Raw genomic sequence first — 115,343 nt, 5'->3', positions numbered from 1 at the left:
GATGGTGGGCGCCTCGGCAACGGTCGATATTCCTCATAAATGGTACAACATAAGCTACACCATTCAATTGGCAGAAAATAAGGTGGGTATTGCCTCAAGACAAGCAACCTTGCCCATGCAATCGCAGTTTTTAGATTATAAAGTCTTTTCCGCACAAATAGCTTTGCTCATGCACATAAAATTGGTTAAAAGCTTTGTTACAATCGATGTTGGCCCCATGCTGCAGTACAATGGCGAACTGGAGCTAGAAGACGACCAATACGAAAATTTTGTTGTGGCCAATTACGATAATCTGCTGGCCAAGGACATTTCGGGGATTAGCAAATTTAACGTTGATGGTGCTGTAGGCCTATCGGCAGGCTTTAGTCATTTTAGGTTAAAGGCCCAGTATATTTACGGGTTTACCAACATGTTGGCAAAATTAGATAAAGCCGATGATCTGGATGTAACGGGCAACGACAAAAAGATAAAAGGAAACCAATCCATGTTGGCTTTTACGGCCATGATAACCTTTTAAAAAGGAAATAAAAACATAAAAAAGGCGGATGGTAACATCCGCCTTTTTTTGGTTATTGTAAAGTGTGTATTAGGTTTTCTATGCGTTGAATGCTTTCGTTTTTACCAATTAAAAACATAATTTCAAAAACATCTGGACCTTGTAACGCACCAACCAAAGCTAAGCGCAAAGGCATCATAACCTTACCAAAGCCAATGTTGTTGTTGGTAATCCAGCCTTTTATAATTTGCTGCATGTTTTCTACCGTAAATACATCAACCGATTCGATAACAAGAACCAGTTCTTTCATCAGGTCTTCGGTGTCTTCTTTCCAGGCTTTTTTAACAGCTTTTTCATCCAATTCGGTAGGTGTTTCGAAGAAGAAATGCCCTAAATCCCAAAAGTCATAAACAAAGGTAGCACGCTCTTTTATAAGGGCGATAACCAATTCAATATAAGCCGTGTCGATAGCATTTAACTTATCGGCATAGGCTATTTTAAATTGTTCGGCCAAAAGGTGGTTGGGTTGTTCTTGCATGTAGTGGTGGTTAAACCACTTGGTTTTATCGGGATCAAAACGTGCTCCGGCCTTGTTTACCTTAGCCAAATCGAAAGCTGCTACAAGGGCGTCTAACGAAAACAGTTCCTGTTCGGTTCCTGGATTCCATCCTAAAAAAGCCAAAAAGTTTACAACGGCCTCTGGAAAATAACCATCTTCGCGGTATCCTCTAGAAACATCGCCTGTTTTTTCATCTTTCCAAGCCAACGGAAACACCGGAAACCCTAATTTATCGCCATCGCGTTTGCTTAGTTTGCCTTTTCCTGTGGGCTTTAAAATTAAGGGCAAATGGGCAAATTTTGGGGCTTCCCAACCAAAGGCTTCGTATAATTGCACATGAAGCGCCAAAGAGGGCAGCCATTCTTCGCCGCGAATAACATGGGTGATTTCCATTAAATGGTCGTCTACAATATTGGCCAAATGGTAGGTTGGCATGCCATCGGCTTTAAACAATACCTTATCGTCTAGGGTATTGGTATCTATTTTAATGTTTCCGCGAATGATATCTTCTAAATGCAAGGTTTCATCTTGTGGCGACTTAAAACGAATCACATAGTCTTGGCCGGCGGCTAATTTAGCTTCTACCTCTTCGGCCGATAAGGCTAATGCATTTTTAAGCTTAAGCCTGTTGTGCCAGTTGTAAATGAAAGTTTTGCCTTTTTGCTCGTGGTCTTTTCGATGAAAATCAAGCTCTTCGGCTGTATCGAATGCATAGTAGGCTTTGCCTTCGGCAACCAATCTATCGGCATAGGCTTTGTATAAATGCTTGCGTTCACTTTGCCTGTACGGGCCGTAGGTTTCGTTTTTTCCCGGGCCTTCATCAAAAGGAATTCCACACCATTTTAACGCTTCTACAATATAGTTTTCGGCGCCTTCAACATAGCGGTTTTGGTCGGTGTCTTCTATTCGAAGCACAAACGTACCCCCGTGTTTTTTGGCAAATAAATAGTTGAATAGGGCAGTCCTTACACCACCAATATGTAGAGGTCCGGTAGGACTTGGTGCAAATCGCACGCGAACATTTTCCATTTTTTTCAGGTTTTGTGCAAAGATACAATTAACACATTATTATAAAGACTTTGAAAAATAAATTTGTAGTTTAGTATGTTTACAGAAAAATAGGGGATTAGGGTGAATAGTTTTAATAACATACAAGCTAAATTACAGCAGTTTATTAGGAGGTATTATTTAAACGAGTTGCTTAAAGGCACCATTTTGTTTTTTACCATCGGGCTGTTGTATTTTTTGTTCACGCTCTTCATCGAATACGTGCTATGGCTTAATCCCACAGCTAGAACCATCTTATTTTGGTTGTTTGTTGGGGTTGAACTTGGGCTTTTAATCAAGTTTGTTTTGCTGCCTTTGGCTAAGCTGTTTAAGCTTAAAGAGGGTATTGATGAGGTTACGGCTTCCAAATTAATTGGAAGGCATTTTCCTGAGGTTAACGATAAGTTGGTTAATGTCCTGCAATTAAAGCAAACTAAGGACCAATCGGAACTGTTGCTGGCGAGCATCGAGCAAAAATCTACCGAGCTTTCGCCCATACCGTTTAAATTGGCTATCAACTTTAAGAAAAATACCAAGTACTTAAAATATGCCGCCATCCCTATACTCATTATTTTACTCTCGTTTGTTACAGGAAAAATCGATTGGTTTAACGACAGCTACACTCGGGTAGTAAATTACAAAACCGCCTACGAGCCCCCGGCGCCATTTCAGTTTTTTGTGATGAACGATTTGTTACAGGTAGTTGAAGGGAACGATTACAAAGTGGTGGTAAAAACAGCAGGGAAGGTACAGCCAGATCAGGCTCAAATTACCTTTAACGATGCCGATTATTTTTTTAATAAAACTGCAGAAGGCACCTTCGAGTACACCATAAGCAAACCTACAAACGATGTGTCGTTTACCCTATATTCAGGTAATGTGCGTTCTAAAACCTATACGTTACAGGTGATTAAGGCACCTGTTGTAACCGACTTTGAAATGCAACTCGACTACCCGTCTTATACCGGTAAGCGTGACGAAACCATTAAAAGCTCAGGTAACGCCGTGGTTCCTAGCGGCACAAAAATCACCTGGAAATTGCAAACCCAAGCGACCGATAAGGTGTTACTGGTTGCTCAGGATACCACCCTTTTTCATCAGGAGAGCAACACTTTTACCACCACCAAGCACCTTTTTAAGGACTTGCCCTATAGTCTTACCACCAGCAACGAACAATTAAAAGATTATGAAAGTTTAAGTTTTTCTATCGATGTAATTTCAGACGAATACCCTGAAATTTCAGTCCGATCTGCCATAGATAGCCTAGACCAGCAAACCATGTACTTTTATGGCCAAGTAAGCGACGATTATGGCTTAAGAAAATTGCAATTGGTGTATTACCCAGTAGATGACATGGCAGACAAACAGGTGGTGCCCATTACCATTTCTAAAAGTAACATTGCAGAGTTTGCCCATATTTTTCCCAACCAGCTTCCACTAAAAGACGGTGTTAGTTACGAGTTGTTTTTTCAAGTGTTTGATAATGATGCTTTTATAGCTAATAAAAACACAAAAAGCAATGTGTTTACTTATAGAAAGTTAGCAGCCGATGAGTTACAAAACCAACAGCTGGATCAGCAAGGTGAAACAATTAAGCAACTAGACAAATCCTTAGAAAAATTAGATGCCAACGATAAGAATTTAGAGCGTATAGCCAAGTCACAAAAGGAAAAAGCCACTTTAAACTTTAACGATAAACGGCAATTGCAAAACTTTTTAAAGCGTCAAAAACAGCAAGAGGAGCTGATGAAAAGCTTTAATAAAAAGCTACAAAATAATCTGGAACAGTTTGAAGAAGAAGCCCCCAAAAACGACTTTAAAGAAGATTTAAAGGACCGTTTAAAAGCTAATGAAGAAGAACTGGAACAAAATGAAAAACTGCTAGAGGAGTTGCAAAAAATGCAGGAGAAGATAAACAAGGAAAACCTGACCGAAAAGCTCGAGCAATTAGCCAAACAAAACAAGAATCAAAAGCGCAGTTTGGAACAACTTTTAGAGCTAACCAAAAAGTATTACGTGACCAAGAAAATGGAAAAATTGCAGCAGGAGTTGGAGCAAATGGCAGAAGAACAGTTACAGCTTTCCGAGGAACAAAAGGATGAACAATCGCAAACCAAACAAGATAGTCTTAACCGAAAGTTCCAAGATTTCCAGAAGGAAATGGACGCCCTTAAAAAGGAAAACGAATCCTTAATCGACCCGATGAAATTGCCCAACAACGAACGCAGTCAGGAGCAAATCAATCAAGACCAAAAGGAAGCTTCAGAAGCACTAAAAGAGCAGCAAAAGGAGCAAGATGCGGGCGCACAAGAACAAGCCAAGGAGCAAGCTAAAAAAGCGTCACAAAAGCAAAAGCAAGCTGGACAAAAAATGAAACAAATGAGCCAGCAAATGCAACAGTCTATGGGCAGTATGGCTGGTGGCAGTGAGCAAATGCAGGAAGACCTAGAGATGTTGCGCCAAATTTTGGATAATCTCGTGCTCTTTTCTTTCGATCAAGAGCGCTTGATGAAACAGTTTAAAACCATAGATGTTAACCATAATAAATACGCCAATTACCTGAAACGGCAACATACTTTAAAAGAACATTTTTCGCATATAGACGACAGTTTATTCGCACTGTCGTTACGCCAACCAAAAATTGCGACACAAGTGAACAAAGAGATTTCCGATGCCTTTTTTAATATGGATAAGGCCTTGGATGTGATGTCTGAAAACCGAATTTACCAAGGCGTATCTTACCAACAGTATACCATTACTGCAGCCAACAACCTTGCCGACTTTTTAAGTAATATTATGAATGCCATGCAAATGCAAATGAGTGGACAGGGGCAAAGCGGCCAAGGTATGGACATGCAGCTTCCAGACATTATCATGAGTCAGGAAGAGCTGAACAAACAAATGCAGGAGGGTTTAAAAAAGCAGGGCGAACAAGGAAAACAACAGCAGGGAGAAGGCCAAGAAGGCCAACAGGGCCAAGAGGGGAACGAGAGTCAAGGCAATGAAAAGGGTAATAAACCAGGCGAACAAGGGCAATCTAATAGCGAAGGGAACGAAGGCCAGCAGCAAGAAGATGCTTATGGCGATATATTCAAGATTTACCAGCAGCAGCAAGAATTGCGTCGGGCATTGGAAGATAAGCTGAAACAACAAGGGCTAGATGGTCAAGCCGATCAGCTGTTAAAACAAATGGAAGACGTCGAACAAGATTTGTTAAACAAAGGTTTCTCCAACCAAACCCTTCAAAAAATGCTGCAGTTAAAACACCGTTTATTACAGATGGAAAATGCCACGTTTCAGCAAGAACAAGATACCAAGCGGGAATCTGAAACCAACCAAAAACAGTTTAATAACAGCACCCACAATACCTTGCCTTCGGTTAAGGAATTTTTCAATACCAACGAAATTTTAAACCGCCAAGCCTTACCTTTGCAACCTATTTACAACAAGAAAGTCAAAGCTTATTTTAATACTACAGAATGATAACGTTTAATTACGAAACCGATTTTGTGTTGTCGGACGAGGCGGTTTATGCCAAGTGGATATCACAGGTTATAGCCAGCGAGAATTTTAGGGAAGGTGAGATCAATTACATTTTTTGTAACGATGACGACCTGCATAAAATCAACGTTGAATTCTTAAATCACGATACCCTTACCGATATCATTAGCTTTGACTATACAGTAGGAAAAGAACTACACGGAGATGTGTATATCTCTGTAGAGCGAGTAGCTGAAAACGCTTCAGAGTTTATTGTTGATTTCAATGAAGAGCTGTCGCGGGTTATGGTTCATGGCATATTACACTATTGTGGTTATAAGGACAAAACCGATGACGAAAAGAAAACCATGCGTGCTAAGGAGGAAGCCTATATTAAGCTACTTGTTGATTCTCAATAAATCAACGTATATTTGCACGCTAAAAATTTAAGTATAATCCAAATTGTTTCACGTGGAACACTATGAGTTTGTTTAGAGATACATATGATGTTATTGTAGTTGGTGCCGGTCATGCCGGTAGCGAAGCCGCCGCCGCCGCCGCTAATATGGGAGCGAAAACCTTGTTGGTGACCATGAATTTGCAAAACATTGCCCAGATGTCTTGCAACCCCGCTATGGGTGGCATTGCAAAAGGGCAAATTGTTAGAGAAATTGATGCTTTGGGCGGTTATAGCGGGATTGTAAGTGACCAAACGGCCATACAGTTTAAAATGCTAAATAAATCTAAAGGGCCCGCCATGTGGAGTCCACGTGTGCAAAGTGATCGGATGCGATTTGCCGAGACTTGGCGAAACATGCTGGAGCAAACCCCAAATCTGGATTTTTACCAAGAGATGGTTTCTGGAATTTTAATAGAAGGCGATCAGGTAGTTGGTGTAAAAACATCTTTAGGACTCGAGATTAAATCCAAAACAGTTGTGCTTACCAATGGGACATTTTTAAATGGCCTAATTCATATTGGTGATAAGAATTTTGGTGGTGGTAGAGCTGGTGAAAAAGCCGCCACAGGAATTACCGAACAGTTGGTTGATTTGGGCTTCGATTCAGGCCGAATGAAAACGGGAACCCCGCCAAGGGTTGATGGCCGTTCGTTGGATTATTCGAAAATGGTAGAGCAGCCAGGAGACGAGAATCCAGAGAAGTTTTCGTATTTAGATGTTACCAAACCACTAAGCAAACAACGCTCTTGCTACATGACTTATACCAGTCCGGAGGTGCACGATTTACTGCGCGATGGGTTCGATAGGTCGCCGATGTTTAATGGGCGTATTAAAAGTACAGGGCCAAGATATTGCCCTTCTATAGAAGATAAAATTAATCGGTTTGCAGATAAGGATAGGCACCAGTTATTTGTCGAGCCAGAAGGTTGGAATACGGTAGAAGTGTATGTAAATGGGTTTTCAACATCGCTTCCCGAAGATGTGCAATTTAAAGCTTTGAGTTCTGTAGCTGGCTTTGAGCATGTGAAATTTTTCCGTCCGGGATACGCCATAGAATACGATTATTTCCCGCCAACACAACTTAAACACACCCTAGAAACCAAATTAGTAAATGGGCTTTATTTTGCCGGGCAAATTAATGGTACCACTGGGTACGAAGAGGCCGGGTCGCAAGGTTTAATGGCTGGTATAAATGCAGCCTTAAAAGTTCAGGAAAAGGACCCTTTTACCTTAAATAGGAGCGAGGCTTATATAGGGGTTTTAATAGATGATTTAATCACAAAAGGTACAGAGGAGCCTTATAGAATGTTTACCTCTAGGGCCGAATATAGAACCTTATTACGACAAGATAATGCCGATTTTAGGCTAACGCCAAAAGCGTTCGACATTGGTTTGGCTAAAGAAAATCGTATGAAACGCATGGAGCAGAAGAAGCAAGATTCTGATGCGCTGATTGCATTTTTTAAAGAAACCAGTGTAAAGCCCGAAGAGGCTAATCCTGTTTTAGAGGCTAAGTCATCGTCTGTAATGAAGCAGTCCGATAAGATGTTTAAAATCTTTTCCAGACCGAATATTACCATAGACGATATGCGCCAATTTGAGGCTGTAGAAAGCTACATACAGGATCACAATTTAGATCATGAAGTTATTGAACAAGCCGAAATTCAAGTAAAATATTCGGGTTATATCGAGAAGGAAAAAAACAATGCCGATAAGCTAAACCGGTTAGAGGGTATTAAAATTCCACCTAATTTCGATTATTCAAAATTGAAATCCATGAGTCTAGAAGCTCGCGAAAAACTGAACAAAATACAACCGGTTACCATATCTCAGGCCTCGCGTATTAGTGGGGTGTCGCCAAGCGATATTTCGGTGCTTTTAGTTTATATGGGACGATAAGGTTACGAGCGTTCCACGTGGAACAGTTATTTTTTTTTAAAACAGGAACCACCTTTAGTCGCATTGAAAGATCAAGAGTTATAAAAGAGTTTGTAGGCCTTTTTGCAGCTGCACATTTATTGTTTTTTATGAACGAATCAAACCTAGTTTTAGAAGTAAAAGACCATTCGGTTTCTGGAGAGATGTTCCAATTAAGGTATCATTCAGATTTAGAATTGTTGGAAACACACCCCAAGCCCGAAGGCGAAAAACTGTCTGAATATTATAAGAGCGAAGATTATATTTCGCACACCGATTCTAAGCGCAATCTATTCGAAAAAGTTTACCACTTTATTAAAGGCATTGCTTTAAAGCAAAAACTAAAGCTAATTAATTCGTTTCCGGTTTCCGAGAAAACACTTTTGGATGTTGGTTGCGGAACAGGCGATTTTTTACAAACAGCCAAAAACGGCGGTTGGAGCATATACGGGATAGAGCCAAATGCTAAGGCAAGAACAATGGCTAACGAAAAAAACAACCATCGGGTATTTGATGTCGATGCCTTGCAAAAATTTGAAAAAGGATCTTTCGATGTTATTACACTTTGGCATGTGTTGGAACATTTACCAGATTTGCACACGCAAATAAAAACGCTAAGCCAATTGTTAAAACCAAGCGGTAGGATTGTGGTAGCGGTTCCTAATTTTAAAAGTTACGATGCAACCCATTATAAAAACTTTTGGGCTGCTTTTGATGTGCCAAGACACCTTTGGCATTTTTCGCAAACAGCAATTTCTAAACTTTTTTCAAAAGAACACCTAAAGGTTGAAAAAACCTTACCAATGAAATTCGATGCGTTTTATGTGAGCTTATTATCCGAACAATATAAAACAGGAACAAAGAATCCAATAAAAGCTTTTTGGGTAGGTTTGCTGTCAAACATCAAGGCAAAACGTTCTGGAGAGTATTCTTCGTTAATTTATGTCCTAAAAAAGGACTAAAACCTGTTTTAAGGCGATTTAAGCGTTTTTAAGCCTTTAGGGTAAGCCAAGCCTTTGCTGTTTTCTTTTTATGCTTTAAACCTTGTTATTTAAGTCCAATTTTAATAAATATCAGTTATAACTTTTAAGCGCTTTATAATTTTTATTAATACTATATTTTTTAGGTTTTTCGCACAACAACTTTAGTACATTTGCAGAAATTAAATTCACATAAAATGAAATACACTTTAGCGTTAGCGTTATTTGCTTTGTTGTTTACATCTTGTCAGCAACAAAAAATAGGTTTTGTAGACAACGGTTCTTTAATTAATGAATATCAAGAAAAGATTGATATCGAAAAAAAGTTTCAAACGAAAATTAATGCTTTTCAAAAACGAACAGATAGCATTAGTAAGGCTTTTCAGTTAGAAGCTCAGGAATTTCAAGTAAATGCTTCAAAACTGTCACAAAAGCAAGCACAGGAGCAGTATGAAGCACTTGGTAAAAAACAACAAATGCTTCAGCAAAAAATTCAATTTGAAGAACAACAAATTCAACAACAAAGCCAAACAGAAATAGATTCTTTAATTTCTAAAGTAAAAACCTATGTAAAGTCTTACGGTCAAAAACACGGCTATACGTACATATTGGGAAGTAACGAAGGCGGAAGCGTGATGTTTGGGCAAGATGAAAACGATTTAACAAAAACCATTTTAGAAGAACTTAACAATGCATACAGTGCAAAAAAATAAGTTGGTTCTTTAAACGTTTTAAAAGCTAGATGGCATGCCATCTAGCTTTTTTTTTCTAACAACTTAACTAAAGTATGCAAATACGCCAACATTTAAAACAGTCCTTTAACTACCTAGACGCTCCAAAAAGCAGATGGCTCTATATTGTAAGTACCATTGTATTTGCCCAGTTGTTTCTTCTTATTTTTCAGCCTTACGGATTGGCAGCCGAAATAGAAAGTCCAGACAACCCCTTGCTTCATAAGTTTTTATTCTTCTTTTCGATTGCCTTAAGCACGTTTATTGCGTTATCGCTATCGCAATTTTATTTTAGGAAAGTATTTGATATTCAGGGTATTAGTGTTAAAAAATACGTTGTTTGGCTGTTGTTTGAGGCATTGATTTTGTTGCTTGTAAATTTTGGAATGTCTTTTATTGTGCCAGACCTAGGAAATGATTTTGAAAAGGAATTGAATCTCTGGTTTCAATTAAAAATGTACCCAAAACTATTAATGATCTTGATTTTTCCGTTTTTAGGAAGTGTTATTTATGTGGCTATTAAAAGGTTACAAACAGAAGTTAAAGATTTAGATGAGCAACGGCTTACATTTAAGCATAAGTACCATAACACCCAACAGCAGGACACGCTTAATTTATTAGATGAAAACAAGCAGTTAGAGTTAGCTTTGCCTGTAAACCAGTTGTTGTATATCGAATCTAGCAACCAATATGTTGTTGTGCATTTTATAAAAAGCAATACCCTAAAAAAACATATTGTTCGTAATCGGCTAAAACATGTGTTGGCACAAACCAATGGCATGCCCATTAAACAAAGCCATAGATCGTTTGCGGTAAACCTAATTCATGTGAAGCGTTTGGTACGAAAAAACGGGAAAACATTTTTAGCACTCAATACAAGTCCTGACGATGTAAACATTCCGGTTTCCAAGTCTTTTTTAGAAAAGATCAAGCAGGCGCTTAACCATTAGTGGCATTTCACTCCAAAAAGCGGGTGTTTTACTCCAAAACCTGTAAAACGGGGGAGTTTCATTAATATTTGAAATTATTTTGCGTTAACAAACCATGGGCTTTAAAGACGGTTTTAACCAATTTAAAGGCTTAATTTTATCAACCAAAAAAAGAAGAATAAGTAATGAAACATGTACAGATAATCTTTTTCTTGTTTGTAGGCTTGTTTTGCCAGGCTCAAGAAAAGTTTAGTATTAGTGGCACCATAAAAGACCTAAACAATGGCGAAACACTTTTGGGGGCTACAGTATATTTAAAGGATACCAGCTTTGGTACCATTACCAACGAATATGGGTTTTTCTCGTTAACAGCCCCAAAAGGTACCTATACCTTAGTAATTTCTTACGTTGGGTATGGCGCTTATTCGCAAAACTTAACATTAGATAAAGACCAAAATATCGATATAGAACTAAACCCTTCCTCAACAGCATTGGATGAAGTGGTTATCACGGCAGAAGAACCCGAAATGGCTAACATTAGAAAGCCACAAATGAGCGTGTCTAAGCTAAATGCTAAAACCATTAAGGAAATGCCAGCGGTTTTAGGGGAGGTCGATGTGGTTAAATCCATTCAATTGCTTCCCGGTGTGACCAACAATGGCGAGGGCTCGGCAGGGTTTCATGTGCGCGGCGGCGCAGCCGACCAAAACCTAGTGCTCTTAGACGAGGCCATAATTTACAACACCTCGCATTTCTTTGGTTTTTTCTCGGTATTTAATGCCGATGCCATAAAAAACATCAACTTGTATAAAGGCGATATTCCGGCAAAATATGGCGGTCGTGTATCTTCGGTTTTAGATGTGCGCCAAAAGGATGGAAACAGCAAGGCCTTTCAACTTAATGGGGGCGTCGGATTAATTTCAAGTAGGTTGGCGGCAGAAGCGCCATTATTTAACGATAAAGGCTCGTTTTTGGTTGCTGGTAGGGCCTCGTATGCGCACTTGTTTATGCCGTTAATTGAAGACGTAAAAGACGATAAAATCTCGTTTTACGACCTTAATCTAAAAACCAATTATACCCTTAACCAAAACAACCGACTCTACCTGTCGGGTTATTTTGGGCGCGATGTGTTCAACCTCTCTAAAATTATAGAAAACAATTACGGAAATGCTACAGGAAATCTGCGTTGGAACCATGTGTTTAACGATAAACTATTCTCTAACCTGTCGCTTATTTACAGCAAATACGACTATCAAATTTTGCTGGATTTTATTGAACTGGATTGGACGGCAGACATCACCAATTTTAACCTTAAATACGATTTGGGTTATTACGTAAACAACAACCTTACCCTCGATTTTGGCATAAGCGGTTTAACCTATAATGTGAATCCTGGTGAAGTAAAACCAGCGTCGGAAACGTCGGCAATTAACGCCTTAAAATTAGATGAAAAACGCGCGTTTGAAGGTGCGGCATACGCAAGTGCAGAGCATGAAATTTCAAATAAATTAACCCTTAATTACGGGCTAAGGTACAGTGTGTTTTCTAGGCTTGGTGGGCAAAACATGACCCATTATGCAAACAATCAGCCGGTTGTTTACAATAGTGATTTAGCGATTTACGAACGTGGAGAAGCAGTAGGCGAAACCTATTTCAGCAAAAGCAAAAGCATAAAAACCTTTGCTCATCTCGAGCCGCGTTTGGGGCTGTCGTACCAATTAAACCAAACGTCTTCGGTTAAAGCGAGCTATACAAAATCAACGCAGTATTTGCATTTATTGTCCAACACATCGTCGGCAACCCCTTTAGATGTTTGGACCCCAAGTGGCGAGTACATAAAACCGCAAATATCCAATCAAGTGGCTTTAGGCTATTACAAAAAAATTAAAGACAACACCTTTGCTTTAGAGCTGGAAACCTACTACAAGCATGTTGACAATAGAATAGATTATATTGATGGATCCAGCTTAATAGGCAATAACAACATAGAAACCGAAATTTTAAATGGCGAGGCCAGAGCCTATGGCTTAGAAGTGTTGGTTAGAAAGAACAAGGGCAAATTTACCGGTTGGCTGGCCTATACGTTGTCAAAATCTGAACAACGGGCTTTAGGTGGCAATGCTGGTGGGCCAGGTATTAATAATGGCGATTGGTATAACACGGCTTACGATCGCACTCATGACGTCTCGTTAACGGGCGCTTATACCTTAAATGACAAATGGCGCTTTAGCACTAATTTTGTATTTCAAACCGGGCGTCCGGTAACCTATCCTAATGGACAATACACTTACGAGGGGCTTTCGGTAGCTACTTATTCTAACAGAAACGAAGACCGTTTACCCGCTTACCACAGACTAGATATTTCAGCAACATTTACGCCTAAGAAACATGAAAGTAAACGCTGGAAATCGGAATGGGTGTTTGGCATTTACAATGCTTATAACCGCAAAAATGCCGCCTCCATTAGCTTTAATCAAAATAGAGAAACCGGCCTAAACGAAGCCACGAGAATTTCCATTTTTGGCATCATTCCTTCGGTAACGTATAACTTTAAATTTTAAACACATGACACGATATAGCCTAGTAATTTTAATCCTTAGCATACTGTTTACCTCTTGTGAAGACCCTATAGATGTCGATGTGCCAACAGCACAGTCGCGTTTGGTTATAGAAGCTTCTTTAGATTGGGAAAAAGGCACTGTAGGAAACGAACAAACCATTATGTTAAGCCGTTCTACACCTTATTTCGAAACCCAGCAAAACACCGCGGTAACAGGGGCGATGGTAACCGTAACGAACAGCAATACTGGCGAGGTATTTCCATTTACCGACCAAAACGATGGAACGTACACTACCACCAATTTTGTGCCCCTTTTAAACCATACGTATCATCTGGAAGTGGTTTATAATAACGAAACCTACCAAGCCACAGAAACCCTCATGTCGGTTTCAAATATTAATACCATAACGCAAAGTACCGAAGGCGGTTTTGATGATGAATTGCTGGAGCTTAACCTCTATTTTGATGATCCAGCAAATGTTGAAAATTTCTATTTAATAAAATATGATGTTGTGGGCGATTTGTTTCCTTACCTAGAAGACGTTTCAGATGAGTTTACCGATGGCAATGAAATACACGATTTTTTTGAAAAAGACGATGATGAAGATGGCGAAGAAACTCCTTTTCAAGCAGGCGATGTGGTGCATGTTAGTCTTTATGGCATTTCGGAACCTTACTACAACTTTATGCGCCTTTTAATAGAGCAGTATGGCAGTCAGGGCGATCCCTTTAGTTCCAATGCGGCCCAGCTGCGAGGCAATTGCACCAACCTAACCAACCCAGAACATTATGCCTTTGGGTATTTTAGGGTAACTCAAGTGGCCAAAGCAACGTATACGTTTCAATAAAAAAAGCTGGCAATTAGCCGGCCTTTTTGTGTAATAAACGGGTGAGTTTTATCGATAAATCGGTAAGCACAATTTTAGCATTGGCATTACGCTCAATATGGTAAATGGCTTCTTGCAATTCGTTGCTAATGTCCATAATGTTGTTGCCGTGTACAAAAGGGGCAAAGTTTTCCAGTTTAAAGCCTTCGGTTTTAGGTTCAATAAACACCAAATCGGGTGCATTGTAATTTAACAACATGGCTTGCCTAAAATAATCTAGGCAAAAGTGTAAAAACTGTTTTTGGGTTTCACGCCCGGTTTTGGCAATGGTTTCGCTCCAGGAAATCAAATCGTGAATGGCTGCTTTATTGCCTTTGGCTTTAAAAGCCGAACGCACCCAAAACACAAACCATTCTTCAAACTGAAGGTCTTCAGAATCGTGGTATACCAAATCGCAGGCTTTGTTGTAATTGCCGTTAGCCTGATGCGCTATTTTAGTGGCGTCGGTTTCGGCAAGATCAAACTGTTTAATCAGGGTGTTTTTAATGTCCTCCTCGGCAAGTGGCGGAAAATGCAGCACTTGGCAACGCGATAAAATGGTGTTTATAATTTGTTCTTCATCTTCGGCTATAAGAATAAAAATGGTTTTTTCTGGCGGTTCTTCAATTAGCTTTAACAGTTTGTTGGCGGCAGAGGTGTTCATTTTTTCGGCCATCCAAATTACCATAATCTTATACCCGCCCTCGAAGGATTTAAGAGCCAGCGATTTTACAATATCCTGGGCTTCATCAACCCCAATTTGCCCTTGCTTGTTCTCGATACCAAGCTTTTTATACCAATCAAACAAATTACCATAAGGCTGTTCTTTTAGCAACTCGCGCCATTCTTCTAAAAAATTAGAAGCGACCGGATGCTTTTTCACCTTATCGGTGGTAGCAACGGGAAAGGCAAAATGTAAATCGGGGTGGGAGAGGTTTTTAAATTTTAGGTTGCAGGCGGCATTACCCTCGGTATTTTCACCGTTTTGGTTTTTGCATAAAATATACTGCGCATAGGCAATGGCCATGGGCAATGTGCCACAACCCTCTGGTCCAACAAACAATTGCGCATGCGAAATGCGGCCATTGTCGGCACTTGTGGTTAAGTGGTTTTTTATATGCTCTTGCCCGATAACTTCATGAAACATCATGGTAGCAAATATATGTTTTTTAATGCTTCTTTGCCTGAGGAAATCGTTTTCGGTAAAAACAGATTTCTTCACGTAATTTAATTGGTTATTTTTGTGTTTTTTACGACCAAAAAATCAACCAACCCATGAAAACAATAAACGACTTTAATTTTGAAAACAAGAAAGCCCTAATACGTGTCGATTTTAACGTGCCGTTAAACGAGGCGTTTCAGGTCACAGATGCCACCAGAATACAATCGGCAAAACCTACAATTATCAAGGTTTTAGAAGATGGCGGTAGCTGTGTGCTTATGTCGCATTTAGGGCGACCAAAAGGGGTGCAGGATGCATTTTCGTTAAAGCATATTGTGTCTAAGGTTTCTGAAATTATTGGGGTTGAAGTTACATTTGTTTCAGATTGTATAGGTGAAAAGGCAGAAGCAGCGGCGGCCAATTTACAGCCGGGAAAAATACTGCTTTTAGAAAACCTGCGTTTTTACGATGAAGAAACCGCTGGCGATAGGGCGTTTGCTGAGCAACTATCAAAACTGGGCGATGTTTATGTTAACGATGCTTTTGGTACAGCACACCGGGCCCATGCCTCTACAACGGTTGTGGCCGATTTTTTCCCAAACAACAAATGTTTTGGAAGCCTGCTGGCCAAAGAAATCGAGAGCATCGATAAAGTTATGAAAACAGGCGAAAAGCCCGTTTGTGCCATTCTTGGCGGTGCCAAGGTATCTAGTAAGATTACCATTATAGATAACATTTTAGATAAAATAGACCACCTTATTATTGGTGGCGGGATGACCTTTACCTTTATTAAGGCACAAGGGGGGCAAATAGGCGATTCGTTGGTAGAAGATGATAAGCTAGACTTAGCCAACGAAATTTTAGCTAAGGCAAAAGCCAAAAATGTAGCCGTTCATTTGCCTGTCGATGCGGTAATAGCCAATGCGTTTAGCAATGAAGCACAAACCAATACCTGTGCAGTAAATGAAATTCCAAACGGTTGGATGGGGCTTGATGTGGGCCCAGAAACAGAAGCTTTGTTTGCCGATGTGGTAAAAGCTTCTAAAACCATTTTATGGAATGGCCCATTAGGCGTTTTCGAGCTGCCAAACTTTGCTAAAGGAACCATTGCATTGGGCTATGCCATAGCCGAAGCGACCAACAATGGTGCGTTTTCGCTTGTAGGTGGTGGCGACTCGGTGGCCGCTGTAAAACAATTTGGTTTTGAAGACAAAGTAAGCTACGTAAGTACGGGTGGTGGAGCCATGTTAGAAAGCCTAGAAGGAAAAACCCTGCCTGGTATTGCTGCAATTTTACAGGCATAAAATAGTATACGAATTTTACGTATCTTTCGTTAAAGTAGATAAATATATATTTAGAATGCGCTTATACAGCTTAGTTACTTTATGCCTTTTTTTAGGAGGCCATGCGTTTGCCCAAAAACCAACAGACCTTACGGTTAAAAACGATACCACCCAGGTTTCTACCAACCAGATGGTTGCAGATTCTGTCGCTGATGGCAATCGCCTTATGGTAACCAAAATTGCTCCAAAACAAGACTCCTTAACCTTTAAAACGTTAAATAGTGACCATGTGTTGGCTATGGAGCTTGACCAAAAATGGTTGGACGAGCTTTACAGCAACACCCTTTTCGATACCATTTATAAAACGGTTTCAGAGTTGGATTATAAGCCAGTGGCCTATCCAGAATTGTCAACAGACACCTTAAAGGCGAGGCTGGAAAAACTAAATGCAAGAACTCCTTTTAACATCGCGTACAATCCGTCTTTAGAAAGTGTTATCAAGAGCTTTTTAAAGAACCGTAGAAAATCTATGGAAAAACTTATGGGGCTAAGCCATTTTTATTTTCCCATGTTTGAAAAAGAATTCGATAATTACGACATTCCGTTAGAGATGAAATATCTGGCCATTGTAGAATCGGCTCTAAAGCCTAGGGCGCGATCTCGGGTAGGAGCAACGGGACTGTGGCAGTTTATGTTCGCTACGGGAAAACAATATGGCCTAGATGTAAGCAGTTATGTAGACGAGCGTAGCGATCCTATAAAATCGACCAAAACAGCTGCAGTTTACCTATCGAAGTTGTATGAGATTTTTGGCGATTGGGATTTGGCCTTGGCCGCCTATAACTCTGGGCCAGGAAATGTGTCGAAAGCCATAAGGCGTTCTGGAGGCTACCAAAACTATTGGAACATACGCCATAATTTACCACGTGAAACCGCAGGTTATGTGCCGGCGTTTTTGGCAACCATGTATATTTTTGAATATGCCAAAGAGCACGGGTTTAAACCCGAAAAGCCTTTGTTTCATCATTTAGAAACCGATACGGTTCGCGTTAAACAAATGATTACGTTAGACCAAGTTTCTGAAGCCACTAAAGTTCCGGTGGAAGAGCTTCAGTTTTTAAACCCGTCGTACAAACTAGATATCATTCCTCACATTGAAGGTAAAAATTATTATCTGCGTTTGCCCAGGCATGCCATAGGCACATTTGTTACCAACGAAGCCAACATTTATACGTTGGCCAAAGCCGAATTTGATAAGCGCGAAAAGCCTTTGCCGCAATTTTTCAATACCGAAAGCCGAATTCGTTATCGTGTAAAAAGTGGCGATTATCTAGGAAAAATTGCTAGGAAATATGGTGTTAGGGTTAGCCAAATTAAACAATGGAACGGTTTGCGGAACAACAATTTAAGAATTGGGCAACGCTTAACCATTTACCCGCGAAATCCTGTAGCATCAAATGTTTCCAAGTCTACCACAGTAGCCCAAAACTCAGGCAGCCCTAAGGCAGGACAAACCTATAAAGTTATGAAGGGCGACTCGCTTTGGAGCATATCCAGAAAATTTCCTGGAATTTCTGTGCAAAATATTCGAGATTGGAACGATATTAGTGGCAATACATTAAAACCAGGTATGGTTTTAAGAATGTCGAAAGGTTAACACACAAAAACACCAACGTTTTATGAAAAATATAGCTTGGCTATTTATCTGCTTCGCATGTGTCCTGTCATGTAAAGACCAGAACAAATCCAATACCCGAATTTTACCCGAATCTTCAGGGAAAATCAACAATCTAACGGTTGTGGTAGATAACGAAAAATGGGAAGGGCAGGTAGGCGAGGCCATACGCGATGTTTTGGCCAGCCCGTTAGATGGTTTGCCACAAGACGAACCGTTATTTACAATAAGCCAATTGCCACCTGCTGTATTCTCTGGGTTTGCGGCTCAAAACAGAACCGTGTTAAAAATTGAGACTAACGCTCAAGCCGACCTAAAAATAGGAACCAATGTGTTTGCTAGACCACAAAAAGTTGTTGTGGTTTCGGGCAAGACAGACCAAGAGGTCATTGACCAAATTGGCCAAAATGCCAAACGCATTATAGCAGCTTTTAAACAAACCGAAATTAAAGAGCAACAACGCAGAATAGGGCTGTCGCTGCATAAAACAAACGCCTTAAAAGACCAGTTAGGCATCTCTTTAAAGTTTCCTTCGGCGTATAGAATCGGAGTTGAAAAAGAAGGGTTCTTCTGGATTCGTAAAGACATTACCACGGGAACGTCTAACATTATGGTTTACGAGTTGCCTTACGGTACAATAAAACGAAACGATAGCCTAGCAGGAACCATTATCGCGCTAAGAGACTCTATTGGTAAAGCCCACATTCCCGGGCCAATTGACGGCTCGTATATGATTACAGAAGAAGCTTATGCCCCTTTTGTTTTTGAAACAACCATTGATGGTAAACCTGCCCTAGAAACAAAAGGCTTGTGGGATGTAAAAACCGAAGGCAAGAAAGTATTTATGTCTGGACCGTTTATAAACTATATCATTGACGATAAAGCAAACAACAGGCAGTTGGTGCTCGAAGGATTTGCTTTTGCGCCTTCGGTAGAAAAGCGCGAGTACATGTTCGAGTTGGAAGCCATTTTAAGATCGGTCACATTTATTAAATAAAGAAAAAGCCAGCAATTATTGCTGGCTTTTTTTATAACATTAAAAACGTTTTGTTAATTCTACTTTTTTTCGTTTGTGGCGTCTTCTTCTTTACTAGCGTCTTTAAACTCTTTAATGCCACTACCTAAACCACGCATTAATTCTGGAATTTTCTTACCTCCAAACAGTAACAAAACTACAACCACAATTAAGGCTATTTGCCATGGTCCAATCGCTAAAAAAATATTTGCTGCTATCATAATAATCGATAATTTAGAACAAAGTTAATAATTAAACTTCAAAAAAAGCATTTAAAAATAAACTTTAAGCTTGGGCGTTATAACTTGCATTAATTTTAACTAATTTTGCTAGAGATATGGCAAAGCAAAAAACGTCCAGAAAGTTTAAAAAAAAACTATTTCACAAGTACCGTTTGGTTATTTTAAACGAAGATACTTTTGAAGAACGGCTATCTTTTAAATTAAACAGAATAAATGTCTTTGTACTTGTCTCGCTATCGGCCATTATACTAATAGCAGCAACAACGGTATTAATTGCGTTTACCCCACTTAGAGAGTACATTCCCGGGTATTCCTCTACAGCATTGAAGAAAAAAGCAGTAGAGCTTACATATAAGGTCGATTCGCTAGAGCAAACCATCTTGGTTAACGAGCGTTATTTCGCATCGATTAAAAAGGTGTTGCATGGCGAAGTTAGTACCGAAGAGTTTGATAAGGACTCGATTATGGAAGCGGTAAAACTAGAGATAACCCAAGAGGATTTAAAGCCCATAAAAGCCGATTCTCTATTGCGCGAACAGGTAGAAAAAGAAGACAAATACAATTTGTTTGAAACCGCGACCTCCAAAATTAGTTTTGTGCTTTTCCCTCCGGTAAGCGGAACCATATCGGAAGGCTATGATGCCGAAAAAAAACACTATGCTGTAGACATTGCAGTGCCCAAAGACACCCCTGTTAAAACAACGGCAGATGGCACGGTAATATTTGCCGAGTGGACCACCGAAACGGGTTATGTGGTTCTTATAGAGCACAGCAACGGCCTAATTTCGGTGTATAAACACAATGCCTCCATTACAAAACAACAGGGCGATTTGGTTAAGAGCGGCGAGGTTATTGCTATGGCAGGCAACTCTGGCGAGTACTCGACAGGAACGCACCTGCATTTTGAATTGTGGAAAGACGGTTACCCCATTGATCCAACAAACTTTATCGATTTTAATTAAATGCTATCAATAAAAGCTCTTCTTGCAAAACCGTTTGCTAAACGTGTGGAAAAGGCCATTAATAAATGGGCCAGTGCCCCTGTGCAAACTCAGGAGAAAGTATTTTCTGATTTAATAAACAAGGCGAAAAACACAGCCTTTGGCCGCGACCATGATTTTGGAGCAATCCATTCGCATGCCGATTTTGTAAAACGTGTACCCATAAGGGATTATGAGGCGTTAAAGCCTTATGTAGAACGAGTAGTACAAGGCGAAGAGCATGTTTTGTGGCCGGGAAAACCCATTTATTTTGCCAAAACGTCGGGGACAACCTCGGGAGCAAAATACATTCCTATAACCAAAGCCAGCATGCCCAGCCATATTAAGGCGGCGCGTAATGCCATTTTAATGTATGTAGCCGAAACAGGAAATACGGCCTTTGTAACGGGTAAGATGATTTTCCTGCAAGGTAGCCCTGTGCTCGAAAAGAAAAACGGCATTGAATTAGGACGGCTTTCAGGAATAGTTGCGCATTATGTGCCTAACTACCTTCAAAAAAATCGCATGCCATCCTGGGAGACCAATTGCATAGAAGATTGGGAAACCAAGGTGAATGCCATAGTAAAAGAAACCTTGCCGGAAAACATGACGGTAATCTCTGGCATACCTTCTTGGGTGCAAATGTATTTCGAGCGTTTGGTGGAGACCACCGGAAAGAAGGTTGGCGATGTCTTTGAAAACTTTAATCTCTTTATTTTTGGTGGCGTTAATTACGCCCCTTACCGCGCAAAATTTGAGAATTTAATAGGAAGGAAAGTCGATAGCATTGAATTGTACCCTGCAAGCGAAGGGTTTTTTGCGTTTCAGGACAAACAAAACGAGCAAGGCATGCTCTTGCAATTAAACGCCGGGATTTTTTACGAGTTCGTAAAAGCCGATGCTTTTTTTAGCGACAACCCACAACGCTACACCATTAAAGATGTTGTCGTTGGGGTAAACTACGTTATGATTGTTTCTACCAATGCGGGCCTTTGGGGGTATAACTTGGGCGATACGGTTCAATTTACATCTACAAGCCCTTACCGGGTAATTGTTTCGGGTAGGATTAAGCATTTTATTTCGGCCTTTGGCGAACACGTTATTGGCAAAGAGGTCGAGCAAGCTTTGCAGGCAGGCATTTCGGGAACCAATGTTAAAGTAAACGAGTTTACGGTGGCGCCTCAAATAAGCCCAGACAAAGGGTTACCTTACCATGAATGGTTTATTGAGTTTGATACGGAACCCGAAGATATGGCTCAGTTTGTCAACAGCATCGATCAAGCCCTTCAGCAGCAAAACAGTTACTATTTCGATTTGATAGAAGGCAAAATATTACAGCCGTTAAAAATCACAAAAGTGGTGACCAACGGTTTTCAAGAACACATGCGAAGCATAGGGAAACTGGGAGGGCAAAACAAGCTGCCAAGGTTGTCGAACGACAGAACAATTGCAAACAACTTAATTAATTTGGGTTTAACCAAATAGTCTTATATTTGCTGTAATTGCTTACTATGAATAAAGGAAAACATCAAGGCCGTACAAGGGCTCAGGAAAGCACAAATGCCATAGAACGCATGTACATTACCATGCGTCATTTGTTTAATCGTGGGTTTTATAAGCCTATGGGCGTTTCGGGCGAAACACTAAGGGAGTCGTTGTTGTTGTTGCGCCCGGAGATTTACGGTTCTGTTTCCGAAGAAAAGGCAGAGCTCGATGGGCTTTTGTATGTTATAGACCGCTTGCCCCAAGGCATAGAAGAGTGCACCTACATTAACCTTACCAGCGACGAGGGCTATGGCGATTCCCATTTTAAGGCCATTATCCCACCAAAAAGAAGGCGAAACTGTTACCGTATAGATGAAGAACAGATGAACATAGAGGTAACAAGGGGACGCTCGGAGATTTACGATATTTTAACGCACCTTACGTTTTTGTTTATCGAGTCGCATAAAATTAGCGATCGGGTTTTAATAGACGAGCAGGGAACAACCACCCGCGATTGGATGAAACTGGAAAAGGCTGTGCTTTCAACCAAAAAATTAAGCCAGAACGAACGCGAAATAGCCATAACCCATACTGCAAATATTTTGGGGCGTACGTTTAACGAGCTCACGCAAATTTACGAAGCTTTTGCTCTGCCCAGCCAACCAGAACGCCTGTTGCACATTGTGTACTGGTTAGGAAAATTGGCCATAGAAGAGCAATTAAACAATAAAAAACGAATCGTGACCTTTAGTCCTGTTTTACGGGAGCGTTTGGGGCACCACATTCACGGCGAAATCTGGGCCAATAACATAAAAAACACCCTACACAAGCACGGACTTTTAGACAAGCCCCTACACATTATTAGTGCCAATATGCATAGTGTTATGAATTCGTTGTTTGCACCCATAGCCTTAAAAAAGGAACTGGGAAAAGCAACTGTTTTCGACATGTACGAAGCCCTAAGTCAAAAGGAGAACACGGCACTGCGCAACAAAGTGGAAAAGGCGGCGTTGCAGCATGGCATGATTTACATTCCCGACACCTCTGGAACCAATATAGATGTACAGGTTTTCGATACGTCTAAATTGGATTTGGTAAAAACCGACCTAGAGATTGCCCAAACGTCTAGACCAGAAGCTGCCCCTGTTATTATTGTTATGGACTACGCCTTTGGTGAGCAAGCTTACGAAACCATGGACGAACTATTGAAACCCATTACAGTAGGCAAAAAGAACGTGCATTTAAATGTAGCGTCTGTCTCAATTATGGGGAAAGCGGGCATTTTAGAAGGAGGCAAAGGCGATATTATGATTCCTTCAGCCCATATTTTTGAAGGTACCGCAGATAACTACCCGTTTAACAATGAGCTTTCAAAAAAAGATTTAGAAGGCCAAGGGATCGATGTATACGAAGGCGCCATGGTAACCGTTTTAGGAACGTCGTTACAAAACAAGGAAATCTTAAAATTCTTCCATACCTCTACATGGAATGTTATTGGTCTGGAAATGGAAGGCGCCCATTACCAAAAAGCCATTCAGGCCGCCTCTAAAGTAAGAGGAAGTATAAAGGGGCAAGTAAAGGTGAGATACGCTTATTACGCCAGCGATAATCCGTTAGAAACAGGAAGCACCTTGGCCTCTGGAGGTTTGGGAACCTCTGGAGTAAAGCCCACCTATTTAATAACCAGAAAAATTTTAGAACAGATATTTAATTAACCCTATGAGCGATAAATTACCACAACAGCAAAACACTTCTGAAGAAGTAGATTTAGGCCAATTATTTAACATGATTGGCAATTTGTTTACCAAGCTTTTTAACTTTATTGGTTCGGTTTTGTACAAGCTGTTCCTATTTTTTGTGGGGATAATTCTTTTTGTGAAAAAGAACAGCATTATACTGTTTATAGCAGCTGTAATAGGGTTTGCTTATGGTTATGTTAAAGAGAAGTATTCAGAACCTGTTTACTCGTCTTTTTCTGTAATCAAACAAAATTACAACACAGGGGAGAGCCTTTACAACCTCTTAAACTATTACAACGACCTTATATCTGATAACGATACCTTGGCTTTGGCCCAAGAGCTGAATATCAGCCCCAAGGATGCAGGTTCCATAGTATCTTTCGAAATGGAATCTGTTTTAAACATGAACAACAAGTTAAAGGTTTTTGACCGGTTTAAAAAGGAGATAGACTCTACCATAGCGGGCGATATAGAATTTGAAACCTTTTTAGAGAACTCGTACGATTACGAATACGAATTTCAAAGGCTAACCACCAAAACCACCAAAAAGACTTTGTTAAGGCAGATACTGCCCAACATTATAAAAAACATAGAGGAGATAGATTACTTTATCGATGTGCAACAACGGGATTTAACCCAATTGCAAAATAGAGAGCAGGTTATTTTAGAGTCTTTAAAAGAGTCTGATTCCCTGCAAAAGGTTTACGAAAGGGTTTTACAAAAAGATCAGGAAGGTTCTAGCTCACAAACCAGTGTGTTGATCAATAATGCTAAAGAAGAAAGCTCGACCAAAGAATACGAGTTGTTTACCAACGACCTAAAATTAAGACGAGAATTGGTTGAGATTAAACGCGAAAAGGAAGATTTAAGTCATATTCTGGAAGTTATTTCCAGTCAGCAAGAACAAGGGATAGAGGATAATAACATTACACTTTTAGGGTACGACATCAACAAGAAAATATACTATGCCATCTTGTTTTTTAGCCTGGTATTTTTTGTTTTGATTAGCATTAAGGTTATTAAGTTCTTAGAGCGTTTTAGAGAGGAAATCAATTTTTAACATGAAGATTTTAATTACGGGAGGGGCAGGTTTTATTGGGTCGCATGTTGTGAGACTTTTTGTAGAGACCTATCCTGACTATACCATTGTTAACCTCGATAGCCTAAGCTATGCCGGTAATTTGGAAAACCTTAAGGATGTTGAAGCCCAGCCCAATTATACCTTTGTAAAAGGCGACATTAACAACGCTCATTTTATCGACACCCTTTTTAGCACCCATAAATTTGATGGCGTAATCCATTTAGCTGCAGAATCGCATGTAGATCGCTCCATAACCGATCCGTTGGCCTTTGTTAAAACCAATGTTATCGGCACGGTAAATTTGCTCAATGCATTTAAGCAAACTTGGCACGGCAATTACCATGGGAAGTTATTCTACCACATCAGCACAGACGAGGTGTATGGTACCCTAGGGGAAACAGGCCTGTTTACCGAGCAAACAGCTTACGACCCCAATTCGCCCTATTCGGCATCAAAAGCCAGTTCAGATCATTTTGTAAGGGCTTATGGCGAGACCTATAAATTGCCTTATATCATTACAAATTGCTCTAACAATTATGGGCCAAATCAATTTCCAGAGAAATTAATTCCTTTGTTTATTAATAACATCCTTGCCAAAAAACCATTACCGGTTTATGGCGATGGCAACTATACCCGTGATTGGCTGTATGTCATAGACCATGCCAAGGCCATCGATTTGGCCTTTCATAAAGGGATGCAAGGCGAAACCTATAACATAGGCGGTTTTAACGAATGGAAAAACATTGATTTGGTTAAGGCACTCTGCAAACAAATGGACGAAAAGCTAGGGCAGCCACAAGGTACCTCGGATCAATTAATCACGTTTGTAAAGGATCGGCCCGGCCACGATTTACGATATGCGATAGACGCTTCAAAAATTAATAAAGAATTGGGTTGGAGCCCATCGGTTACTTTCGAGGAAGGCTTGTCTAAAACCATCGATTGGTATTTAAAGAATACCGAATGGCTAGCACATGTTACAAGTGGCACCTATCAGCAATACTACCAAAAGCAATACGGCTAATATGAAAGGAATAATTTTAGCAGGAGGGTCTGGAACACGCTTACACCCCTTAACACTATCGGTAAGTAAGCAGTTGATGCCTATTTACGATAAGCCCATGATTTATTACCCGCTTTCTACCTTAATGTATGCGGGGATTAAGGACATTCTTATCATATCTACTCCGCAGGACTTACCGCTTTTCAAGGCCTTGTTAGGTGATGGTAAAAACTACGGCTGTCGGTTTGAATATGCCGTTCAAGAGGCGCCTAATGGGCTGGCAGAAGCCTTTATTATCGGGGCCGATTTTGTGGGGAACGATAAGGTTGCCCTTATTTTGGGCGATAACATTTTTTACGGAACAGGTTTGGCCAATTTGCTGCAAAGCAATAACGACCCCGATGGCGGTATTATTTATGCCTACCGCGTAAATGACCCCGAACGCTATGGGGTGGTAGAGTTTGATGATACAGGTCAGGCCATTTCAATAGAGGAAAAACCAAAAGTTCCCAAGTCCAATTACGCTGTGCCGGGAATTTATTTTTACGACAATACGGTAATTAACATTGCCAAAAACATTAAGCCGAGTTCTCGAGGTGAATTGGAAATTACCGACATCAACAAGGCTTACTTAGCGCAAGGCAAGCTTAAGGTGAGCATTTTAGACCGCGGAACCGCTTGGTTAGACACGGGAACTTTCCAGTCGCTCATGCAAGCCTCCCAATTTGTTGAGGTTATAGAGGAGCGTCAAGGCTTAAAGATTGGCTCTATAGAGGCCGCTGCTTTCGAAATGGGCTACATTACAGAAGCAGCCTTTAGAAAATTGGCTCAGCCGTTGCTTAAAAGTGGTTATGGAAAAAATTTACTCGGACTGTTAAATAAAAAATCATGATTGTAAAGGAGACTGCCCTTAAAGGTTGTTTTGAGATAGAACCAAGCGTATTTAACGACCATAGGGGGTATTTTTTAGAAACTTTTAATCAGCAGGCTTTTAATCAAGCCATCGGCCAAGAGGTCACCTTTGTGCAAGACAACGAATCCCAATCGACTAAAGGGGTTCTTAGGGGGCTTCATTTTCAAACAGGCGATCATGCCCAAGCCAAATTAATACGGGTTGTTGTGGGTCGTGTGTTGGATGTTGTGGTCGATTTACGCCCCAATTCACCTACATTCTGCAAACATTTTAAAGCAGTGCTTTCAGGAGAAAATAAAAAGCAGCTGTTTGTTCCCAGAGGGTTTGCACACGGCTTTTTGGTATTGAGCGAAACGGCTATTTTTTCATACAAATGCGATAACTTTTACAGCAAAGCTGCCGAGGCCGGAATCGCATACAACGACCCCACACTAAATATCGACTGGGAATTTCCTACTAATTTAGTAGAATTATCGAAAAAAGACTTACATTTGCCCACGATTGAAGCGTATTTTAAATGAAAACAACAGTTTTAGTTACTGGTGCGAATGGACAATTAGGGCGATGCATACATGGGTTACAGTCCCATTTTTCTGAGCTGGATCTTGTGTTGGTTGACGCTTCTGTTCTCGATATTACAAACACCTCCCAAGTGGCGGCTTTTTTTAAAAGCCACAAGCTAGATTGGTGCATTAACTGTGCAGCTTATACGGCTGTAGATAAAGCCGAATCGGATAGCGACCAAGCATTTTTGGTCAATGCAACTGGGGCAAAAAACCTAGCCGAAGCCTGCAAAACGTATGGTGTAAAACTTATTCATGTGTCAACCGATTTTGTGTTCGACGGACAGTCTAAAACACCTTATACCGAAACTGATGCAACCCATCCGTTAGGGGTTTATGGCGCCTCCAAGCTTAAAGGGGAGCAGGCCATTGCCAGCATTTTAAAAACCTATTACATTGTAAGAACATCTTGGTTGTATTCGGCCTACAACCACAATTTTTTAAAGACCATGCTTCGGCTTGCTAAGGAAAAAAGCAGGCTTCATGTGGTAAACGATCAAATAGGCACACCAACCCATGCTGAAGATTTGGCCCATACCTTGTTAGAAATGGTTCAACAGGACAAGCAACACTACGGCACGTACCACTACAGCAATACCGGGTCGATTAGTTGGTACGATTTTGCCAAAGCCATTTTCGAGCTAAAAGGGATTGCCACAAAAGTTGCCCCAATTGCAACTTCAGGCTACCCCACACCCGCAGCACGCCCCAAATACAGCGTGCTGAACACTAAAAAAATAGAAACAACGTTTGGGTTAAAAGCCCACCATTGGAAAACAAGCCTTAAAACCGCTATTTTAAGATTAGATATGCAAGAACAATTACAAACAGCCATACAAGCTACATTAGAGGCCGGAAAGGTTATTATGGAAGTGTACGACACCCCTTTTGATGTAGAACTGAAAGACGATAAATCGCCATTAACCGAAGCTGATAAACGTGCTAACGATGTTATTAATTCGTTTTTAAGGCCGACAGAAATTCCTATTATTTCAGAGGAAAATAAACAAACCGATTACGCTGTTAGAAAAACCTGGGATAGCTGTTGGGTGGTCGATCCGGTAGATGGCACCAAAGAATTTATAAAACGCAACGGCGAGTTTACGGTAAACATCGCTTTGGTTAAGCAGGGACAGCCCATATTAGGGGTTATTTATGTGCCAGCTACCAAAACGCTTTATTATGCCGATGTTGCAACAAAAACAGCGTATAAATCCATTTTGGAATCGCACGACACGGCCTTAAAAACAGTATTTGAAAAGGCTGAAAAACTTCAACCCAAAAAAGACGGTGCCAATCCGGTGCAAGTTGTGGGAAGCCGCTCGCACATGAACCAAGACACCTTAGATTTTGTGGAAGGTTTAAAAGCCGAAGGTAAAGCGGTGGAAATCGTATCGAAAGGAAGCTCGTTAAAATTCTGTTTGGTCGCCGAAGGCAACGCCGACGTGTATCCGCGTTACGCCCCAACCATGGAATGGGATACCGCAGCAGGCCATGCCATTTGCAATGCCGTGGGGCTACAGGTTATTTCGAAAGCCACCAATAAGCCGCTAGAATACAACAAGGAAGATTTGTTAAACCCTTATTTTTTGGTGAGCAGATAAATGGCCGATGTTTCTTATAAAAGGCATATTGCCAAAACCATTACCTGGCGTGTAGTAGGAACCTTAGACACCATTTTATTGTCGTGGTTTATTACTGGAAATCCGCTTTCTGGGCTTAAAATAGGCATTGCCGAGGTTACGACCAAAACCATACTGTATTACTTGCATGAGCGTGTTTGGTATAAAATAAACCTCACTAAAGACGGGGTTTTGCTGGAAAGCAGAAAACGCCATATTGCCAAAACGGTTACCTGGCGACTGGTAGGAACTTTAGATACCATGACATTGGCTTGGATAATCTCTGGCGACCCCTTGGCGGCACTAAAAATAGGCTTTGCAGAGGTGGTTACGAAAATGCTGCTGTATTATTTGCACGAACGCGTTTGGTATAAGATAGACTTTGGATTACCCAACAGAAAAAACAATTAAAAAAATGAAAGCGAACATTACCCCACATAGTTATCAGGTTTCCAGGGATGACAGACAAAAAAGCAACCATCACAAGTCTTTTTTATTGTGGTTTACCGGCTTGTCGGGTTCTGGGAAATCGACCATAGCCAATTTGGTAGAGCAGAAACTGCACCAACAGGGCATAAAAACCTACACCTTAGATGGCGATAACATCCGTCAAGGAATTAATAAAGATCTGACTTTTGCTCCGGAAGACAGAACTGAAAACATAAGAAGAATTGCCGAGGTTGCTCATTTAATGGTCGATGCCGGTTTGGTTACGCTTGCCGCTTTTGTATCGCCCTATAAAAAAGACCGCGAGAACATTAGAAGTATCGTTAAAGATGCTAACTTTGTTGAAATTTACGTGAATACCAGCGTAGAAGAATGCGAGCGCCGCGATGTAAAAGGACTTTACAAAAAAGCACGCGCGGGCGAAATTAAGAACATGACGGGCATTTCGGTACCCTATGAAGCGCCAGAGCAACCCGATGTAGAAATTAAAACAGAAGAAGAATCTGTTGCGGCAGCTGCCCAACGGATTATAGAATATATAACACCAAAATTACAACTCAGCCATGAGTAAGTATTATTTAAATTATTTAGACGAGTTAGAGAGCGAAGCCATTTACGTCTTGCGTGAGGTTTGGGCTCAGTTTGAAAACCCAGTAATTTTATTCTCGGGAGGGAAAGATTCTATTGTGGTGACCCATTTGGCCAGAAAGGCTTTTTACCCCAGTAAGATTCCGTTTTCGTTAATGCATGTCGATACCGGGCATAATTTCCCCGAAACCATTAAGTTTCGCGACGATTTAATTAACGAATTGGGGGTAAACCTTATAGTGGGCTCTGTACAGGAATCTATAGACCAAGGCCGTGTGGCCGAGGAAAAAGGAAAGAACGCCACCCGTAATGCCTTGCAAATCACCACTTTGTTAGACGCTATAGAAGACAACAAGGTAGACTGCGCCATTGGCGGTGGTCGCCGTGATGAAGAAAAGGCTAGGGCCAAAGAGCGGTTCTTTTCCCATAGGGACGATTTCGGTCAGTGGGATCCCAAAAACCAACGCCCAGAGCTGTGGAACCTCTTTAACGGCAAGCATTTTGAAGGCGAGCATTTTAGAGCCTTCCCCATAAGCAACTGGACCGAAATGGATGTGTGGAACTATATAAAACGCGAGAACATTCAAATTCCATCGCTGTACTTTGCTCACGAACGTGAAGTGGTGTGGCGTAACAACTCTTGGATTCCAAATTCGGATTATCTAATTTTAGAAGAGCACGAAGCCGTAGTCACCAAGAAAATTCGTTTTAGAACCCTAGGCGATATTACCATAACAGGCGGTATAGAAAGCGATGCCGATACCGTGGAGAAAATCGCCCAAGAAGTAGCAGCCATGCGCCAAACAGAACGCGGGAACCGCAGCGACGACAAGCGCTCTGAAACCGCCATGGAAGACCGAAAAAAGCAAGGGTATTTTTAATGAATTTCGTGCTTCATGCTTTTTAACTCAATTGACTTTGCTATATTTTTTCCAATAGTTTTTGTGCTCTATTGGATAGTAGCAAAGAACTTAGCATTAAGAAATGCTTTGATTTTGGTTGCCAGTTATATATTTTATGGTTGGTGGGATTGGCGGTTTTTGTTTCTAATAGTAATTAGCACGTTGGTTGATTTTTATGTAGGGAAACGCCTTTATGGTACAGACAAATTAACAAAACGAAAACAGTTACTTTTTATTAGCTTATTTGTCAACCTAGGATTCCTAATTTATTTTAAGTACACCAATTTCTTCATAGAAACCTTTGTTGACTCATTCAGTTTGTTTGGTAAAAAACTTGAAGCATCCACTTTGAATATAATTTTACCAGTCGGTATTAGTTTCTATACATTTCAAACATTAAGTTACACCATAGATATTTATAGAAAACAACTAAAGCCCACAAACAATCTTTTAGCCTTTAGTGCTTTTGTTGCATTTTTCCCCCAACTTGTTGCTGGACCAATCGAAAGAGCATCACACTTATTGCCTCAATTTTATAGAACATATAAGTTTAATTACAAGCTTGTTAAGTCAGGGTTGTTGCTCATGGCTTTTGGACTATTTAAAAAAATGGTAATTGCAGACAGGGCAGCTCTTTATGTCAATGAAGTTTATAATAATGTTGATGATTATGGTGGAGTAGGTTACGCCTATGCAACTATTTTATTTGCATTTCAAATTTATTGTGATTTTTCGGGTTATTCAGATATAGCTATAGGTTTAGGTCGAACCATGGGATTTGACCTAATGAAGAATTTTGACAGCCCTTATATTTCAAAATCACTAACGGAATTTTGGAGAAGGTGGCACATTTCATTATCAACATGGTTTAGGGATTATTTGTATATTCCTTTAGGTGGAAATAAAAAAGGAAAGTTTAGGACTTATTCCAATATATTCATAGTTTTTGTTGTGAGCGGTTTGTGGCATGGAGCAGCATTGACTTTTGTAATTTGGGGAGCAATTCATGGAGCAATATTAATGATAGAAAAAGGAAGCTTGAGTTACAGAAAAAGAGTTTTTGCTAAATTAGGTTTGTTAAAAAATACTTTTTCAAACCACTTGTTTTTTGGCCTAATCATTTTTGTAATTGTTTGTTTTGCATGGGTGTTTTTTAGAGCAAATTCACTTGAGGATGCTTGGCAAATAACAAATGGCATTATTACAGACTTTAATATTGATAGATTGTTCGATAAAAACACCTATTTAATTGGCTTAAAGACTAATGAGTTTAGAGTGATAATGCTTTCTATATTGAGCCTCTATGTTATTGAATATGTTCACAGAAAGAAGAATTTAGTAGGGATTCTAAATAAACAATCAATGGCGTTTAGATGGTTCTGCTATTTAGGTATTGTTTTTATTATAATTATTTTTGGCGTTTACGGAGATAGAAATGTTCAAGAATTTATTTATTTTCAGTTTTAAAGAATGAAAGAATTTGTTTTTAAAAGTATAGTTTTTACAAGTCTTTTTGTTTTTTTAGCAGCATATGTTTCTAAATCTTTCCAAGGGAACAGTATTGAATTGTTTAGTCATAATCAATACAAAAGTTTACAGAACAAAATTGATGTGGCTATCTTTGGGACATCTCACGCTTATGCCACATATGACCCAAGGGTTTTGGAGGCTGAAACAGGATTGAAGACTTTTAATTTTGGATCTCCATTACAAAATATTTCTACTTCAGAATTTCTAATGAGAAAAGTAATAGAAAGTAATGATTTAAAGTTAATTATCATCGATGTGTTTTCAGAATCTATTAAAGAAATAACTCCGAATAATGAATTTAAAAAAAGGTTTCAATATAAGGTTTTAGATAATTTCGGGTTTTCTAAAGAAAAGCTCATGACGATTAGGAAAATTGGAGAAATGAATCCTTTGAATTCAATTCCGCTTTATAAAAATCATTCAAATTGGGAGAGAATATTTGAAAGCAAAGAATACAAAATAAATCAAGACATTGATTATTATAGTGGTTTTCATACAGCTTTTGTTTTAGACAAGAAAACTTGGGACAAGCATGAAAACAATCTCAAAAAAGTCAAGTTTAGAAATAACACTAAAGAACAACTAACATTAGGAGAAAAAAAATCTATAAGTAGAATATTAAATTTTAGTCAAGAGTCAAACATTCCAGTCTTGTTTGTATGCGCTCCTTTTTTTAAGGAAATTAGAGGAAAACAAAGTATAAGCTATCAGGAAAATATTAAAAATTATTTAGATAGCATTGGAGCTGATTATGTTGACTTTAATCCGCTTTGGAAAAAAATTAAATTGAATAAATATGATTTTGTGGATCCAGATCATTTAAATTCCAGAGGAGCTTTAAAAGTTTCTCTTTATTTATCTGATTACATTTTAAAAAGGTATAATACTTTTAATAAAAGAGAGCTTCCTTCTAAAAATAATAGATACCTTATTGCTAAAAATAATAGTAAAGAGATTATTTGGAACAGCGAAATAAAAGATTCTTACGTCAACGACTCGCTACATGTTAACAAGGTTTATCTTTTTAAGGTATTTGATGATAAATATGAAATATTGATAGAAGGAGAAAAAGACAAACTTAAAAGATTAAATACTTGTTTGCAATATCAGATGAATTATAGCGATAAGATAGAAAAGAACTGTAAATGGTTAAATGGGTATCTTGAATATAATGACAAAAATTTTTTAAGTTATCAAATTAATCTAGATTTGAAAAAGATAAAAGACATGAAGTTTTTTATTGGCCCCAATAAAAAAAAGTTAATAATCAAAATGGATAAATTTAAACATGTTAGATAACAATCAATTATTACGATTCACAACAGCAGGAAGTGTTGATGATGGGAAAAGTACGCTGATTGGGCGTTTATTATACGATTCAAAATCTATTTTTGAAGACCAATTACAAGCGATTGAAAACACCAGTAAAAAGAAAGGACATGAAGGTGTTGATTTAGCTTTGTTTACAGATGGTTTAAGGGATGAACGCGAACAAGGTATTACTATTGATGTTGCCTATCGTTATTTTACCACACCAAAACGAAAATTCATTATAGCAGATACACCAGGTCATATTCAATATACACGTAATATGGTAACAGGAGCTTCAACGGCCAATGCGGCCATTATTCTGGTCGATGCCCGCCATGGGGTGATAGAGCAAACCAGGCGCCACGCCTTTATTGCATCGCTACTACAAATACCGCACATTATTGTTTGTATAAATAAAATGGATTTGGTAGACCACTCGGAAGAGGCCTATAACCAGGTTATCGAGCAGTTTGAGGAGTTTTCGTCAAAACTTCTGGTAAGAGACATTCGGTTTATTCCTATAAGCGCCCTTAACGGCGATAATGTGGTGAATCGTTCCACCAATATGGATTGGTACCAAGGGGCGCCATTGCTACATACTTTAGAGACCATGCACATTAGTAGCGACATTAATAAGGTAGATGCCCGTTTTCCGGTGCAAACCGTATTAAGACCACAACGCGAAGGGTTTATAGATTATAGGGGCTATGCTGGGCGTATTGCCAGTGGCGTGTTTAGGGTTGGCGATGAGATTACGGTTATGCCCTCGGGCTTTACCTCTAAAATAAAAACGATAGATGCCTTTAACGAAAGTTTAGACGAAGCTTTTGCAACCATGTCGGTGTCTATAACTCTAGAAGACGATATCGATATAAGCCGTGGCGATATGATTGTGCGTTCTAACAACACGCCAGATGCCAGTCAAGACCTGGAGGTCATGCTGTGTTGGTTAAACGATGCTCCGGCCAAACCACGAGCCAAGTATACCATTAGGCACACCAGCAACGAGCAAAAAGCCATGATAAAAGAGGTGATCTATAAAATTGACATCAATACCCTTGGGCGCATTAGCGACGATAAAACCCTAGGCATGAACGATATTTCCAAGGTGAAAATTAGAACCACAAAACCCCTTATGGTCGATTCGTACCGAGAAAACCGCACCACAGGAAGTATCATACTAGTTGATGATGCTACCAATGAGACGGTGGCTGCTGGGATGGTTGTGTAGAAATACAAAAAAAGTAAATATTGAAAATACTAGTTACAGGAGCAGCAGGGTTTATAGGATTTCACTTGTGTAAAAAATTAATAGAGCAACATCATGAAGTTGTTGGCTTGGACAATGTAAATGATTATTATGACATTGAATTAAAGTATGCTAGACTTAAAGAACTGGGTGTTCTCAAAAACAAGGCAGAACAATTTAATAGTTTGAGTGAATCGGAAAGTCTAAAAGGGTTTTCCTTTGTAAGGATGCACCTTGAAGATCGTAAAAATCTTTTTAAACTTTTTGAAGAACAACAATTTGATGTTGTTTGTAATTTAGCAGCACAAGCAGGTGTACGCTATAGTTTAGAAAACCCTAATGCTTATATTGATAGTAACGTAGTAGGCTTTCTAAATATTTTAGAATGTTGTAGACATAACAAAATTAAACACTTATTATATGCTAGTAGCTCTAGTGTCTACGGCGAAAACGATAAAACACCATTTTCAGTAACAGATAATGTTGATCATCCAATAAGCTTATACGCTGCTACCAAAAAAAGCAATGAGCTTATGGCGTATACTTACAGTCACTTGTTTAATATCCCAACTACTGGGCTACGCTTCTTTACTGTTTACGGACCTTGGGGAAGACCAGATATGGCACTTTTTTTATTTACAAAAGCCATAAGTCAAGGAGAATCCATTAAAGTTTTTAACCGTGGCAAAATGAGTAGGGATTTTACCTATATTGATGATATCATACACGGTATAGAGATTGTTTTGAAAAACCCGCCTAACATTGCTGAAAACAGTAAAAAAACAGCACCTTACAGACTGTCTAACATTGGTAATGGAAGTCCAGAATCTCTAGGAGATTTCATAAAGGCTATAGAAACCAGTTTAGGAAAAGAAGCAGAAAAGGAGTATTTACCTATGCAACCTGGCGATGTGTCCCGTACTTGGGCTGACGTGTCCAAACTTGAGCAAATGGGGTATAAAAGCTCTGTCAACATAGAAAAAGGAGTTCAAAAGTTTGTAGAGTGGTATAGAGATTTTTACAAAACAAACGGTTAAAGAAACGCGAATGAAAATTTTTGAGGTATTAAAGAAAAATAAGAAGATTATAGAAAATTTTTCTTATTTATCAATAATACAATTATTGAATATGTTAATACCCCTAATCGTATTTCCTTATTTAATAAGGGTTTTGGGTGGTGGAGTCTATGGGTTGGTTATTTATGCTCAAGCAGTGTTGGGTTATTTTGTTGTCTTTATAAACTTTGGGTTTAATATTACAGCAACCAAAGAAATAAGTATAAACAAACATAACAAAGCAAAATTAGACAAGATATTGAGTAGCATTTTAATCATTAAAGGTTTTTTGTTGTTACTGTCATTGATATTCTTGTCAATATTGATATTTATCATTCCTAGTTTACAAGAACACAAAGCATTATTTTATTTGACTTTTTGGATGTGTTTTTATGAATTTATTTTCCCAATGTACTATTTTCAAGGTGTTGAGGAAATGAAGTACATTACCATAATAACATTAATTAGCAGGGTAATCTTTTTGTTGTTGGTCTTTATTTTAATAAATCACCCCGACGATTATTTGCTTGTGCCGATAATTAATGGTTTAGGAGCTGTAATAGCGGGCATTATTTCTCAGGTTATTTTATTGAAAAAAGGTATAAAATATAGTTGGCAAAAACTTTATGTTTTAAAATTTTATATAAAGAAATCTTTTGTTATGGCTCTAGCCTATGCATCAAATACCTTAAAGTCCAATTTAAACATTGTAATTGTCAAATTTTTGTTTTCATACAAAGAAGTTGCGTATTTTGATTTAGCTTTAAAGATTTCAAGAATAGGAACCTCTTTTTTGGAGTTAATAAGTGTATCTGTTTTTCCTAAAATGAGTAGAGATAAGGACAAGGGATTTTTAAGAAAAATCATTTATTTAAGTTCAATACTTTCAATCACATTTGTAGTTATGGTATTATTCCTAGCTCCATTTTTAGTCAAAATTTTGGGAGGGGAAGAAATGTTGGGTTCTGTTTCTCTATTAAGAGTTGTTGTCTTTTTCGTCCCTTTGCAAATTTTGGGAGGGCTTTTAGGAAGAAATTGTTTGATTGTGAATGGTTATGAAAAGGACGTGCTTTATAGTATGGCTTTTTCAAGTATCGTCTATTTAATCTCAATAATTGTTCTTTATCCAATTTTATATGAAAAAATGACTCTCAACTTTTTAGGGGCTATATTTGTGTTTTCTTTTATGGTTGATACTTATTATAGATATCTTCGAAGTAAAAAATACAAAATAATATAATAAATAATGAAAAGGATTAGTATTGGAAAAGCTCTTTATTGTTTTGTTAAGGATTCTATTCTCAGTATCTATTGTTATAGAAATATAAAGGTTTATTTATGTAATCATTTAAACATAGGCATTTGGGAACTATATAAAAAGAATACAATACTCCCTCATCCAATGGGAATTGTAATCGGGTATAAGGTTAAAATAGGAAAAGAGTGTAAGATTTACCACAATGTGACAATTGGAACCAAGGAAACTCAAGACTTTAAAAATGGGCATTATCCTAACATAGGGGATAGAGTGACCATTTATCCAAATAGTATTATAATAGGAGATATAAGCATTGGAGATAATGTCGTTATTGGAGCAGGTTCGGTTGTTCTAAACGACATCCCTTCAAATTCAATTGCAATTGGAAGCCCCGCCAAGATAGTTAAAACAGCAGAAAAACATGAGTAAACAAAAAAGGCCAAATTTTATAATAGCTGGTTTTCCAAAATGTGGTTCTACGGCACTTCATTATTACTTAGAAAACCATCCTCAAATTTATATGCCTAAACAAAAAGAATTGCATTATTTTACTAATCGCATACTTGCTAAACTTGATAAAGGACCAGGAGATAAAGAAGCAAAAATCACACAAATATCAGATATAAACAACTACGAAAATTGTTTTAAAAATGTAAAATCTGGACAATTAATAGGAGAAGCTTCACCTTCTTATATAAATTACCCTAGTAAATTTGATACAATAAACAAAGAGCTTTGTAACCCGAAGGTTATAGTAATGTTAAGAGATCCAATCAAAAGAGCTTATTCCAATTATTTGCATTTGGTAAGAGAGCACCGTGAAAAACTATCCTTTTATGAAGCATTGCTCAATGAAGAGATAAGGAAACAAAAACAATATTCTGACTTTTGGTATTATAAATTTAATTCTACCTATTTTGATAAATTACAACAAGCACTTGAAAAATTTGAAAATGTGCTCATAATAACCCAAGAAGAGCTGAATAAAGATACGAGGTCAACAATGAAAAAAGTGTTTGGCTTTTTAGATGTAGATGTTAATTATGAACCAGACAACATAGAAAAACGATATAATCATGGAGGAGTTTTCAAAGATAACTTAATCACAAGGTTCTTTTTTAAACAAACAAAATTCAAGAGTTTGGTCAAACAAATAATTCCTATCCCTGTTCAAGCAAAAAATATAATTAATAAAATAGTTGACAACTATAGAGTTTCAACCCCGAAAATAGATGTCGAAACTGAAGATTATTTGATAGATTTGTTTAAAGAGGATGTTCAAAAGTTGAAAAATCTTGAAATCGATGTTTCTTCATGGAACAAAAAGTTTTTTGTTGAGTAATGAAAACACTTCTTAAGATTAAGGATTTACCTTTTTTTTTATTTTTGTTAGGAGTCTTTTTTATGCCTTTTAATTCTTATGAGGGTATTGCGGTTTTGGGAGAGTTCAAAAGAGACTCTTGTGTGTTATTCTTTCTACTTGCTGGCTTTTTTGTTTTCATTAGGAGAAAAATAGCGTTTCCGATAAGTAGCCAGTATTTTAATGTTTTCTTGTTAATTCTAGTTTATTTTTTATTGACAGGGTTATTGAACATATACGATATTAATGATTATTACTTTAAAGCAACTTCTGGAGTTTCTAGGTTTTTAAGACAATATGTATCACTGATCATCTCTTCTCTGTTTAGCATTTGTGTGTTTTACAATATTTTAAAAAAATATGATATAAAATATGTTTTCTTGAAAATAAGAAAGGTGATCTTATACTCTTTAATTATTGTTTCAATTTACTCCACTTTAGAGTTTTTTATAGTAAAATTAGGTTTTGATAACCTATTAAGCGTAATAGAAGTATTCAATTATTTTCCTTTTACAAGAGTAAATATTGATTGGACAACAAAGCGAATGTCTTCAGTTACTTTTGAATCTCCTGCACTTGCAACGTATCTTTTAAGTATCTCAGGGTGGATGTTTAGTTATCTTTTAACAGAAAAAAAAGGTTTAAAAAAATATTTACCTATTTTATTCACAATAATACTTTGTTTTTTATCGGGTTCTCGAGCTGGGTTTTTCATTATTTTGGTGCAAATTCTTGTTTTTGTGCTCTATACCATCAAAGACAAAAAATACAATAGGATTTTTGTTAATACCTTCCTATCATTAATTACTTTAGGAACAATTTCATTTCTAGTTTTTCACAAGCCGATCATCCAATACACATATTCAAAGATAATTTCATTTAAAACAGATGATGAGGTTCATGCCCTTTCAAATAAATCAAGATTTGGTATTCAATATGCTATGTTTCAGGTTTTTTTGAAAAATCCGATTAAAGGCACTGGGTATGGTCTGCAGGCATTTGAATCAAAAGAGCTTTACCCAGATTGGGCTGTTGAAAACAATTGGGAATTCAGGCTTAAATATTTAAATGAAGAGGTTAAAAGTTTTCCTCCTGGTTATAACATATACTTACGTCTTTTATCCGAAACGGGCATAATAGGGTTTATGTTGTTTGTGTTTTTTTTATTTATGATACTTTTGTGGTGTTATAATAAGGCTTTTATAAAGCAAGGTGAACAAACAATCATACCACTTGTTATAACGATCTCAATGGTTGGTTTTGTGATTAATTGGCTGAAAGTAGATACTTTTAGAATATACTTTTTTTGGGTCTGTTTTGTGTTAATCATTATGTTCCAAAGTCAAATCAAATCAAAGTATGAATCAAAAAAAAATAATAACGTTAATTCCTCATTATAATGATCCAGAAGGTCTAAAGAGGTCAATTATGTCTATAGATGATGACATTGAGGTTGATGTTCTTGTGATTGATGATGGAAGCACAATTAAACCAAATATTAACTCAATTAAACAGGTGTATGAAAATGGTGAAATTTACCTAAAGGAACTTGAAAGCAACAAAGGATTGAGCTTGGCTTTAAACGAAGGAATAAAATTTGCACAAGAAAAGGGATATCCGTTTATAGGCAGGTTAGATTGTGGTGACTATTGTAAAAAGAACAGGTTTTCCAAACAACTTGAGTATTTGATTAATAATCCAGATGTGAAACTACTTGGAACTTGGGCTAGCTATATAGATGAAAATAATAAAAAGCTTTATGATTTAAAACATCCAATAGAATATGAAAAAATAAAAAAAAGAATGTTTCTCAATAGTATGTTTGTTCATCCTTCAGTTGTAATAAATACAGAAATTTTCTCTAGCATAGCGATGTATAATCCTAAATATACCAGAGCTGCACAAGATTATGATTTGTTTTTTAGAATAGTGAAAAAATATAAAACAACCAACTATCCTGAAGTATTAATAGATTACGTTATAGATTCAAATTCAATTTCAACAAAAAGAAGGAAATTACAAGTTAAGCACCGAATTTTAATAATATTAGATAATTTTTATTTTGGCTTTTATCCAATTTATGGATTGTTAAGAAGCATTGTACTGCTTTTTCTTTCAAGAAATACTTCAAACAACTTGAAAAAATTATTAAAACTAAATGAACATTAGTTTGAGCAAAGTATATAACTATATTTTTATTCTTTTATGTGTTTCATTACCATATGAGGATTTGGTCAGTGCTGTTCCAAATATATTACTACTTTTATTGGTTGTTTTAAGTTTTTTTGTGATAAAAACAGAAGATGTTGTTGAAGTGTTCAAGAAAGAGCAGGCCTTTTTAGGATACGCCTCAATTATAGCAATAGTGCTTTTATTTTCATTCATCCATATAGACTTTTCATTCTTGAAAAAATTATTAATACCATTTGTGTTTATACTAATATCACTCCCTTTTAAAAATTATGATAAACTAAAGAAATTATTCATCATATCAGTTTTCTTAGCTGTGGTATTGTCTGTGTATAATATAATTGAATATATATTATCTTCCGAGGATTTTAAATTTTCTAAAGGAAACCACATTAATGACATTTTAGTGTCTGAGAGGTTATACATAGGCTTTTACAGTGTGATAAGTATGGTTTGTTCATTGGACTTTATTAAATCCAACCATAGATTAAAGAGGTTTTTTATAGTTAATGTGGTATTGTTGACTGTTTTTCTTTTTTTTATTGCAGCTCGAATTGCCATTGTGTCTTCTGTTTTAATATTATTTTACTTTATCATTTGTGAATTAAACAGAAAGCAAAGATTTTTTTTAGGGTTTACAGCAATTTTAGTAATAACGCTTTTTTTTATTCTTAATAAAAATCTGACAAAAAGATTTTTCCATCTAGACGATATTTATAATGATGGATTATTTGAAAAAATCAAGATACATGAGCCTCGCTACGATATATGGAAGTGTTCTGTTGAAGTTTTTTTTAATGAGAAAGCATACTTGTTCGGAAATGGATACACTCATTCCAATGATTTATTGGTAGATTGTTACAAGAACGAAATTTTGATACAAAAAAGACAAGATTGGTTTGTTGAAAAAAAGTTTAACACCCATAATCAGTTTTTGGATTTTTTACTCGCGTATGGTGTTATCACATTAATTCTGTTAATTTTATTATTAACATCTTTGATATATAGAGGGAATTATACTTTCTTGTCCAATTCTTTGTTAGGTGCTTTGATTCTAATTATGTTTGTTGAAAATATTTTTTATAGACAATTGGGGTGTTATTTATTTGCATTGGTTTTTGTTATCATACTTAACATAAAAAAAAGGAAAGAAAGTTCAATTTAAAAAAATGAAGGCAAAAGTAACATTAGTTGTAGATTGGTTGGATAAATATGGTGGAGCAGAAAGAGTACTTACATCTTTAAACTCTATTTTTGGGTTTAAAAGTTGTTATACCCTAATTAATGTAATGCAAGAAAAAGATTTAAAAAAAATCTTCCCTAATACCAAAGAGATCACTATAAAAGAAACCGTTTTAAAAAAAACGGGAAAATATTTTAGATATTTCTTTTTAACATTCCCAACACTCATTAAGACTTTAAAAATAAAAAATGAAGTTGACATTATCATTTCTTCATCACATGCTACTGCTAAAGGCATAAAAAAAGCAAACAAAAACCAACTTCACATTTCATACTTTCAGGCAAGAAATCTTAAATATATATGGTCTGAATATAGATTGTACTTTAGGTGGGTAAGCTGTTTTTTATATCCTTTTATAAAAGTAATGAGAAAAGCAGATATAAAAAGCGCACAAGAACCTGATTATATCATTTCAAATTCTAAATTTGTACAGAAGTGGGTTTATGATACCTATAGTCGAGAGTCCGAAGTTATATATCCACCAGTGGATTTATCATTATTTGCTTTACATATTAAAAAAAAGGATTTTTATGTAGCTGTTGGCAGGATTGAACCTTATAAAAGATTTGATATAATAATAGATGCATTTAGTAAACTACCTAATAAAAAATTATTGGTGGTTGGAGATGGTTCTCAGTTAAGAGAACTAAAAAAAAAAGCAACTCCTAATATTGAATTTACAGGATTTACTGAAGCCCATAAAGTGTATGAATACATAAAAGAGGCTAAAGGGTTTGTTCATGCTGGAGTAGAAGACTTTGGAATAGCTCCTATAGAAGCTCAGGCATGTGGAACACCAGTCATCGCATATGGTTTTGGAGGAGTTTTAGAAACAGTAATAAATAACAAAACAGGGGTTTTTTTTAGTCAGCAAAGCAGTGAGGTTCTAATTAAATCTATTCAAAAGTTTGAGAAGATTAATTTCAATTATGTTGACGTTAGAAAAAACGCTCTAAGATTTTCAATAGAACGTTTTGAGGAAGAAATTAAAAACTTTATTGAAGAAAAATACAAGAATAAGATTAAAAACGAATATGGTGGTTGAATTACAATACAAATCAATCCTTATAAATTAAAAATTAATGAAAATCTCAGTCATAGGAACAGGCTACGTAGGTTTAGTCACCGGAACCTGTTTGGCCGAAACCGGTAACGATGTACTATGTATAGACATCAATAAAGACAAGGTGAAACAAATGCAGGAAGGCGTTGTGCCCATTTACGAGCCGCACTTAGACGTCCTTTTCGAGCGCAATATAAAAGCCGGAAGGCTCACCTTTTCTACCTCATTGGAAGAAGGCGTAAGTCATGGCGATATTATTTTCTTGGCCCTACCAACCCCAGAAGACGAAGATGGCTCGGCCGACCTGTCGTATGTTTTGGGAGCTGCCAAAGACATCGGAAAACTTATAAAAGACTACAAGGTTATTGTCGATAAGAGTACGGTGCCCGTAGGAACTGCCGATAAGGTAACCCAAGTGATCGCTAACGAAACCCAAGTGGCTTTCGATGTGGTGTCTAACCCAGAGTTTTTAAGAGAAGGCTTTGCGGTAGATGATTTTCTGAAACCTGAGCGTATTGTAATTGGATCAAGTTCAGAAAAGGCTACAGAGCTCATGGAGCGCCTGTATAAACCTTTTGTGCGCTCGGGTAATCCCATTATCGTGATGGATGAAAAGTCGGCCGAACTTACAAAGTATGCCGCCAATTCATTTTTAGCAACCAAGATTACATTTATGAACGAGATTGCCAACTTCTGCGAAAAAGTAGGCGCCGATGTCGATATGGTAAGACGCGGTATGGGAACCGATTCCCGTATAGGAAAACGCTTCCTTTTCCCAGGTATAGGCTATGGTGGGTCTTGCTTCCCTAAAGACGTGAAAGCCTTACATAAATCGGGCAAGGACAACAATTACACCTTTGATATTTTAAATGCGGTAATACAAGTTAACGACACCCAAAAAACCATTTTATTACCAAGAATCGAATCTTATTTTGATGGTGATTTAAAAGGAAAGACCTTTGCTGTTTGGGGCTTGGCATTTAAACCTGAAACCGACGACATACGTGAAGCACCAGCCATTTACATCATGGAACAGCTTTTAGAAAAAGGAGCAAACATAACGGTTTTCGATCCCGAGGCCATGCCAAACATAAAAAAGCGCTTTGGCAATACCCTAACCTATGCCAATAACATGTACGAAGCCACTAAAGGGGTTGATGCATTGGTTATCTGCACAGAATGGAGTATTTTTAGAACCCCCGATTTCGATAAGTTAAAAGCCAACATGAGCCAGCCAGTTATTTTCGACGGGCGTAATTTATACGATTTGAAAGAAGTGGAACACCAAGGGTTTTATTACAGTTCGATAGGACGAAAGACCATAGCGCAATGAAAAGAATACTAATTACAGGAGCCGCAGGCTTTTTGGGCTCGCATTTATGCGACCGCTTTATACAAGAGGGGTTTCATGTGATAGGCATGGACAACCTCATTACGGGCGATTTAAAGAACATTGAACACCTGTTTAAGCTAGAGCAATTTGAGTTTTACAACCACGATGTGTCAAAATTTGTCCACGTTTCGGGAAATTTAGACTACATCCTGCATTTTGCCTCACCAGCCAGTCCGATAGATTATTTAAAAATTCCCATTCAAACCCTAAAGGTAGGGTCTCTGGGCACGCATAACTTATTGGGGCTTGCCAAGGCAAAACAAGCTAGAATTTTAATCGCTTCAACCTCCGAGGTGTATGGCGATCCCTTAGTGCACCCACAATCTGAGGACTATTATGGCAACGTTAATACCATTGGTCCTAGAGGGGTTTACGACGAGGCCAAACGGTTTCAAGAGTCCATCACCATGGCATACCATAGGTTTCATGGCCTAGACACCCGAATCGTGCGTATTTTTAACACTTATGGTCCAAGAATGCGCCTAAACGACGGCCGTGTTATCCCCGCGTTTATGGGGCAGGCCCTTAGAGGAGAAGACTTAACAGTGTTTGGCGATGGTAGCCAAACCCGTTCGTTTTGTTATGTAGACGATCAAATAGAAGGCATATACAGGCTTTTGCTAAGCGACTACGCCCTACCGGTAAACATTGGAAATCCGCATGAAATCTCGATTAAGGATTTTGCTGAGGAAATCATTAAACTAACAGGCACAGATCAAAAAATCATTTATAAAGATTTGCCAAAAGATGACCCCATGCAACGCCAACCAGACATAAGCTTGGCGAAAACCCTTTTGGGCTGGGAACCCAAGGTGCAACGCGCCGAAGGCATGCAAAAAACCTTTGCGTATTTTAAAGGCCTTACCGAGGACGAGCTGTTTAGAAGCGAACACAAAGACTTTACCAAACACATTATTAAATAAATGTCGGGATTTAAACACGGAAGATATTCGGGCTATTTACGACCGCTATCATACTTAATAGACCTAAGTGTGATTAACGGTCTTGGCATCCTGTATTTTTTCGATTTTGTAAATCCCTTCTTGTTTGTTACGTTCTTTTCGGTGGCTTGGGTGGTATTGTCTTTGCCCTCTAAGTTTTACGAGGTGTATCGCTATACAAGAGAAGCCACCATATTGTCCTTAATTATAAGGCAACTGGTGTTGTTTACCCTTATTGTGTTTGCGTTTTCGGGCTTGTTTAACGACCTAAACATTAGGCCACGCCTAGTGGTTAATTATGTGCTGTTAACGTTTGCACTTATTGCGTGCTTTAAATTTGCCCTATACTATTTACTCCAAAAGTACCGTACGGCATTTGGGGGGAATTATAGGCGCACAGTCATTTTTGGGGCAAACAAAAAAACCCTCGCTTTAGAGGCGTTCTTCAATAAAAATCCAGAGTATGGCTACGTGCATAAAAAAACGTTTAGCCTAAGCGATAAAAAAAACACCGATCTTCATGCGTGTTTTAAATACATAATAGAAGAAAATATCGATGAGATTTACTGTTCCATTTCAGAACTATCGAATGTCCAGATAAGCGAAATCGTCGATTTTTCCGATAACAATTTAAAAATCCTCAAGTTTTTACCAGACAATAAAGAAATTTATTCCAAAAAACTTAAGTACGAATATTACGATTACATTCCTATTCTGTCCATGCGTAATATTCCGTTGGAAGATCCTATAAATAAGGTGGTAAAGCGCGTGTTCGACATGGTGTTTTCCAGTTTGGTAATTGTCTTTATCTTGTCTTGGTTAACCCCCATTATAGCCCTACTGATTAAGTTGGAATCGAAGGGCCCCGTGTTTTTTAAACAATCCCGTAATGGGTTTAATTACCGCGAGTTCGATTGCTACAAATTCCGCTCCATGATGCCCAATAAAGATGCCCATTTGTACCAAGCGACAAGGGGCGACCTACGGGTTACCAAAGTAGGGCGCTTTATTAGAAAAACCAGTATAGACGAGTTGCCGCAGTTTTTTAATGTGTTGTTTGGCGACATGTCGGTGGTTGGGCCAAGACCACATATGGTAAGCCATACCAATATGTACGCCAAAAAAATAGATAAGTTTATGGTGCGTCACTTTGTAAAACCAGGCATTACCGGCCTAGCACAGGTAAGCGGCTTTAGGGGAGAAGTAGAAACTGATAAGGACATTATAGGTCGGGTAAAGTACGACATCTTTTACATTGAAAACTGGTCGGTTTATTTGGATATAAAAATTATATACAACACCTTTTTAAACATGATTAAAGGTGAAGAAAAAGCCTATTAAATAAGCTTTGCAAAGGCCGTTAATTGCTTGTTAAAGTCAAAGCAGTTTAAAGCAAGCTGCTGTAATTTTAGTCTGTTTTCTAGGTGTAACGATGAAGGATCTATGCGGGATAGCACCTGGTTTAAATGGGAGTAATTCCCCGCTTCAGCAACCCACCCCAGCTGGTGATCCAAAACCAATTTTTCACCTTCGCCACCACCAAAATAGAGTGTTGGAAGTCCCAAATAGGCATATTCAAACAACTTTGATGGCACAGAGCCATATATGTGCTTAAGCAATGGGACAAGGGTTACATCGTACCCGATAAGTGCTTGGTGTAGTTGTTTCCTAGTAACTTCGCCGTGGTAGGTGATGGGTAATTTGGGGTTTTCAGAAATAAACGTTTCAATTTTTTTCTGTTCGGCACCAGCACCATAAATATGGAATTCAATAGCCGTATAATCCAAGGCTTCACACAGCTTATAAATTCCTTGGGCAACGCCCAACAGCCCGGCATAAACAAGTTTAATTTTCCCATCAGGAACAAACGTGTCAATTGCAGGCGGTTTAAAATCGGGATAGTTTCTGTATAAAAACGTCTGTTTTTGGGGCACGATGGTACCAACATGTGCAAGAATTTCATGGCTTTGCCCTAAAATAAGGTTGGCTCTAGAGTAATTAAAGCGCTCAATGCGTTCCAGAAGTCTATAGCTAAAGTTCTTTTTAAAGGCACCCAGCTCTAGGCCTGCAATGGGCCATAAGTCGCTTACATTTAAAATAAGCGTTCTGTTTTTGCGGTTTAAAAACAACATGCAGGTAAACGCAACCAATAAAGGTGGCGATTGTACAATTACTTTTTTTGGGATGTCGTGCCACATAAAAAACCAAACTAAGCTAAAACTGTAGGACAACATGGCCAGTAAACGCCGCAGTTTGTTTTTGGAATTACTGGCGTAAATCCACAGCCGGTGAATGGTCATGTTGCTTTCCTCTGAGGTGTGCTTAAATGTGCCTTTATAGTTTTCAAAAACGCTGCCTTTGGGATAGTTGGGCAAAGGGGTAACCACCGTAACCTTAAAGTTGTGCCGCTGCAAGCCTTTTGCCAATTGAAAAATCCTATTGGAAGCTGCGCCAGTTTCCGGCGGAAAGTAGTTGGTTATAATGCAGAGGTCTTCCGCCATAGGGTTAAATAAAAGGGGTTAAGTTCGATTCGATAATTTGTGGCTTTCCAGAGCGTGTAGGTGTTATATGGGTGACTTGCTCAAACCGAATGTCAAGACAGTTTTTTGTAAGCTGATGCAATTTAGCAGAAAGTAGGTCTAGCCGCGAAGCGTTAAAATCAGTATCGGGGATGTATTGAACCACAACATGATGCAAGTCGTTCTGGATGATTTTATATTGTTTTATCTCCTGAAAGTACTCTAAAACGCCTGTAAAACTATGCACGTTAAGTGTAATGCCTTGGGTGGTTTTTATAACATCGGTTTCGCGCCCAACCACTTTTTGCAGCAAAGGGTATTGTAGTTTGCGCTGGGCAGGGTATTTATCCTTTGGTAGCTTAATGGCCAAATCGCCAAGTTTATACCGTATTAAAGGCATGGCCTTGTTGGTTAAGCACGTGACTAAAACATGACCCATTTCGCCATCTTTAACAGCACGACCAGCGTCATCAACAAGTTCTATAACCACATGGGGCGACATAATATAGTAGTAGTCAAGGTCGTACTTGCAGGCCATAAGCAGCCCTTCGGCACAACCATAAGTGTCTATTAATGTTGCGTCTTTGCCAAACGCTTGGACAATATTTTCCTGATAGTGCTTAAATAACTTATCGCCAAAACAAATAAGGCCGTTTACATTTGGGGCCGCCCGTAAATCCATTTCGGCGAGCGCCAATTGGTTAATTACAGAAGGATAGCCTGCAATATAAATCCCGTTCTTCTTGCTTATGCGCCTTAAAATAGCTTTTAAATCGGTTTCCGAAAGGCCAAAAGCCTTGGTGTAAAAACAGTGGTAAAAAAAGTCCTTTGCTTTTTTTACAAACGAACGTTTTTGCGAAATGCCAAATTGCAACAGCTTGTCTCCAACCTCATAACCGCTCCATTGCCACCAATGGGTTTGTAAGGCGCGTAAATAAAAGGTATGTTCGCGTGCCATATAGGTAAACGACTGCTGGCCACTGCTGCCACTGCTGTAATGCTGATCCAAGGTTTTAATGTCGAATAAATTGGAAACCAGCTCGTTTTTATGGGCTCTTAAAAGGGCTTTTGTAAGTATGGGAAAATCGCTTAACGACTCGTAAGCAACGTCTTTATAAAAGGGTACCGTCTTTACGGCGTGCTCTAAAATATGGTCTAATCGTTTTTTTTGAATGGCCTCCAGCTCGGGTTCAGACATGTTGTCAAATGCTTTCCAAGCCTTTAAGTACCTTAAATAATGCCCGCCATAAATGGTATTGCCCAAGGGCAAAATCAGGTGTTTAAGAAGCGATTTATAAAAGGCCATGCGATCTTTTTTCAAATCTAATTATTTTTTACGCCCAAAAGCAATTATTTTTGCGCCAAACAACACAAATCATGACAATTCTTATTTTAGGTTCGGGAGGAAGAGAGCATACCTTCGCCTGGAAAATAGCCCAAAGCCCAAAGTGTAATAAATTGTATGTTGCCCCAGGAAACTCTGGAACAGCAGATATTGCCGAAAACGTAAACCTTAGCGTTACCGATTTTCCGGCCATTAAAGCGTTGGTGCTGTCTAAAGGAATTGATATGGTAGTAGTTGGGCCAGAAGATCCGTTGGTGCAAGGGGTGCACGATTTTTTCTTGAATGACGATGAAATAAAACACGTTGCCGTGATTGGTCCTCAGCAAGCCGCTGCCGCATTGGAAGGCAGTAAAGAGTTTGCCAAAGAATTTATGATGCGCCATAACATTCCAACTGCAGCCTACCAAAGTTTTAACGCAGACAATGTAGAAGCAGGCTATGCCTTTTTAGAGACTTTACAACCACCCTATGTGCTAAAAGCAGACGGATTGGCGGCTGGGAAAGGTGTGTTGATTTTAAACGATTTGGAAGAAGCCAAAACCGAGCTTAAAAACATGTTGGTCAATGCCAAATTTGGGCAAGCCAGTACTAAAGTGGTGATTGAAGAATTTTTAGAGGGCATTGAGTTAAGCTGTTTTGTGTTGACCGATGGTAAAACCTATAAGATGCTTCCTACAGCAAAAGACTACAAACGTATTGGCGAAGGCGATACAGGTTTGAATACCGGTGGTATGGGCGCAGTGTCTCCAGTGCCTTTTGCTACAGAAGCGTTTTTAAACAAAATTGAAAACCGCATTGTAAAACCTACTGTACAGGGGCTTCAGGATGATAACTTGCCTTACAAAGGGTTTATCTTTATTGGACTGATAAAAGTAGGGGACGACCCTAAGGTCATTGAGTACAACGTGCGTATGGGCGACCCAGAAACCGAGGTGGTCCTGCCCAGATTAAAAAACGACATGGTTGAGGTTTTCCAAGCCATGGCCAACCAAACTTTAGAGACTATCGATATAGAGATTGATGCGCGTGCCGCAACTACGGTTATGATGGTTTCTGGAGGCTATCCAGAAGCTTACGAGAAAGGCAAGGAAATTACAGGATTGGAATACGTAGAAGACGCCATTCCATTTCATGCTGGAGCGGTGGTGAAAGAAGGTAAAATAGTTACCTCTGGCGGGCGTGTATTGGCCATGACCAGCTATGGTAATACGTACCAAGAGGCACTAAAAAAATCTTATCAAAACATAGAAAAACTACATTTTGATAAGATGTACTATCGTAAGGATATTGGTTTCGACTTATAAGTAGTTGTGGGCCGAAATGCTTTTGTTTTCCTCGTTATTGTCATTAAACTTTTTTAACTGACCCATCCAGTAAACAAAAGCAACAAAACCAACAAGCATAAAAATCCAGTTTAGGCCATTGGCCGCAAACCAATTTTCTAGCTCAAGAGCTGCAATAGCATCAAGTGGGGCAAACAATACGTTTACAAAAAGGTCTTGAATCGCGTAGAAAAAATCTTTCATTGTATATGTAATTTAAGGGCGCTTGTATAGCGCGTAACAAGTTTATCAATATATTTACATAGCAAATATACGAACAATATCAATGATTTCAAGTTTTTTTAGCAAAGCAAAACCCATTCATTTTTTAGTGGTTAGCCTCGCCCTCTTGCTGGCCTTTGTGCTAGCTAAAGTGCATTTGGCGACCATGGTGTTAAGCCCCCTATCGGTATTGCAACAAACGGGTGTGTTTTTGGTGTGCTTGTTTTCGGTTTTTGTGTTCGATTTTGTAACGGGAAAGAACAACTTAACCAAGAAAAACAGCTACCGTATTTTGTTCTTTACCCTATTCTTAATCATGATTCCGCAAGCTTTTTTAAGGGCCGAAATTCTTATGGCCAACTTGTTCATATTGCTTGCTATGCGCCGTATTATTAGCATGCGCTCTAAAAAGGAATTGAAGAAAAAACTGTTTGATGCCGCCTTTTGGATAAGCTTGGCAACACTGCTTTACTTTTGGGCCTGTTTGTTTTTTATCCTGATTTTTGCCGCCCTTTTTGTATATAGAATTGCCGATATAAAAAACTGGATCATTCCCTTTACCAGTGCCTTATGCGTGACTATTATTGCGGTGGCTTTTCAATTGGTGGTTGGAGAGAATAGGATGCTCTTTAACTGGCTAGATTATGGTATAAGTTTCGATTTTACCAACTTAAATGCCAAGCACATTATCATTTCAACAACCATTATTTTATCGTATTTTGTGTGGTCGCTGTTTTACTATTTAAAAAGTTTAAAGGCCAAGGCCAAAAGTTACAAACCAGCCTATGTGTTGGTGCTTATTGCCGTGCTAATCGCAACGATAATTTTAGTGGTGTCGCCAGAAAAAACAGGCGCCGAGTTTGTGTTTATGTTTGCGCCTTTAGCCATTATCTTTACCAATTATATTGAGACTGTGTCAGAAAAATGGTTTAAGGAAATTCTTATCTGGATACTAATTTTAACCCCTTTTTTGAGCTTAATTTTGTAGTTTCTGCCCAAAGGCCAAATCGCCGGCATCCCCTAAGCCAGGAACAATATAGCCCTTTTCATTCAGGTCTTTATCAATGGTGGCAATCCACAAATGCGTTTCAGAATTAAAATGTTTAGAAACAAAATCGACCCCTTGTTGCGCGCCGATTACACTCACTAAATGAACAGATTTTGGCGTGCCAAAGGGTTTAAGCGCTTCGTAGGTGGCGACCATAGATTGTCCTGTGGCTAACATGGGATCGGCTAAAATTAATGTTTTGCCTTCAAGAGTTGGACAAGCCAAATATTCCACAATTATTTCAAAACTTTCAGGATTGTGTTTGTGGTGTCTATAGGCCGAAATAAAGGCGTTTTCAGCTTGATCAAAATAATTTAGCAGTCCGTTGTGCAAAGGCACGCCGGCACGTAAAATAGAGCACAGTACAATGGTGTCGTCAATCTGGTTTGTTTGCGCAGTGCCCAATGGCGAGGCTATATTTGCCTTGTTATAGGTTAGGGTTTTGCTTAATTCGTAACCTAAAATTTCGCCTGTACGCTCAATATTTTTTCGAAAGCGCATGGCATCTTTTTGAATGGTTACATCGCGCATCTCAGCAATAAAGGTGTTTAAGATCGAGTTGGTTTCAGAAAGGTTATGAATCTGCATGTGGTGTTCGGCTTTTGGTTTCGGTAAAGTTAAGAAATAGACCTATATTTGTACTTCAAAATTTATAAGATATGTTTTCAGACAAAGCCAATGGCATTTTCCAAGAAGCCATAAACACCTACAAGATTAAGAACACGGTTGAGCAACCCTTTACCAACAAATACGATAAAGATGAAGATTTAATTGCGCATCTGTTGTATCGAAAATGTTGGATAGACACGGTGCAATGGGCTTATGAAGACATTATTAGAGACCCTAATATCGATCCGGTAGACGCCTTGGCCTTAAAGCGAAAAATTGACGCTTCTAACCAAGACAGAACCGATACGGTAGAGTTTATAGACAGCTATTTTCTTGATAAATACAAAGATGTTACGGTAAAATCCGACGCTAAAATAAATTCTGAAAGCCCTGCTTGGGCCATTGATAGGTTATCTATTTTAGCCTTGAAAATTTACCACATGCATGTAGAAGCCACTCGTGATGATGCTAGCGAAGCCCACCGTGAGGCCTGCCAGAAAAAACTGGATGTATTGCTAGAGCAACGCGTAGATTTATCGACTGCCATAGACGATTTGCTTAACGACATCGCCAACGGCGATAAGTATATGAAAGTATACAAGCAAATGAAAATGTACAACGACGAGGAGCTAAACCCGGTGCTACGTGCCAGAAAGTAAAACGTCCTGCGAAAGTAGGAATCTCTTTAAGGTATAAATGCCAACACCAAAACACATACTTGTCATTCGTCTCTCAGCCATGGGCGATGTAGCCATGACAGTTCCCGTTTTAAGAGCTTTTGCAAAACAATACCCACAAGTAAAACTAACCGTGCTTACGCGCGGTTTTTTTGCGCCTATGTTTGAAGGTATTCCTAATGTGTCTGTTTATAAAGCCGATGTAAAAGGAAAGCACAAAGGTATTTTAGGACTTTGGAAACTATCTAAAGAACTTAAAGCTCTACAAATTAATGCCATGGCAGATTTGCATAATGTGTTGCGGTCAAAAATCTTGAAACGCTTTTTGGTTGGAATACCAACGGCACAGATTGATAAAGGCCGTGCCGAAAAAAAAGCATTGGTAGCTGGTAAGGCTTTCAAACAATTAAAAACCACCCACCAGCGTTATGCCGATGTGTTTGAGGCGTTGGGTTTTCCTGTTGATATATCGAACCCTGAGTTTCCCGAGCGCAGGCAACTTTCAGAAGCGTCGAGGCAATTGCTTGGGCAAGACCATTTAAAATGGATTGGTGTGGCGCCATTTGCGGCCCACGAGAGTAAAATATATCCGTTGGATATGATGCGGCAAGTGGTTGAAACACTTTCTAAAACATATAAAATCATTCTTTTTGGCGGCAAAGCCGAAGCCGAAACGTTGGCCTCTTGGTGTGGCGATAAAAATCTGGTTAATCTTGCGGGAAAATTACCCTTGGAGGAGGAACTGGATGTGATTTCCAATTTGGATGTGATGTTGTCTATGGATTCTGGCAACGCCCATTTGGCGGCTATGTTGGGTGTAAAAACCATAACCATTTGGGGGGTCACGCATCCATATGCCGGTTTTGCGCCATTTAACCAGCCAGAAGATTACTGTTTGTTGGCCGATAGGAACCAATATCCGTTAATACCAACCTCTGTTTACGGGAATGCATTCCCTGAACATTACGGCCAAGCCGCTGGGAGTGTTCCGGTTGAGACGGTTGTGGAGAAAATACAGTCTGTTATTGTAACGAAGTAATCTGTTAAATGAAATAGGCAGACTGCCACGTCCTACGTCCTCGCAGTGACGCCTCGTTATTATAAGGTTTTAGCCGAAATAATCTTATTGGTTTTCATCTTCATCTTCGGTTTCGTTTTCAAAGAGATTGCTTCAGCAATAAGTTGCTTCGCAATGACGATAAGAAAATGTGTATTTTTAAGCATGCGAAAATCATATGTTTACTTGTTGACCAACAAAAACAATACAGTTATTTATATTGGGGTGACATCCAACTTATTAAAACGGATGTATGAACATAAAGCCAAGATAAGAAAAGGGTTTACCTACAGGTATAATTGTGATAAACTAGTTTATTATGAAGAATTTAGCGATATAAATCAAGCCATAGCTAGAGAAAAGCAATTAAAATCAGGGAATAGAAAGCGTAAAGAAGCGTTGATAAATAAAGAAAATCCTGAATGGAACGATTTATCTGATGGATGGTTGTTCTATTTTGACTAACGTCATTACGAGGCTTTGGCCGAAGTAATCTGTTAAATGGAATGGGCAGACTGCCACGTCCTACGTCCTCGCAGTGACGCCTCGTTATTATAAGGTTTTAGCCGAAATAATCTCATTAGTTTTCATCTTCATCTTCGTCTTCAAAAAGATTGCTTCATTCCGTTATACTTCATTCGCAATGACGAACTGGTCTCCTCAATTTTTTCGATTTCGTCTTCATCTTCATCCTCGTCTTCATCTTCAAAGCGCATTAAATATCATCATAATCCACAATAACCGTTGGTGTGGTAGGGTGCGCTTGACAAGTTAAAATCAGTCCTTCTGCAACTTCGTTTTCGGTTAAAATATTGTTTTGGCGCATGGTGGCTTCGCCTTCTTTTATTCTGGCCAAACAGCTGCTGCAAATACCGCCTTGGCAAGAATATGGGGCGTCTAAATCTTCATCGAGTGCCGCTTCAAGAATGGATTGTTTTTGCGACATTTCGAAGGTGGTTTCCTCATCATCAACAATTATCGTGATTTTTGTTTGGCCGTTTCCAATGGCAGTATCGTCAATGTTTGCGGGTTTTGCGGCTTTAAAAAGCTCGAAGAAAATGCGTTCTTTGGCAATGCCGTGGTCTGTTAGCACGTCTTTTACCGTATGGATCATGGCTTCTGGGCCACATAAATAAAAGGCATCGACCTCGATGTGCTTGTATTTGTTTTTTACAACGTAATTAACCGTGCTTGTTTCAATGCGGCCAAACATGGCATCGTCTTCATCGGCTTGGCTAAATACAAATTGTATGGAAAACCGGTCTTTATATTGGCGTCGCAGTTCAAGCAGTTCCTCCAAAAACATGGTGTCTTGTGTGGTTTTGTTGCCGTAAACCAAAATAATCTTGCTGTATACTTCTTCTTCAAGAGCACATTTAATAATGCTTAAAATGGGAGTAATACCGCTTCCGGCAGCAAAAAGAGCGATGTTTTTTGTTTTTTTGTCGTTCGGTTCAAAAACAAAGTGCCCTTTAGGCGATGCGACTTCTAGAGTGTCTCCAGCCTTTAGGGTGTTGTTGGCATAAGCTGAGAAGGTGCCATCCTGAACTTCTTTAACGGCGACTTTAATCTCGCCACTTTTAGGTGAGGTACATAACGAGTAATCGCGCCTTACCTCATGGCCGTTAATGGTTGTTTTTAATGTAATGTATTGTCCGGCTTGAAACGAAAACGGCTCTTTTAGGGCGTCGGGAATTAAAAAGCTGATGGTTACAGCTTTATCGGTTACCCGTTGAATGTTTTTTATAGTGAGTGTGTGGAACTGAGACATAAAATTAGTTTTAAGCAAAAATAAGGAAGCATAGGCTTATACCGTTTAAATTATGGAAAAAATAATGAACTAAACAAATTATGCATAAGTAAATTATGTATATTTGAGTTGTTATGTCAAACTCAAAATTATATAAAGGAAGTTTAAACACGATAATCTTAAGGCTTTTGTCTGAAAACAGTAAGATGTATGGTTACGAAATTACACAGAAAGTAAAAGAGCTTACCAAAGGAGCCTTGAAAATTACTGAAGGCGCGCTGTATCCTGCCTTGCATAAATTGGAAGCCGAAGGCTTGCTGGATGTTGAGGTACAGCGGGTGGATAACAGATTGCGAAAATACTACAAGCTTACAGAAAAAGGACATAGAGAAACAGTAAGCAAGCTTAATGAGTTAGAACGTTACATTGAAACGATGCAGGCGTTGTTGAATCCTAAATGGGCGACTTAATATGAAGTTTAATATCGTCTATTGTAAGAACAAATTCCAAAACATATCGTGACCATTACAAAACAACATATCGAGCGGTTATACAAATTCACTAGGCAACACTATGTGGAGTACTACGATTTACAAACCGAATTGGTAGACCATATGGCAAACGATATTGAAACCATTTGGGAAGCAAGCCCACATTTAAGTTTTGAAGAAGCTAGAGATAAAGCCTTTAAAAAGTTTGGTGTATTTGGTTTTATGGAAGTGGTAGAAGCACGTGAAAAGGCTATGAATAAAAAGTATTTCAAGCTATTGTTAAGCTATGCCAAAGATTGGTTTAGATTACCACAAATTTTATTGACCATAGGTCTGTTGCTTGGGTTTTACACCTTGCTTAGAACAGCGTTTGGAAGCGTGATTTTAGGTGTCATGTTATTCGTTATTACGGTTTATAGTATTGTAATGGGAATTAAATTTTCCTTAAAACGAAAACGGCAAAAAAGGGAAGGTAGGAAGTTATGGCTGTTGGAGCAAGTTATTTTAACCAACGCCTTGACCATGCCTGCCTTATTATTCCCGCAGGTATATAATTTTTTTAATGTGTTTGAGGCTGAGCACTTTTCAAGATTAATGGCATTTGTATTTGCCCTATTTTATGTGTTGACCATTATTTATGTTTACATCAGTACGGTTGTTATACCGAAAAACGCCCACATTCATTTAAAAGAGACCTATCCCGAGTACAGCATGTAACAAAAAGCGGTTTAATAGTACTAATGCAATAAACCACCTTTAAAAAATGACATTAAAGCACTTTCTTAACCTCGAATGGAAGCAATACTTTAGATCGTCTTATTGGCAGAAAAATATGGCACTTAACATGCTTTTGGTGTTTTTTGCTTTGTATTTTATGGTAACATTTTTAGCCCTAGGGATTGCCTTATACCCTTTGTTAAAAGATCGGTTTCCAGACCAAGACCCGTTGGTTATTGTAAATAGCTATGTGTTTTACTGGATTATAGCCGATGTGTTAATGCGCTTCTTCTTTCAGAAATTGCCGGTAATGAGCGTAAAACCTTTGCTAATCTTGCCTGTAAAACGCAGTAAGGTGATTAATTATGTTTTGAGAAAATCGGCCTTGTCGTTTTTTAACGTTTTGCCCATGTTTGCTGTCATTCCGTTTGGCGTGATGTTGTTAATTAACGATTACCCAACCGTTTCGGTGGTTGTTTGGATGCTTACCTTGTTGTGTGTGACGCTTATTATCAATTTCCTGAATTTTATTTTGGAAAGCGTTTCGGCTGAAACCGAATTGTCCTTCTTGCCCGTTGTGGTATTGGCAGGTGGTGTGTTTGCATTGAATTACTTTAACATCATTTCATTTACCAATTTGGTGGCAAACGGAATAAATGCAATTTACAAGACTCCATTATTAATTGGCGTTCCAATATTACTATTAATCGTGCTGTACGGCGTGAATTTTAAAATGCTGCGCAACCAGCTATTTTTGGATAGTGCTCTAAAATCGAAAGTAAAGGAGGTTAGTGCTTCCAATTTAGAATGGACCAGAAAATTTGGTGATTCGGCACCGTTCATGCAGTTGGATTTACGATTAATTTGGCGAAACAAACGGCCGCGGTCATCGGTATTTATTTTAATTGTAGGCCTGTTGTATGGGTTGTTTTTTTACCCCAATCCAACATACAACGAAATGCCCTGGATTTATGGGTTTGTAGGGATTTTTGTAACCGGCATTTTCCTAATTAATTTTGGGCAATTCGTGCCCGCTTGGGATAGTGGGTATTACAAAATGCTCATGAGCCAAAACATTCAGTACAAGCAATATTTAACATCCAAATTCAATTTAATGGCATTTAGCGTTGTTGTGATGTTTGTGTTGAGTATTCCCTATGTGTATTTTGGGTGGAACATACTGTTGGCGCATTTAGCAGCAGCCATTTACAACATTGGTGTTAACACACACGTCATATTATGGGGTGGTTCTTTTAACAGAAAAAAAATAGATCTAAACCAGCGTGCCGCATTTAATTACCAAGGCACGGGAGCGGTGCAGTGGCTTATAGGCATTCCGTTAATGCTAGTGCCATTGGCCATTTTTGGCGCAGTTTCTTGGTGGATTAATTTTGAGATAGCTTGCTTAACACTCGCACTAATAGGTGTGGTAGGCATTGTGTTTCATCAAAAACTAATGAAAACGATAGTCGGTAAATACCTGACTTCAAAATATAAAATGATTGCGTCTTTTAGCGAAGATGTTTAAACAACGTAAACGATGATTGTAACGTCCAACCTTTCAAAAACCTACGGTAGTAAAACCGTATTAAACATAAATGAACTTGAAATCCCAAAAGGACAAAGCTTTGGTTTGGTGGGAAACAACGGTGCTGGAAAAACGACCTATTTTAGTTTGTTATTGGACTTGATAAAGCCCACGACAGGCTATGTAAAAAACAACGATATAAAAGTTGATGACAGTGAAGACTGGAAACCATTCACATCAGCTTTTATAGACGAAAGTTTTTTAATTGGGTATCTCACACCAGAAGAATATTTCTACTTTATTGGGGAGCTACGCGGGCAAAACAAGGCAGATATCGATGGTTTTTTAACTCAATTTGAAACGCTTTTTAATGGCGAGATCTTACAGCAGAAAAAATATTTGCGCGATTTAAGTAAGGGCAATCAAAAGAAAGCGGGCATAGTAGCAGCATTAATCGGGAATCCGGAAGTTGTTATTCTAGACGAGCCTTTTGCCAACCTAGATCCAACCACACAAATACGCTTAAAAGAACTTATAAAGGATCTGGCCAAAACCAAAGGGGTAACTGTTTTAATTTCCAGCCACGATTTAATGCACATTACAGAAGTGTGCGAACGCATTGTTGTGCTAGAAAAAGGCGAGGTAATTAAAGACCTCGCAACAAGCGAAGCAACATTAAGCGCATTAGAAGCGCATTTTTCTAGTGCGGAAGACGCTTAGTTTTTTACGAATACAACAACAGGTGTTGGTCATGCTTAATAAAAAGTTTTTTAGGCAACCCTGCATTTTATAGTTCATTTGGAATAAAATCCAAAAAGATGCTTATTTTTACAGCTACACATAATATATGTAGCTGTTTTTAGTTATGTATAAACCTAATACAACCAACGTTGAAGACATCTTTTAAGTCCATAATAGTTTTAATATCAGCAACTTTAATCGTGGTTTCCTGCTCTAGGAAAAAGGATCGTTTTTTAAGTCGAAACTACCACGCCGTAACCGCAGAATATAATACGCTTTTTAATGGGTACAGTGCGTTGGAGCTAGGCCGCATGTCGGTAAACGAATCTTACCAAGACGATTATTGGGAAATTCTTCCTATAGAGCGCATGCAAATTATGGAAGAGGTGATGTTGCCGGGAGAAAGCAAAAATGAAAATTTTACACGAGCCGAAGAAAAAGCCATTAAAGCGGTGCAAATGCACGGCATGAACATTAATGGCAAGGAAAAAAACCCGCAAATAGACGAAGCCTATTTACTGTTGGGAAAAGCCAGGTATTTCGACCAGCGTTTTATTCCTGCCTTAGAGGCTTTTAACTACATTCTGTACAAATACCCCGCCAGCGATAAAATAAACCAAGCTAAAGTATGGCGGGAAAAAACAAACATCCGTTTAGAAAATGATGATCTGGCCATAGAAAACCTAAAGGAATTGCTAGAAGACACCCCAGATATAGATGGGCAAGACCTAGCCGACGCCACCTCTATGTTGGCCCAGGCATACATTAATACCAAAGATTTAGATAGTGCTATTGTGCAATTGGAGATTGCAAGCCAAAACACCAATAGTCATGACGAGCGCGGCCGCTACCGTTTTATTCAAGGACAGCTTTATAACGCCTTGGGCAAAACAGATAGCGCAAATTATGCCTTTGATAGGGTGATAGATTTAAACCGAAAAACACCAAGAGCCTACCTTATAAACGCCCATATAGAAAAAGCCAAGAATTTTGACTATAACGAAGGAGACAAACTAGCCTTTTTAGAGCTCCTAACCGATTTGGAGGAAAACAGGGAAAACCGTCCTTTTTTAGATAAAATCTACCACCAAATAGCCGAATACCACATGAGTAACACGGCAGATTCCCTAGGGTTGGCCTATTACAACAAATCGCTAAGAACAAACTCTAGAGACAAAAAACTGGTTGCTAGAAATTACGAGATTTTAGGCGATTACGCCTTCGATCACGCCAAGTACAAACTTGCGGGGGCTTATTACGACAGCACCATGTTAAACATGGAAAAAAACAAAAAGCCCTACCGCATTATTAAGCGCAAGCGAGACAATTTGGAAGATGTTATTTATTACGAAGACCTTGCCAATGCCAACGACAGTATTTTAAGATTGGTAGGCATGGACGAACAAGCGCGTTTGGCTTTTTTTAGCACCTATACCACCCAGTTAAAGGAGCAAGCCGAGGCCGAAAAGGAACGCCAAGAAATTGCCGAAAGAAAACAAGGCTTGGCCACGGTAAATAACGAGATTAATAACCAAATAGCAAGAGGAGCAGGCCCTGGTGGGCAAGCTGCGAGCTTTTATTTTTATAACCTAACCACGGTTGCTTACGGTAAAAACGAATTTGTTAAGATTTGGGGCGACAGACCTTTAGAAGATGATTGGCGCTGGGCCTCGAAGCAAACCTCTAAAGTTAACCTAGAACAAGTAGCCGATACCGCGGTAGTCGCATCGGAAGAGACGCTTTTCGATCCAGAATTCTACATAAAACAATTGCCAACAGAACAAAAGGCAATCGATAGTATTGTAAAGGAGAGAAACTTTGCGTATTACCAATTAGGGGTGATTTACAAAGAAAAGTTTAAAGAATACCAGCTCTCTAAAACCAAGTTTACCGAGCTGTTGGCTAACAATCCAGAGGACAAACTGGTATTGCCTTCAAAATATAACTTGTACAAGATTTACGAGTTGTTGGGAGAAAACGACGAAGCCGCGATTGCAAAAAATGAAATTATAGCCAATTACCCGGAATCGCGCTACGCTAAAATTCTCTTAAACCCAGAGCTGGCAAATCAGCAGGATGAAAATAGCCCAGAGCATATTTACAAAACGTTGTATGCCGAGTTGGACCATCAAAACTACCAACACATTATAGCGCGCTGCAATGCCTTACTACTCACTTTTGAAGGCGACCCCATGGTGCCAAAGTTCGAGCTTTTAAAGGCACGTGCTATAGGGCGGTTGTACGGGTTTCAAGACTACTCCAAAGCCATAAACGATGTAGCTCTTAATTATGCCAATACCCCAGAAGGCATACAAGCCCAGAAAATTGTAGACGAGGTCTTGCCAAAACTTGCAGACGATACCTTTGTAACAAACGAGGATGAAGCGCGTAATTTTAAAGTGGCTTACAGCTTTAATAACCCAACAGAAGAGGCTATAGGTGCCTTTATAAAAGAACTTGAGGCAAACATAAAAGACGTTAAGATTTTTAATCTAACGTTATCTGTAGATGTGTATCAGGCAGACACCGTGCTGGTTTTAATACACGGTCTAACAAGTTTTGAAGGCGCCAAAGGATATGCCTTGTCGCTTCAGGAAAAGAAAGAGCATACGGTAAAACATCCGTTTTTTGTAGTCTCTTCGGCAAATTATAAAATCATACAAACACATAAAAACTTGGAAGCTTACCTAGGCACCCAAGAAACCAATAATTAAAAAAAAAGCAGTTTATCATGTTCTCTGAAAAACAAAAAGATAAAAGTGTGTTAGACCCCAAATCTAGTCAGAACTTAATCTCAAAAGGCACAAAACTAATAGGCGACCTTACAAGCGAAGGCGACCTAAGAATAGACGGTACAATAGAAGGCAATGTAAATACCCCGGGAAAGGTGGTTGTTGGCAAAACAGGCTATGTAAATGGCACGCTAAATGGCACAGATGCTCATTTTGAAGGCAAGTTTTCTGGAAAACTATCTGTAAATGGCACGCTAACGCTTAAGGCTACAGCCTTTATAGAAGGCGAGGTAGAAGTGGGCAAACTAGCCGTAGAGCCTGGGGCTACGTTTAATGTAACCTGCGCTATGAAAGGTGCGGTAAAGGACTTTAACCAAGGTGAACAAAAACAAACCAAACAAGGGCGGTCAGCTTAAAAATTTCGCAATCCTTTCTGGGGTGGCCATTCAAATGGGGGTTACCATTTACCTTTTTGTTAAATTAGGAAAATGGCTAGACGCGAAGTACAACCCGGGCGGAAAGGCGGGCCTAATTATTTTTACCCTTTTAGGGGTAGGGGTGTCGCTTTATGTTGTTTTAAAACAGCTTAATAAAATTAATGAAGACTAAACGGTTTTTGGGTTATATACTCGGTATAGCAATTGCTTCTGCAATTGCTTTTTTTATCCATCAGTTTGTATTGGTGCAATTAGAAATTCCGCCCTATGCCAATAGCATTGTGCTTTCCTACGTGATTAACACCCTACTAGCCATAGCGGTATTGGCGCTTTTGTTTTTGCTTAGAAAGCGGTTGAAGGATCAGTTGGGGTTTTTGTTTATGGCGGGCAGCCTTTTAAAGTTTGCCGTTTTCTTTATCGTTTTTTTCCCAATATACAATGCCGATGGCGATTTAAGTCGGCTCGAGTTTGTTACGTTTTTCATTCCGTATGCTACCTGTTTATTTACAGAAACTTACAGTGCCATTAAACTCTTAAGCACAATAGAATAAAGCAGGAAGCAGCCTTAAAAAAATAATGTGGAATTTTGTTTTTTGATTTTGATAGAAAAGCATACCTTTGCACCGATTTTTAGGCCACTATTATTTAAGTGATATGCAAAACATATTTTCGTTAAAGACCATTTGCTTACTGTTCGTTTTTGTAACGACTTTTTCGTTTGCGAAAGAGACCAAGGCAGAAGCAGGGGAAAACGACATTAAAACAGAGATCAAAGAATATATTGATCACCACTTGTTAGACTCATACGATTTCAGTTTATTTTCTTACACCAAAGATAACGGAGAGCACGTGTACGTGGGGTTTCCGTTACCTGTAATTTTGTGGGATGATGGCTTAAAGGTATTCTCGTCTTCAAAATTAAAGCATGGTGAAACCGTTGCTGAGGTAGGTGGTAATTACTACAAGTCGTACCACGGTAAGATTTACAAGACCGATGCCGAAGGGACAATTACTTACGACGAGGCCCATCACCCAACCAATGTAAAGCCGTTGGATTTTTCAATCACCAAAAACGTATTTACCATATTAATAGTAGGGTTGCTTATGTTCTTGATGTTCGGTTCTATGGCAAAATCTTACAAAAACGGTGCCTTGCCAAAAGGTATGGGGCGCTTTTTAGAGCCTATCGTACTTTATATTCGCGACGATATTGCCATTCCAAATATTGGTAAAAAACACTACAAGCGTTATATGAGCTTCTTGTTAACCATTTTCTTCTTTATCTGGATTGTTAACCTGTTAGGATTAACACCACTTGGAGTAAATGTAACAAACAACATAGCTGTTACATTGGCCTTGGCCTTATTAACGTTTTTAATTACAAATTTTACAGCCAACAAAAGCTATTGGGGACACATTTTCTGGATGCCAGGTGTGCCAAAACTAATGCGTATTGTGTTAGCACCAATCGAATTGTTGGGGATATTCATTAAGCCGTTCTCATTATTAATCCGTTTGTATGCAAACATTACAGCGGGCCATATTGTACTAATGAGTATTATAGGTATGATGTTTATCTTTAAAAACTGGATAGGAAGCTCGTTGTCTTTCGGATTAGCGTTTGCCCTATCGTTGTTAGAGTTGTTGGTTGCGGCTTTACAAGCTTACATCTTCACCATGCTATCGGCCCTGTATTTTGGTCAAGCGGTAGAAGAGCACGACGACCACTAAAAGTTGAATGTTTAATTTTTTAATATATATATTATGACAGGTTTAAATTTCATTGGAGCTGGATTAATCGTTATCGGTGCTGCTTTAGGTATCGGTAGAATCGGTGGTCAAGCAATGGACGCTATTGCTCGCCAACCAGAAGCTTCTGGAAAAATCCAAACAGCTATGCTTATTGCAGCTGCACTTATTGAAGGTATTGGATTTGCTGCTTTATTCGCAGCTTAAAAACACAAACAACAGTTATAACGGTTGGTTATAACTGTTGTTTTTAAAAAGAAAAATTAAGGGTATTACAACAATAATATAAATGGAAAAATTAATTAACGAATTTTCGATTGGCTTGTTCTTCTGGATGTTAGTGCTTTTTGTAGCATTGGTATTCTTGTTAAGAAAATTTGCCTGGAAACCGATACTCGACGCTGTAGAAACCAGAGAGAGCGGTATTGAAAATGCATTGAAAGCAGCAGAGAATGCTAAGTTGGAAATGCAAAACCTGCAAGCAGACAACGAGCGTTTATTGCAAGAAGCCCGTGCCGAGCGCGAGGCCATGCTTAAAGATGCCAGAGAGCTTAAGGCTAAAATGATTGCCGATGCAGAAGAAGATGCTCAAGCAAAAGCAAACAAAATGATCGAGCAAGCTCAAGCGGCTATCGAGGGAGAGAAAAAAGCTGCCATGGCAGAACTTAAAAACCACGTGGCAACCTTATCTTTAGAGATTGCCGAAAAAGTGGTTCGCGACGAGTTGTCGAGCAAAGACAAGCAAATGGAGTTGGTAGAGTCGATGTTGGTTGACGCTAAATTAAACTAATTATGGCAGGAGCAAGAGCAGCAGTACGTTACGCAAAAGCAGTATTGGATTTGGCCCAAAGCCAAAACGCTGCAGAGGCTATCAATAACGATATGCTAACCATATCGCAAACCATAGCAGAAAGTCAGGAGTTAAACGATTTTCTTCAAAACCCAGTCGTACGATCATCTGTTAAACAAGCAGCCTTGACAGAAGTGTTTAAAGGGACGCACGACATTACCGGGAAATTGGTAGCGCTTTTAATGGACAATAAGCGTATTGCCCTGTTGGGCGCTGTAGCCAAAAGCTACACACAACTTTTTGCCCAGTTACAAGGTACCCAAACAGCTAAAGTAACTACAGCAGTGCCTTTAAGCGGTGAGCTAGAGCAAAAAGTATTGGCTAAGGTAACCGAGCTTACAGGAAAAGCTGTAAACATAGAAAACATTGTAGATGAAAGCATTTTAGGAGGTTTCATTTTACGTGTAGGCGACATTCAGTACAATGCAAGTATCGCCAACAAATTAAACAGATTAAAAAGAGAATTTACATTAAATTAAAAACGTTAGGATTAGTTTACATCTAATATCTAACATCTAATATCTAAATAAGATGGCAGAAGTTAAACCAGCTGAAATATCAGCAATCTTAAAACAACAACTATCAGGTTTTGAAGCAGGTGCTTCATTAGACGAAGTAGGAACAGTACTAACCGTAGGTGATGGTATTGCACGTGTTTACGGCTTATCAAACGCACAATACGGCGAGTTGGTAGAGTTTGAAAATGGTCTTGAAGGAATCGTTTTAAACTTAGAAGAAGATAACGTAGGGGTTGTATTGTTAGGGCCTTCAAAAGAAATTAAAGAAGGCGCTACAGTAAAACGTACCACGCGTATTGCCTCTATTAATGTAGGTGAAGGTATTGTTGGACGTGTTGTTGATACATTAGGGAACCCAATAGACGGAAAAGGTCCTATTGAAGGGAAAACTTACGAAATGCCATTAGAGCGTAAAGCACCTGGTGTAATTTACCGTCAGCCAGTAAACGAACCACTACAAACAGGTATTAAATCTATCGATGCGATGATTCCTGTAGGTCGTGGACAACGTGAGTTGGTAATTGGTGACCGTCAAACTGGTAAAACTACGGTGTGTATCGATACCATCTTAAACCAAAAAGAATTTTACGATGCAGGCGAGCCTGTATACTGTATATATGTTGCTGTAGGCCAAAAGGCTTCTACCGTAGCAAACATTGCTAAAACCTTAGAAGACAAAGGTGCTTTAGCGTATACCACTATAGTTGCTGCAAACGCATCAGACCCTGCACCTATGCAGGTATATGCCCCTTTCGCAGGTGCTGCAATTGGTGAGTATTTTAGAGATACTGGTCGTCCAGCATTAATTATTTACGATGATTTATCTAAACAAGCGGTTGCGTATCGTGAGGTATCGTTATTATTACGTCGTCCACCAGGACGTGAGGCGTATCCTGGAGACGTTTTCTACTTACACTCGCGTTTATTAGAGCGTTCGGCTAAAGTAATTGCCGATGATGAGATTGCTAAGAACATGAACGATTTACCAGATTCGTTAAAGCCAATCGTAAAAGGAGGCGGGTCGTTAACGGCACTTCCAATTATCGAAACACAAGCAGGAGACGTATCGGCATATATCCCAACCAACGTAATTTCGATTACCGATGGTCAGATCTTCTTAGAATCAGATTTATTTAACTCTGGTGTGCGACCAGCGATTAACGTAGGTATTTCGGTATCTCGTGTAGGTGGTTCGGCTCAGATTAAATCCATGAAAAAAGTAGCAGGTACCTTAAAATTAGACCAAGCACAGTTCCGCGAATTAGAAGCGTTTGCTAAGTTTGGTTCAGACCTAGATGCTGCAACACTTAACGTAATTGAAAAAGGGAAGCGTAACGTAGAGATCTTAAAGCAAGCGCAAAACGATCCGTTTACAGTAGAAGATCAGGTAGCCATTATCTATGCAGGTTCTAAAAACCTATTAAGAGATGTTCCTGTAGAGAAAGTAAAAGAATTTGAAAGAGACTTCCTAGAATTCCTAAATGCAAAGCACAGAGGTATTTTAGATACGCTTAAAGCAGGAAAATTAACCGACGAGGTTACAGATACTCTAGCTTCTGTAGCAAAAGACTTATCGGCTAAATATAAAGCATAACAAAGATTTTAGTATTGAGTAGTGAGTGTTTTTGCTCACTACTGAATACTCAATACTAATTACTGAAATATGGCTAACTTAAAAGAAATACGTAACAGAATATCATCGGTGTCTTCAACCATGCAGATTACCAGTGCCATGAAAATGGTATCGGCTGCTAAGTTGAAAAAAGCCCAAGATGCTATTACTGCCATGCGTCCATATGCAGACAAATTAACCGAGCTTTTACAAAGTTTAAGCGCCACGTTAGAAGGTGACTCTGGAAGTGCTTTTGCGGCACAACGTGAGGTAAAGAAGGTTCTTATTGTTGCCATTACCTCTAATAGAGGACTGTGTGGGGCATTCAACTCAAACATCATTAAAGAGGTTAATCGTTTAACTAATGAAACCTATTCTGGTAAGGACGTTTCGTTTGTTGTTATAGGTAAAAAGGCAAACGATGCCTTAGCAAAAAAGCAACAAGTTATTGCAAATAACAGTAGCGTTTTTGATGACTTAACATTCGATAATGTTGCAGAAATAGCCCAAACAATTATGGATAAATTTATTGCTGGCGAATTTGATAAAGTAGAAGTTGTTTACAACCGTTTTAAAAATGCCGCCACGCAAATTGTAATGACAGAGCAGTTTTTACCAATTGTCCCTGTAGCGAACGATAAAAATGTAAATTTAGATTACATTTTTGAGCCTTCGAAGCTGGAAATCGTAGAAACACTTATCCCTAAGTCGTTAAAAACACAGTTGTACAAAGCTATTAGAGACTCGTTTGCTTCTGAGCACGGTGCCCGTATGACGGCCATGCACAAAGCAACCGATAATGCAACAGAATTAAGAGATCAGTTAAAACTGACGTATAACAAAGCACGTCAGGCTGCTATTACCAACGAAATCCTTGAAATTGTTGGTGGTGCAGAAGCTTTAAATAACTAAAAGTGTCATGCTGAACTTAACTTCAGCATCTCATAATACAAAAGAAACCTCACCAATTTGGTGAGGTTTTTTTATGGCATTATGTTTGAAGTTGTACCTTTATAAAAACAGAAACCCTTGTAGCCATGTTTAAAAAGCTGCTTCTTGCAATAACAACAATGATATTTTTAACCGGATTTTCGCAATGTTCAAGCACTAAAACACTTCAAGACACAGCGCCTTTTACCTTGGGCGAAGTGTCTTACCAAAAGTGGGTAGCCGGAATTCAAGGCGGTGGATCTGGGATAAATATATTTATTCCAGTGACAAACAAACCTGCCAATGTGGTATTGGATAGTGTTTATTATAAAGACCAAGTTGCAAAACTAGAAACCAAGCCAGAGCAGCCGGCAATGTATATTGCTAGGTTTTCTATGCCAGACAACCAAAACGATTTGGTTATTAGTAGCGACCCTAAAAGTGAGTATGGCAATACCGTAGCCGTTAAAGTTGTGCCTCCCTTTCCTATTTTGGAAGGCGAAATTCTAATAAGCTACCTGCAGGATAACAAACGCCGCTATTATAAAGCAGATGAGCTGGTAGAAAAGCAGCCATTTCAATATCCTTCGGCGCCTCCAAAGCAACCGTAATTCGCATTGCATTTCCTTGATTAAAACCCTATATTTAGCAGAGTTAAAAATAAACGTTTGAGCGCCTTTCAAAAACTTTTTAAACAAACATTCATTTATGGTTTAGCCACGGTTTTACCACGCATGTTAAGTTTTTTACTTGTCCCGCTATATACAACAGAAGGCGTTTTGTCATCGGTAGCAGAGTATGGGAAAGTATCGGTTATTTTTTCCTATTTTGTTTTGTTTAACGTGGTTTTGGCCTATGGTATGGAAACTGCTTTTTTCAGGTTTTTCAATAAGGAAAAAGACAAACAGAACGTAATTAACACTTCGGCCATTTCATTAATGGTGTCTTCCTTAGGCTTTTTTATTTTAGCATTATTACTTAATACGCAAATCGCAACATTTATAGATATAGATGTTGCTTACATTAAACTCGTTATTTGGATTTTACTCCTCGATGCCTTGGTTATTATTCCTTTTGCTTGGCTACGAGCGACACAACAACCCATGCGCTACGCCGTAATAAAAATACTTAATGTGGCCATAAGCCTAGGCTTAAACCTTTTCTTTTTAATAGCGTTAAAAAAGCTGGCAGCTCAAAATGCGCTTTTTAATAGCATATACACACCAAATTTTGAAATAAACTACATCTTTATTGCAAACCTAGTAGCAAGTGCCGTTACCTTACTGTTTATGCTTTCATTTTACACCAAGATAACGTTTAAGTTTGATAAGGTGCTTTGGAAAAAAATGATGCAATACGGAATGCCGGTATTAATCGCTGGTATAGCCTTTTCGGTAAATGAAACCTTCGACCGTATTTTGTTAGATAAGCTACTGCCAGAAAGCATTGCCGAAACCGAAATAGGCATGTATTCTGCCTGTTATAAAATAGCCGTATTCATGACGTTGTTTGCAACAGCTTACAGGTTGGGGATCGAGCCCTTCTTTTTTAGCCATGCCAAAAGTGCCAATCCGCAAAAAAATTATGCGCGGATTTTAGAATTTTTCGTGGCTTTTGGAGCCGTTATTTTGCTTTTTGTAGTTGTTTTTGCAGACTTTTTAAAACCAATTATTGTAAGAAGTGAAGCCTATTGGGAGGCCATGTGGATTGTACCCATTATTTTATTGGCCAATTTTTGCTTGGGCATTTATCACAATCTTTCGGTGTGGTATAAAATTACCGACCGCACTAAATTTGGAGCATACATTTCGGTTGTTGGGGCAATAATAACCCTATTAATAAACCTGTTGTTTATCAAAACCTATGGCTACAAAGCATCGGCTGTGGCTACATTGTTAGCCTATGCAACCATGATGCTGCTGTCGTATTACTTTGGAAAGAAATATTACCCAATACCGTACAATCTAAAAAAAATAGGCCTGTATTTATTGCTCTCCGTAGGGTTTTCCTTCATAAGTTTTTATCAATTTAGATACAATTACGCTATTGGTATTTCCCTCTTAATTGTATTTTTGAGTATCGTTTTCCTATTAGAGAAAAACGACATTAAACAACTATTAAACAGAAAACAATGACCATAAAAATCATCAATAAATCCAATCACGACTTACCACATTACGAAACCCTAGCCTCGGCAGGTATGGACTTGCGTGCCAACCTTTCAGAGCCTAGAACATTAAAGCCTCTGGAGCGTACTATTGTTGGTACAGGCTTGTTTATAGAATTGCCCGTAGGTTACGAAGCCCAAGTGCGTCCGCGTAGTGGTTTGGCCGCAAAAAAGGGCATTACCGTTTTAAATGCCCCAGGAACTATCGATGCCGATTATCGTGGCGAAATAGGCGTGATTTTAGTGAATTTATCCAACGAAGAATTTACCATTAACAACGGCGAGCGTATTGCTCAAATGGTCATCGCCAAACACGAACGCGCCGAATGGCAACAAGTAACCGAACTTACCGAAACCGATAGAGGTGAAGGCGGTTTTGGAAGTACAGGAACAAAATGATTAACGAGTTAAGATTTTTGATTTACGATATCAAGATTTTAAAAAATATTAAAGAAAAGAAAACTGTCTAACTTCTAATATCTAGTAGCGAAGCGGTCTAACATCTAAAAAAACATGAAAATAATTGTACCTATGGCGGGTCGTGGTTCTCGACTGCGCCCACATACACTAACCGTACCCAAACCATTAATTCCTGTGGCCGGGATGCCTATTGTGCATCGTTTGGTTAGGGATATTGCGAAAATATTAAAACAACCCATAGAAGAAGTGGCCTTTGTGTTGGGCGATCCCGCTTTTTTTGGCGATGATGTGGTAGAAAGCCTTCAGGCATTAGGCGCAAGCTTAGGCGCAAAAACCTCAATTTACCGCCAAGATAAACCCCTAGGAACCGGACACGCGATTATGAGCGCCAAAGCATCGTTGTCAGGTCCGGCTGTTGTGGCCTATGCCGATACACTAATTCGTGCCGATTTCGATTTAGACCCCCAAGCCGATGCCGTAATTTGGACCAAGCAAGTAGAAAACCCAGAAGCGTATGGCGTTGTTAATTTAAACAGCAAGAACGAGATTACCGAATTGGTCGAAAAACCAAAACAGTTTGTAAGCGACCAAGCCGTGATAGGCATTTACTATTTTAAGGATATAGGCCTTTTAAAACAAAAACTGCAACAAATCCTAGACGAAAACATCATGCACGGTGGCGAATACCAAATTAACGATGGCATTAAACGCATGATGGCAGACGGTAAGGTGTTTAAAACAGGAACGGTCGATGAGTGGATGGACTGTGGCAACAAAACCGTAACCATAGAAACCAACACCAAAATGCTTCATTTTTTAGATCAGGAAGGTGAAAAACTGGTGAGCGATTCGGTGACGTTAAATAACGCCAAAATCATTCCTCCTTGTTTTATAGGCGAAAATGTGGTGCTGAACAATACAACTGTAGGACCAAACGTTTCTATAGGAAACAATACAACCCTAGAAAATTCAACCGTTAAAAATAGCTTAATTCAAAACCAAACTAGTATTAAAAATGCTAATTTAGATAACGCTATGATAGGGAACCATGTTATCTACAATGGCGAGTTTACATCAATAAGCATTGGCGATTATTCTGTTTTGGAATAAAACTCCTGCTTAGGCAGGAACCTTATTTATAAGTTTGGAACAACTTTTGAAATCAATGAGCCATTCAGAGCGTTAGCGAAGCATTTAATATGAAACTAAAACAACACCTAGTAAAACTCTTAATCGTACTGTTTTTAGTGCCAAGTTTTACTATGGCGCAAGTCGATTTTAACAAAACTCCAGACGACGATCTTGGTAATGTTGAAGACGAGTTTCAGCAACATTTTTTCGAAGCCTTAAAACAAAAAGGCATAGAAAATTACGACCGCGCCATCGAGGCCCTAAAAAAATGCCTTAATATTAAAAGCGATCTTGCGGTAGTCTATTACGAGTTGGGCAAAAACTACAACAAGCTTAAAAACTTTGGCGAAGCGGAAAATGCTTTAAAAGAAGCTATTTCTATAGACGAAGACAACGAATGGTACTTAGATGAGCTTTACGATGTTTACATTCAGCAAAACGATCTTAAACACGCCATAAAGACCGTTGAGCAATTGGTTAAGTATCACCCCGACTACAAAGAAGATCTGGCAACCCTATATGTTAAAACCGAAAAATATAAGGATGCCTTAAAGCTGTTGGACGAACTGGATGCGGCTTATGGGGTGTCGACAAGTCGCGATATTTTAAGAAACCAAGTGTATAAGGCCACAGGAAAGAAAAAAGATCAAATTGAAAATTTAGAGGAACGTGTCGAGGGCAATCCCGATGAGGAGTCTAATTACCTGGCCTTAATTTACCGTTATAGCGAAAACAACCAAAAGGAAGAAGCCTTTAAAACCGCTAAAAAGCTTTTGGAAATCAAGCCGAATTCAGAATTGGTGCACTTGGCTTTGTATAAATTTTATTTGGAAGATGGCGATGCCGAAAAAGCAATTGCCTCAATGCAGGTGGTGTTAAAAAGCATGCAAATTAAGCCTCAGGCCAAAACAATGGTCCTAACCGATTTTGTTAAGTTCGCAAAGGCTCACCCCGAGTACGAGTCCCATTTGGTTGAAGCCACAACCCTAGCCAACACTAACAGCCCAGAAAGCTACGAAGAAGTGGCGCAGTATTTCCTTTTAAAAGGTCAAAAGGAAAAAGCACTAACATACTTTGAAAAGGCTTTAAGCCTAGAAGGAAACAATTTTGGACTGCTACGGAACATCCTGTTGCTTAAAATAGACTTAAAGCGTTATGACGAGGTGGCCAAACAAAGCACCGACGCTTTGGTTATGTACCCCTCGCAGCCAGTTATTTACCTAATTAACGGGGTTGCTTTAAGCAACCTAAACCAGCACCAGCAAGCCATAGAGGTCTTAAATATGGGGGTGGACTACATTGTAGAAGATGATAACATGCTATCGGATTTCTACATGCAACTTAGCATTGCCCATACCCAGTTAAACCACATAGAAAAAGGAAAACGTTTTCGCGATAAAGCCCAAAAACTTCAACCTACAGACTAATGAAAACAAGATTTTATAAAAAACAGGTCTGGATGGCTGTGGTTTTTACGGCAGTGCTTTTTGGGTGTAAAACCAAGCAGGGCGTTACCACAGCAACTGTAAACCCCAACCTGTCCATAAAAGAGGTTATTAAGGCAAATTCCAAAACGCAGCCCGAGTTTAAAACCCTACAGGCCAAAGTACGCATTACCTATACCCAAGAAACTAATGCGCAATCGCATACCGTAACCCTACGCATGTTAAAAGACGAGGTTATTTGGCTAACGGCCCCTTTAAACATTGTGCGTGCTAAAATAACTCCAGAGGGCGTGGGGTTTTACAACAAGCTAGACAACACCTATTTTAAGGGTGGGTTTGATTATATTAGTGATATTTTGGGCACCGAGGTCGATTTCGGAAAAGTACAAAACCTATTGCTTGGGCAGCCACTATTTGGTGTAGATAAAACCAATTACACCATGTCTCTGCACGAAAACAGCTATTTGATTCAGCCCAACGAGCAATCAACTTTTTTTGAGCTTTTTTACATTATAAATACGGCCCTAAAGCTGGAGTCGCAGCAATTGGCCCAAATAAGCACCCAGCGCTTTTTACAAATAGATTATTTAGAATACCAAACTGTAGAGCGCCAACAGCTGCCACAGGCCATAAAGGTGATTTCTTTAGAAGGCGACCAGGAAATTTTAATAGAACTAGAATTCAAATCGGTATCTTTGAACCAAGATTTAAGATATCCGTTTAAAATTCCGTCAGGATATGATGAAATTGAGCTCGAATAAATGATAAATATCCATAAAAGCCCATACGTTTTTTTTCTTTTTTTCTTGCTGTTAGGCAGTACGCTATCGTATTCGCAAAGTAAAAAACAGCAGGAATTAGAGGCGCGCCGCCAAGAACTACGCAAAGAAATTCAACAAATTAACAATTTGCTTTTTACAAACAAGAGCAAGAAAAAATCGCAAACTACCTTAATTGAGGACGTAAACTATAAGATTAGTGTTCAAAAAAACCTAATTAAGATCACCAACCAGCAGGCAAACTTATTAACGCGGGAAATTAATGCCAATCAGAAAAAAATAACCGAGTTGCGCGAAGAGCTTGAAACTCTAAAAGCGAACTACGCTAAAATGATTGTGCATGCTTACAAAAGCAAGAGTGAGCAAAGTAGGATTATGTTTTTGCTGTCGTCAAGCAATTTTAAACAAGCCTATAAGCGCCTTCAGTATCTTGCCCAATACGCCAAGTACCAGCGAGAGCAGGGCGAAGCCATAAAAACCAAAACCGCCGAGCTGCAGACTATAAATCAGGATTTACTGCGCCAAAAAAAGGACAAACAAAAACTGATTGAAGAAAACCGGGTAGCGCAACGCGAGCTGGAAAAGGAACTGTCGCAGCACAGGGTGCTAATGGCCTCTATTAATCAAAACCTGAGCAAGTACAGTCGCCAAATTAAACAAAAACAACAAGAGGCAAGAGCCATAGATCGTGAGATAGAAAAGATTATCCGCGAAGCGATTGCAAAGTCGAATAAAGCAGCCGGTAAAACCACAAAGGCCACAAGCACCTTCTCATTAACTCCAGAAGATAGGGCTTTGGCAAATAGTTTTGTGTCTAACAAGGGCAAATTGCCCTGGCCAGTAGAAAAAGGCGTGGTTAAATTGCGGTATGGTAGGCAGCCATCGCCTATAGTGCCAACCGTTATGATACAAAGCAATGGCGTGCGTATTGCCACCGAGGAAAGCGCCAAAGTACGCGCCGTTTACAAGGGGCGTGTGATGCGTGTTCAAGCCATAAAACACGGTAATTTAACGGTTATGGTACAGCATGGTAACTACATTACCTCGTACACCAACCTCTCTAAGGTATTTGTAAAAACAGGCGATAACGTAACCACAAAGCAACCTATTGGCGAGGTGTTTACCAACCCAGCCAATGGCGAAAGTATTTTAAGGTTTAGCGTGTTTAAGGAAACCACAACCCAAGACCCCGCCCATTGGATTTATAGAATGTAATAGTTTTCTTTTTTTACAAAAAAGCATAAAAGTAAAATTTGTTGGAGAATTCTTTATGTTTTGCAATTGCTTGTAAAGAGCTAGGAGGCCACACGAGAGGATTTGTGCAGCAGCGTTTAAAATAGAAAACCCCAAGCAGTAAAATTTTACTGCTTGGGGTTCTTTATAGCGTTAACAGGTTTTAAACCATCAAAATAAGACTACTCAAAAAGTGCTTTAAGCTCGGTAGCATCGTGGGCTTTCATTTTACCAGCAAGCACCAAGCTAAGTTGCTTACGGCGTAAAGCTGCGTCGTAACGGGAAATTTCCAGTTCGCTTTCTGGGGTAACTTCTGGCACGGCAACAGGACGTCCTGTTTCATCAACGGCAACAAAGGTGTAAATGGCTTCGTTGGCTTTGGTGCGCACGCCAGACTCGCGGTCTTCAATCCAAACATCTAAAAACACTTCCATCGAGGTTTTAAACGCACGCGATACTTTAGCCTCAACAGTAACCACGCTTCCTAAAGGCACGGCACGATTAAACGCCACATGGTTTACCGATGCGGTGACTACAATACGTCTGGAATGACGTCTAGCAGCAATACTAGCCGCACGATCCATACGCGCTAATAATTCACCACCAAATAAATTGTTTAACGGGTTGGTTTCACTTGGTAAAACCAAGTCGGTCATTGTTGTTTTAGATTGTTCCGGTGTTTTAGGTGCCATAACATGTTAAAAATTGAGAAGGCAAAGGTAAGGCGAATAAAAAAGACACCGTATTAAAATTTAATTAAAATTAAAAAGGGGTTAGTCTAAGGTTTTAACCAACAACCAAGCAGCAGTGTTGTGGTTGTTTTTTACCTCGCGCAAGGCGTTTAAAGCTTCCAGTCGATCTTGGTAACTTGCATAAACCACTTCGTGCAGTCCGTAGCGGTTTTGCCCAATTTTTCTTGCAGGATAGCCTAGAGCCTTTAATTCTGAGACCTTTTTATCGCTATTCTCTTCCACTCGAAATGCTCCGGCAATAATATGGTATTTGCCGGTTTGCTTTTTTACGGCGTTTAGGGTAACAGCGGGCAAAGGGTTGTCTATAACAAATGTAGCTTCTTGTATTTTGTGCTCCAATTGTTTGTGGGCTGTTTCTTGGGCCACTTGGTTTTGCGCCTCTATTTGTCCAACGTAGTAATCGGCTCCTAAATAACCTCCCAAGCCTAAAGCTATAAGGGCAATAGCAGCATATTTTAAGTATGGTCTTGCTTGGCGCTTTTCTGGGGTAATGGTTAAAGGGACCGTTTCTTCAATAGCTTCAACTTCTTGCTTGTAAGCTTCGCGAGTTACGTTTTGAGATACAAACTGGGCCAACCCAAACGCATCGGTTAAATAGTTAATATGATACGAAGGATCAAAAACCATTTTGCCTTCTTCATTTAGGGTTAAATCGCCAATGTTTTCAAAAGTGATGGTTTCGCCTTCTACCAAATAGGCTTTAATGGCTTTAACGTGTTTGTTAAGCTTTTTTACGGCAGACTCGTAAGGGATTTTTTCAACGTCGGCAATGTAGCTGCACAGCAAGCCATCGTTGTGGTGTACTTGCTCGTTAAAAGACAAGACTTTTTTTGGGGGGTAAAAGGAGTTGGTGGTCTCATGAACCTTAGCAGAAACACGAGTGGTTAAAAAGGCTCCAAACCCAGGAATGGTCACACAATCGTAACGGTATAATAAATCGCTTATGTAAGAGTCTATGTGCATAAAACAAATGTATAAATTTTTGCTTTCGAATAAAAATACGGCTTAACTATTTATTAACATCGTAAAATTTAGTTTCTTGTAGGTTGAAAATGAGTAGGGTACTTTATGACAGAGCAAGAACTTCTTTACACCTTGGCATTACAGCACGTTCCTAATATTGGCGATATTACGGCTAAGAAGCTTATTGGCCATTGCGGATCGCCCCAAGCTGTTTTAACCGAAAAAAAGCACCGCCTGCTAAAGATTGATGGTATTGGTACCAGCACCATTCGCGATTTGTTTGGTACGCACCACCTAAAAGCTGCTGAGGCCGAGTTGAAATATATAAAAGCCAATAACATTGCATGGCTTTATTTTATGGATGCCAATTACCCCGAGCGTTTAAAACACTGTATTGATGGACCTATTTTAATGTTTCAAAGAGGGTGCATTAACATAAAGAACCAACCTGTGATAAGCGTGGTTGGTGCAAGAAAAATTACGGTTAGCGGGATAGCTTTTTGTGAAAAATTAATAGAAAAACTAGCGGTTTATAACCCTATTATTGTTTCGGGCTTTGCCTACGGGACCGATATTACAGCGCAAAAAGCGGCCTTAAAGTATAATTTGCAAACCATTGGTTGCTTGGCGCACGGGCTTAATCAAGTTTATCCCAAACCCCACGAAAAGTATGTGCCCGATGTTGAAAAGCACGGCGGGTTTTTTACAGATTTTTGGAGCACCGATGTTTTTGACAGAAACAACTTTTTAAAACGTAATCGTATTATTGCCGGACTAAGCGAAGCCACGGTAGTTATCGAGTCGGCGGCAAAAGGCGGGAGTTTGGTAACAGCCGATATTGCGAACTCTTACAACCGCGATGTGTTTGCTGTGCCCGGGCGGGTAACCGATAAAATGAGCGAAGGCTGTAACAATTTAATCAAGTTTCAAAAGGCGCATCTGTTGTCCAATCCGTTGGATCTTCCCATTATGCTGAATTGGAAATTAGAAACAGAATCGGTACCCCCGCCCATACAAAAACAATTGTTTGTCGAGTTAGATGAAGATGAAAAAAAGGTGTTTAACTATTTAAAACAACACAACAAGCAACTTTTGGATGCCATTGCTCTAGAATGCCAAATTCCTACTTACAAAACAGCCAGCATTTTGTTGAATATGGAATTAAAAGGCGTGGTAAGGCCACTACCCGGAAAGCAGTTCGAGCTAATTTAAAAGCCTACTTTTTTTCTAACCCTTTCAATAACACTATTAGCAATTACTTGGGCCTTTTGGGCACCAATGGCCAGAGCTTTATCAATTTCCTCAAGGTTATTCATGTAATAATGAAAGCGCTCGCGGGGTTCGGCAAATTTTTCTATAATCAATTCAAATAGAGCTTGCTTGGCATGGCCATAACCGTAACCGCCTTTTTCGTAATTGGCTTTCATTTCGGCGGTTTGCGCTTCAGAAGCCAATAGGCTGTATATGGCAAAGCAATTACAGGTCTCCCAATTTTTAGGGGCTTCAAGCGGCGTACTATCGGTTTGGATAGACATGATTTGTTTGCGAAGTTTTTTATTGTCTAAAAAGATGTTGATAAAATTATTGCGGCTTTTGCTCATTTTTTCGCCGTCTGTTCCGGGAACCAATTTGGTATTTTCTCTAATTTTAGCTTCAGGCAAAACAAAGGTTTCGCCCATTTTGGTATGGAAACGCGACGCGACATCGCGGGTCATTTCCAGGTGCTGTAATTGGTCTTTTCCAACAGGCACAAACTCGGCGTCGTAAGCCAAGATATCGGCGGCCATAAGCATGGGATAAGTAAAAAGCCCGGTGTTAACATCGGCCAACCTGTCGGCTTTGTCTTTAAAGCCGTGGGCTAGAGTTAAGCGTTGGTACGGAAAAAAACAGCTTAAGTACCAGGTTAATTCGGTAACTTGAGGAATATCGCTTTGTCTGTAAAAAACGGTTTTTTCTATATCCAGCCCAAAAGCCAACCAAGTTGCTGCTACGGCATAGGTGTTAAATTTTAAGGCCTCGGCATCTTTAATTTGGGTAAGCGTATGCATGTTGGCAATAAACAAAAACGATTCGTTGGCCTCGTCATTGGCCAATTCTATGGCTGGTAAAATAGCGCCTAAAATATTGCCTAAATGGGGTATTCCCGTACTTTGTATTCCTGTAAGTATTCGTGCCATAATCCGTAGTCCACCTAGTGGAGGGTCTTTTTAAGTTAAATAAAGGGCAAAGGTAGGTATAGTTATGTATAAAAAAAAGCGGTTCGTTAGAACCGCTTTTTTGTATTTAAAGTAGCGTTAACCGCTTATTTTTTAAAAAGCCCGGCAACAAACAGGATAATGATGGCGCCAATGGCTCCTGTTAAAATGTCGCCAAAAATACCATCGGAAACAGAAATGCCCAAGGCTCCAAAGGCCCAGTTGCCAACAATACCACCAACAATACCTAAAATAATATTTATTAAGGCGCCAAAACCGCCGCCTTTCATTAGTTTTCCGGCTAACCAGCCAGCAATGGCTCCTATTAACAACGCATAAAGTAAACTCATAATTGTGTTTTTTTAATGTTAGTATGTTTTAAATATAATCAATTTATAAATACTATTTTTGTTCACGATGAAAGTATTTAAATACCCGTTGTGGTTGTTGTACCGCATTTGGTTTTACATTTTAGTGGCCCTGCCTATCTTGGTCCTGTTTCCTGTTTTGTTGATTTCTATTTTAAAAGAGGCCTGGTACCCGTTCTTCTTTAAACTGGCTAGGTTGTGGGCAAAGATTATTTTGTTGGGCATGGGGTTTAGGTGGAAGGTAACACGCGAGCAAATGCCAGCGCCTAAAGAAAGCTATATGTTTATAGCGAACCACACCTCGATGACCGATATTATGCTGATGTTGGTTTCTGTTAAAAACCCCTTTGTTTTTGTAGGAAAAAAAGAGTTGGCTAAAATTCCCCTATTTGGTTTTTTTTACAAGCGGACGTGTATTTTGGTTGATAGAACATCAGAAAAAAGCAGAAAAGCCGTGTTTTTAAGGGCGCAAAGGCGGTTAAAGCAAGGACTTAGTATTTGTATTTTCCCCGAGGGAGGCGTACCCGAAGAGCATGTTGTTCTAGATGCGTTTAAGGACGGGGCGTTTAGGTTGGCTATTAATCATCAAATTCCTATTGTGCCATTAACCTTTGCCGATAATAAAAGGCGATTTTCCTATACGTTTTTTAGTGGAAGCCCAGGAAAAATGCGTGTAAAGGTACATGCGTTTTTACAAACCAAGGGGTTGGAGGTTAAAGATACCAAAGCCCTAAACCAAAAGGCGAGACAGGTTATTTTAACGCAGCTAAAGGCGTTTCATTAAAAATGGAAAAACCACCCGGATATGAGTGGTTTTCCATGTTGATCTCTATGGCAGGAGATCAAAAAAAATCAACTAAACAACTAAAAATTATAACTAAACCCGGTATAAACACCAATGATGTAGGGGTTAAACGTGCCCGAAGTATTTTCATAGGCGTTAAACTGGTATTTAAAAGAGGGTTCTATATTAAATTTAAAGGCCTTAGTAAACTTATAGTCAATACCAATGCCCAGATTGCCACTAAAGCTTAGGTTGTTAATGTTATTGGCCTTGCCAATGTAGGTTTTGTTGTCTTCTATTTCAGAATAGACATCGTTATTGTTTAAGAAAAATGAGCTAAACCCACCAATAATTTGGATGCCTGTTCGTCTGTCAAGAAGTTTGTAGCCAAGCTCTATAGGAATTTCGTAATAGTTTATTCTTTGGCTAATGGCCGCATTGGCATTGGGTAGTAGGTTGCTGTCAATTTGTTGCACACTTAGGTGGTTTGCGCTTAATGCGGTTAAAGATTGGTTGCCGTTAGAAAGAGTAATGTTTTTTAAGGTGGTTGAGTTGTTGTTGCCTAAGGAAGCGACGTTTTCGTATAAAACCACATCGTTGGTGTCGTAACTAAGGGTTACATTACTAACACCGGTTCTTAGTTGAAGTTTTTTGGTTATGGTGTAGCTTACATGAACGCCGTAACTGGTATTGACTTCTCCGGTTTTCGAGCTGCCAACAAATTGATCATCAATGTGAGAGCCATCGCCAAAAGTGTTGTAATAAACGGGGGCAATATTGGCGCTAACCTGCCACCTGTCTGTTGGTTTTTCTTTTTCGTGGCCTTGTTTGGCTGCTTTAGCCATTGCTATGGCGTCTTCTATAGATAAAGTGCTTTTTAGGCGGGTTTTAACAATGGCTGCTGTGTCTATAACAGGCAGTATTTTGGCCATGCTATTGCTGTAGGCTTTTAAGAAGCTGCTTTGGCTTAAAGCAGTAGATTGTTTCTGGGTTTTAGGGGTAGGGTTGGCCTTTTCAGCTAAAAGGATATCGTTGCTAGAGAAAGAGCTAACCTGCGCTTTTTTTGGAGATTTCTGCGTCTCTTTTAATGTGTTTTTATTTGAAGTCGCTAGTTTATACTGGTTAGATGTGTTGGTTGCCGTATTGTTATTTTGTTTAACGTTAGAGGGGTTTTGGGTATCTGTTGTGTGCTCAAAAGTGGTTTTATGGGCAGCAGCGGTACTTTGTGGTGTTGTATTTTGTAAACGCAGGTCGTTTTCACTTTCATGAGCGCTAGCGCCTTGTGGTGTTTTGTTGGTTATAGGGGTGTTGGTATAAAACGAATCTTTTTTTAGGGCAGGGCTGCTATTTGTTTTAACAACCGGGGTGTTGTTTGTTTTTGGGGTGTTTGTATTTAATACGCGCGTGCTAAAAGTTACTAACAGCAGCAAAACGGCGGCCGCTCCAGTAAGTTTAAGCCAAAACGGAACAATCCTTGGTTTGTTGCGTTTGGGTTGGTCTAGTTCTTTTTTAATGTTTTCCCAAACCCGTTCGTTGGGAGGAACTTCGAAGTCCTTGAATTTCTCCTGAAAGACTCTATCGATATGTTTTTTATCACTCATCTATTATAAAGATTGAGAATTTAACTGGGTTAAATACTGTTCAATATTTTCTTTTAAAATTAGCCTAGCCCTGGCCAAGTTCGATTTTGATGTCCCGGTAGAGATGGTGAGCATTTCTGCAATGTCTTTATGGGAATAACCATCCATAACATAAAGGTTAAAAACCAGTCTGTATCTGTCGGGCAGTTTTTGAATGCACGATAGGAGGTAATCCAACGGAATGTCCTCATCGCCCTGCACCTCTACACTTGGGTTTTTTATTTTTTCTTCATCTATAATTTCAAAAACGTCCTGTTTTCTATAACGTTGCAGGGCTGTATTAATAACAATGCGCTTTAACCAACCTTCAAACGATCCTTTGGCTTGGTACTGCGCTATTTTTTTAAAAATGGTCACAAAAGCGTCTTGCAGATTATCTTCTGCTTCGGCATAGTTTCTAGAGTACTTTAAGGAAACAGAAAACAATACTCTCGAATAGAGGTGGTATAGTTCGCCCTGCGCTTTAGTATCATTTTCACTACATTTTTGTATGAGTTTTTTTAAACCCAAATGAAATTGTATTAGTTTTTTTAATCAATAACAGGTACTTCTATAATTAAATAGTCATCTTCGCCAGCGTCGTTTTCGCCCTGCCAAAATTTAAAAGTGTACAAGCCGCTTGCAATTGGTTTAAAGTTAAAGGTAACGTCTTTCTCAACCTCTTGGGGTGTACATGCTATGGCATTGTCTTGGTGCACGAACGCAATTATGGCTACGGTTCTTACATAGTCGTTTTTTACGTAATAAATGTCGTTAAAAACATGACATGTTGTTGGATTAATATAATTTAATGTGATTTCATGGCTCTGGCCAAGCTGAAATTCTTCGGGCATGGTTACAGATGCTATGGGTAAAATTTCATGGTAACCAGTATAGGTAACATGGTCGTCATCTATAGAACAAGACCAAAGCAATACGCTAAAAACTATGGCAAAAAGGCGCTTCATTATAAAAAATAAATACAATCTTCGGTTTGTAGATGCGGGATTGCTAAAAAGGTTGCGTAGTAAAACAAAAAAATCCCAAACAAATGGGATTTTTAAGGGCTATTCTTTCGAAGCTTTTATTTCTTCTTTAATTTTATCTTCCAGCTCGTCCATAAGTTCTGGATTGTCTTTAATCAAGGCTTTAACGGCATCTCTTCCTTGGCCTAATTTGGTGTCGCCATAGCTAAACCACGAGCCGCTCTTTTTAATAATGTCGTAATCTACGGCAATATCCAAGACCTCGCCAACTTTAGAGACCCCTTCGCCGTACATAATATCGAATTCGGCAGTTTTAAATGGCGGAGCCACTTTGTTTTTTACAACCTTAACTCTGGTTTTGTTACCCGAAACATCTCCATTGCTATCCTTTATTTGTGTTGAACGTCTTATGTCTAGTCGTACCGATGCGTAAAACTTTAGAGCGTTACCTCCGGTTGTTGTTTCTGGATTGCCAAACATAACCCCAATTTTTTCACGTAATTGGTTAATAAAAATCATGGTGCAATTGGTTTTGCTTATCGATGCGGTAAGCTTTCTTAAGGCTTGCGACATTAGTCTGGCATGCAGTCCCATTTTAGAGTCGCCCATTTCGCCTTCAATTTCACTTTTTGGCGTTAAGGCCGCTACCGAGTCGATAACAACAATATCTATAGCTCCAGAGCGTACTAAGTTGTCTGCAATTTCTAGGGCTTGCTCTCCGTGGTCGGGTTGCGAAATAATTAAGTTGTCTAAATCGACACCTAGTTTTTCGGCATAAAATCGGTCAAAAGCATGTTCGGCATCAATAAAAGCAGCAATTCCGCCCGCTTTTTGGGCTTCGGCTATGGCGTGTAGGGTTAAGGTGGTTTTACCAGAGGATTCTGGGCCGTAAATTTCTATAACACGGCCTCTAGGATAACCGCCAACACCTAAGGCCAAATCTAAACCTAAGGAACCTGTAGGAATAGCATCGACATCTACAATGGCTTGGTCGCTCATTTTCATCACGGTGCCTTTTCCGTAGGCTTTGTCTAATTTATCTAAAGTAAGCTTTAGGGCTTTTAGTTTTGCTTCTTTCTCGTTACTCATTTCTCGTCTTTTGCGTTAAAAAATTCATGCTAAAATACGATAAGTTTTCATCTTTTTCAATCTTGTCACGCAACCTTTTTGGGGTTTGTGCATCTACATATTAAAATTGGGAAAGTTTTGCTATGAAAACGTATGGCATGATGCTTTTGGTCATGCCATACTTCCCGCAAGTTACATGTTTAACAACAACAAATGAAATGCGGTTTTTTAGAAAAATTATTAAAAATTCGGCATTAGGCGTTTCGGCCACTATACTTATAAATAGTAGCTGTAAAGCCGATGGAGGTTAACTCGTTTAGATGTTTTGATTTGAATTTAGAAATTAAAAATAATAACGAGTTAGTCTACTTAAAGCACTTTGTATAAGGTACAAAGTGCTTTTTGTTTGCAACAAAACTAAAAAGCGTACCTTTGCACCACATTTTAATAACATCTTTAACCTTAAACCATTAGTATAGCATGCAACTGTACAATAACTTAAGCGCTAAAGAAAGAGCAAAACTTATCGAGCAGGCCGGAAAAGACCGCCTGACAGTCTCTTTCTATAAGTATGCCAAAATAGGCAACCCAAAAATTTTTAGAAACCATTTATTTATGGCCTGGGACCACCTAGAGGTTTTGGGGCGTATTTACGTGGCCCAAGAAGGTATAAACGCCCAGCTATCCTTGCCGGCCGAAAACTTCCATGCTTTTAAGGCGCATCTGGACTCTATTGTGTTTTTAGAAAACGTAAGATTGAATATTGCCGTAGAGCAGGATAATTTTTCATTTTTAAAACTGAAAATAAAAGTGCGTTCTAAAATTTTGGCCGATGGCTTAAATGATGCCACTTTTGATGTGACCAATAAAGGAGAACACGTCGATGCCGAAAAGTTTAACGCTTTAATAGAAGACCCTAACACCGTTTTGGTCGATATGCGAAACCACTACGAGAGCGAAATAGGCCATTTTAAAAATGCCATTACACCCGATGTAGATACATTTAGGGAATCGTTGCCAATTATAGAGGACGACCTAAAAGCACATAAAGAAGATAAAAACCTGGTAATGTATTGTACTGGGGGCATCCGTTGCGAAAAAGCTAGTGCCTATTACAAGCACAAAGGGTTTAAAAAGGTGTTTCAGTTAGAAGGCGGTATAATAAATTATGTGCACCAGGTAAACGAAAAAGGCTTGGAAAACAAGTTTATAGGAAAGAATTTTGTGTTTGACGACCGTCGTGCCGAACGCATTTCAGACCACATCATTGCCCAATGCCACCAATGCGGCAGCCCAGCCGATGTGCATACCAACTGTGCCAACGAGGCCTGCCACTTGCTGTTTATACAATGTGAAGCCTGCAAGGAAAAAATGGAGAATTGTTGCTCTTCAACCTGCCAGGAAATTACCCATTTGCCTTACGAAGAGCAAAAAGCTCTAAGAAAAGGACAAGGGAACAGCAACGATATTTTTAAGAAAGGTCGTGCAGACCATTTGCCTTATAAAAAGGATTTAAGAAATATTTTCGAAACCTTACAAACGCCAACCACCTCTAAATAAGTTAAAACAATGCAGCATATAGAGCTAATGGCCCCAGCGGGTAATTTCGAATCGTTACAGGCAGCTTTAGATAATGGCGCAGATTCGGTGTATTTTGGTGTAGAGCAATTAAACATGCGTGCAAGAGCCTCGATTAATTTTACCTTAGAGGACTTGCCGGAGATTGCTAAAAGGTGTCAGGAAAAAAAGGTGCGAACGTATTTAACATTAAATACCATTATTTACGATCACGACCTATCTATTGTAAAAACACTTATTAAAGCAGCCAAGGCCTCGGGTATTACGGCTGTAATAGCTATGGATCAGGCTGTGATTGGCATGGCAAGAGAACATGGGATGGAAGTGCACATTTCTACCCAAATTAACATTACCAATATAGAAACGGTAAAATTTTATGCCATGTTTGCCGATACAATGGTGCTAAGCCGGGAGTTGAGCTTAAGACAGGTTAAAAAAATTACCGAGCAGATAAAAAAAGAGCAAATAAAAGGCCCGTCTGGACGTTTGGTAGAAATCGAAATTTTTGGGCATGGCGCCCTGTGTATGGCGGTTTCCGGGAAATGTTATTTAAGCCTGCATGCGTATAACTCTTCTGCAAATCGAGGTGCCTGTAAGCAAAATTGCCGTAAAAAATATACCGTTATCGATCAAGAATCTGGGTTTGAAATGGAACTGGACAACGAGTACATTATGTCGCCTAAAGATTTGTGTACCATCGATTTTCTGGAAGAAGTTATAGAAGCTGGCATTACGGTTTTAAAAATTGAAGGCCGTGGTAGAGCACCAGAATACGTGGCTAGCGTGATTAAATGCTACCGCGAAGCAATTGATAGTGTGGCTAATGGCACGTACAGCAAAGACAAAGTGATTGCCTGGATGCAAGCGTTAGAGAAAGTGTACAACCGAGGGTTTTGGAGCGGATATTACTTGGGGCAAAAATTGGGCGAATGGAGCAAAGGCTCTGGGTCTCATGCCACTCAACGAAAAGTATACCTTGGCAAAGGGGTACACTATTACCCTAAAGCAGGCGTAGGCGAGTTTAAAATAGAAGCTTACGAGTTGTCTTTGGGCGATACCATTCTTATAACAGGTCCAACAACAGGGGCTAAGGAGGTTAGCGTAGATACCATGTTAATTAATGGCGAACAGCTGGAAAAAGGCGCTAAAGGCGACTCGGTAACCATTCCTATACCGTTTAGAATAAGGCCTTCGGACAAATTGTACAAAATTGTAGAAAACAAAGTAGAAGCCTAATGGTTGTTGTTACGCTGCAAAGAAACAAATGCATAGGCTGTAATTATTGTGTAGAATTGGCCCCAGAGCAATTTCAAATGTCTAAAAAAGACGGCAAATCTGTATTGCTTAGAAGCCAAGAAAAAAAAGGATTTTATACCTTAAAGTCGCCAGATGAAACTATTTTTGAAAGTTGTGACCAAGCAGCCAAAGCATGCCCGGTGCACATAATAACCGTTAAACGTGTTTAATACAGGCGATTTCATGAACATATATAAACTATTGCAAGTTAACAGGAAAATTAAAAGTCATAGGATTAAATTCCTAGGGCTTTACCTCTTGCATAAATTTAACCAACGTTATCTGGCCGTAAATCTAGATCCCGTGTTGGCCTGTAACTTGCGCTGTAAGATGTGCTATTTTACAGATGCCGATTATGTAAAAACCCTAAAAGGGCAATTTAAGCCAGAAGAACTAAACCAGATAGCCAAGGTTATCTTTAGCCGCGCCTTAAAACTGCAAATAGGCTGCGGTACAGAGCCTACACTTTACAAAGGCTTGCCAGAATTGGTAGCCCTAGGAAAGGCGTATAAGGTGCCTTACATCTCGCTTACCACAAATGCCAATTTGTTAACCGAGGAAAAAATAGAAGACCTCTTACAAGCAGGTTTAAATGAATTTACCATTTCCTTGCATGGGGTAACCAAGGAAAGCTACGAGGGCTTTATGAAAAAGGCGAGCTACGAAAAATTTCACCAGGCTTTTAAGGCCTTTGCCAAGCTAAAACAGAAGTACGATTTTAAGGTTCGTATTAACTATACCTTCAACAAAGATAATTTTTACGAGCTGAAGGAGCTTTTTGACCGTTTTGATGGGAAAAGTTTCGATATCCTTCAAATAAGACCCATTCAAAAAATTGGAAATACCGAGTATAACGACTTCGATCTGGAGGTCCTTCGCGAAGATTATCCTAGGGTAATAAAGCAAATACAGGATAATTGCAAGGAACACCACATTGTGTTGTTGGCTTCAAAAAACATTCCGGAAAAAAGTGCAATGAACAATTCCAGCCTTATTTACGATTATACGTTTTGCTACATATCACCGCAAAAAGTATGGAAAGAGGACTTTAATTGGAAAGCAGAAACCTTTAATCAGTACTCAAAAAGAATAGGGTGGAGCAAGACCTTGTTTTCAAATATCTTTAAATCGAAATCGGCGTTAAGATCGCGTAGTTACCGCCTTAATTATGAAGTAGATCTTAATTAAAACGCCAAAATTTTAAAGTCGTTGGAATAATCTTATCTTTACATATTAAATGAAACCTAATTATTAATCTCCTTCTGAAATGGCGGTTGCCGTTTTTCAGAATCAATATACATACATTTTATGGGTTGTAACAGTTGTTCAACTGGAAAAGATGGCCAACCAAAAGGATGCAAGAACAACGGGACTTGCGGTACCGATAGCTGCAATAAACTTACGGTGTTCGATTGGTTGTCTAACATGAACCTCCCCAACGGCGAAAAGCCATTCGAGTGGGTTGAGGTGCGCTTTAAAAATGGCAGAAAACACTATTATAAAAATACCGAAAACCTAACCCTTGCCATAGGCGACGTTGTGGCCACACAGGCGCAATACGGCCACGATGTGGGTGCTGTAACCCTAACAGGCGAATTGGTTCGGGTTCAAATGAAACGAAAAAAAATCCCGCTTAATGGCGAGGAAATCTATAAAATTTACCGAAAAGCATCACAAAAAGATATAGACATCTGGATTGAAGCTCGGGAGAAAGAAGATAAAATGAAAGTTAGGGCACGTCGATTTGCGATAGACCTTAATTTGAAAATGAAAATCTCCGATATCGAGTACCAAGGCGATGGCAGCAAGGCCACGTTTTATTATACCGCCGAAGAGCGTGTAGACTTTAGAGAGCTTATTAAAGTATTTGCCAGAGAGTTTAAAACAAGAATCGAAATGAAACAGGTAGGCTTCCGCCAAGAAGCCGCGCGTTTAGGAGGTATTGGTTCTTGTGGTAGAGAGCTGTGCTGTTCTACATGGCTAACCGATTTCCGTTCGGTAAGCACCGCGGCGGCAAGGTACCAACAGCTTTCCTTAAACCCACTAAAATTAGCAGGCCAATGTGGCAAATTAAAATGCTGCTTGAATTACGAATTGGATACCTATCTGGAGGCCATTAACAAGTTCCCTAAAACCGACATAAAACTAGAAACCCAAAAAGGAACCGCTGTTTGCCAAAAAACAGATATTTTTAAAGGCATTATGTGGTATGCCTACGAAGGCGAATGGGCCAATTGGCATAAAATTACCAAAGACCAAGCAAAAGAAATTATTGCGCTTAATAAAACCAATAAGAAAGTTGCAAGTTTAGAGGAGTTTGCATCAGAATTGCTAGAGGAAGATACTAAAACAGACTTTGAAAACGTTGTAGGTCAAGATAGTTTAACACGGTTCGATAATGTTGGAACCAAACGAAAAAAACCCAAAAGACGCCGAAATAAAAATAGGAGAAGACCCCCACAAAACAAGAAAAACAATGCGAAATAGCATCGTCCTTTTTTTTAGTTGCTTGTTAGTTTTAGCGTGTAATAACAAGGTGGCGCTTAGTTCGTACAAAACCATTCCAGAATTAAAATGGCATAAAGATTCTGTGGTGTCTTTTAAAATACATCCGCCAGACACCTTACAGCCGTATAATGTATACGTTAACTTAAGAAACACACAAAAATACAAGTACAACAACTTGTTTTTAATTGTTGAAATGAACTTTCCGCATGGGAAAACCATAAAAGATACCTTAGAGTATAAAATGGCCAAGCCCAATGGCGAACTGCTAGGAACTGGATTTTCAGACATTAAGGAAAACAAGCTGTGGTATAAAGAAGGTGTTATCTTTAAAGAACCAGGAACGTATACCCTAAACATTCAACAGGCCATGCGCGAAAACGGCAAAATAAACGGTGTAGTAAACCTAGAAGGGGTATCGGATGTAGGGTTTAGCATAGAAATACCAGAAATAAAATAGCATGTATGGCAAAGAAAAAACAAGTTAAACAAGAACACGATTTTTCGACCTATGTAAAATGGTTTTGGGGGCTTTTTTTAGCGGGTCTCGTTTTTATCGCCCTGTTATTTTTATTGGCGCGTTTTGAGGTGTTTGGCGACATGCCAGACCATACTGTTTTAGAAAATCCAAAAACCAATTTGGCAACCGAAGTTATCTCTGCAGATGGCCAAACTCTGGGAAAATTTTATTTTAACGACAACAGAACCCCCGTTGGTTACGAAGACCTGCCACAACATTTAATAGATGCCCTAATCGCTACAGAAGATGCCCGCTATTATAGCCATTCTGGAATTGACGCCTGGGGAACCCTAAGAGCCGTTGTAAAAATGGGAAGTGGCGGCGGTGCCAGTACAATTTCACAGCAGTTGGCAAAACAGTTGTTTCATGGCGAAGGCTCTAGCAACATAGCCGAAAGGATCATTCAAAAAATAAAAGAATGGATTATAGCCATTCGTTTGGAGCGCCAGTATACCAAGGAAGAAATTATTGCCATGTATTTTAATATTTACGATTTTGGCAATAATGCCGATGGTATTCGCTCTGCCTCGAGAATTTACTTTAACAAGGAGCCAAGGGACTTAAACATTAAGGAATCGGCCATGTTGGTTGGGATGTTTAAAAACTCCTCTCTCTATAATCCAAGACCACACCGCAATCCCATTGGAACCAGAAATAGGCGCGATGTGGTGTTAAGTCAAATGGAAAAATACGGATATATTAACGAAGCCGTAAAAGATTCGCTGCAAAGCACCAAACTAGATTTAAACTACTCGCCAGAATCGCATAAAGAAGGGGTAGCAACCTATTTTAGGGAGTTTTTGCGCGACTTTATGAAACAGTGGATCGAGGATAACCCAAAACCAGATGGCTCAAAATACAACCTTTATGGCGATGGGTTAAAAGTGTACACCACCATAGACTCGCGTATGCAACAACATGCCGAGTATGCTGTACAACAGCACATGCCAAGGTTGCAGGCCGAGTTCGACCACCAAAATACCCCACAGCGAAACCCAACAGCCCCGTTTTTAGGGCTAACACAAAGCGAAATAGACGGCCTGTTAAAGCGCTCGATGAAACAGTCTGAACGTTGGCGACACATGAAATACGATTTAAAGAAATCTGATGAAGAGATTATCAAATCGTTTAGCCAGCCCACACAAATGACCGTGTTTTCGTGGAAAGGCGAAATAGATACCATTATGAAACCTCTAGACTCTATGAGGTACTATAAATCCTTTTTGCACCCCGGTATGATGTCCATGGACCCCCAAACTGGCCATGTAAAAGTTTGGGTAGGCGGCATGAACTACAAACACTTTCAGTACGACCATGTAAAACAGAGCAAGCGTCAGGTAGGGTCTACATTTAAACCCTTTGTTTATGCCACAGCCATAGACCAACTTCACCTTTCGCCATGCGATAAACTGCCAAACACACAAATTACCATAGAGGCAGGTAAATATGGCAATACTAAAGCTTGGACCCCAAAAAATGCTGGTGGCGAATACGGCGGAAGCATTACCTTAAAAAGTGCTTTGGCCAATTCTGTAAACACCATTACAGCAAGACTAATGGATAAGGTTGGGCCACAGCCCGTGGTAGACCTAGTGAAAAAATTAGGAGTCGAAGCCGAAATACCAGTAGTTCCTTCCATAGGTTTGGGCTCGGCAGATTTAAGCGTATACGAAATGGTAGCCGCTTATGCCACCTTTGCTAACCAAGGTGTTTACAACAAACCCGTTATGGTAACCCATATCGAGGATAAAAATGGTACCATCTTATACCAATTTAAACCAGAATCTAAAGATGTACTAAGTGCCGAAACAGCCTATGTTACGGTAAACTTATTAGAAGGTGTTACAGAAAGCGGCTCTGGTAGAAGGCTAAGGCATAAAGGCGCCGATAAATGGAGCGCCGTTTACAAGGAGATTATTACAGGCTATCCATACGAATTGTCAAACCCCATAGCCGGAAAAACAGGAACCACCCAAAACCAGAGTGATGGTTGGTTTATGGGCATGGTGCCAAATTTAGTGACAGGTGTTTGGGTAGGAGCCGAAGATCGTGCTGCGCACTTTAGAACCATTACCTATGGGCAAGGCGCCTCAATGGCTTTACCCATTTGGGGCATGTTTATGAAAAGTTGTTACCAAGACGACCAGCTTAATGTCTCGAAAGGCGAGTTTTTAAAACCCCAAGACCTAACAATAGAGGTAAACTGCGCCAAGTACGACCCAGAGGGGCAAGGCGATGCCTCTCCAGAAGAGGATATTCCAGAAGAACTAGAATTTTAATACTAAAAACCACTTCAAAAAACGAAGTGGTTTTTTTATGACTACTTGTAGCAGCAGGTTTAATAAAAGACATGCAACAATTTTTAAAGCTTTCAATTAACACATCTCCTCGTATTTTTGTATTTTTCGCTAGTAAAAAAGGTTTAAAAAATGATAAATAAAAAAGTGGCGAATGTTTCTGAAGCATTACAGGGTATTCAGGACAACATGACCCTTATGTTAGGGGGGTTTGGCTTGTGCGGTATTCCAGAAAATGCCATTTCAGAACTCGTAAAATTAAACATTAAAGGGCTGACCTGCATTTCAAACAACGCAGGTGTAGACGATTTTGGCTTGGGCTTATTGCTTCAAAAGCGACAAATAAAAAAAATGATTTCTTCCTATGTTGGTGAAAACGACGAGTTTGAGCGCCAAATGCTATCGGGCGAGTTGGATGTCGAACTAGTTCCGCAGGGCACTTTGGCCGAAAGGTGTAAAGCTGCACAATCGGGCTTTCCAGCGTTTTACACCCCGGCAGGCTATGGTACCGAAGTTGCCGAAGGCAAGGAAACTAGAGCGTTTAACGGGAAAATGTATGTGTTAGAGGAAGCGTTTAAAGCCGATTTTGCTTTTGTTAAGGCTTGGAAAGGCGACGAGGCCGGAAATTTAATCTTTAAAGGAACAGCCAGAAATTTTAACCCCAGCATGTGTGGTGCCGCTACAATAACTGTGGCAGAGGTAGAAGAATTGGTGCCGGCTGGCACATTAGACCCTAACCAAATCCATATCCCGGGAATTTTTGTGCAGCGTATTTTCCAAGGAGCAGATTACGAAAAGCGCATTGAACAACGAACAGTAAGACAAAAAGCTTAGTTATGTTAGATAAAAACGGAATAGCACAACGTATTGCCAAAGAAGTGAAAAACGGGTATTACGTGAATTTAGGAATAGGAATTCCAACCCTAGTGGCCAATTTTGTAAGAGACGATATAGAAGTTGAATTTCAAAGTGAAAATGGCATATTGGGCATGGGACCGTTTCCTTTTGAAGGTGAAGAAGATGCCGATTTGATAAATGCAGGAAAGCAGACCATAACAGCGTTACCAGGCGCTAGTTTTTTCGATTCCTCCATGAGTTTCTCCATGATTCGCGGCCAGCACGTAGACCTAACCATATTAGGGGCTATGGAAGTGGCTCAAAATGGCGACATCGCCAACTGGAAAATTCCGGGGAAAATGGTAAAGGGTATGGGCGGCGCCATGGATTTGGTAGCAAGCGCAGAAAATATTATCGTAGCCATGATGCATACCAACAAGAAAGGCGAATCGAAGTTGTTAAAACAATGTAGCTTGCCCTTAACAGGCGTGGGCTGTGTAACCAAAATTGTTACCAATTTGGCAGTACTAGAAATTAAGGATAATGCCTTTTATTTGGTAGAAAGAGCTCCTGGTGTGAGCGTAGAAGATATTAAGCAAGCTACAGAAGGTACCCTAATAATTGATGGTGAAGTGCCCGAAATGCAGTTATAAATACCACAACAACAACACATTAAAAAGTAAAGGCCGCTACAAGCGGCTTTTTTTTGTAGGAATAAATTTTCAAAAATAGCCTAAATGTTAAAAAAATATGTATTTCAACGAAATTTATGGTGTTTCAGCAGATTTTTTCAAAAAACTTTTTCATATTAGTAGTCCCAAACTAAACCAAATCTATCATAAACTTAATTTATGATGTTCATAACATAATCATGAATTGTACTTATGAATGAAACAGCAACAAATCTACCTAAACAACCTACAACAAGTAAATTCCAAGAAACGATTAAGGAACATTTTCAGTTTTTTAAAGGAATGGTCTATTTAACTAAAAAGCTATTAATGCTATAACCCTTTTGGGATAGCATTAATTAGTTTTTTGGTGTACGCTTTTTTGGGCGCCGCATAAATCGCATCGGCATCGCCCAATTCTTCAATCTTACCTTGGTTCATCACCAACAATTGATCCGACATATACTTTACAACCGATAGGTCGTGCGAAATAAAAATGTAGGTGAAGTTGTAGTTCGCTTTCAGGTCGTTAAGCAAATTAAGAACCTGCGCCTGCACTGAAATATCCAAAGCCGAAACCGATTCGTCGCAAATAATAAGCTTAGGATTTAATGCAATGGCCCTAGCAATACCAATACGTTGTCTTTGCCCACCGGAAAACTCGTGGGGGTACTTATTAAAATCGGAAGCCGAAAGCCCAACACGCTCCAACAAATCAATAACCTTGTTTTTTCTAGCGCTGTTTGTCTGTTCTATGCCATGAACCTGCATGGGTTCTAAAATAGCCCTACCAACGGGAATGCGTGGGTTTAACGAGGCGTAAGGATCTTGAAAAATAATTTGGATGTCTTTTCGTAAAGCGCGCTCCTCGGCCTTATTAAGTTGTGTAATGTCCCGGCCTTTGTATAAAATAGCCCCAGAGGTGGCTTTGTCTAACAGTAAAATGGCGTTAGATAGCGTAGATTTTCCGCAGCCCGATTCGCCAACCAAACCTAGGGTTTCTCCTTCATAAAGCTTAAAACTCACCTGGTTTACGGCTTTAAACACATCGGGTTTTGTAAACCAGCCTGTTTTCGAAAAATACGCCTTTTCAAGATTAACAACCTCCAATAAAGGGGGCTTGGCATAAATGGCCTGATGGCGTTTGTCGCGTTCTGCTTTGGTAACAATGGCGGTTTTTGTAGTGCCTTCTATGTAATCCTTAATGGTTGGTAATTGCTGTAAACGCTCGCCAAAAGTTGGTTTAGAGGCGATGAGAGCTTGGGTATAGAGGTGTGTTGGCGCTTTAAAAATATCCTGGCAATGGCCTTGTTCTACAATATGGCCTTGGTACATGACCAGAACCCTATGGGCAATTTCAGAAACTAGAGACAAATCGTGAGATATAAAGATAATGCTCATTTTAGTTTCTTTCTGAAGCGTTTTTAGCAATTGGATAATCTCTTTTTGAACGGTAACATCCAAAGCGGTCGTAGGTTCGTCGGCAATTAATATTTTAGGTTTACAAGCAATGGCCATGGCAATCATAACACGTTGCTTTTGCCCACCGGAAATTTCGTGAGGGTAGGCCGTATACACTCGTTTGGGGTCGGGGAGTTTTACTTTTTCGAATAACGATAGGGTTTCAGCTTTTGCCTCTGTTTTGGACAGGGTTGTGTGTTGCAATAAAATTTCTTCAACCTGTTTGCCACATATCATAGAAGGGTTTAGCGAACTCATAGGTTCTTGAAAAATCATGGCAATTTCACGGCCGCGTATGGTTTGAAATGCTTTGTTTGTTAATGTGGTAAGGTTTTGCCCCAAATAGGTTATTTTTCCTTGGGTTATACGAGTAATACGCTTGGGTAGCAGGCCCATAATCGCTAAGGAAGACACCGATTTTCCAGAACCAGACTCGCCTACAATACCCAGAATTTCGTTGGGGTAAAGTTGATAGGATATGCCATGAATAACCTGATTGGTCTCTTTTTGGGAGGTAAATGAAATGGCTAGGTCGGTTACAGAAAGTATGGGGTTATGGGTCATTTAAATGTTATATATGGGTAATTTCATTGTCATGTAGAAGGGTGTCTCCGCGTAAACGCAGCAAAATTTGAGCCACGGCCACGGTATCTTTTTCGCAGTATTTTATAATGCGGTCTATGTCCTGTTCTTCGTAAAACACACGGTAAACTTCACTGCCATCTATATCGTCTTTTGGCGACGGAATGCCTAAAACATGGGTTAGTAATTTTAGGGAGGTGTAATTTTTATAGTCGCCAAATTTCCATAGTTCTAAGGTGTCTAAATGAGGAACTTCCCACGGTTTTTTTCCAAACAGGTTTAATTTATGAGGAAGCTGTATGCCGTGGATAATCATTCTTCTGGCAATATAAGGAAAGTCGAATTCCTTTCCGTTGTGGGCGCACAGCAAGTGTTTTGCTTGGTGAAAGTGTGTTGTTAAAAGGGCTTTAAAGTCTTTTAAAATAGTTATTTCATCGCCGTAGAAGGAGGTTACCCGAAACGTTCTTACATCGTTGGTAATCTTAAAATATCCGACAGAAATGCAGACAATTTTTCCAAATTCGGCCCAAATACCGGCGCGGTCGTAAAATGCTTCGGCAGTAAACTCGTCCTTGCGTTGGTATTTCGATTTGGTTTCCCATAGCAGTTGCTTGGTGGTGTCCAAATCTGAAAATTTTGGCGTTTCCGGAACGGTTTCAATATCTAGGAATAATATGTTTTCTAAATGTAGTTTAGAGAGCATTGTTTAACATGTTATAAGCTTCTTCTATATAGGTTGTAATGTCTGGTGTAAAGGTGGCTACGGCATCGCCGGGACCTTTAGAGTGCCCTAAACGCACAATAATAACATTGTCGTTGGGCTCTACAATAACATATTGCCCCAAGTGGCCCCGCATCATGAAAAAGGACTTGTCTCCCATGTTTCGCAACCACCAACCGTAACCATACTGGGGGCTTTCTTTAAAACGGGGGGTTATAGATTTTGCAATAAAAGCCGAATCTAGAATTTGTTTTCCTTGCCATTTTCCGTAATCCTTATAGAGTTTGCCCATACGCGCAAAGTCTTTAGCGTTGCTGGCAATACAACAATAGGCCTTAACTAGGTCGTGGCCATCGCTGTCTAACTGCCAGAGGGCTTGGTTTTCGCTGCCCAATGGTTTCCAGAAGCTTTCTGTAAGATAGTTGTAAAGCTTTTTTCCGGTGGCACGTTCTATAACTATGGCGAGCATTTGTGTGTCGCCACTGGCATACTTAAATGCTTTTCCTGGGGTGTTAACAACTTTAAGTCCAGACATTACTTTGGTTAAATCGTCATCAAAATAGGCGCGAGTTGTAATAGAGAATGGCGAATAGTAGCGTTCGTCCCAATTGGTGCCAGAAGCCATGCTGGATAAATCGCCTACGGTCATTTTTGCGGCTTCGCCTTCGCAAAACTCGGGCATAAAGTCGCAAACAGGCTGGTCTAGACTTTTAATGTAGCCGTCCATTATGGCCTTGCCCAGAAGGGCAGAAACATAGCTCTTGGCCATAGAAAAAGAGTTGGATTTGGAGCTTTCATCATACCCGTCGTAATAGTTTTCATACCAAATGCTATCATTTTTAATAATAACATAGGCAACGGTTCCTAAATCTTTATTGGTTTCAGCCAGTTTGGGTGTTTCTTGTGCCGTATTGTAATTTTTATGGTTGGGCCAAGGTTGTGTGGTGGTAATGTTTAGTGGCTTGTTTTCAAAATATTTGTAGTCATCTAAAAAAGCGGTGGTATGGCCATTAAAATAAATGGTTCTAACGGCTTTAAGGAGGTAATCGGTGTCGGTACTGTAAAGGGCAAGAATAAGCAAAGCGATTAAAGCAGCTAACCACTGGCCTAGTTTTTTAATGTATTTCATGGTGGCTTTTAGTTTAAAACTAAAGATAGTAAAAAATTAAAATAAAGCTTGCTGTTTATAGGGGCTTTCGTGTTCTAGTAACCATTGTTTGCGGTGTAACCCTCCTGCATAACCTGTTAAGCTGCCATCGCTACCAATAACGCGGTGGCAGGGAATTACAATCCAGATGGGGTTTTTGCCATTGGCGCTGGCTACTGCCCGAATGGCTTTTTCGTCGCCTAACTGTCGGGATAGTTCTAAGTACGAAATGGTTTTGCCATAAGGAATGTTAAGCAAAGCTTTCCACACGGTTTTTTGAAAAGGGGTGCCTTTAGGGTTTAATTTTAAGTGAAAATGGGAGCGCTTACCCTGAAAATAATCGTGGAGTTGGCAGGCGCATTCCTGCAAGGGTTGTGGGATGATGTTGGTGGCTTCTTCTTTAGAGTTTAAAACAGTAATATTACAAATGCCATTGCTGTCACCAGTAATTTTGGTGTAACCTAAGGGCGTATTTATAATACAGCTTTCCATTAGTCATCAGAATCATTGTCTATAAGTCCCAGACGTTTTGCCCGTGTTTCCCAACTGCGTCTAGCCAAAAGCTGCAGGTCTGGAATGTTGTCGCTTTCATCCATAATTTCCATGCCTAAAAGGGTTTCTATAACATCCTCCATGGTAACTAGGCCGCCTACAGTGCCATACTCGTCTACCACCAAGGCCATGTGGTTTTTGCTTTCTACCAATTGCTCGAACAATTTAGGGATGGGCATGGTGCGATTAATGATAATGATGTCGCGCTTAATTTCCAGAAGTTGCTTGTTGCCGTTTCCAAAGGCCATTTCCCTAAAAATTTCATCTTTTAAAACGAGGCCGGAAATGTTATCGGAATCGTCTTTATAAACAGGAATTCTAGAAAACCTAATGTTGGAGTTCTTATTGAAAAAGGCCTCTATAGTCATGGCTTCATCCTCTATTTTCATAACCGTTCTAGGGGTCATGATGTCTTTGGCCTGAACATCCTTAAAGGTAAGCATGTTTTTAATAACCTTACTTTCAGATTCTAGGAACACGCCTTTTTCTTCGGCTAGATCGGTCATGGCATGGAAATCCTCACGACTTAATACGCTGCCGTGATGTTCTTTGCCACCAATAAGTTTGGTGGTAAGTTGCAAGAGCCATAAAATGCCCATTACACGCAGGGGCCAAATCATGATGGTTAAGGCCTTGGCTGTAAAATGAGCCAGCTTTTTCCAATAGGTGGCACCAATGGTTTTTGGAATAATTTCGGAAGCGACCAATATGAAGATGGTCATTATGGTTGAAACAATTCCAACCATAAGATCCTCGGTAAGTACAATTCCTAAAATTTTTCGGGTTTGGGTGCCGTACATTTCGGCATAAGCGACTTTTGCCTGAACCCCTACCAAAATAGCGCCTACGGTGTGTGCGATGGTATTTAGGGTAAGTATGGCAATAAGTGGCTTATCGACATCGGTTTTTAAGTCTTTAAGGGTTTTGGCGTAAGCTTTGCCTTCCTTTTCCTTAACATTGATGAATGTTGGAGTAATGCTAAGCAAAACAGCCTCAAGGATAGAGCATAAAAACGAAAAGAAAATAGAAATTATGGCGTAAAAAATGAGTAAACCCATTATTGTGTTTTAGTTTGGTTCTTGCGAAGTTACGAAATCAATTTTACAACATCCTTAGCAAAATAGCTTGCAATAATATCGCCCCCGGCGCGCTTAATGGCAGTAACTTGTTCCATCATAACGGCATCGTGGTCTAGCCAGCCTTTTTCGGCGGCGGCTTTTAGCATGGCATATTCGCCGGAAACTTGATAAACAGCTACGGGAACATCGCTTATATTTTTAATGTCGCGAACAATATCTAAATAACATAGTCCTGGTTTAACCATAACAATATCGGCGCCTTCGGCAATATCGGTTTGGGTTTCTTTAAGGGCTTCCATACGATTAGCCGGATCCATTTGGTAGGTTTGTTTGTCTTTAGGGACATCTTGCATGTTTACCGGGGCAGAGTCCAGCGCATCTCTAAAAGGGCCATAAAAGGCAGAGGCATATTTTGCTGAATAGCTCATAATACCGGTGTTGTAAAAGCCTTGTTCTTCCAATAGAGTACGCATTTTAAAAATACGTCCATCCATCATATCGCTAGGGGCAACAAAATCGGCTCCGGCCTTGGCGTGACTTAACGCCATTTCTGCAAGGATAGCTGTCGTGTCGTCGTTTAAAATTTGCCCATTGGCAACTACGCCATCGTGACCAAAGCTGGAGTATGGGTCTAGGGCGACATCGGTCATGACCAGCATGTCTGGACATACATTTTTTACGGTTTTTACGGCGCGTTGCATTAAGCCGTTTGGGTTTAGAGCTTCGGTGCCAGCGTTGTCTTTTAAGTTGTCGGGCACTTTAACAAACAGCAACACCGATTTTAACCCCATGCTCCAAAGGGTTTTAACTTCGTTTTCTAAAAGGTCCAGACTGTACCTAAAGTAATTGGGCATAGAGGCAATCTCTTCTTTAACGCCTTTGCCTTCCACTACAAAAAGAGGTACTAAAAAGTCGTTAGGTGTAATAATAGTTTCTCGAACAAGGTTTCTTATGGTGCTGTTCTGTCTTAATCTTCTATGGCGTTGTAGTGGGTACATGTTATTTTTTTAACTTGAGTTTTTCGTTGATTTTATCGAATTTTTCGTTCATTTTTTTTGGGGCTTCTAAACGATACCCAAAAATACTTGAAGGAAAGGAATGTTGTCGTTTACATAAGACGATCTATCTGTATTGTGGTTAATTATGAGATAGCTGTAATGCGCTCCAAAATACGCATTATTTATGTTATATGAGGTTGAGGTTCTAAAATTAAATTCGGTTAATAAAGAGGTTAAGTTTTCTTTATTACCATTAGATTTTGAGTGGGTATGATTTAAGCCAATACCAGCCGAAACCCCTGCTGACAGCAACAGGTTGTTAAAAGGCACAACATTGTAGTAATACGAAGGGGCAAAAGCAATATCGTATGAATACATGTCTAATTTAGTAGCCGTAGGCGCATCATCTATGTCGTATTTAGTAACGTAATAAAGCACACGCGGAATAAAACTCCCGGCGCTCTTTAGTTGCTTTTCGTGTTGGGGAACAATGGCCTTAAAAGACAGGTTTTCGTTAACGATGTACGAGGTTGCACCACCAATTTTAAACGCTTTCAAATTTGAAAAATACACATTGGCACTAGCGTGTTTTAAATAGAAACCTTTCTCGTTAAAGATATCTAATGTTTGCATCCATTTACCAAAATAAGTTCGGAGGTTTAAATTAAACAGTTTGGAGTTTTCGTTATCCTTATTTTCAGCTAAAAAATTCGGGGCGAAAGCAAAAGAAGCCGTAATAAACCTATACGATAAAGAGGCGCCAATTTTATTTTGTTTGTTGGGTTCCATTTTAATACTCAGGTTAGAATCCCTATCGTTAATGGTAAACGAATTATAGGTGTTTGTAAAAAACAAACGAGCGGTTATTTTGTTGGTAATAGGCGCAATATAATCTAGTTTAGGTTGTGGCATTACATCGTGTGCTTGTGTGTGTGCCTTAAAGTAGGCAAGTAAGAATACTAAAGTAATATGCCTTGTTTTTAAGCCCATGATTTTGGCTGTTTCAGCACATCGATTAACTTTTCTTCTTCGCTTCCAGGTTTTGGGTGATGATCGTAGGCCCACTGTACGTGTGGGGGCAGGCTCATTAAAATGCTTTCAATCCGGCCATTGGTTTTTAAGCCAAATAGGGTGCCTTTGTCGTGAACCAAATTAAATTCGACATAACGCCCACGGCGAATTTCTTGCCAGGTTCTGTGGGCTTTTGTATAAGGTGTGTTTTTTCGTTTTTCTACAATGGGGACGTAGGCGTCTAAAAAGCTATCGCCAACTTCGGTTACAAAATTGTACCAGTGGTTCATTGTAAAGTCTTCCTGGGCTTTGCAGTAATCGAAAAATAAGCCGCCAATACCACGGGCTTCATTGCGATGTGCATTCCAAAAATAGTCATCGCAACGGTTTTTGTAGGTTTCGTAAAACTCGGGGTGGTGTTTGTCGCAGGCAACTTTACACACCTGGTGAAAGTGTTTGGCGTCACTTTCAAAAAGATAGTAAGGGGTTAAATCTTGTCCGCCGCCAAACCATTGGTCAACCAAGTCGCCTTGGTTGTTATACATTTCAAAATAGCGCCAGTTGGCATGTACCGTTGGAACAAATGGGTTTTTAGGATGAAGGACCAAGCTTAGGCCGCAAGCAAAAAAATGGGCGTCTTTAACACCAAAATAGGTTTGCATGCTTTCGGGCAGCTGGCCGTGTACAGCAGAAATGTTAACACCTCCTTTTTCAAACACATGACCGTTTTGAATAACACGCGTACGTCCGCCACCGCCTTCGGGGCGCTCCCAAAGGTCTTCGTGAAAACGCGCCTTACCATCAATAGCCTCTAGTTTGGCGGTAATGGTATTTTGTAAATCTTGTATGTATTGATAGAATGTGTGTTTCATTGTTATCGTTTAAACTTTAAAATAAGGTATCCAATAATGGCCGCTATCAACGACCCTATTAAAATGCCTACCTTTGCCGAGTCGATATTGGCAGTGTCTCCAGAAAATGCCAAGCCAGCTATAAAAATAGACATGGTAAAGCCTATACCAGCCAAGAACGAAACGCCCAGAATGTGCCAGGTAGAGATTTCCGAAGGAATGGTAATAAGCTTTATTTTTTTGGCGAAAAGCACAAATGATGTGATTCCGATGCTTTTCCCTATGACCAAACTAACCACGATGGCCGTAACCAAATTAAACTCTAAGGGAACCGAGCTGTTAATAACCACTCCAGCATTGGCAAATGCAAATACAGGAATAATAAAGTAGGCTACCCAATCGTGAAGGTTGTGTTCTATTTTCTGTAATGGGGATTGGTATTTGCATGTCCAATCTTCCAGATCGTCTATTTCCTGAATTTGTTCTTTTGATAGAATAGGGGTGTTTAATACCGAGGCTTGTTTAATGTTATTGGTTATGGCAACAAGGTTGTCTATAAACTTTGGTGTGTCTATTCGCTGCCTAATAGGTACAGAAAAAGCCAGTAAAACCCCAGCTAAAGTTGGGTGTATGCCGGCTTTTAAGAAAAGCACCCAAACGACAATCCCTAAGCTTATGGTTAAAAATTTTGAATAATACCCTCTGTACGATAAGAAATATAACAAGGCCAGTAACAAAAGGGCCATGCCTAATAGGCTAAACTGTATTGCGCTGCTATAAAATATGGCAATAACCAGTACGGCACCAAGGTCGTCTACAATGGCAAAAGCCGTTAAAAAAACCTTTAGACTTAAAGGAATGCGCTTGCCTAATGTGGTAAGTATGGCCAACGAGAAAGCAATGTCTGTAGCCATAGGGATCCCCCAACCTTTTAGGGTTTCGGGGTTGTTATTTAACAAAAAGTAACACAGTACAGGCACAAGCATGCCCCCAAAAGCACCTACTAGCGGGAAGCCTATTTTTTTTGGTGAATTAAGCTCTCCGATAAGAAATTCACGTTTAATTTCCAGACCGATTAAAAAGAAAAAGATGGCCATTAGCCCATCGTTTATCCATAAAATAAGGGGTTTACTTAGTTCGAAATCTTCGGTGGTAATGCCTAGGTTGTACTCCCAAAGGGCTGTATAACTTTCTGAAAAAGGCGAATTGGACCAAACAAGTGCCAAAACGGTTGCCATAAATAGCAACAGGCCACCAACACTTTCGATCTTAACAAACTTTTGAAACGGGGATAGAATTTTTTTATCTGTCATTGTTATTTCGTGTAGTTTTTTTACAAAAATAGCAAGATAGGATTGTTTAGTTGTTTTCAATTTCAAACAATTCCATATCCCATTCTTGTTTTTCTGAGATAAATTCTTGTTTTAAGGTTGCTTTCCAGACAAAACCAGCACGTTTGGCCACGTTTATGCTTTTTGTATTCGATTTATGGATTAAAATCTGGAGGCTTTCTAGGCCTAGTTTGGAAAAGGCATAATGCTTTGCCGCTTTAATGCTTTTGCTCATCCAGCCATTGCCAGAGTATTCCTGGCCTAGGCAGTAGGCAAATTCGCCCTGTTTGTTAGCCCAGTTAATATTTTTAAGGATGACCAGTCCAGCAACTTTATGGGTGTCCTTTTCTTTTATGGCAAAGGTGTACTCTAACTTGTTGTTAAGGGCTTCAGCTTTATGGTTTATATAATTTTCCGAAGCCTCTTTTGAAAGGTTTTGAGCTAGAGTTTTAGGTAAAAACTGCTGAAAATTTCTCGCATTCCTTATCATGAGTTGATTTAAACTCATGGCATCGACAGGTTTAAGGGTGTCTATGTAAAAGGTTTCGTTAATTAAATGCATTTGCTTCTAATTTGTAATGGTTATCTGCTTGTAAGGCAGAAACGGTCGTTTTGGTTGCTGCTGTTACCGATAGGGGTAAAACCAAAACAATACCCAAAACAGGAATTAATATACCTAGCATAAATACAAGACCATTGCCAATGGCATGGCCAGTATTTTGTTTTACAAACACAATGCTATCGCGGTAATTAAAATGGCGTTCCAAGGTGTAGTCCATATTACCAAAACCAGCGTAATACGCTTGGAGCAAGAGCAACAAAACAGACGAAATAAGGCCAATAACTGGAACAAACCCAATGAGTAAAATGGGGATGGTCCAAAACAGTTCCATACCCAAATTTCTGAGGTTTATTTTAACACCCCGCCAAAGTTGTTGGCCAAAAGTAGTTTGGCGATGCTTATAGGTGGGGGTGTTTAACAGGTAGGCTTCAATTTTTTCTGAAACCGGACTCATAAACGGTGCAGAAAGTGCCATGACAATATGCTTATAAAGGATTAGCCCAAGAGCAACAATAAACAATCCGCCAATAATACTGCCCACCTTAGCAAAAGTGTCTTTGCCCCACTCCCAAACCCAAAGTTTAGAAATTAAATGCCCAAGATTATCAGACCAACCGTAGGCCAAAAAACCAATGGTAATGGCTGTAACAAGGCTAATTAAAATAGGGATAGCAAAAAATTTCCAGAGCCTAAGTTTGGAGATTAATCCAAAAGCCCCAAAATATGCTTGTATACCTTTAAAGATGTGTTTAAGCATTGTATTCTTTTACCGCATCAATAAACGCTTTGGCGTTATCCAAAGGAATATTGGGCAGGATACCATGACCTAAATTTACAATATATTTATCTTTTCCAAAAGCATCGATCATTTGATGTACCATTTTTTTAATCTCCGATGGAGGTGATAACAATCTGGCAGGGTCAAAGTTGCCTTGTAGGGTTATGTTGCCACCAGTTAGGTAACGGGCATTCTCTGGAGAGCAGGTCCAGTCTACACCAAGAGCAGAAGCATTAGATTTTGCCATTTCTGGTAGTGCAAACCAGCAGCCTTTAGCAAAGGCAATTACAGGAGCATCGTCTTTAAGGGCTTCAATAATTTGATTGATGTATTGCCAAGAAAACGTTTGGTAATCTGTTGGTGACAGCATGCCGCCCCAAGAATCGAAAATTTGAACAACATCGCAACCCGCTTTTACCTTTTCCTTAAGATAAGCAATGGTTGTGTCGGTTATTTTTTGAAGCAGTAGGTGTGCTGCCATTGGGTTGGTAAAACAGAACTCCTTGGCTTTGTCGAATGTTTTGCTGCCTTGCCCTTGAACACAGTAACATAAAATGGTCCAAGGCGATCCTGCAAAACCAATTAACGGCACCTCGTTATTAAGAAGCTCTTTTGTGGCTTTAATGGCTTGGTAAACATAATCTAATTCTACGGTTACATCGGGAACAACAACACGGTCTACGTCGCTTTGTGTGCGGATAGGGTTGGGTAAATAAGGCCCAAAGTTTGGTTTCATTTCTACCTCAATGTTCATAGCCTGAGGAATCACCAAAATATCGCTAAATAAAATAGCAGCATCCATGCCGTAACGATGAATGGGTTGCACGGTAATCTCGCTTGCCAGTTCAGGAGTGCGACAACGGGTAAAAAAATCGTATTTTTCACGAATGGCCATGAATTCTGGCAGGTAGCGTCCTGCTTGGCGCATCATCCAAACGGGAGGGCGTTGTACGGTTTCTCCCTTTAGTGCTTTTAAGAACAGATCGTTTTTTATCATAATGTTTTAGTGTTATGCCCGCTAAATGGGGGCTTAAATGTTTAAGGCCGCCCTTAAAGCGTCATGTTTTTTTACTCGGTTTTATGTTTGTGTTTGTTGCCAAGTTGTTTTATAACGTGCTGTATAACACTTTCAATAGTTGGCTTTTTGGCGATATAAATGTCTTTGGCATAGGGTTTTACAGCATCGGCTGTTGTGTTACCAATACAAAATACCGTTTTATGCTCTAAAGTGTTGTTTGTTATGTAGCTTTCAACGCCACTGGGGCTAAAAAATAAAACGGCATCAACAGGAGCTGCTATGGTTTGGGGGTTTAAAACCGTTTTGTAAACGTGTACTTCCTTAAAGGAAATGTTGTTTTTTGTTAGTGCATTGGGCAGTTCGTCTCTTCTAATGCTGCTGCAAAACAACCAAAAGTGTTCGTTTTTGTAGTTTTTTACAAGATGTTTGGCTAAATCGGCGCCATAATGGGTCATTTTTGTAACATGTTGGCCATGTTCTTCTAAAAGTGCTTTTGTTTTTTCACCCACACAAAAACAGTGCTTTATTACGATTTTTTTTTCTAAGAGTGCTTTTACCGTGTTTTGACTGGTAATAATGGCATTATGGGCTATAATATCATCATCAAAATCTAAAGCTTTTATGTTAATAGCGTCGTATTCAGCTAAAGCAATATTGGCCTTTTGGAACAGGTTTTTTTGTTCCTTGGTTAATATTTTGGTAGAAAGCACTTTCATTATAATGCTGCCTTAATTGCGGTCATTAATGCTTTGCCGCCATTGTTCAGGATTTCTAGGGCACACGTTTTTCCAAAGCCTTTGTAGTTGGCGATGTCGACTGTTTTTTCGACACTTAATTTTTCGGAACCATCAATGGCGAGTAACACCCCTTTAAATACAATGGTATTGTTTTTAATGGTTGCCAAAGCTCCTATGGGCGCTGTGCAGCCCCCTTCTAGAACGTTTAAAAACTCGCGTTCGATGTGAGTGCAAATTTCACTGGGTTTGTGGTTAAGCTTAGAAACAGCTTCGGTAGCGAAGGAATCGTTTTCTAGCGTAACAACCACCATGGCACCTTGAGCCGGTGCAGGAACCATCCAATCGATTTCTATGTGGTTTTCAGGTAAAATTTCAATGCGTTCTAGCCCGGCTTTAGCAAAAATAGCAGCGTTGTAGGTGCTGTTTTCTAATTTTTGCAATCGGGTAATAACGTTGCCGCGAAGCCCTTCAACCTTATGGTTGGGGTATTTGTTAAGCCATTGGGCTTTACGCCTAAGGCTTCCTGTGGCTATGGTGCCATTGGTCTTTAGGAAATCTAAATCTTTGTAGACCAAAATATCTTTGGTGTTGGCTCTTGGTAAAACGGCCGTTTGTATAATACCTTTAGGTAAAAGTGTTGGCACATCTTTCATGGAGTGTACCGCAATGTCTACATCGCCATTAAGCATGGCTACATCTAGGGTTTTGGTAAAAACGCCAGTAATGCCCAGCTGGTAAAGCGGTTTGTCAAGTATAATATCGCCTTGCGATTTTACGGGAACCAATTGGGTTTTGTATCCTAAGGTTTCTAGTTGTTGCTGTACGGTTGTGGCTTGCCAAAGGGCTAATTTGCTATCGCGCGTACCAATGCGAATGGTTTTAGACATAGGAGGTCTCTTCTAGTTGAAACACTTTTTTAATAAGCTCTATGCTCTCATCGGTAGCGATGGTGTCGTCTTTTAAATGATGTGCAAAGTGGTTGGTGATTTTCTGGATGATGTTGTTGCTAATCAACTCGGCTTGTTCTTCGTTAAAGTCGGCTAGTTTTTTGCGTTGTGTGTCCAGTTCGGCAGCTTTAAAATCATTCAGTTTAAGTTTTAAAGCTTTAATGGTAGGGGCAAATTTTCTAGTTTCTAACCAAGAGTTAAATTCGGCTTTAACTTCTTCTATAATCGCTTTGGCAACAGGAATATGGGTTTTGCGCTTTTCTAGGGTTTCATCGGTTAATTTCGATAAATAATCCAAATGGACTAGAGTCACATTCTCTAGATCGGACACATTGTTATCCACGTTTTTCGGGATGGATAAATCCAGAATTAACAAAGGCTTTTTTGTTTGAATCAAGTACTTGTCAACCGTAGGGTTTTGGGCGCCTGTAGCAACAATTAAAATATCTGAAGCATTGATTTCCTCTTGCAAATTGGCATAATCCTTCACCACAACATTAAATCTGCCGGCAACCTCTTCGGCTTTGGTTTTTGTGCGGTTAATTAGGGTGATATGCTCGTTTTGAGTGTGTTTTATAAGGTTTTCGCAGGTATTGCGTCCAATTTTTCCTGTGCCAAACAATAAAATGTTTTTGCTGGAAATATTGGGAACATGCTTTAAAATGTAACGTACCGATGCAAAAGATACCGAAGTTGCCCCCGAAGAGATGTTGGTTTCGGTTTTTATACGTTTGCTGGCTTGAATAACAGCATTTACCAAACGCTCTAAATAATTGTTTAGCAGGTCGTGTTTTTTGGCGTCTCTTGCTGCCGATCTTAATTGGCTAATAATCTCGAAATCTCCAAGAATCTGGCTGTCTAAGCCTCCGCCAACGTTAAACATGTGCGCAACGGCCTCGTTGCTTTTGTGTACGTACGCCACTTTTTGAAACGCCTCAATGGTGCCTTTGGTGTTGTCGCACAACAGTTTTATAAGCTGAAAGGGATGCTCTGCAAAGCCGTATAATTCGGTACGGTTGCATGTCGATATAATGATTAGGCTGCTAACGCCTTCGGTTTTGGCCTGCGCAAACAATGCTGCTTTTGCATTGTTGTCTAAACTAAAGTGACCACGGGTTTCAGCATCGGCTTTTTTATAGCTTAAGCCAATAGCGTAAAACGTTTTGTGTTTTTTTGATTGTGGCATACGTATTTTTAATATACAGCACACAAAAGTATAAGGATGAGAGGAAAGAAAATAACGCTAAAAGAACAATAAGTAACGATAGTGGTTTTTTAACCTCATTTTTTCTTAAAAAATGACAAATGTCATACTTTTGCAGTGGTAACGGCACTTTTTGCTTATTCAATTTAGAATAAATCTAAATAATATTGTAATGAAATCAGATTTTAAAGCCGAAGAAAATGTCGCTAAAGGGTCGTATTCTGAAGTAAAGATAGACAATGAGTTCTTTGTTTTAACCTATCAGAATGAAAATGAGGTGGTTGAAGTGGTAGAGCGCAGTATTGACAGCAGTTTTATACAGTTTCATTTTTGTTTAAAAGGCTCGTGTAAGTTTATTTTTAACCGCGGAAATTACGGACTAGATATCGCCGACGAAAAATCGTTGTTGCTTTATAACCCCCAACGCGATTTGCCTATACACATTCAAAGCAGTCCGCATACCTGGGTGGTTTCGGTGTTAATATCGATCAAGAAATTTCACCGATTATTTTCACAAGAAGCCGATTACATCACCTTTTTAAGTGATGATAACAAGGATAAAAAATACTATAAAGATGGTAAGATTACCCCATCTATGGCCATTGTACTTACCCAGTTAATACATTTTAACTTAAACAGCTCAATTAAGAACCTTTATTTTAAGGGGAAAGCTTACGAATTGTTAAGTTTGTACTTTCATAGAAATGAAGATGCCGATGTGGAGCAATGCCCGTTTTTGGTCGATGAAACCAATGTGATTAAAATACGTAAAGCTAAGGATATTATAATCTCTAGAATGGCCGAACCGCCAACGTTACAAGAGCTTGCCGATGAGATTGGCTTGAGCCTTAAAAAGCTAAAAGAAGGGTTTAAGGAAATTTATGGCGACTCGGTATTTAGCTTTTTGTTCGATTATAAAATGGAGTATGCCCGAAAGCTTTTAGAGTCTGGCGACCACAATGTAAACGAAGTAGGTTTAAAAGTAGGGTACAGCACGGCAAGTCATTTTATTGCAGCATTTAAAAAAAAGTACGGAACGACACCAAAAAAGTATATTATGTCGGTCTCTTAAATAACTAAACATTAATGAAAAAAGGAATCTTGCTCGTCAATCTGGGCTCTCCCGATAGCCCAGACCCCAAGGATGTAAAAACATATCTTGACGAATTTTTAATGGATCCGCGAGTTATAGATGTGCCATTTTGGTTGCGCAGCTTTATTGTGCGGGGCATTATTTTAAACACCCGCCCTAAAGCTTCGGCGGCAGCCTATAAGAAAATTTGGTGGGAAGAAGGCTCGCCATTAATCGTGATTTCAGAAAGCCTTCAGCGTAAAATTCAGGAACAGGTAGAGGTTCCCGTAGGGTTGGCCATGCGATACGGCAGCATGACCATTAAAAAAGGCCTTCAGGAATTGGTCGATAAAGGTGTAGAAGACGTGCTGCTTATTCCCTTATACCCGCAGTTTGCCATGGCAACGACCGAGACCATTTTGGTTTTGGCCGAAGAGATTAGACAGGCGCATTTTCCAAACATAAAAATTACCGACCTGCCCGCATTTTACAACAATACCGATTATATTAAGCTGCTGTCTAACAGCATAGCAAAGCATTTAAAAGACAAGCCATACGAGCATTTGCTGTTTTCGTACCACGGAGTTCCAGAACGCCACATAAGAAAAAGCGACATTACCAAGTCGCATTGTAAAATAGACGGGAGTTGTTGCGCAACAGCCTCTAAGGCGCACCAGTTTTGTTATAGGCACCAATGTTTTGAAGTCACCCGATTGGTGGTAGAAAACCTAGGGCTAAAAGAAGGAACATATTCTACATCATTCCAGTCCCGTTTAGGGTTCGATCCCTGGTTGCAACCTTATACCGACAGGACAATAGAGCGTTTAGGCAACCAAGGCGTAAAAAACATGGCCGTTGTAACACCAGCTTTTGTAAGCGATTGTTTGGAAACCCTTGAAGAGATTGCTATGGAAGGCGAAGAGATATTCCACGAAGTAGGAGGTGACAATTTTACCACCGTACCTTGCTTAAACGACGACCAAGAATGGGTAGACTTGTTGGCAAAGTGGATTAATACGTGGCAAACCACAGAAAAGCGCCCGGTTTAAATGGCAAAAGTAAGTTCGGTAGATTTAGGTACAAAACCCATAAGCAAGCTGCTTATTAAACAGGCCGTTCCAGCGTCAATAGGAATTTTAGTGATGTCGCTAAATATTTTAGTCGATACTATTTTTGTTGGAAACTGGATTGGGTCTACAGCTATAGCCGCCATAAATGTAGTACTTCCGGTGTCGTTTTTTATCGCGGCTCTAGGGATGAGTATTGGTGTGGGTGGATCGTCTATAATTTCCCGAGCTTTAGGGGCAGACCAAAAAGAGAAAGCCTTAAAAACCTTTGGGAACCAAATAACCCTAACCTTATTGTTTACAGTGGTTTTAGTGGTTTTTGGTTTGCTTTATGTCGATGATATTATACCCGCCTTTGGCGGAAAAGGTGCCATTTTCGAGCCTGCCAAAATCTATTACGTTATCGTGCTTTACGGAGTGCCTTTTTTGGCCCTTTGCATGATGGGGAATACCGTTATTCGTGCCGAGGGCAAGCCTAAGTTTGCCATGTATGCCATGATGATTCCTTCGGTAGGTAATCTTATTTTAGATTATGTGTTTATTAACCTTTTGGATTTAGGAATGTACGGAGCCGCCTGGGCAACTACAGGGTCCTACATTTTGTGCTTTGTATTTATTGTGTGGTTTTTCTTTTCGAAAAACGCCGAACTAAAGTTGCGCTTTCCGCATTTGGGGTTAAGCAAACGCATTGTAAGCGAAATAGGATCGTTGGGGTTTGTTACACTATCTAGACAGGCCGTGGTAAGTATTACCTATTTGTTTATGAACAACATTCTATACGATTTAGGCGGTGAAACTTCGGTAACAGCGTATGCTATTGTGGGAAGAATGTTAATGTTTGCGCTGTTTCCTGTTTTTGGTATTACGCAAGGGTTTTTACCCATAGCAGGTTATAATTATGGCGCCGGAGCTTACAGTAGAGTCAGGGAAACCATTAATACGGCCATTAAGTATGCTGTTATTTTGGCAACGGCCATTTTTGTTTTGCTAATGGCTTTTCCAGATGTTATTACACGCATGTTTACCCAAGATGCCGAGGTGCTTAAAGAAACCCCAAGTGCCATGCGTTGGGTGTTTGCAGCAACGCCTATTATTGCCATTCAATTAATAGGCGCCGCATATTTTCAGGCCATAGGAAAAGCCATACCAGCCTTATTGCTAACCCTAACAAGGCAAGGCTTCTTCTTTATTCCGTTAATTTTAATTTTACCGAAGTTTTATGGCGAATTGGGTGTTTGGATGTCTTTTCCAATTGCCGATGTGTTGGCGACTCTTGTCACAGCCTATTTTTTAAATCGGGAAATAAAGGCACATTTAACTAACCAACCCATTAAAGAATAATTACCTTTAACCTGTGGAATACTATAACTACATAAAAGCATTACACCTTATTTTTGTAATCACTTGGTTTGCTGGTTTGTTTTACATTCCGCGACTATTTGTGTATCAAATAGAAGCCTTTCATAAGCCTTCGCCAGATAAGGAAATCCTGGGGCGACAACTAAAGCTAATGGCCAAGCGCTTGTGGAATATCATTACCTGGCCATCGGCAATTTTAGCCACGATTTTTGCCGTCTGGCTTTTGATTATTAATCCGTTTTGGTTAAAACAACCTTGGATGCACGTCAAGTTAGTGTTTGTTTTGCTGCTGTTTGTCTACCACCTAAAAACCCACCAGTTTTACAAGCAATTACAACGCGATGAGGTGAAAAAAACCTCAAATTTTATGCGCTTATGGAACGAAGGCGCTACATTTATTTTGTTTGCCGTAGTGTTTTTGGTCATTTTAAAAAGTGCCCTTAATTGGGTATTTGGTGTGGTTGGTATTTTCGTGCTCGGGATACTATTAATGCTTGGGTTTAAAATATACAAGAACATACGTTCTAAAAATCCAAACGCATAGCGAAATGGCTTGATTATTGCTATCTTTAGGTTTTTAAAACACTATTTGTAGTGTAAAGATTCCTTATGAAACTAAAAAAACTCTCCTTTCGTCTGCGCATCTTTCTCGCCATGATTTTATTGGTGCTTTTGGCGTCGGTGTTAATTGCTGCCGTGACCATATACCAGTATCAGGAAGAAACCAGAGAGTATCATCAAGAGCGTTTAAACCGTAAGGAAAAGGCTATAAAACGCAACATTGATTTTGTGATAAGGGAGACCACCTATGAGGTCACTACCGAGAAAATCCCATTAATCTTTAAAGAGAAAATTTATGAAATAGCCGATGTACATAATCTGCAGGTAAATTTGTACGATTTAGACGGGGGGCTTTTAATTTCCTCGAAAGCATCAATTTCTCCAGATACTACAGCAACAAAATGCTTGGGTGCCAACATACTTAACAGCCTATCACAAACGGCAGAACGGCGTTTTGTAGAGAAAAATTTCGAGGGCGATGTAGCTTTCCAGTCATCGTACTCTTATATTACAGACCAAAAATTCAAGCCTTTGGCCATCCTGAATTTGCCGTATTTGGAGGAGGATGATTTCTTTTCGAACGAGCTTAACGAATTTTTAAAACGGCTAACATTGGCCTATTTGTTTATGCTGATTGTGGCCATTATTTTAGCCTACCTATTGTCTAAATACATTACAAAATCCTTAAAGGCCATAAGCGAAAAAATGAAAGCCACGCGATTGGAACGACGTAATGAGAAAATTGAAATCCAATCGACCAGCGAGGAAATTGAAAATCTGGTTCAGGCCTATAACAGCATGATAGATGAGCTGGAGGAGAGTGCCGTAAAATTGGCAACAAGCGAGCGCGAACAGGCCTGGCGTGAAATGGCAAAGCAAGTGGCTCACGAGATTAAAAACCCGTTAACACCTATGCGTTTAAGTGTGCAAAGCTTTCAGCGTAAGTTTAATGTTAACGATCCAAGCATCGATAAAAAAGTAGACGAATACAGCAAAACACTTATTCAGCAAATCGATACCATGAGCTCGATTGCTTCGGCCTTTTCTAATTTCGCGAAAATGCCAGCGCAAAAAAACGAACTGTTAAACGTAGTAGAGATTACCAAACTGGCCCTAGATATTTTTAGTGAAGATTACATTCACTTTACGTCGGAAAAAGAAACTATAAAAGCCAAATTGGACAGAACTCAACTTATTCGCGTAATAACCAATTTGGTTAAAAACGGCACACAGGCCATTCCAGAGGATCAGGAAAACAAGGCTATTTTAGTTGCTGTTTCACAGGTTGAAAATCAGGTTATCATTACCATTTCAGATAATGGCCCAGGGATTTCCGAAGAAAATAAAACCAAAATTTTCGAACCTAAGTTCACGACCAAATCCAGTGGTATGGGGCTTGGTCTGGCTATGGTAAAGAACATTGTGGAAACTTACCAAGGAAGTATTACCTTTACAACAGAAAAAGATAAGGGAACCACGTTTAAAGTGGTTTTTCCAACCGAAAAAAACAATTAAAATGAGTTATAACAACATCCTTTCAGAAGTGACCAATGGTATAGCAACCATTACCATTAACCGACCAAAAAAACTCAATGCGTTAAACAAAGAAACCATTCAGGAGCTTCACCAAGCTTTTGATGCCGCAGATAAAGACCCTAACACCAAGCTTATTATTCTTACAGGAAGTGGCGAGAAGGCTTTTGTTGCCGGAGCAGATATTAGTGAATTTGCCGATTTTAATGTAGGCCAAGGTCAGGAATTGGCAGCAAAGGGCCAGGAGCTGTTGTTCGATTTTGTGGCCAACCTAGGAACACCGGTTATTGCTGCAATAAATGGGTTTGCTCTTGGTGGCGGATTAGAATTGGCTATGGCAGCGCATTTTAGAATTGCTAGCGATAATGCCAAAATGGGGCTGCCAGAAACATCGCTTGGGGTTATTCCTGGTTATGGAGGTACCCAAAGATTGCCACAACTTATTGGTAAAGGCCGTGCTATGGAACTGGTCATGACAGCCGGAATGATCAATGCCGAAACCGCCTTAAATTACGGGCTGGTAAACCATGTAACAACGCTAGACGATTTAATGCCGTTTGCCGAAAAATTAGCAGGCAAGATCATGCGAAATTCATCAGTGGCTATCCGCTCGGCTATTAAGGCTATTAATGCCAATTACGAAGTTGGTGTAAATGGTTTTGATGTAGAAATTAAAGCTTTTGGCGCCTGTTTTGGCACCGAAGACTTTACAGAAGGAACTACCGCATTTTTAGAAAAACGCAAAGCCGATTTTCCAGGGAAATAAAAAAGAATGGAATATATAAAAGGAAAAAAGCAGCCTATTTGGCTGCTTTTTTGTTGAAAACTTGTTTCGATTTAACAGTTTTTGGAGCCTTATTCTTTATAATTTTAAAGAAACATTCCAGTTAAATGGCTTCTTCTAAACAACAAAAAACCATGATAAAAGGCCGTGGTGCACAAAAACTGATGCATAACCGTTTCTTTGAATTAAGCCACGATATGCG

General features: G+C 39.4%; 112 protein-coding genes (2 of these 112 cut by a window edge). 81 read left to right on the top strand and 31 right to left on the bottom strand.

The window, feature by feature from the left end; translation table 11 throughout:
- Positions 1–517: the 3' portion of a hypothetical protein gene (locus IA57_RS05195; protein WP_036120218.1), read on the top strand. 173 nt of this gene lie to the left of the window's left edge; only the last 517 of its 690 coding nucleotides appear in the window; its start codon lies beyond the left edge, outside the window; it ends in the stop codon at positions 515–517.
- Positions 518–569: 52 nt separating this feature from the next.
- Here the strand turns inward: IA57_RS05195 and gltX are convergent, their stop codons facing one another.
- Positions 570–2,084, bottom strand: a complete 1,515-nt coding sequence (gltX, locus tag IA57_RS05190; RefSeq protein ID WP_036120215.1) for a glutamate--tRNA ligase — start codon at positions 2,082–2,084, stop codon at positions 570–572.
- A 102-nt stretch (positions 2,085–2,186) separates the two neighbouring features.
- On the opposite strand from gltX, the gene IA57_RS05185 reads away from it, so the two are divergent.
- From IA57_RS05185 to IA57_RS05150, 8 genes are all read left to right on the top strand, one after another.
- Positions 2,187–5,585: a DUF4175 family protein gene (locus tag IA57_RS05185; RefSeq protein WP_036120212.1), complete on the top strand. Its 3,399-nt coding sequence runs from the start codon at positions 2,187–2,189 to the stop codon at positions 5,583–5,585.
- Entirely contained in the window at positions 5,582–6,001 is a 420-nt protein-coding gene (ybeY, locus tag IA57_RS05180; RefSeq protein WP_036120209.1) for an rRNA maturation RNase YbeY, read from the top strand. Before IA57_RS05185 ends, ybeY begins: the two co-directional genes overlap by 4 nt.
- Before the next feature lie 68 nt (positions 6,002–6,069).
- Positions 6,070–7,941, top strand: coding sequence for a tRNA uridine-5-carboxymethylaminomethyl(34) synthesis enzyme MnmG (gene mnmG / locus IA57_RS05175; RefSeq protein WP_036121310.1), 1,872 nt, complete (start codon positions 6,070–6,072; stop codon positions 7,939–7,941).
- 128 nt (positions 7,942–8,069) lie between these two features.
- Positions 8,070–8,921 carry a class I SAM-dependent methyltransferase gene (locus tag IA57_RS05170; RefSeq protein ID WP_036121305.1) on the top strand — a complete coding sequence of 284 codons (852 nt, stop codon included), beginning with the start codon at positions 8,070–8,072 and terminating at the stop codon, positions 8,919–8,921.
- A 215-nt stretch (positions 8,922–9,136) separates the two neighbouring features.
- Positions 9,137–9,652, top strand: a complete 516-nt coding sequence (locus IA57_RS05165) for an OmpH family outer membrane protein (RefSeq protein ID WP_036120206.1) — start codon at positions 9,137–9,139, stop codon at positions 9,650–9,652.
- 74 nt (positions 9,653–9,726) lie between these two features.
- Complete coding sequence (locus IA57_RS05160; protein ID WP_036120203.1) at positions 9,727–10,620, top strand: LytTR family DNA-binding domain-containing protein; 894 nt, start codon at positions 9,727–9,729, stop codon at positions 10,618–10,620.
- A 164-nt stretch (positions 10,621–10,784) separates the two neighbouring features.
- Entirely contained in the window at positions 10,785–13,160 is a 2,376-nt protein-coding gene (locus tag IA57_RS05155; protein ID WP_036120200.1) for a TonB-dependent receptor, read from the top strand.
- Positions 13,161–13,164: 4 nt separating this feature from the next.
- Positions 13,165–14,007, top strand: coding sequence for a DUF4249 domain-containing protein (locus IA57_RS05150; RefSeq protein WP_036120197.1), 843 nt, complete (start codon positions 13,165–13,167; stop codon positions 14,005–14,007).
- Between the two features lie 13 nt (positions 14,008–14,020).
- Here the strand turns inward: IA57_RS05150 and IA57_RS05145 are convergent, their stop codons facing one another.
- A complete protein-coding gene (locus IA57_RS05145; protein WP_036121301.1) occupies positions 14,021–15,175 on the bottom strand; it encodes a DNA polymerase III subunit in 1,155 nt (384 codons plus the stop codon).
- A gap of 125 nt (positions 15,176–15,300) precedes the next feature.
- Between IA57_RS05145 and IA57_RS05140 the strand changes: the two genes are divergently transcribed.
- Genes IA57_RS05140 through IA57_RS05130 form a run of 3 tightly spaced genes read left to right on the top strand, consistent with a single transcriptional unit; the run spans position 15,301 to position 19,142 of the window.
- On the top strand, positions 15,301–16,491 hold the full coding sequence (locus IA57_RS05140; RefSeq protein ID WP_036120194.1) for a phosphoglycerate kinase: 1,191 nt from the start codon (positions 15,301–15,303) through the stop codon (positions 16,489–16,491).
- Between the two features lie 55 nt (positions 16,492–16,546).
- Positions 16,547–18,127 carry a LysM peptidoglycan-binding domain-containing protein gene (locus tag IA57_RS05135; protein ID WP_084176724.1) on the top strand — a complete coding sequence of 527 codons (1,581 nt, stop codon included), beginning with the start codon at positions 16,547–16,549 and terminating at the stop codon, positions 18,125–18,127.
- A 22-nt stretch (positions 18,128–18,149) separates the two neighbouring features.
- Positions 18,150–19,142, top strand: coding sequence for a DUF4837 family protein (locus tag IA57_RS05130; protein WP_036120191.1), 993 nt, complete (start codon positions 18,150–18,152; stop codon positions 19,140–19,142).
- Positions 19,143–19,201: 59 nt separating this feature from the next.
- On the opposite strand, the gene tatA is transcribed toward IA57_RS05130, so the two are convergent.
- Positions 19,202–19,381 carry a twin-arginine translocase TatA/TatE family subunit gene (tatA, locus tag IA57_RS05125; protein WP_036120188.1) on the bottom strand — a complete coding sequence of 60 codons (180 nt, stop codon included), beginning with the start codon at positions 19,379–19,381 and terminating at the stop codon, positions 19,202–19,204.
- Positions 19,382–19,497: 116 nt separating this feature from the next.
- On the opposite strand from tatA, the gene IA57_RS05120 reads away from it, so the two are divergent.
- Genes IA57_RS05120 through IA57_RS05000 form a run of 25 tightly spaced genes read left to right on the top strand, consistent with a single transcriptional unit; the run spans position 19,498 to position 46,659 of the window.
- Entirely contained in the window at positions 19,498–20,364 is an 867-nt protein-coding gene (locus tag IA57_RS05120) for a M23 family metallopeptidase (RefSeq protein WP_036120185.1), read from the top strand.
- Positions 20,365–21,867: a GH3 auxin-responsive promoter family protein gene (locus tag IA57_RS05115; RefSeq protein WP_036120183.1), complete on the top strand. Its 1,503-nt coding sequence runs from the start codon at positions 20,365–20,367 to the stop codon at positions 21,865–21,867.
- A 26-nt stretch (positions 21,868–21,893) separates the two neighbouring features.
- Entirely contained in the window at positions 21,894–23,582 is a 1,689-nt protein-coding gene (locus IA57_RS05110) for a DUF6909 family protein (RefSeq protein ID WP_036120180.1), read from the top strand.
- 4 nt (positions 23,583–23,586) lie between these two features.
- The gene (locus tag IA57_RS05105; RefSeq protein ID WP_036120177.1) at positions 23,587–24,666 is read left to right on the top strand and encodes a hypothetical protein; all 1,080 of its coding nucleotides are present in this window, start codon (positions 23,587–23,589) and stop codon (positions 24,664–24,666) included.
- A 1-nt stretch (position 24,667) separates the two neighbouring features.
- Entirely contained in the window at positions 24,668–25,711 is a 1,044-nt protein-coding gene (rfbB, locus tag IA57_RS05100; RefSeq protein ID WP_036120175.1) for a dTDP-glucose 4,6-dehydratase, read from the top strand.
- Between the two features lies 1 nt (position 25,712).
- Positions 25,713–26,582 carry a glucose-1-phosphate thymidylyltransferase RfbA gene (rfbA, locus tag IA57_RS05095; RefSeq protein WP_036121296.1) on the top strand — a complete coding sequence of 290 codons (870 nt, stop codon included), beginning with the start codon at positions 25,713–25,715 and terminating at the stop codon, positions 26,580–26,582.
- Complete coding sequence (gene rfbC / locus IA57_RS05090; protein WP_036120172.1) at positions 26,579–27,124, top strand: dTDP-4-dehydrorhamnose 3,5-epimerase; 546 nt, start codon at positions 26,579–26,581, stop codon at positions 27,122–27,124. Before rfbA ends, rfbC begins: the two co-directional genes overlap by 4 nt.
- Complete coding sequence (rfbD, locus tag IA57_RS12760) at positions 27,121–28,770, top strand: dTDP-4-dehydrorhamnose reductase (protein WP_084176723.1); 1,650 nt, start codon at positions 27,121–27,123, stop codon at positions 28,768–28,770. The genes rfbC and rfbD overlap by 4 nt, the downstream gene beginning before the upstream one ends.
- Positions 28,771–29,199, top strand: a complete 429-nt coding sequence (locus IA57_RS05080) for a DUF2061 domain-containing protein (protein WP_036120169.1) — start codon at positions 28,771–28,773, stop codon at positions 29,197–29,199.
- Between the two features lie 4 nt (positions 29,200–29,203).
- The gene (gene cysC / locus IA57_RS05075; RefSeq protein WP_036121292.1) at positions 29,204–29,806 is read left to right on the top strand and encodes an adenylyl-sulfate kinase; all 603 of its coding nucleotides are present in this window, start codon (positions 29,204–29,206) and stop codon (positions 29,804–29,806) included.
- A complete protein-coding gene (cysD, locus tag IA57_RS05070; RefSeq protein ID WP_036120166.1) occupies positions 29,799–30,704 on the top strand; it encodes a sulfate adenylyltransferase subunit CysD in 906 nt (301 codons plus the stop codon). Before cysC ends, cysD begins: the two co-directional genes overlap by 8 nt.
- A 15-nt stretch (positions 30,705–30,719) precedes the next feature.
- Entirely contained in the window at positions 30,720–32,192 is a 1,473-nt protein-coding gene (locus IA57_RS05065) for an MBOAT family O-acyltransferase (RefSeq protein WP_036120163.1), read from the top strand.
- 3 nt (positions 32,193–32,195) lie between these two features.
- On the top strand, positions 32,196–33,554 hold the full coding sequence (locus IA57_RS05060; RefSeq protein ID WP_036120161.1) for a hypothetical protein: 1,359 nt from the start codon (positions 32,196–32,198) through the stop codon (positions 33,552–33,554).
- Positions 33,544–34,797: a sulfate adenylyltransferase subunit 1 gene (locus IA57_RS05055; protein WP_036120160.1), complete on the top strand. Its 1,254-nt coding sequence runs from the start codon at positions 33,544–33,546 to the stop codon at positions 34,795–34,797. The genes IA57_RS05060 and IA57_RS05055 overlap by 11 nt, the downstream gene beginning before the upstream one ends.
- A gap of 20 nt (positions 34,798–34,817) precedes the next feature.
- Positions 34,818–35,852, top strand: coding sequence for an NAD-dependent epimerase (locus IA57_RS05050; protein ID WP_036120158.1), 1,035 nt, complete (start codon positions 34,818–34,820; stop codon positions 35,850–35,852).
- Between the two features lie 10 nt (positions 35,853–35,862).
- Positions 35,863–37,110, top strand: a complete 1,248-nt coding sequence (locus IA57_RS05045; protein WP_036120154.1) for an oligosaccharide flippase family protein — start codon at positions 35,863–35,865, stop codon at positions 37,108–37,110.
- A 6-nt stretch (positions 37,111–37,116) separates the two neighbouring features.
- The gene (locus IA57_RS05040; protein WP_036120152.1) at positions 37,117–37,557 is read left to right on the top strand and encodes a serine O-acetyltransferase; all 441 of its coding nucleotides are present in this window, start codon (positions 37,117–37,119) and stop codon (positions 37,555–37,557) included.
- Positions 37,550–38,470 carry a sulfotransferase family protein gene (locus IA57_RS05035; protein WP_036120149.1) on the top strand — a complete coding sequence of 307 codons (921 nt, stop codon included), beginning with the start codon at positions 37,550–37,552 and terminating at the stop codon, positions 38,468–38,470. Before IA57_RS05040 ends, IA57_RS05035 begins: the two co-directional genes overlap by 8 nt.
- On the top strand, positions 38,470–39,888 hold the full coding sequence (locus IA57_RS05030; protein WP_036120145.1) for an O-antigen ligase family protein: 1,419 nt from the start codon (positions 38,470–38,472) through the stop codon (positions 39,886–39,888). The genes IA57_RS05035 and IA57_RS05030 overlap by 1 nt, the downstream gene beginning before the upstream one ends.
- Complete coding sequence (locus tag IA57_RS05025; RefSeq protein WP_036120142.1) at positions 39,848–40,657, top strand: glycosyltransferase; 810 nt, start codon at positions 39,848–39,850, stop codon at positions 40,655–40,657. Before IA57_RS05030 ends, IA57_RS05025 begins: the two co-directional genes overlap by 41 nt.
- Positions 40,647–41,843 carry an O-antigen ligase family protein gene (locus IA57_RS05020; protein WP_036120139.1) on the top strand — a complete coding sequence of 399 codons (1,197 nt, stop codon included), beginning with the start codon at positions 40,647–40,649 and terminating at the stop codon, positions 41,841–41,843. Before IA57_RS05025 ends, IA57_RS05020 begins: the two co-directional genes overlap by 11 nt.
- Positions 41,844–41,847: 4 nt before the next feature.
- Entirely contained in the window at positions 41,848–42,966 is a 1,119-nt protein-coding gene (locus IA57_RS05015; protein ID WP_036120136.1) for a glycosyltransferase, read from the top strand.
- A 37-nt stretch (positions 42,967–43,003) separates the two neighbouring features.
- Positions 43,004–44,317, top strand: coding sequence for a UDP-glucose dehydrogenase family protein (locus tag IA57_RS05010; RefSeq protein ID WP_036120133.1), 1,314 nt, complete (start codon positions 43,004–43,006; stop codon positions 44,315–44,317).
- Positions 44,314–45,300, top strand: coding sequence for a UDP-glucuronic acid decarboxylase family protein (locus IA57_RS05005; RefSeq protein WP_036120130.1), 987 nt, complete (start codon positions 44,314–44,316; stop codon positions 45,298–45,300). The genes IA57_RS05010 and IA57_RS05005 overlap by 4 nt, the downstream gene beginning before the upstream one ends.
- Positions 45,301–46,659 carry an undecaprenyl-phosphate glucose phosphotransferase gene (locus IA57_RS05000; RefSeq protein WP_036120127.1) on the top strand — a complete coding sequence of 453 codons (1,359 nt, stop codon included), beginning with the start codon at positions 45,301–45,303 and terminating at the stop codon, positions 46,657–46,659. It abuts the gene before it with no gap.
- Here the strand turns inward: IA57_RS05000 and IA57_RS04995 are convergent.
- Positions 46,656–47,819 carry a glycosyltransferase family 4 protein gene (locus tag IA57_RS04995; protein WP_036120124.1) on the bottom strand — a complete coding sequence of 388 codons (1,164 nt, stop codon included), beginning with the start codon at positions 47,817–47,819 and terminating at the stop codon, positions 46,656–46,658. The two genes, IA57_RS05000 and IA57_RS04995, sit on opposite strands and share 4 nt — an antisense overlap.
- A 4-nt stretch (positions 47,820–47,823) precedes the next feature.
- Positions 47,824–49,158: a phenylacetate--CoA ligase family protein gene (locus IA57_RS04990; RefSeq protein WP_036120121.1), complete on the bottom strand. Its 1,335-nt coding sequence runs from the start codon at positions 49,156–49,158 to the stop codon at positions 47,824–47,826.
- Positions 49,159–49,214: 56 nt separating this feature from the next.
- Here IA57_RS04990 and purD point away from each other — a divergent pair, with 56 nt between their 5' ends.
- Positions 49,215–50,486 carry a phosphoribosylamine--glycine ligase gene (gene purD / locus IA57_RS04985; protein ID WP_036120118.1) on the top strand — a complete coding sequence of 424 codons (1,272 nt, stop codon included), beginning with the start codon at positions 49,215–49,217 and terminating at the stop codon, positions 50,484–50,486.
- Here the strand turns inward: purD and IA57_RS04980 are convergent.
- Positions 50,481–50,708, bottom strand: coding sequence for a DUF6341 family protein (locus IA57_RS04980; RefSeq protein WP_036120115.1), 228 nt, complete (start codon positions 50,706–50,708; stop codon positions 50,481–50,483). The two genes, purD and IA57_RS04980, sit on opposite strands and share 6 nt — an antisense overlap.
- 82 nt (positions 50,709–50,790) lie before the next feature.
- On the opposite strand from IA57_RS04980, the gene IA57_RS04975 reads away from it, so the two are divergent.
- Positions 50,791–51,714, top strand: coding sequence for a DUF6427 family protein (locus IA57_RS04975; protein ID WP_036120112.1), 924 nt, complete (start codon positions 50,791–50,793; stop codon positions 51,712–51,714).
- Here the strand turns inward: IA57_RS04975 and upp are convergent.
- The gene (gene upp / locus IA57_RS04970) at positions 51,703–52,362 is read right to left on the bottom strand and encodes a uracil phosphoribosyltransferase (RefSeq protein ID WP_036120111.1); all 660 of its coding nucleotides are present in this window, start codon (positions 52,360–52,362) and stop codon (positions 51,703–51,705) included. The genes IA57_RS04975 and upp overlap by 12 nt on opposite strands.
- 71 nt (positions 52,363–52,433) lie before the next feature.
- On the opposite strand from upp, the gene IA57_RS04965 reads away from it, so the two are divergent.
- The 3 genes from IA57_RS04965 (at position 52,434) to IA57_RS04955 (ending at position 54,582) form a co-directional block, all read left to right on the top strand.
- Positions 52,434–53,042, top strand: a complete 609-nt coding sequence (locus tag IA57_RS04965; protein ID WP_036120108.1) for a DUF4254 domain-containing protein — start codon at positions 52,434–52,436, stop codon at positions 53,040–53,042.
- Between the two features lie 37 nt (positions 53,043–53,079).
- Entirely contained in the window at positions 53,080–54,099 is a 1,020-nt protein-coding gene (locus tag IA57_RS04960) for a glycosyltransferase family 9 protein (RefSeq protein ID WP_036120105.1), read from the top strand.
- 153 nt (positions 54,100–54,252) lie between these two features.
- Positions 54,253–54,582: a GIY-YIG nuclease family protein gene (locus IA57_RS04955; RefSeq protein WP_316930022.1), complete on the top strand. Its 330-nt coding sequence runs from the start codon at positions 54,253–54,255 to the stop codon at positions 54,580–54,582.
- 250 nt (positions 54,583–54,832) lie between these two features.
- On the opposite strand, the gene IA57_RS04950 is transcribed toward IA57_RS04955, so the two are convergent.
- On the bottom strand, positions 54,833–55,888 hold the full coding sequence (locus IA57_RS04950) for a ferredoxin--NADP reductase (RefSeq protein WP_036120099.1): 1,056 nt from the start codon (positions 55,886–55,888) through the stop codon (positions 54,833–54,835).
- 113 nt (positions 55,889–56,001) lie between these two features.
- Between IA57_RS04950 and IA57_RS04945 the strand changes: the two genes are divergently transcribed.
- The 21 genes from IA57_RS04945 to IA57_RS04845 all read left to right on the top strand — a co-directional run bounded on the left by IA57_RS04945 (position 56,002) and on the right by IA57_RS04845 (position 75,329).
- On the top strand, positions 56,002–56,337 hold the full coding sequence (locus IA57_RS04945; RefSeq protein WP_036120096.1) for a PadR family transcriptional regulator: 336 nt from the start codon (positions 56,002–56,004) through the stop codon (positions 56,335–56,337).
- Positions 56,338–56,385: 48 nt separating this feature from the next.
- Positions 56,386–57,075: a hypothetical protein gene (locus tag IA57_RS04940; RefSeq protein ID WP_036120094.1), complete on the top strand. Its 690-nt coding sequence runs from the start codon at positions 56,386–56,388 to the stop codon at positions 57,073–57,075.
- Between the two features lie 46 nt (positions 57,076–57,121).
- The gene (locus IA57_RS04935) at positions 57,122–58,603 is read left to right on the top strand and encodes a DUF5687 family protein (RefSeq protein ID WP_036120091.1); all 1,482 of its coding nucleotides are present in this window, start codon (positions 57,122–57,124) and stop codon (positions 58,601–58,603) included.
- A gap of 12 nt (positions 58,604–58,615) precedes the next feature.
- Entirely contained in the window at positions 58,616–59,323 is a 708-nt protein-coding gene (locus IA57_RS04930) for an ABC transporter ATP-binding protein (RefSeq protein ID WP_036120088.1), read from the top strand.
- Positions 59,324–59,493: 170 nt separating this feature from the next.
- Positions 59,494–62,058 (top strand): type IX secretion system periplasmic lipoprotein PorW/SprE, encoded by a 2,565-nt coding sequence (gene porW / locus IA57_RS04925; RefSeq protein ID WP_036120085.1) that lies wholly within the window; start codon positions 59,494–59,496, stop codon positions 62,056–62,058.
- Between the two features lie 17 nt (positions 62,059–62,075).
- Positions 62,076–62,492, top strand: a complete 417-nt coding sequence (locus IA57_RS04920) for a bactofilin family protein (protein ID WP_036120083.1) — start codon at positions 62,076–62,078, stop codon at positions 62,490–62,492.
- On the top strand, positions 62,455–62,685 hold the full coding sequence (locus tag IA57_RS04915) for an AtpZ/AtpI family protein (protein ID WP_051880989.1): 231 nt from the start codon (positions 62,455–62,457) through the stop codon (positions 62,683–62,685). The genes IA57_RS04920 and IA57_RS04915 overlap by 38 nt, the downstream gene beginning before the upstream one ends.
- 7 nt (positions 62,686–62,692) lie before the next feature.
- Complete coding sequence (locus tag IA57_RS04910; protein ID WP_236625374.1) at positions 62,693–63,064, top strand: DUF6168 family protein; 372 nt, start codon at positions 62,693–62,695, stop codon at positions 63,062–63,064.
- A gap of 103 nt (positions 63,065–63,167) precedes the next feature.
- Complete coding sequence (atpB, locus tag IA57_RS04905) at positions 63,168–64,244, top strand: F0F1 ATP synthase subunit A (RefSeq protein WP_036120077.1); 1,077 nt, start codon at positions 63,168–63,170, stop codon at positions 64,242–64,244.
- A 33-nt stretch (positions 64,245–64,277) separates the two neighbouring features.
- Positions 64,278–64,469, top strand: coding sequence for an ATP synthase F0 subunit C (gene atpE / locus IA57_RS04900; RefSeq protein ID WP_036120074.1), 192 nt, complete (start codon positions 64,278–64,280; stop codon positions 64,467–64,469).
- Positions 64,470–64,551: 82 nt separating this feature from the next.
- Entirely contained in the window at positions 64,552–65,052 is a 501-nt protein-coding gene (locus IA57_RS04895; protein ID WP_036120071.1) for a F0F1 ATP synthase subunit B, read from the top strand.
- 2 nt (positions 65,053–65,054) lie between these two features.
- Entirely contained in the window at positions 65,055–65,591 is a 537-nt protein-coding gene (atpH, locus tag IA57_RS04890; RefSeq protein WP_036120069.1) for an ATP synthase F1 subunit delta, read from the top strand.
- A 52-nt stretch (positions 65,592–65,643) separates the two neighbouring features.
- Positions 65,644–67,224: a F0F1 ATP synthase subunit alpha gene (gene atpA, locus IA57_RS04885; protein WP_036120066.1), complete on the top strand. Its 1,581-nt coding sequence runs from the start codon at positions 65,644–65,646 to the stop codon at positions 67,222–67,224.
- A gap of 69 nt (positions 67,225–67,293) precedes the next feature.
- Complete coding sequence (gene atpG, locus IA57_RS04880) at positions 67,294–68,154, top strand: ATP synthase F1 subunit gamma (RefSeq protein WP_036120064.1); 861 nt, start codon at positions 67,294–67,296, stop codon at positions 68,152–68,154.
- 158 nt (positions 68,155–68,312) lie between these two features.
- Entirely contained in the window at positions 68,313–68,783 is a 471-nt protein-coding gene (locus IA57_RS04875; RefSeq protein ID WP_131505674.1) for a hypothetical protein, read from the top strand.
- 57 nt (positions 68,784–68,840) lie between these two features.
- The gene (locus tag IA57_RS04870; protein WP_036120054.1) at positions 68,841–70,307 is read left to right on the top strand and encodes an oligosaccharide flippase family protein; all 1,467 of its coding nucleotides are present in this window, start codon (positions 68,841–68,843) and stop codon (positions 70,305–70,307) included.
- The gene (gene dut, locus IA57_RS04865; RefSeq protein WP_036120051.1) at positions 70,304–70,738 is read left to right on the top strand and encodes a dUTP diphosphatase; all 435 of its coding nucleotides are present in this window, start codon (positions 70,304–70,306) and stop codon (positions 70,736–70,738) included. Before IA57_RS04870 ends, dut begins: the two co-directional genes overlap by 4 nt.
- Before the next feature lie 114 nt (positions 70,739–70,852).
- Positions 70,853–71,869, top strand: a complete 1,017-nt coding sequence (locus IA57_RS04860; protein WP_036120049.1) for a sugar phosphate nucleotidyltransferase — start codon at positions 70,853–70,855, stop codon at positions 71,867–71,869.
- 89 nt (positions 71,870–71,958) lie between these two features.
- On the top strand, positions 71,959–73,317 hold the full coding sequence (locus IA57_RS04855) for a tetratricopeptide repeat protein (RefSeq protein ID WP_036120047.1): 1,359 nt from the start codon (positions 71,959–71,961) through the stop codon (positions 73,315–73,317).
- Positions 73,317–74,096 (top strand): DUF4292 domain-containing protein, encoded by a 780-nt coding sequence (locus tag IA57_RS04850; RefSeq protein WP_229730268.1) that lies wholly within the window; start codon positions 73,317–73,319, stop codon positions 74,094–74,096. The genes IA57_RS04855 and IA57_RS04850 overlap by 1 nt, the downstream gene beginning before the upstream one ends.
- Positions 74,097–75,329: a murein hydrolase activator EnvC family protein gene (locus IA57_RS04845; RefSeq protein WP_036120044.1), complete on the top strand. Its 1,233-nt coding sequence runs from the start codon at positions 74,097–74,099 to the stop codon at positions 75,327–75,329.
- Positions 75,330–75,529: 200 nt separating this feature from the next.
- Here the strand turns inward: IA57_RS04845 and IA57_RS04840 are convergent, their stop codons facing one another.
- On the bottom strand, positions 75,530–76,039 hold the full coding sequence (locus IA57_RS04840) for an acyl-CoA thioesterase (RefSeq protein WP_036120039.1): 510 nt from the start codon (positions 76,037–76,039) through the stop codon (positions 75,530–75,532).
- Positions 76,040–76,120: 81 nt separating this feature from the next.
- The gene (locus IA57_RS04835; protein WP_036120036.1) at positions 76,121–77,062 is read right to left on the bottom strand and encodes an HU domain-containing protein; all 942 of its coding nucleotides are present in this window, start codon (positions 77,060–77,062) and stop codon (positions 76,121–76,123) included.
- Positions 77,063–77,167: 105 nt separating this feature from the next.
- Between IA57_RS04835 and IA57_RS04830 the strand changes: the two genes are divergently transcribed.
- Positions 77,168–78,274, top strand: coding sequence for a DNA-processing protein DprA (locus IA57_RS04830; protein WP_036120033.1), 1,107 nt, complete (start codon positions 77,168–77,170; stop codon positions 78,272–78,274).
- On the opposite strand, the gene trpS is transcribed toward IA57_RS04830, so the two are convergent.
- Together trpS and IA57_RS04820 are read right to left on the bottom strand one after the other, a co-directional pair.
- Complete coding sequence (trpS, locus tag IA57_RS04825; protein ID WP_036120030.1) at positions 78,271–79,239, bottom strand: tryptophan--tRNA ligase; 969 nt, start codon at positions 79,237–79,239, stop codon at positions 78,271–78,273. The genes IA57_RS04830 and trpS overlap by 4 nt on opposite strands.
- Before the next feature lie 125 nt (positions 79,240–79,364).
- Entirely contained in the window at positions 79,365–79,607 is a 243-nt protein-coding gene (locus tag IA57_RS04820; protein ID WP_036120028.1) for a GlsB/YeaQ/YmgE family stress response membrane protein, read from the bottom strand.
- Between the two features lie 67 nt (positions 79,608–79,674).
- Between IA57_RS04820 and IA57_RS04815 the strand changes: the two genes are divergently transcribed.
- Positions 79,675–80,409 carry a lysophospholipid acyltransferase family protein gene (locus IA57_RS04815; protein WP_036120026.1) on the top strand — a complete coding sequence of 245 codons (735 nt, stop codon included), beginning with the start codon at positions 79,675–79,677 and terminating at the stop codon, positions 80,407–80,409.
- 80 nt (positions 80,410–80,489) lie between these two features.
- On the opposite strand, the gene IA57_RS04810 is transcribed toward IA57_RS04815, so the two are convergent.
- The 4 genes from IA57_RS04810 to recA form a co-directional block, all read right to left on the bottom strand.
- Positions 80,490–82,010 carry a hypothetical protein gene (locus IA57_RS04810; RefSeq protein WP_036120024.1) on the bottom strand — a complete coding sequence of 507 codons (1,521 nt, stop codon included), beginning with the start codon at positions 82,008–82,010 and terminating at the stop codon, positions 80,490–80,492.
- A gap of 3 nt (positions 82,011–82,013) precedes the next feature.
- A complete protein-coding gene (locus IA57_RS04805; RefSeq protein WP_036120022.1) occupies positions 82,014–82,559 on the bottom strand; it encodes an RNA polymerase sigma factor in 546 nt (181 codons plus the stop codon).
- A gap of 20 nt (positions 82,560–82,579) precedes the next feature.
- The gene (locus IA57_RS04800) at positions 82,580–82,996 is read right to left on the bottom strand and encodes a hypothetical protein (protein ID WP_036120019.1); all 417 of its coding nucleotides are present in this window, start codon (positions 82,994–82,996) and stop codon (positions 82,580–82,582) included.
- A 99-nt stretch (positions 82,997–83,095) separates the two neighbouring features.
- Entirely contained in the window at positions 83,096–84,103 is a 1,008-nt protein-coding gene (recA, locus tag IA57_RS04795; protein WP_036120016.1) for a recombinase RecA, read from the bottom strand.
- A 459-nt stretch (positions 84,104–84,562) separates the two neighbouring features.
- Between recA and trhO the strand changes: the two genes are divergently transcribed.
- From trhO to IA57_RS04750, 9 genes are all read left to right on the top strand, one after another.
- Complete coding sequence (gene trhO, locus IA57_RS04790) at positions 84,563–85,642, top strand: oxygen-dependent tRNA uridine(34) hydroxylase TrhO (RefSeq protein ID WP_036120013.1); 1,080 nt, start codon at positions 84,563–84,565, stop codon at positions 85,640–85,642.
- A 9-nt stretch (positions 85,643–85,651) separates the two neighbouring features.
- On the top strand, positions 85,652–86,896 hold the full coding sequence (locus IA57_RS04785; RefSeq protein WP_036120010.1) for a peptidase U32 family protein: 1,245 nt from the start codon (positions 85,652–85,654) through the stop codon (positions 86,894–86,896).
- Positions 86,896–87,126, top strand: coding sequence for a ferredoxin (locus IA57_RS04780; RefSeq protein ID WP_036120008.1), 231 nt, complete (start codon positions 86,896–86,898; stop codon positions 87,124–87,126). The genes IA57_RS04785 and IA57_RS04780 overlap by 1 nt, the downstream gene beginning before the upstream one ends.
- 13 nt (positions 87,127–87,139) lie before the next feature.
- Positions 87,140–88,144, top strand: a complete 1,005-nt coding sequence (locus tag IA57_RS04775) for a radical SAM protein (protein WP_036120006.1) — start codon at positions 87,140–87,142, stop codon at positions 88,142–88,144.
- Between the two features lie 120 nt (positions 88,145–88,264).
- Positions 88,265–89,443: a PSP1 domain-containing protein gene (locus IA57_RS04770; protein WP_036120003.1), complete on the top strand. Its 1,179-nt coding sequence runs from the start codon at positions 88,265–88,267 to the stop codon at positions 89,441–89,443.
- A complete protein-coding gene (locus IA57_RS04765) occupies positions 89,433–89,921 on the top strand; it encodes a gliding motility lipoprotein GldH (protein ID WP_036121280.1) in 489 nt (162 codons plus the stop codon). Before IA57_RS04770 ends, IA57_RS04765 begins: the two co-directional genes overlap by 11 nt.
- A 5-nt stretch (positions 89,922–89,926) precedes the next feature.
- A complete protein-coding gene (locus IA57_RS04760; RefSeq protein ID WP_036120000.1) occupies positions 89,927–92,260 on the top strand; it encodes a penicillin-binding protein 1A in 2,334 nt (777 codons plus the stop codon).
- A gap of 150 nt (positions 92,261–92,410) precedes the next feature.
- A complete protein-coding gene (locus IA57_RS04755) occupies positions 92,411–93,112 on the top strand; it encodes a CoA transferase subunit A (RefSeq protein ID WP_036119997.1) in 702 nt (233 codons plus the stop codon).
- A gap of 2 nt (positions 93,113–93,114) precedes the next feature.
- On the top strand, positions 93,115–93,768 hold the full coding sequence (locus IA57_RS04750; RefSeq protein ID WP_036119994.1) for a 3-oxoacid CoA-transferase subunit B: 654 nt from the start codon (positions 93,115–93,117) through the stop codon (positions 93,766–93,768).
- Between the two features lie 351 nt (positions 93,769–94,119).
- On the opposite strand, the gene IA57_RS04745 is transcribed toward IA57_RS04750, so the two are convergent.
- From IA57_RS04745 to hemA, 15 genes are all read right to left on the bottom strand, one after another.
- Positions 94,120–95,811, bottom strand: coding sequence for an ABC transporter ATP-binding protein (locus tag IA57_RS04745; protein WP_036119992.1), 1,692 nt, complete (start codon positions 95,809–95,811; stop codon positions 94,120–94,122).
- A gap of 7 nt (positions 95,812–95,818) precedes the next feature.
- Entirely contained in the window at positions 95,819–96,532 is a 714-nt protein-coding gene (locus IA57_RS04740; protein ID WP_036119990.1) for a 3'-5' exonuclease, read from the bottom strand.
- Positions 96,522–97,679, bottom strand: coding sequence for a serine hydrolase domain-containing protein (locus tag IA57_RS04735; protein WP_036119987.1), 1,158 nt, complete (start codon positions 97,677–97,679; stop codon positions 96,522–96,524). The genes IA57_RS04740 and IA57_RS04735 overlap by 11 nt, the downstream gene beginning before the upstream one ends.
- A 36-nt stretch (positions 97,680–97,715) precedes the next feature.
- Entirely contained in the window at positions 97,716–98,189 is a 474-nt protein-coding gene (locus IA57_RS04730) for a methylated-DNA--[protein]-cysteine S-methyltransferase (protein ID WP_036119984.1), read from the bottom strand.
- Positions 98,189–99,307 (bottom strand): CNNM domain-containing protein, encoded by a 1,119-nt coding sequence (locus IA57_RS04725; protein WP_036119981.1) that lies wholly within the window; start codon positions 99,305–99,307, stop codon positions 98,189–98,191. The genes IA57_RS04730 and IA57_RS04725 overlap by 1 nt, the downstream gene beginning before the upstream one ends.
- A 29-nt stretch (positions 99,308–99,336) precedes the next feature.
- Positions 99,337–100,326, bottom strand: a complete 990-nt coding sequence (hemB, locus tag IA57_RS04720; protein ID WP_036119978.1) for a porphobilinogen synthase — start codon at positions 100,324–100,326, stop codon at positions 99,337–99,339.
- Positions 100,327–100,392: 66 nt separating this feature from the next.
- A complete protein-coding gene (locus IA57_RS04715) occupies positions 100,393–101,316 on the bottom strand; it encodes a DUF4421 family protein (RefSeq protein WP_036119975.1) in 924 nt (307 codons plus the stop codon).
- Positions 101,307–102,209: an oxygen-dependent coproporphyrinogen oxidase gene (hemF, locus tag IA57_RS04710; RefSeq protein WP_036119973.1), complete on the bottom strand. Its 903-nt coding sequence runs from the start codon at positions 102,207–102,209 to the stop codon at positions 101,307–101,309. Before hemF ends, IA57_RS04715 begins: the two co-directional genes overlap by 10 nt.
- 2 nt (positions 102,210–102,211) lie before the next feature.
- Complete coding sequence (gene nhaA / locus IA57_RS04705) at positions 102,212–103,501, bottom strand: Na+/H+ antiporter NhaA (RefSeq protein WP_036121277.1); 1,290 nt, start codon at positions 103,499–103,501, stop codon at positions 102,212–102,214.
- Between the two features lie 46 nt (positions 103,502–103,547).
- Positions 103,548–104,081, bottom strand: a complete 534-nt coding sequence (locus IA57_RS04700) for a GNAT family N-acetyltransferase (protein ID WP_036119970.1) — start codon at positions 104,079–104,081, stop codon at positions 103,548–103,550.
- Entirely contained in the window at positions 104,068–104,838 is a 771-nt protein-coding gene (locus tag IA57_RS04695) for an EI24 domain-containing protein (RefSeq protein WP_036119968.1), read from the bottom strand. The genes IA57_RS04700 and IA57_RS04695 overlap by 14 nt, the downstream gene beginning before the upstream one ends.
- Positions 104,831–105,856 carry a uroporphyrinogen decarboxylase gene (gene hemE / locus IA57_RS04690; protein WP_036119965.1) on the bottom strand — a complete coding sequence of 342 codons (1,026 nt, stop codon included), beginning with the start codon at positions 105,854–105,856 and terminating at the stop codon, positions 104,831–104,833. The genes IA57_RS04695 and hemE overlap by 8 nt, the downstream gene beginning before the upstream one ends.
- Before the next feature lie 71 nt (positions 105,857–105,927).
- Positions 105,928–106,593, bottom strand: coding sequence for a uroporphyrinogen-III synthase (locus IA57_RS04685; RefSeq protein ID WP_036119962.1), 666 nt, complete (start codon positions 106,591–106,593; stop codon positions 105,928–105,930).
- The gene (hemC, locus tag IA57_RS04680; protein ID WP_036119959.1) at positions 106,593–107,501 is read right to left on the bottom strand and encodes a hydroxymethylbilane synthase; all 909 of its coding nucleotides are present in this window, start codon (positions 107,499–107,501) and stop codon (positions 106,593–106,595) included. Before hemC ends, IA57_RS04685 begins: the two co-directional genes overlap by 1 nt.
- The gene (gene hemA / locus IA57_RS04675; protein ID WP_036119956.1) at positions 107,494–108,747 is read right to left on the bottom strand and encodes a glutamyl-tRNA reductase; all 1,254 of its coding nucleotides are present in this window, start codon (positions 108,745–108,747) and stop codon (positions 107,494–107,496) included. The genes hemC and hemA overlap by 8 nt, the downstream gene beginning before the upstream one ends.
- 190 nt (positions 108,748–108,937) lie before the next feature.
- Here hemA and IA57_RS04670 point away from each other — a divergent pair, with 190 nt between their 5' ends.
- The 7 genes from IA57_RS04670 to IA57_RS04640 all read left to right on the top strand — a co-directional run.
- Positions 108,938–109,837, top strand: coding sequence for a helix-turn-helix transcriptional regulator (locus tag IA57_RS04670; RefSeq protein ID WP_036119948.1), 900 nt, complete (start codon positions 108,938–108,940; stop codon positions 109,835–109,837).
- Between the two features lie 14 nt (positions 109,838–109,851).
- Complete coding sequence (gene hemH / locus IA57_RS04665; RefSeq protein ID WP_036119943.1) at positions 109,852–110,886, top strand: ferrochelatase; 1,035 nt, start codon at positions 109,852–109,854, stop codon at positions 110,884–110,886.
- The gene (locus IA57_RS04660; RefSeq protein ID WP_036119940.1) at positions 110,887–112,245 is read left to right on the top strand and encodes an MATE family efflux transporter; all 1,359 of its coding nucleotides are present in this window, start codon (positions 110,887–110,889) and stop codon (positions 112,243–112,245) included. It abuts the gene before it with no gap.
- 13 nt (positions 112,246–112,258) lie between these two features.
- Complete coding sequence (locus tag IA57_RS04655) at positions 112,259–112,807, top strand: CopD family protein (protein ID WP_036119937.1); 549 nt, start codon at positions 112,259–112,261, stop codon at positions 112,805–112,807.
- A gap of 65 nt (positions 112,808–112,872) precedes the next feature.
- Positions 112,873–114,339 (top strand): sensor histidine kinase, encoded by a 1,467-nt coding sequence (locus tag IA57_RS04650; RefSeq protein WP_036119934.1) that lies wholly within the window; start codon positions 112,873–112,875, stop codon positions 114,337–114,339.
- A 1-nt stretch (position 114,340) separates the two neighbouring features.
- On the top strand, positions 114,341–115,123 hold the full coding sequence (locus IA57_RS04645; protein WP_036119932.1) for an enoyl-CoA hydratase/isomerase family protein: 783 nt from the start codon (positions 114,341–114,343) through the stop codon (positions 115,121–115,123).
- A 125-nt stretch (positions 115,124–115,248) separates the two neighbouring features.
- Positions 115,249–115,343, top strand: the 5' end (the start) of a protein-coding gene (locus IA57_RS04640; protein ID WP_036119930.1) for a PA0069 family radical SAM protein. 991 nt of this gene lie beyond the right edge of the window; only the first 95 of its 1,086 coding nucleotides appear in the window; the start codon lies at positions 115,249–115,251; its stop codon lies off the right edge, out of view.

The organism is Mangrovimonas yunxiaonensis (assembly GCF_000733475.1).
In the GTDB taxonomy this organism is placed as follows: domain Bacteria; phylum Bacteroidota; class Bacteroidia; order Flavobacteriales; family Flavobacteriaceae; genus Mangrovimonas; species Mangrovimonas yunxiaonensis.
Note: the sequence above shows the minus strand (reverse complement) of the source record. Positions and strands in the feature narration are given on the sequence as shown.

Coding starts and splice junctions, on each gene's coding strand:
- gltX (WP_036120215.1), bottom strand. CDS start 2,084: ATGGAAAATGTTCGCGTGCGATTTGCACCAAGTCCTACCGGACCTCTA.
- ybeY (WP_036120209.1), top strand. CDS start 5,582: ATGATAACGTTTAATTACGAAACCGATTTTGTGTTGTCGGACGAGGCG.
- IA57_RS05170 (WP_036121305.1), top strand. CDS start 8,070: ATGAACGAATCAAACCTAGTTTTAGAAGTAAAAGACCATTCGGTTTCT.
- IA57_RS05165 (WP_036120206.1), top strand. CDS start 9,137: ATGAAATACACTTTAGCGTTAGCGTTATTTGCTTTGTTGTTTACATCT.
- IA57_RS05160 (WP_036120203.1), top strand. CDS start 9,727: ATGCAAATACGCCAACATTTAAAACAGTCCTTTAACTACCTAGACGCT.
- IA57_RS05155 (WP_036120200.1), top strand. CDS start 10,785: ATGAAACATGTACAGATAATCTTTTTCTTGTTTGTAGGCTTGTTTTGC.
- IA57_RS05150 (WP_036120197.1), top strand. CDS start 13,165: ATGACACGATATAGCCTAGTAATTTTAATCCTTAGCATACTGTTTACC.
- IA57_RS05145 (WP_036121301.1), bottom strand. CDS start 15,175: ATGATGTTTCATGAAGTTATCGGGCAAGAGCATATAAAAAACCACTTA.
- IA57_RS05140 (WP_036120194.1), top strand. CDS start 15,301: ATGAAAACAATAAACGACTTTAATTTTGAAAACAAGAAAGCCCTAATA.
- IA57_RS05135 (WP_084176724.1), top strand. CDS start 16,547: ATGCGCTTATACAGCTTAGTTACTTTATGCCTTTTTTTAGGAGGCCAT.
- IA57_RS05130 (WP_036120191.1), top strand. CDS start 18,150: ATGAAAAATATAGCTTGGCTATTTATCTGCTTCGCATGTGTCCTGTCA.
- tatA (WP_036120188.1), bottom strand. CDS start 19,381: ATGATAGCAGCAAATATTTTTTTAGCGATTGGACCATGGCAAATAGCC.
- IA57_RS05120 (WP_036120185.1), top strand. CDS start 19,498: ATGGCAAAGCAAAAAACGTCCAGAAAGTTTAAAAAAAAACTATTTCAC.
- IA57_RS05115 (WP_036120183.1), top strand. CDS start 20,365: ATGCTATCAATAAAAGCTCTTCTTGCAAAACCGTTTGCTAAACGTGTG.
- IA57_RS05110 (WP_036120180.1), top strand. CDS start 21,894: ATGAATAAAGGAAAACATCAAGGCCGTACAAGGGCTCAGGAAAGCACA.
- IA57_RS05105 (WP_036120177.1), top strand. CDS start 23,587: ATGAGCGATAAATTACCACAACAGCAAAACACTTCTGAAGAAGTAGAT.
- rfbB (WP_036120175.1), top strand. CDS start 24,668: ATGAAGATTTTAATTACGGGAGGGGCAGGTTTTATTGGGTCGCATGTT.
- rfbA (WP_036121296.1), top strand. CDS start 25,713: ATGAAAGGAATAATTTTAGCAGGAGGGTCTGGAACACGCTTACACCCC.
- rfbC (WP_036120172.1), top strand. CDS start 26,579: ATGATTGTAAAGGAGACTGCCCTTAAAGGTTGTTTTGAGATAGAACCA.
- rfbD (WP_084176723.1), top strand. CDS start 27,121: ATGAAAACAACAGTTTTAGTTACTGGTGCGAATGGACAATTAGGGCGA.
- IA57_RS05080 (WP_036120169.1), top strand. CDS start 28,771: ATGGCCGATGTTTCTTATAAAAGGCATATTGCCAAAACCATTACCTGG.
- cysC (WP_036121292.1), top strand. CDS start 29,204: ATGAAAGCGAACATTACCCCACATAGTTATCAGGTTTCCAGGGATGAC.
- cysD (WP_036120166.1), top strand. CDS start 29,799: ATGAGTAAGTATTATTTAAATTATTTAGACGAGTTAGAGAGCGAAGCC.
- IA57_RS05065 (WP_036120163.1), top strand. CDS start 30,720: ATGCTTTTTAACTCAATTGACTTTGCTATATTTTTTCCAATAGTTTTT.
- IA57_RS05060 (WP_036120161.1), top strand. CDS start 32,196: ATGAAAGAATTTGTTTTTAAAAGTATAGTTTTTACAAGTCTTTTTGTT.
- IA57_RS05055 (WP_036120160.1), top strand. CDS start 33,544: ATGTTAGATAACAATCAATTATTACGATTCACAACAGCAGGAAGTGTT.
- IA57_RS05045 (WP_036120154.1), top strand. CDS start 35,863: ATGAAAATTTTTGAGGTATTAAAGAAAAATAAGAAGATTATAGAAAAT.
- IA57_RS05040 (WP_036120152.1), top strand. CDS start 37,117: ATGAAAAGGATTAGTATTGGAAAAGCTCTTTATTGTTTTGTTAAGGAT.
- IA57_RS05035 (WP_036120149.1), top strand. CDS start 37,550: ATGAGTAAACAAAAAAGGCCAAATTTTATAATAGCTGGTTTTCCAAAA.
- IA57_RS05030 (WP_036120145.1), top strand. CDS start 38,470: ATGAAAACACTTCTTAAGATTAAGGATTTACCTTTTTTTTTATTTTTG.
- IA57_RS05025 (WP_036120142.1), top strand. CDS start 39,848: ATGAATCAAAAAAAAATAATAACGTTAATTCCTCATTATAATGATCCA.
- IA57_RS05020 (WP_036120139.1), top strand. CDS start 40,647: ATGAACATTAGTTTGAGCAAAGTATATAACTATATTTTTATTCTTTTA.
- IA57_RS05015 (WP_036120136.1), top strand. CDS start 41,848: ATGAAGGCAAAAGTAACATTAGTTGTAGATTGGTTGGATAAATATGGT.
- IA57_RS05010 (WP_036120133.1), top strand. CDS start 43,004: ATGAAAATCTCAGTCATAGGAACAGGCTACGTAGGTTTAGTCACCGGA.
- IA57_RS05005 (WP_036120130.1), top strand. CDS start 44,314: ATGAAAAGAATACTAATTACAGGAGCCGCAGGCTTTTTGGGCTCGCAT.
- IA57_RS05000 (WP_036120127.1), top strand. CDS start 45,301: ATGTCGGGATTTAAACACGGAAGATATTCGGGCTATTTACGACCGCTA.
- IA57_RS04995 (WP_036120124.1), bottom strand. CDS start 47,819: ATGGCGGAAGACCTCTGCATTATAACCAACTACTTTCCGCCGGAAACT.
- purD (WP_036120118.1), top strand. CDS start 49,215: ATGACAATTCTTATTTTAGGTTCGGGAGGAAGAGAGCATACCTTCGCC.
- IA57_RS04980 (WP_036120115.1), bottom strand. CDS start 50,708: ATGAAAGATTTTTTCTACGCGATTCAAGACCTTTTTGTAAACGTATTG.
- IA57_RS04975 (WP_036120112.1), top strand. CDS start 50,791: ATGATTTCAAGTTTTTTTAGCAAAGCAAAACCCATTCATTTTTTAGTG.
- upp (WP_036120111.1), bottom strand. CDS start 52,362: ATGCAGATTCATAACCTTTCTGAAACCAACTCGATCTTAAACACCTTT.
- IA57_RS04965 (WP_036120108.1), top strand. CDS start 52,434: ATGTTTTCAGACAAAGCCAATGGCATTTTCCAAGAAGCCATAAACACC.
- IA57_RS04960 (WP_036120105.1), top strand. CDS start 53,080: ATGCCAACACCAAAACACATACTTGTCATTCGTCTCTCAGCCATGGGC.
- IA57_RS04955 (WP_316930022.1), top strand. CDS start 54,253: ATGACGATAAGAAAATGTGTATTTTTAAGCATGCGAAAATCATATGTT.
- IA57_RS04950 (WP_036120099.1), bottom strand. CDS start 55,888: ATGTCTCAGTTCCACACACTCACTATAAAAAACATTCAACGGGTAACC.
- IA57_RS04945 (WP_036120096.1), top strand. CDS start 56,002: ATGTCAAACTCAAAATTATATAAAGGAAGTTTAAACACGATAATCTTA.
- IA57_RS04935 (WP_036120091.1), top strand. CDS start 57,122: ATGACATTAAAGCACTTTCTTAACCTCGAATGGAAGCAATACTTTAGA.
- IA57_RS04930 (WP_036120088.1), top strand. CDS start 58,616: ATGATTGTAACGTCCAACCTTTCAAAAACCTACGGTAGTAAAACCGTA.
- IA57_RS04920 (WP_036120083.1), top strand. CDS start 62,076: ATGTTCTCTGAAAAACAAAAAGATAAAAGTGTGTTAGACCCCAAATCT.
- atpB (WP_036120077.1), top strand. CDS start 63,168: ATGCAAAACATATTTTCGTTAAAGACCATTTGCTTACTGTTCGTTTTT.
- atpE (WP_036120074.1), top strand. CDS start 64,278: ATGACAGGTTTAAATTTCATTGGAGCTGGATTAATCGTTATCGGTGCT.
- IA57_RS04895 (WP_036120071.1), top strand. CDS start 64,552: ATGGAAAAATTAATTAACGAATTTTCGATTGGCTTGTTCTTCTGGATG.
- atpH (WP_036120069.1), top strand. CDS start 65,055: ATGGCAGGAGCAAGAGCAGCAGTACGTTACGCAAAAGCAGTATTGGAT.
- atpA (WP_036120066.1), top strand. CDS start 65,644: ATGGCAGAAGTTAAACCAGCTGAAATATCAGCAATCTTAAAACAACAA.
- atpG (WP_036120064.1), top strand. CDS start 67,294: ATGGCTAACTTAAAAGAAATACGTAACAGAATATCATCGGTGTCTTCA.
- IA57_RS04875 (WP_131505674.1), top strand. CDS start 68,313: ATGATATTTTTAACCGGATTTTCGCAATGTTCAAGCACTAAAACACTT.
- dut (WP_036120051.1), top strand. CDS start 70,304: ATGACCATAAAAATCATCAATAAATCCAATCACGACTTACCACATTAC.
- IA57_RS04860 (WP_036120049.1), top strand. CDS start 70,853: ATGAAAATAATTGTACCTATGGCGGGTCGTGGTTCTCGACTGCGCCCA.
- IA57_RS04855 (WP_036120047.1), top strand. CDS start 71,959: ATGAAACTAAAACAACACCTAGTAAAACTCTTAATCGTACTGTTTTTA.
- IA57_RS04850 (WP_229730268.1), top strand. CDS start 73,317: ATGAAAACAAGATTTTATAAAAAACAGGTCTGGATGGCTGTGGTTTTT.
- IA57_RS04845 (WP_036120044.1), top strand. CDS start 74,097: ATGATAAATATCCATAAAAGCCCATACGTTTTTTTTCTTTTTTTCTTG.
- IA57_RS04840 (WP_036120039.1), bottom strand. CDS start 76,039: ATGGCACCTAAAACACCGGAACAATCTAAAACAACAATGACCGACTTG.
- IA57_RS04835 (WP_036120036.1), bottom strand. CDS start 77,062: ATGCACATAGACTCTTACATAAGCGATTTATTATACCGTTACGATTGT.
- IA57_RS04830 (WP_036120033.1), top strand. CDS start 77,168: ATGACAGAGCAAGAACTTCTTTACACCTTGGCATTACAGCACGTTCCT.
- trpS (WP_036120030.1), bottom strand. CDS start 79,239: ATGGCACGAATACTTACAGGAATACAAAGTACGGGAATACCCCATTTA.
- IA57_RS04820 (WP_036120028.1), bottom strand. CDS start 79,607: ATGAGTTTACTTTATGCGTTGTTAATAGGAGCCATTGCTGGCTGGTTA.
- IA57_RS04815 (WP_036120026.1), top strand. CDS start 79,675: ATGAAAGTATTTAAATACCCGTTGTGGTTGTTGTACCGCATTTGGTTT.
- IA57_RS04810 (WP_036120024.1), bottom strand. CDS start 82,010: ATGAGTGATAAAAAACATATCGATAGAGTCTTTCAGGAGAAATTCAAG.
- IA57_RS04800 (WP_036120019.1), bottom strand. CDS start 82,996: ATGAAGCGCCTTTTTGCCATAGTTTTTAGCGTATTGCTTTGGTCTTGT.
- recA (WP_036120016.1), bottom strand. CDS start 84,103: ATGAGTAACGAGAAAGAAGCAAAACTAAAAGCCCTAAAGCTTACTTTA.
- trhO (WP_036120013.1), top strand. CDS start 84,563: ATGCAACTGTACAATAACTTAAGCGCTAAAGAAAGAGCAAAACTTATC.
- IA57_RS04785 (WP_036120010.1), top strand. CDS start 85,652: ATGCAGCATATAGAGCTAATGGCCCCAGCGGGTAATTTCGAATCGTTA.
- IA57_RS04780 (WP_036120008.1), top strand. CDS start 86,896: ATGGTTGTTGTTACGCTGCAAAGAAACAAATGCATAGGCTGTAATTAT.
- IA57_RS04775 (WP_036120006.1), top strand. CDS start 87,140: ATGAACATATATAAACTATTGCAAGTTAACAGGAAAATTAAAAGTCAT.
- IA57_RS04770 (WP_036120003.1), top strand. CDS start 88,265: ATGGGTTGTAACAGTTGTTCAACTGGAAAAGATGGCCAACCAAAAGGA.
- IA57_RS04765 (WP_036121280.1), top strand. CDS start 89,433: ATGCGAAATAGCATCGTCCTTTTTTTTAGTTGCTTGTTAGTTTTAGCG.
- IA57_RS04760 (WP_036120000.1), top strand. CDS start 89,927: ATGGCAAAGAAAAAACAAGTTAAACAAGAACACGATTTTTCGACCTAT.
- IA57_RS04755 (WP_036119997.1), top strand. CDS start 92,411: ATGATAAATAAAAAAGTGGCGAATGTTTCTGAAGCATTACAGGGTATT.
- IA57_RS04750 (WP_036119994.1), top strand. CDS start 93,115: ATGTTAGATAAAAACGGAATAGCACAACGTATTGCCAAAGAAGTGAAA.
- IA57_RS04745 (WP_036119992.1), bottom strand. CDS start 95,811: ATGACCCATAACCCCATACTTTCTGTAACCGACCTAGCCATTTCATTT.
- IA57_RS04740 (WP_036119990.1), bottom strand. CDS start 96,532: ATGCTCTCTAAACTACATTTAGAAAACATATTATTCCTAGATATTGAA.
- IA57_RS04735 (WP_036119987.1), bottom strand. CDS start 97,679: ATGAAATACATTAAAAAACTAGGCCAGTGGTTAGCTGCTTTAATCGCT.
- IA57_RS04730 (WP_036119984.1), bottom strand. CDS start 98,189: ATGGAAAGCTGTATTATAAATACGCCCTTAGGTTACACCAAAATTACT.
- IA57_RS04725 (WP_036119981.1), bottom strand. CDS start 99,307: ATGGGTTTACTCATTTTTTACGCCATAATTTCTATTTTCTTTTCGTTT.
- hemB (WP_036119978.1), bottom strand. CDS start 100,326: ATGTACCCACTACAACGCCATAGAAGATTAAGACAGAACAGCACCATA.
- IA57_RS04715 (WP_036119975.1), bottom strand. CDS start 101,316: ATGGGCTTAAAAACAAGGCATATTACTTTAGTATTCTTACTTGCCTAC.
- hemF (WP_036119973.1), bottom strand. CDS start 102,209: ATGAAACACACATTCTATCAATACATACAAGATTTACAAAATACCATT.
- nhaA (WP_036121277.1), bottom strand. CDS start 103,501: ATGACAGATAAAAAAATTCTATCCCCGTTTCAAAAGTTTGTTAAGATC.
- IA57_RS04700 (WP_036119970.1), bottom strand. CDS start 104,081: ATGCATTTAATTAACGAAACCTTTTACATAGACACCCTTAAACCTGTC.
- IA57_RS04695 (WP_036119968.1), bottom strand. CDS start 104,838: ATGCTTAAACACATCTTTAAAGGTATACAAGCATATTTTGGGGCTTTT.
- hemE (WP_036119965.1), bottom strand. CDS start 105,856: ATGATAAAAAACGATCTGTTCTTAAAAGCACTAAAGGGAGAAACCGTA.
- IA57_RS04685 (WP_036119962.1), bottom strand. CDS start 106,593: ATGAAAGTGCTTTCTACCAAAATATTAACCAAGGAACAAAAAAACCTG.
- hemC (WP_036119959.1), bottom strand. CDS start 107,501: ATGTCTAAAACCATTCGCATTGGTACGCGCGATAGCAAATTAGCCCTT.
- hemA (WP_036119956.1), bottom strand. CDS start 108,747: ATGCCACAATCAAAAAAACACAAAACGTTTTACGCTATTGGCTTAAGC.
- IA57_RS04670 (WP_036119948.1), top strand. CDS start 108,938: ATGAAATCAGATTTTAAAGCCGAAGAAAATGTCGCTAAAGGGTCGTAT.
- hemH (WP_036119943.1), top strand. CDS start 109,852: ATGAAAAAAGGAATCTTGCTCGTCAATCTGGGCTCTCCCGATAGCCCA.
- IA57_RS04660 (WP_036119940.1), top strand. CDS start 110,887: ATGGCAAAAGTAAGTTCGGTAGATTTAGGTACAAAACCCATAAGCAAG.
- IA57_RS04650 (WP_036119934.1), top strand. CDS start 112,873: ATGAAACTAAAAAAACTCTCCTTTCGTCTGCGCATCTTTCTCGCCATG.
- IA57_RS04645 (WP_036119932.1), top strand. CDS start 114,341: ATGAGTTATAACAACATCCTTTCAGAAGTGACCAATGGTATAGCAACC.